Below are 115,343 nucleotides of genomic sequence, written 5' to 3'. Positions count from 1 at the left end.
CGCGCGCCTCACGGCCGATCACCCACTGGAAGTCGCGCACGATCGTGGGGAACGGGTGAGGCCCGGCCACGGTCCCGATCAGGTAGTGCGTGTCCTCGTAGCTCTCGGTCCAGTAGCGCAGCGCCTCGTTGAGGGCGTCCTTCAGCGTCTGCGTGCCCGAGCTCACGGGCACCACCTCGGCCCCCATGAGGCGCATCCGGAAGACGTTGAGCCGCTGCCGCTCCACGTCCTTCGCGCCCATGTAGATGCGCGTGGGCATCCCGAGCAGGGCCCCGATCATCGCGGTCGCGACGCCGTGCTGGCCTGCCCCCGTCTCGGCGATGAGCCGCTTCTTGCCCATGCGCCGCGCGAGCAGCCCCTGGCCGAGCGCCTGGTTGGTCTTGTGTGCGCCGCCGTGCAGCAGGTCCTCGCGCTTCAGGTACAGCTTCACCCGCGGGTCGCCCGTCAGGTTGCGGCACAGGGTGAGCGGCGTCGGGCGGCCGGCGTAGGTCGTCAGCAGGGCGTCGAACTCCGCCGCGAACGACGGATCGCCGCGCGCCTCCAGGTACGCGCGCTCGAGCTGCTCGAGCGCGGGTACGAGGATCTCCGGGACATAGGCGCCCCCAAAGGCGCCAAAGCGACCGCTTTGCTGCATGGTGATTGCCTCGATCGTCGGTGGTGCGTTGTGCGTTGTGAGAGCTCAGGTCAGGGACTGGCGCGGTTCTCCGGGGCCGCGGGGTCACGGTCGTGGCGCGACGGGCCGCGCGCGCTGTCGAACAGGCGCACGAGCAGGTCGGCGCACTTCTCGCCGGGCGCGCGCTCCACGCCCGACGCGACGTCGAGCCCCCACGTCCCCACACGGCGCGCCGTGGCGATGTTGTCCGGGGTCAGCCCGCCCGCGAGCAGGCTCCGGCCGCGCGCCGGATGCCCCTCGAGCGCGCTCCAGGCGAACGTCCGCCCGGTGCCTCCCCGCGCCTCCGCCGTGCGCGTATCGAAGACCAGCCGATCCGTGCGGCGCTCGACCTCGGCGCTTGCACCCTGCTCGCCCGCCTCGCTGGCCGCCTCCCCGGACGGCGCCATCGGAACCGCCTTCCAGACCTCGCACCCCTCGGGGAGCGCGCGCCGCAGCGCCTCGATGAACCCGGCGTCCTCGTCGCCGTGCAGCTGCACGGCCCGCAGCCCCAGCGCCTGCGCCGTATCGGCGACGAGATCCACGGATTGATTGAGGAATACGCCCACGAAGGGCAGCCCCGCCGCGGTGGCGATCAAGATCTCCGCCTGCTCGCGCGTCACCCGCCGCGGCGAGGCCTCCGCGAAGATGAGCCCGCCGAACCGGGCCCCGAGCCGCTCCGCCTCGCGCGCGTCCCCGGGCCGGGTCAGGCCGCAGATCTTCACCCTGCCGGTCACCAGCGCGCGCGCCGCGTCGGCGATGTCGGGGCTGCGCATGAGCGACGTGCCCACGAGGAACCCGTCCACCGAGGGCGCGAGCCGCTCCACGTGGGCGCGCGACTCCACGCCCGACTCCGCGATGACGATCCGGTCGCGCGGCACGCGCGGCGCCAGCCGCTCAGAGACCGCGAGATCGACCTTGAGCGTCTTGAGATCCCGGTTGTTGATGCCGATCACCGGCGCCGGCAGCGCCAGCGCCCGCTCGAGCTCCGCCTCGTCGTGGACCTCGACCAGGCAGTCCATGCCGAGCGCCTCGGCGGCGCCCAGGCACAAGAGCGCGGTCGTGTCGTCCAGCACCGACAGCATCAGCAGGATCGCGTCCGCGCCGTTCGCCCGCGCCTCGACCACCTGGTAGGGCGTCACGACGAAGTCCTTGCAGAGGATCGGGACGTCCACGACCGCGCGCACGGCCTGGAGGATCTCGAAGCTGCCCTGAAAGAAGGGCTCGTCGGTCAGCACGCTCACCGCGTCGGCGACGCCGTAGTACGCGGCGGCGACGGCGTGCGGGTCGAAATCCGGCCGGATGAGGCCCTCGGATGGCGAGGCCTTCTTGCACTCCAGGACGAAGCGCGCGCCCGGCGCGGAGAGCGCGCGCCGGAGGCTCTTCGAGGTGGGCGGCGCATTCGCCCTCAGGCTGGCGAGCGGGGTCCGTCGCTCGCGCTCCGCCACGTCCGCTCGCTTCCGCTCCACGATGCGCGCGAGCACATTGCCTTGCTCAGCCACGATTCGCCTCCTTCCGCGCTTCTTGGGCCCCTTCTCGGCTCAGCGCCACGAAGCGCGTGAGCCGCTCCGCCGCGCGCCCCGAGCTCAATGCCGCGAGCGCCAGGGCCGTCCCCTCGCGCAGGCTCTCGGCGCGCCCGGCGATCCAGAGCAGCGCTCCCGCGTTGATCGCGACCGCGTCGCGGTGCGCGGGCGCGCCGCGCCCGGCGAGCAGGTCGCGCAGCCACGCCGCGTTCGCCGCCGGGCCGGCGCCTCGCAGCGCCTCGATCGGCGCCGGCGCCACCCCCGCGTCGGCCGGGTCGATCACCAGCTCCTCGACCACCCCGTCGCGCAGCCGCGCCGCGCGCGTCGGCGCGTGCAGCGCCACCTCGTCGAGCCCCCCGCCGTGCACCACGAGCGCCGCCTGACACCCGAGCATGCCGAGCGTGCGCGCCGCGTGCGTGACGAGCTCCGGAGAGTAGATGCCCATCACCTGGATCGGCGGCGCGCTCGGGTTCACGAGCGGCCCGAGAAGGTTCATGATCGTGCGCACCTTGAGCGCGCGACGCACCGGCATCGCGTGCCGCATGCCCGCGTGGTACTGCGGCGCGAAGAGGAAGCAGAAGCCCACCTCGTCGAGGGCGCGGCGCGACACCTCCGCCGGCGGATCGAGCCGGGCGCCGAGCGCCTCGAGCGCGTCGGCCGAGCCGCACTGCGACGAGACAGAGCGGTTGCCGTGTTTGGCGACAGGCAGCCCGGCTTCGGCCGCGACGAAGGCGACCGCGGTCGACACATTGACCGTCGACTGCCCGTCTCCGCCCGTCCCGCAGCAGTCCGCATACGCGTAGGCCGGCCGAGCGAACGGCGCCGCGGCCGCCCGCAGCGCACGCGCTGCGCCCGCGATCTCCGCGGGCGTCTCGCCCTTCGCCTTGAGCGCCACGAGCAACGCCGAGAGCTCCACCTCGGTCAGCGCCCCCGCGAACACGTCACGGAACAGCGCCTCGTTCTGCTCTGCGGAGAGGTCCACGCCCGCGCAGAGCGCATCGATCACTGCATGCATCATGGTTCTCCCCTCATCTGCACGGCGGTTCCGCCAGACACGGCTCCTCGGGACTCTCCGAGAAGAGCTGTTTTTTTTGCGCTCGTCCGCTTCGACGACGCCGCGGGGCGGCAAGCAACGCGCCCCAGAGCCCATGGCGTAGGACATACGGCCCGATGGAATCATTCGATACTCGAGCACGAACGACCCGCGACGGCGCCCGTTCACAGCGTGAGCTACCCGGATGGGGGCATCCCGCGTGACGCGGAGCGCTCCGCCAACACACAACCGATGCAGCCGCCTGTCCGAGCGCTTATCGGCCTGGAATCGAAGCTTGGAGCTGATAGACGCCGGTCACGAACACCGGCTGACCTCCCCTGGCGGGTCCCTCGCCGTGTCGTAAAGCTGGCCACCCCCAGGTCGCATGTCGGCGCTCGCCCCGAGCTGGGAGATGGCGTTTCGTGGACTGGGTATGGCTAGCACTGACTCGACTCCCCGTCCCCTGATGGTTCCCAGGAGGATGCTCCTGTCGGACAGCGCGGCCGCTGCTTCGATAAAGCCCAAGGAACACTCCTCCGGCAGGATCACCTCAAGGACCTCGACCGGCCTCGCGAGATAGCTCCCGCGACGCAGCCGAGCAGCCTTCTCAGTCGCCCACATAGCACCCAGGCGATGCTTGGGTGACATCGCACGACCGTTCTCCTGCCTCACTGACTCAATGGAGGCACAACGGGAGACGCACGTCCGAACCGAGCGACGCCATGCCCGTGGCCACGCGTCAACACGAAGCCAACCGGCATAGATCACCCGTCTCGTTCGCGCTCCGTTCGAAATAAATCACCCGAGGCAATCCACGAAAGCCACGCGTGATGCACCCCACGAGCAGCGCGATACTAGGAAGCAAACAAACTTAGTCAATGGACAAAGAATCAAGACCTAACATTTAAACAAAACCAAGAAGTCGTAACCCAATCGTCACAATCTGCGATTTATCCGTAACCTGTTCGCCACAATCCACGAACCCTTCTGCTCGAGCAAAAATTCGCATCACCGGCACACGTCACACACGCCAGAGGACAAGCACGAATCACGACGTGCCAGCGGCCACGATCGACTTGACTTCTCAGAACTCATTTGCTTTCCTTTACGCCGAGCGGGTTTGCGCCGAGCGAGTGGGACGCGCGACCAGCTCCGCACCAGAACTTAGGACGTGGTCAGGGGTGACACCGCGAAGACGTGCGGACCTGGCTGCAGTCAGCAGCACCCAGCCGGATCGCTCCGAGAACGGCATCCATGTTGGCTCGCTTCACTAGAGCGCAGTCAACATGGGCCTCTCGTCCCGCTCGAGACGGCAACGGTCTTTCACATCCACCGTCGAATTACAGGTCAACCAGCACGGAGCTACAGAGAGCTACATGGCGACGTCAAAATCATGCTTTTTGATCCTTGGCCCGATGTTCGCGGCCATTCTCAGCACATCGTGCGCTCCTGCCGATCAGGAGCTCGGCTCAGAGGGCGTTCAGGCCGCGTCGAGCCCCCTCACCGCGCATGACCGGCTCGTGGCGTGCGACGGCGACCCCCGCGTGATCGCGGGGCTCGTCAGCCGAGAAGTCTGCGCAGGCGCTGACATCTTCCTTCGCGAGACCTTCGAGGGCAACGGCCGCACCTGCGGCAGCTGCCACCCCGCCACCAACAACTTCACGATCGATGGGCCCTTCATCAGCTCGCTCCCGAGCAGCGATCCTCTGTTCGTCTTCGAGTACGATCCCAACCTGGCCACGCTCGAGACGGCCGACCTGCGCCCGCTCGGCTTGATCCTCGAGAACGTCGACGGCACGGATGACCTGGCGAACAAGTTCACGCTGCGATCCGTCCCCCACACGCTGTCGATGGCGACGAGCATTACGCCCGATCCGGTCGACGGGACGGCCACGCCCCCGGTCCACCGCACGGGCTGGTCGGGCGATGGCGCCCCGGGCTCCGGCTCGCTCCGCGACTTCCTCGCCGGCGCGGTCAAGCAGCACCTCCCGACGGATCTCAGCCGCCAAGCAGGGGTATCGTTCCGGGCGCCCACAGAGGACGAGCTCGACCTGGCCCTGGACTACCAGCTGACCCTCGGGCGGAGCAACGAGCTCGATCTGACGACGGTCGCACTAACAGACGCCCAGGCCGAGGACGGCCGGGTGGCTTACCTCGATCCCGCGAGGGGCCGCTGCAACCTGTGCCACCGCAACGCCGGCGCGAACGACCAGGGCTCCGGGCTGAACCGCAACTCGGACACGGGGACCAGAAAGGTCCCGGTGACCACCCTTATCGGGCGGTTCGACGGCGGGTTCGGCGGTCAGGGGCTCGCCACGCCCAACATCGACGTCCTCGGCGAAGGGGCCCTGACCGGGTTCGGCGACGGCACGTTCAACCCCCCGCCCCTCATCGAGGCCGCGGACACCGCCCCCTTCTTCCATACCAACTCCGCCAGCACGCTCGAGCAGGCGATCACCTTCTATAACTCCGAAGAGTTCGAGGAGTCGCCGGCGGCCCAGGAGCTGGAAGGGGTGTTCGGCGGCCCTGTCGCGATGTCCGAGACCGACATCGTGAAGATCGGGCGCTTCCTTCGCGTCCTCAACGCCGCGTTCAACCTCGACATCGCGAACCAGCGCCTGCAGGCGGCTCACCAGCTCGTCGACCAGTTCCATAACACGCGCGTCGACGTGCAGCAGGGTCTGCTGAAGATGGCTCGGATCGAGATCGACGACGCGCTGGAAGTCCTCTCCGGCGCGAACACGTACGGCTCCACGCTGCACGGCATCGCGCAGGTGCGCCTGCTGCTGGCGAAGACGGAGATCGCGGCAGCCCTCTCGGCCACCTCTTGGTCGACGCGCCGGACCAAGATCTCGACGGCCATCACGCGGGTCCAGAGCGCCCGCGGCCAGTTCGGCACCAACATCGCCTTCCAGCTCGGCGAGGGCAACCTGATGTATTAGCAGGTGCCGAGGCGCCCCTAGCCCACCGGCGGCCCCGCCCGCGGGCGTGACTTCCTAGCCGAAGCACGCCCGCGTGGCCGTGCTCCTGTGCCACCACCGCCGCATCGACCTCGAGAGACACCTGTCGCCTCTCTCGGCCGCGAAGCGCAGCGATCTGAACGCTGCGGCGCTGCCCGTTCTTCAGCACGCCATCCGGCAGGTCAACCGCCACCTCGGCTCCCGGCAGAGGGCGGAGCCCCCAATCACCTCCCGTCCACGTCCTTGACGTCGCTCATCTCGAGCGCCGGATACCCGTCGCGATGTGCCGCGCCGTCGTCGCGTGCTCGGCGGGCGGCGCCACGTCGACGCCGGAGAGCGGCGGGCTACCTACCCGCCAACTTATATAAAACAGCAACCTGACGTGCTCCCTCTCGCGAGGTCGCGCCGCCGACGAAACCATTGAACAATTTACTCATTCACCACAAAGCAAAATCCACGTGACATTACCGTCAACATCCATTGTCGACACCCATCGCATCCGCCGAGCGCCACACGAAAGCAACCGAATTGCCCGCCCAATCACACAAGAGCGAACCGCAATCGCCATATTCGAATTTAGCAGGATATGGACCTTGCAGCATTGACGTTCCCGACATTACATTCCGTCGCCGCCAGCCCCAATCCGGTGACTTCATGAAAGCGCAGATCATCGACGTCGTCAGCTTCTTGCCAGAACGTAAGATGGTCAATGAACCATCCGCGGAGACCTCGGCCGACGCTCTGGCGGGCAACGCCTTCTTCAACGGCGTTCGTGAGCGGAGGTTCGCATCGCCGGATTATCTCTCCGAGGATCTCGGCGTCCGCGCCGTCCAGCGGCTCCTGGAGAGGACGGGGATCCGGCCGGAGTCGATCGATCTCATCGTGTGCTCCTGCATCTTCTCGGACACGTTCTGGCCCGGCATAGGTCCTGCGATACAGCATCGTGTCGGCGCGAAGCAGGCGACGATCCTCAACATCGACACGAGCTGCTCGTCGTATCTGTCGGGGTTGAGCACGGCCCGTGCGTTCATCGAGTCCGGGCAGTACCGGACCGTCGTCGTCGTCACGGTGACGAATTTCATCTCCCGCCTGCCCGAGTTCCAGAAATCGCGCCGCTCATCCGTGCTCGGCGACGGCGCCTCGGCCACGCTCGTCGTGCGCGGCGAGGGGTCCATCCTGGCTCGTTACGAGCGCTCCCACGGGGAGCACTACGGTCTGTTCCGGTTCGAGCCCGATTTCGTGGACGGGCAGTTCAAGAACTACTGGGAACGTGGCTGCGGCCCGATCACCGTCAACTTCTCCCAGGACATGGTCGACGCGATCCGCAACAACGCGCTGCAGCTGTTACCCGACGCCGTCAAGCGGTGCCTCGCGGAGGCGAAGTTATCAACGAGCGACGTCAACCTGTTGATCACGCACCAGCCGAACGAGATGTTCTTGAAGGAATGGCGCAGCCGGATCGGGATCCAGCCTCCGCGGACGCACGACACCCTCGATCGCTGCGGCAACATGTTTCAAGGGTCGATTCCGGTCACGCTGGCGGACGCGCTCGACAACGGTCGCGTCCGCCGCGGCGACATCATCGCGCTCGGGACGTTCTCGAACGGCGGAGATTTCGTGAGCGCGATGGTTCTACGCTGGCTCTGACGTAAACCATACGGTTACGCGCCGCTGGCTCCGCCGAGCGTCATGTGTGGCGGCCCTGAGACGTAGACGGGCTCGCACGCTCGCGAGCGCCCGTGGCGCACCGTTCTGGTTCACAACTTGTTCAGCTCGCCAGCAGGCGAGCCAGCCGCGCGTCGCGGAGTGTTCGCGCTCGCGCATTGAGAAGGACACCGTTATGAAGCTGGTCGACGCGCTTGTCCAGGCCCTCCGAGATTGGGGCGTTCGGTACGTCTTCGGCGTCAGTGGTGCCAACATCGAGCACGTACACGACGCGATCCACAGACACGGGCAGGGGAAGCTGCACTCCGTTCTAGCGAAGAGCGAGGTCGGCGCGGCCTTCATGGCGGACGGCAGGGCGAGGATCCACAACACGCTGGCTGTCTGCTGCGCGACGTCCGGCGGTGGGATGCTCAACCTCGCGGTCGGGATCGCCGAATCCTATGCCGAGTCGGTCCCCGTGCTCGCCCTCGTCGGTCAGCCTTCGACGCCGCTCGAAGGACGCGGCGCATTCCAGGACTCGTCCGGCATCGGCCATTGTGTCGATGCCGTGAAATTCTGGCAGTCGATCTCCAAGTACGTCGGGAAGATCAAGCAGGCCGGTGACTTCTGGCCGATGCTCTCTGGCGCCGTCGAGGCGGCGATGTCGGGTCGGCGCGGCCCGGCGGTGCTCCTCTTGCCCCGCGATGTCTTCGACCTGGAAGTCGGCGCGTTCCCGACGTGGTGGCCGGCCGATCTGGAGCTCATCGGAAGGCCCCCGCCGGTCGCGCTCGGCGAGGCGCAAGCGCTGCTCGCGGCCATCCGCAGCGCGCGCCGGCCGCTGCTCCTGATCGGCCAGGGAGTACGACGCTCTCGGGACGCGGCGGCCGTGGGGGCGTTTGCCCGCGAGCTCGGCATACCCGTCGTCACCACCATGTCAGCACGCGCCGAGTTTCCCAACCACGATCCGCTCTACCTGGGAATGATCGGGGCGGCGGGTCACCCCTCGGCGCACGAGTACCTGAACGCGAAGGCGGATCTCATCATCGCGGCCGGCACCTCGCTCGACATCATGACGCGCGTCGCCGTCGAGAAGAGCTTCAAGGACAAGCGCTTCGCGGTGATCGACATCGACACCGAGGCGGTCCATCGCGTCGTGAAGCCAGAGGTCACGATCCGGGCCGACGTCGGCCTGGCGTTCCGTGCGCTCCTGAAGCTCCTCGACAAGTCCTCGCTCAGGCCGTTCCCGCCGGTTCACGAATACTCCCGGCGCTACTACGAGCCTCGCCTGGCGCCTCCCCTCCCAGGCGACGATCCGAAGACGGACCAAGGCCCCATGCTCCTGCAGAGCCAGGCCCTGCGCATCCTCGCAGGACACCTGCCGGACCGAGGCCACATCGTCTTTGACGCCGGCAACTGCGCCGCTGCGGCCATGCACTACCACCCCGTCCCGGAGGGGTCGACATCGACCATCGCGCTCGGCATGGGAGGGATGGGGTACTCGATCCCCGCAGGGATCGCCGCGCAGCTCGGGTCGGAGCCGGGCACGAGGACGATGGTGCTCTGCGGCGACGGCGCGTTCCTCATGCTCGGCATGGAGGTCCATACCGCGATCGACCTCCGCCTGCCCGTCCTCTTCGTCGTCTTCAACAACGCGATGCACGGCATGTGCGCCACGCGCCAACAGACGTACTTCCAATCGCGCATCGAGGCCGTGCGCTATCCGCGCGTCGGCTTCGCGTCAGTCGCGCGTGGCCTCGCCCCCGAAGACCAACTCTGGGTGGGAGCTGCGTCCACCCCAGAGGAACTACGTGAGCGCCTGCAGGAATATTACGACAACCACGGCGATCTGCCTGGCGTGCTCGACCTTCACCTTACACGCGAGGAATTGCCGCCTTTTGCGCCCTTCCTCGGCGCAGACGCGCCGACCATCCCGGCCTCAGCGTTCGCCGCACAGCGCTCCGCGTAACGCGACTACAAACAACGTACCGAGACACCGGCGGAGCGCCGTGCACTCCGGTGGTGGCGTTTGAGTGTCAAAACAGCAACGATAGGTTGACACGGCCGGTGGCCTGGCGGGAAACCTTGAGAAGATTGTTGGCGGCGCTACCGTTCCGTTCTATGAACAGCGCGCCGTAAGGCCACGGAGACGGTGACCTGCTGATTCACTAGGAGGCTTTATGAAGATCTATGGACTCGCGATGAGCACGTGTACCCAGAGAGCGCTGATCGTCCTCGCCGAGAAGGGCAGCGAAGCGGAGCTCGTGCCGGTGGACCTCATGAAGGGCGAGCACAAGCAGCCCGCGTACCTCGCGCGGCACCCGTTCGGCGTGATCCCTGTGCTCGATGACGACGGCTTCACCGTGTACGAGTCGCGGGCGATCATGCGTTATCTGGATCAGAGGCTCGGCGGCGCTCCGCTCACCCCGAGCGACCCGAAGGCGCGGGCGCAGATGGAGCAGTGGATCAGCGTCGAGCAGTCCTATTTCAGCCCGCACGTGCTCACCATCATCCACCAGCGCCTCCTCGGGCCGATGCGCGGAGCGCAGCCGGACGAGGCGGTCGTCGACCAGGCGAAGGGCGAGATCGCGAAGGCCTTCGACGTCGTCGGCAAGGCGCTCGCCAAGCAGGAGTACCTGGCGGGCGAGGCCTTCTCTCTCGCGGACGTCTCCTGGATGCCGTACGTACAGTACCTCTTCGTGACTGGCACCGGGGATGTCGTGACGAGCAACGACCACGTCAATGCGTGGTGGAAGCGCGTCAGCGCACGGCCTTCTTGGAAGAGGGTCGCGGCCCAGGCGGCGCCGCCGAAGGGCTGACGATCGCGCCCCCCATGCGGTGGCTTGCGCGGGAGACCGCGCTCGCCGGCTCGCCGCGACGTCTCTGACAGCCGCCGCGCGCCGCACATCGCGGACGCTGGCAACGATGCGGGGCGCGGGCGGGCGGTGCGTCCTCGGACGCCCGCCGCCCGCGCTCACGCACATCGGTGCTCTTCGCGGTGGGCGTGTCGCGAGGGTCCTGGCAGGTTGCATGTTTCTGTTGTCGGGTCCGCGCTCCACGAACGATGATATGAAAAACATCAATCTCAAGCTCGTCGCTGCTGCTAGCGTCCTGTTCATCGGGCTCCTCGGGCTGATCGGCGGGCTTGTGTCCGGGTCCGCCGAGGCGGAGGAGGAGAAGCAGGTGAAACAGCCAGAGACCGGCGCGAGGCCGGAATTGATATATGCCGTCGACCCGCTCTGCGGGTGGTGTTACGGCTTCACCCCTGTCATGCGGCAGATCAGGAAGGACTTCGCCGGCAAGGTGGAGTTCAGGATCATGAGCGGCGGGCTCGCCACCGGGGACATGGCGGCGCCGCTCAAGGAGAACTACGAGTACATCAAGAACGCCCTCACGGTCGTCGAGCGGTCGACGGGAGTGAAATTCGGACAGCCATTCAGAGACCTGCTCGAAGAAGGCAGCTACTTCAACGACTCCGAACCGCCCAGCATCGCGCTGACCGTGGTCAAAGAGATGAAGCCCGAGGTCGCGTTCGATTATGGGCACAAGCTCCATTCAACGATCTTCATGGATGGAAAGAGCCTGAACGACGCCGCGACCTACCGGAGCCTGGCGGCAGAATTTCAGCTCGATCAGGACGAGTTCATGCGCAAATTCACGGACAGCGCCTACAAGGCGAGGACCAACCGAGAGTTCGACGAGGTGAAGCGGCTCGGGGTCCGTGGCTTCCCTTCGCTGGTCCTGCGCAAGGGCAACAAGATCGAGGTTATCACGAGAGGTTACGAGAGCTACCCCAGCGTCAAGAGCAAGCTGGACAAGGTGCTCTAGCACTGTCCTCGTGAGCAGCCGCAGGCGCTCGCGAGATGGAGGACGCGATGACGACAGAGAAGCGGATCCATGACCGAGCGTCGATTCTCACGTGCGGGATCGACGTCAAGGACATTCCAGAGCTCATCAACGCCGAGAGGATGGACTTCACGAAGCCGGAGACGGCCCAGTGGATGGCGTCCCAGAAGAAGGACGCCTACCGTCATGATGAGATCTTCGGCACCTCGTGTACCTTGACGGAGTTCATCGAGTGCCCGCTCGAGATTGTGTACGACTACACCGCGAACGCCTTCAGCATGGAGGAGTGGACGGCGACGGTCCGGAGCTTCGAGCACGTCGGTGGAGGTCTCTACCGCGGCGTCGACGCGATCGCCAAGAACACGCCGCTCTACCTGCGCATCGAGGCCAATGACGCCGCGCGCACGGTCGATTTTCTCTGCGCGTGGGATCAGGGGCTGGATCTCTGGATGCGCTATTTTTTCCGGCTCTTCGACGCGTTCCCGGTGATCGGCAAGCCCGGCACGATCCTCCTCTGGACCAATTACAAGCACCCTTACTACGACAAGAACAGCGCCGCCCCTTCCTATATCATGGAGTCACGCGCACGCGCCGATCGCCCTTGGGTCGGCGAGTTCTGGGACCTGTTCAACGTGGTCCACGGGATGGAAGCGCGGAACATCAAGACGATCCTCGAACACCGCTTCCGATCACTCGAAGCCGCGGCGCGGCGCGGCGCGAAGTGATCTTCTCTTTCTGTTGATCGCGCACAGCCCTCCAGCTCATCTCCGCACTTCACCCGAGACCAACGCGACAGCCGGCGCCGGCGGTATGCCTGCCGACGCTGGGCCTTCCGGCGCAGCTCTGATCAGGACGCCTCGATGGTGTCGCGCGGAGCGGCGCTCACCTTCGGGTCGCTCCAGCCATAGCGGGGAGAAGTGCGATCGCGCGGCCTGGAATGGAGGTTCGCCCGCGTCGCGGTCCTTGATTGGATCGACGCGGGCGAACGGGCCGCGCGAAGCGGCCCTGAGAGGCTGGCTGTTACGATGCCGTGTCCCCGCGCAGCTGCGTGACCGCGTTCCGCATGAGCCGGAGGCCCACGTTGTCGTCCTGCGTGAGGATGGACTCGGGGTGGAACTGCACGGCTGCGATCGGGAGCTCCGCGTGCTCGATGGCCATCACCACCCCGTCCTCGCTCTCGGCCGTGACCCGGATGGATGCAGGCAGCGCGTCGCGCATGGCATGGAGCGAATGGTAGCGGCCTGCGCGGAACTCGCGCGGAAGCTCGTCGAAGAGGCGCCCGCCGAGCACGCGGATGTTCGATGCCTTGCCGTGCATCGGGTAGTCGAGGACGGCGAGCTTGCCCCCAAAATGCTCGACGATCCCCTGCAAGCCAAGGCATACACCGAAGACGGGCAGCCGCCGCGAGAGGACCGCGTTGAGCGTCGCCGAGAGGGCGAAATCGCTCGGCGAGCCAGGGCCGGGCGAGAGGACCACGAGGTCGGGTTTGTACGTGTCGAGGTCCTTGTGCGGGAAACCGGCGCGAAGCGTCACCACGTCGGCGCCCGTCTGCCGGAGGTAGTTGGCCAGCGTGTGCACAAAGGAATCCTGGTGATCCACGAGCAGGATGGTGCGGCCACGCCCCGACGGCCGGCTGATGGCGGTCGGCGTCGACGCGGCGACGCCGCGCGGCCTGCGGATCGCGTCGAGGAGCGCCGACGCCTTCACGTGCGTCTCGCGCTCCTCCTCGTCCGGATCGGAGTCGAAGAGCAGCGTCGCGCCGACCCGGACCTGAGCCACGCCGTCCTTGACCCGGATCGTGCGGAGCGTGAGCCCCGTATTCATGCCGCCGTCAAAGCCGATCATGCCGACGGCGGCCCCGTACCATGCCCGCGGCGAGCGCTCGTGGTCCTCGATGAACTGCATGGCCCAAGGCTTCGGCGCCCCCGTGACCGTGACCGCCCATGCGTGCGCCAGGAACGCGTCGAGCGCATCGAAGCCCTCGCGCAGGCGTCCTTCGACGTGATCGACCGTGTGGATCAGCCGCGAGTACATCTCGATCTGCCGCCGCCCGATCACGCGAACGCTGCCCGGCACGCAGATGCGGGATTTGTCGTTGCGATCGACGTCGGTGCACATCGTGAGCTCCGACTCGTCCTTCTCGGACGCGAGGAGACGCGCGATCTGCTTGGCATCGGCGAGCGGATCGCTGCCGCGAGGGATGGTGCCCGAGATGGGGCAGGTCTCGACGCGATCTCCGTCGACGCGCACGTACATCTCCGGCGAGGCGCCGATGAGATACTCGGCGCTGCCGAGGTTCATTAAAAACCCGTAGGGCGCTGGGTTGCGCTCACATAGTCGGCGGAACAGCTCCGTCGGAGCGACGGGGCAGGGTTCATAGAGCGTCTGGCTCGGGACAACCTCGAAGAGATCGCCGCGCTTGAAGGCCTCGCGGGCCGACCGAACGAGCTCGGCGTACTCGCCTGGAGCGTACTCGTTCTCCGGAGCGCGGTCGGCGCCGACGTAGCGGCTCGCCGCCCCCGTGCGCGGCAGGCCGTCGGTCGAGCGATCCTCGAACGTGAACTCGTAGCGCGTGCGCGTCGCGCGCTCCCTGCGATGATCGACGGCGACGATCTCATCGGGGAGATAGAGGACGAGGTCCCGCTGGTCCGCCGGTCGCTCGCGCCGGAGCTTGATGGGCTCGAATTGGAAGGCGAGGTCGTACGCAAAGGCGCCGTAGAGCCCGAAGAGCCGATCGCCTGGAAGCCCGAAGAGCCTGGTCAGGCGCCGCAGCACCGAGAAAATGGACGGCTGGCGGCTGCGCAGCTCCTCCGGCACCCGCTCGCCCGACGTCCGGACCACCCCCATGAGATCGTCGCCGCGGCGTTCGACGGACGCGACCACCTGGAAATCCTGGATCGACCTCTCGATTGCGGGCAGGAGCACGCGCCCGCGCTCGTTCAGCGCCGTGAAACGAAATTCGGAGCCCCGAGAGACGAGCACCAGGGGCGGGTTGACGAAGGCGATATCCCAGCGCGTATATCGACCTGGATACTCGTAATTCGACGTCAGGACCACCCCGACATGGGTGTCGAGCTTTTCAATGATGGGCAGGATCGCTCCCTCGACCGCGAGCTCCTCGGCGACGCGGTTCACGGTGACCCCACCTCGTGTAACATAACTTTCCCGTTTCAAGATGCGTCTCCTTCCGCTCACGAATTTACGTGATGCGTGATGCGTGATGCACATCGTAAATGCTTCACCTAGCTCACGATTCTCCACCGGGCGAGACATCAACGCGACACGCATGCCGTAGGCGACGCGTCGAGAGCGCTCGCGTTGCACCATCCATTGCCGTGAGCGCCATTGAACGATGACCTGCCCGAGCAGGGCTTACGCGCTCGCTGCGCGATTACCGCATCGCTGCCGTCAAAACGGAATTCTCGCGTTCAGCGGCGTCAGTTTGGGCGACGGCTCGCACCCATCAAATTGAAAGACGGATAACCGGGAGCGACGGTAGATTGCAAATTGAATCCAACATGTCAAGGCGAAATACTGCTCTATCCGTGCCGGTTCGCGCGAAGTGAAGATCATGTGACAGGTGCTTGTCGGCGCGCGAGCAGCTCGAAGATACGCGGCGTTTGCGTGCGATGATATCGTCGCCTTCTCGGATGGACAGGGCCTTGCACGCTGTCGCGGGAAGGTGCCTTGAAAGGCTAACAACCGTTGCAGAGCTGACCTACGCGATGCGCCCGCTCGCCCCGGAGGCAAGAGGGTTTTCCGGCTCGAATCCATCGGCAAACCACCGGAAGGGCGCGACGAATCGGCGCCCGCACGGCTGCGCGGAGCGGCGGCAGCACCCCATGGTAAAGGGTCTCGGGCAAGAGCTACGCCTGCGCCGGGCATGCCCCACCGCCCATGCCCGGCCCGACGGGTGATGCCGCCGCGGCCCAGGTCTACGAGCTGGTCACGAGAGGTCCGGGCAGGACGAGTGGCGTCCCGGATCGCGGAGCCCCTTGGGTTTGCCGCGAAGCAGACGCGTCCCATGGCGGCTCCGGCGTGTCCGGTTGAGCCCCTATCGCGAAAGGACCTGCCAAAGGACTCATGGCTTACCCGTCCCGACGTCGCGCCCTCGAACCGGGCTCGCCGCCGCGCTCAGCGCGCCGTCGCCGCCTTCATCTCGCGGACGAAGCCGGCGACGGAGCGCGCGGCTGCCTCGGGGTCGCCGACGTGCGCGGCGACCCGCTGGACGACCGCGGAGCCGCTGACCACGCCGAACGCCCCGGCGGCGAGGGCGTCGCGCACATGCTCGGGCTTGGAGATGCCAAACCCCAGGATCGCGGGCGGCGCGCCGAACCGCCGCAGCGTCTCGAACAGCGCCCCGTGGCCGAGGTGCAGCTGCTCGTCCGCCCCGGTCACGCCCTTGCGCGTGACGCAGTAGGTGTACGCCTCGCACCGCTCCGCGAGCCGCTGCAGCGTCGCCTCCGACGCGTTGAGGGGCGCGATCAGCACCGGCGCCACGCCGGCCGCGCGCGCCGCCGCCACGTACGGGTCCGACTCCTTCACCGGCACGTCGGCGACGAGCACGCTGTCGACCCCGGCCTCGGCCACCGACGCGTAAAACGCCTTGAGATCGCGGTGCTTCACCAGGTTCGCGTACGTCAGGATGCCGACCGGCACCTCCGGCGCTTCGGCCCGGAACCGCGTCAAGAGCTCGATGCAGTCGCCCGGTCTCACGCCGGCCTCCAGCGCCCGCACGGCGGCCGCCTGGATCGTCGGGCCGTCCGCGATCGGATCCGAGAACGGGATCCCGACCTCGATCGCGTCCGCGCCTCCCTCCACCGCCGCGCGCAGCAGCCGCAGGCTCGTGGCCAGGTCGGGATCTCCCAGCATCAGGAAGGGGATGAACGCCCCCTCGCCCCGCTGCCGCAGCCGCTCGAATGCGCGCTCGTAGCGCGTCGTCATCGCCTCCCGACTCATGTCGACCTCCCGGGATCGAGCAGCTTCTGCGCCTGCTCCATGTCCTTGTCTCCGCGGCCCGACAGGTTCACGACGAGCACCGTCTCTCGCCCTGCCTGCGCCGCCTCCGCCGCCATCTTCAGCGCGTGCGCGATCGCGTGCGCCGACTCGAACGCCGGGATGATGCCCTCGCTCCGCGCGAGCTTCTGGAACGCGCCGAGCGCCTCGTCGTCGGTCGCCGCCACGTACGTCGCCCGGCCCGACGTCATCAGGTGCGCGTGCTCCGGCCCGACGCCGGGGTAGTCGAGCCCCGCCGACACCGAGTGCGTCTCGGCGACCTGCCCGTGCTCGTCCTGGAGGATGTAGGTCTCCGACCCGTGCAGCACCCCCGGGCGGCCCTTGAGCAGCGTCGCGCCGTGTTTGTCCGTCGAGAGCCCGTGGCCGGCCGGCTCGACGCCGATCAGCGCCACGCCCTTGTCCGGGATGAACTCCGAGAAGATCCCCATCGCGTTGCTACCCCCGCCCACGCACGCGACCACCGCGTCCGGCAGGCGCCCCTCCGCCTCCAGGATCTGGGCGCGCGCCTCACGGCCGATCACCCACTGGAAGTCGCGCACGATCGTGGGGAACGGGTGAGGCCCGGCCACGGTCCCGATCAGGTAGTGCGTGTCCTCGTAGCTCTCGGTCCAGTAGCGCAGCGCCTCGTTGAGGGCGTCCTTCAGCGTCTGCGTGCCCGAGCTCACGGGCACCACCTCGGCCCCCATGAGGCGCATCCGGAAGACGTTGAGCCGCTGCCGCTCCACGTCCTTCGCGCCCATGTAGATGCGCGTGGGCATCCCGAGCAGGGCCCCGATCATCGCGGTCGCGACGCCGTGCTGGCCTGCCCCCGTCTCGGCGATGAGCCGCTTCTTGCCCATGCGCCGCGCGAGCAGCCCCTGGCCGAGCGCCTGGTTGGTCTTGTGTGCGCCGCCGTGCAGCAGGTCCTCGCGCTTCAGGTACAGCTTCACCCGCGGGTCGCCCGTCAGGTTGCGGCACAGGGTGAGCGGCGTCGGGCGGCCGGCGTAGGTCGTCAGCAGGGCGTCGAACTCCGCCGCGAACGACGGATCGCCGCGCGCCTCCAGGTACGCGCGCTCGAGCTGCTCGAGCGCGGGTACGAGGATCTCCGGGACATAGGCGCCCCCAAAGGCGCCAAAGCGACCGCTTTGCTGCATGGTGATTGCCTCGATCGTCGGTGGTGCGTTGTGCGTTGTGCGTCGTGAGAGCTGGTGTCAGGGAGAGGCGCGGTCCTCCGGGGCCTCGGGGTCACGGTCGTGGCGCGACGGGCCGCGCGCGCAGTCGAACAGGCGCACGAGCAGGTCGGCGCACTTCTCGCCGGGCGCGCGCTCCACGCCCGACGCGACGTCGAGCCCCCACGTCCCCACCCGGCGCGCAGCGGCGATGTTGTCCGGGGTCAGCCCGCCCGCGAGCAGGCTCCGGCCGCGCGCCGGATGCCCCTCGAGCGCGCTCCAGGCGAACGTCCGCCCGGTGCCTCCCCGCGCCTCCGCCGTGCGCGTATCGAAGACCAGCCGATCCGCGCAGCGCTCGACCTCGGTGCCCGCACCAGCCGCGCCGCCCTCGCCGGCCGCTCCAGCCGCGTCGGCCGCGCCCGCGGCCCCGGCCGCGTCCCCGGACGGCGCCATCGGGACCGCCTTCCAGACCTCGCACCCCTCGGGGAGCACGCGCCGCAGCGCCTCGATGAACCCGGCGTCCTCGTCGCCGTGCAGCTGCACGGCCCGCAGCCCCAGCGCCTGCGCCGTATCGGCGACGAGATCCACGGATTGATTGAGGAATACGCCCACGAAGGGCAGCCCCGCCGCGGTGGCGATCAAGATCTCCGCCTGCTCGCGCGTCACCCGCCGCGGCGAGGCCTCGGCGAAGACGAGCCCGCCGAACCGGGCCCCGAGCCGCTCCGCCTCGCGTGCATCCCCGGGCCGGGTCAGGCCGCAGATCTTCACCCTGCCGGTCACCAGCGCGCGCGCCGCGTCGGCGATGTCGGGGCTGCGCATGAGCGACGTGCCCACGAGGAACCCGTCCACCGAGGGCGCGAGCCGCTCCACGTGGGCGCGCGACTCCACGCCCGACTCCGCGATGACGATCCGGTCGCGCGGCACGCGCGGCGCCAGCCGCTCAGAGACCGCGAGATCGACCTTGAGCGTCTTGAGATCCCGGTTGTTGATGCCGATCACCGGCGCCGGCAGCGCCAGCGCCCGCTCGAGCTCCGCCTCGTCGTGGACCTCGACCAGGCAGTCCATGCCGAGCGCCTCGGCGGCGCCCAGGCACAAGAGCGCGGTCGTGTCGTCCAGCACCGACAGCATCAGCAGGATCGCGTCCGCGCCGTTCGCCCGCGCCTCGACCACCTGGTAGGGCGTCACGACGAAGTCCTTGCAGAGGATCGGGACGTCCACGACCGCGCGCACGGCCTGGAGGATCTCGAAGCTGCCCTGAAAGAAGGGCTCGTCGGTCAGCACGCTCACCGCGTCGGCGACGCCGTAGTACGCGGCGGCGACGGCGTGCGGGTCGAAATCCGGCCGGATGAGGCCCTCGGATGGCGAGGCCTTCTTGCACTCCAGGACGAAGCGCGCGCCCGGCGCGGAGAGCGCGCGCCGCAGGCTCCGCGAGGTGGGCGGCGCATTCGCCCTCAGGCTGGCGAGCGGGGTCCGCCGCTCGCGCTCCGCCACGTCCGCTCGCTTCCGCTCCACGATGCGCGCGAGCACATTGCCTTGCTCAGCCACGATTCGCCTCCTTCCGCGCTTCTTGGGCCCCTTCTCGGCTCAGCGCCACGAAGCGCGTGAGCCGCTCCGCCGCGCGCCCCGAGCTCAATGCCGCGAGCGCCAGGGCCGTCCCCTCGCGCAGGCTCTCGGCGCGCCCGGCGATCCAGAGCAGCGCTCCCGCGTTGATCGCGACCGCGTCGCGGTGCGCGGGCGCGCCGCGCCCGGCGAGCAGGTCGCGCAGCCACGCCGCGTTCGCCGCCGGGCCGGCGCCTCGCAGCGCCTCGATCGGCGCCGGCGCCACCCCCGCGTCGGCCGGGTCGATCACCAGCTCCTCGACCACCCCGTCGCGCAGCCGCGCCGCGCGCGTCGGCGCGTGCAGCGCCACCTCGTCGAGCCCCCCGCCGTGCACCACGAGCGCCGCCTGACACCCGAGCATGCCAAGCGTGCGCGCCGCGTGCGTGACCAGCTCCGGAGAGTAGATGCCCATCACCTGAATCGGCGGCGCGCTCGGGTTCACGAGCGGCCCCAGCAGGTTCATGATCGTGCGCACCTTGAGCGCGCGACGCACCGGCATCGCGTGCCGCATGCCCGCGTGGTACTGCGGCGCGAAGAGGAAGCAGAAGCCCACCTCGTCGAGGGCGCGGCGCGAGATCTCCGCCGGCGGATCGAGCCGCGCGCCCAGCGCCTCGAGCGCGTCGGCCGAGCCGCACTGCGACGAGACAGAGCGGTTGCCGTGTTTGGCGACCGGCAGGCCCGCTTCGGCCGCGACGAAGGCGACCGCGGTCGACACGTTGACCGTCGACTGCCCGTCTCCGCCGGTCCCGCAGCAGTCCGCATACGCGTAGGCCGGCCGAGCGAACGGCGCCGCGGCCGCCCGCAGCGCACGCGCTGCGCCCGCGATCTCCGCGGGCGTCTCGCCCTTCGCCTTGAGCGCCACGAGCAACGCGGAGAGCTCCACCTCGGTCAGCGCCCCCGCGAACACGTCACGGAACAGCGTCTCGTTCTGCTCTGCGGAGAGGTCCACGCCCGCGCAGAGCGCATCGATCACTGCATGCATCATGGTTCTCTCCTCATCTTCACGGCTGTTCCGCCAGACACGGTTCCTCGGGACTCCAGCGTCGCGCTGCGGCGCCCTGCATAGCGGACAAAAGCGAAAAGGCCCACCGTTGTTCGGCGGGCCCTTTGTCTTCTTTCCTTCAGGTCGTCCTCCCCGCAGGGAGGCGCATTACCCGTGGTAAGGGCCCGCCTTGGTAGAGCACCAGCGCCACCAGAGCAGCCCTGCCACGCACGAGCCCACCTGGGCGGCCGAGCGCGACGCGCCGCCGAGGACGAAGGCCTCGGAAGAGCGACGAGCGCTGGACGCGGGGAGCGCGCGGGGCATGCGGGGAACATAGCTTGCGGGCGCGACCAGCGTCAAGCGGGTTCCGCGCGCCTTGAGCCGCCGCTGAGCCGCCGCTTCAGCCGCCGTGCCCCGAGCTTCCTCGGATCAGCGAACCTCCGAAGCCTCCGCGCTCTCCACCGCCATCCGCGGGCGACGCCTCCGCTGGAAGGTCCTCGTGTCCTCGCGGGCGGACTGCGCCGGCATCGCGACGGTGGCGAGCTCGGGCCGGCGCCGCACCCCACCCGTCGTGTGCAGATGCGATGACAGACGTGCGATATCGCAAAGAAGACATCGCTCGGCGGCAGCTTGCGTCACGCAAGGAGCGTCGGTAATCGGTAATCGGGCGTTCACTGAGCGTCAACTGGCGCGCGTGCCGATTCGCCGTTGACACCCGCGCATCGTCTGGCGTCCCCTTCCCCTCCATGAGCACGATGGAATTCGAGGCGGCGTTGGACGGCGCTCCGCTGCGCCCGGTCGGCGTGATCCGGTCCTCGCTCAAGGAGCGCAGCGAGGCGCCCAGACAGGGATCGGAGGGAGCGCCTGATGCGTGGCTCGAGGTTTACCCGTGGGCGGCGGAGGGGCTGCGGGGCCTCGCCGCCGGCGACGAGATCATCGTCATCACGTGGTTTCACCAGGCACGTCGCGACGTCCTCCAGGTCCACCCGCGGTCCGACGAGCGCAGTCCGCTCACGGGTGTCTTCGCGACCCGATCTCCGGACAGACCGAACCCGCTCGGTCTTCATCCCGCCTTCATCCGTGCCATCGATGGCGCCCGCCTGCGTATCGGGCCCATCGAAGCCGTCGACGGCACGCCGGTCGTCGACATCAAGCCGGTGCTGAAGTGAGAAACAGGGTGCGATGATCGCTACCTGGAGATCACGATCCAGGTGAGCTCGTCGATCCCGGAGAGCGGCGCCGTCTCGACGACCGCGCCGTCGGCCTCCCCTGCCGCCGGCGCCGAGAGCTTGCCGTCGTACTCGCTCATGGTCCGGAACCTCACCCGCGTCCCTGGCGGCAGATCCGAGGGGGCCTGGACCCCGACGGGCGAGCCGCTGGTCGTCCCGAACGGGTAGAGCGCATAGACCGCCACGATCTCCTCCCCGCCGAGATCGGGGAGAGGTGGTACGCGCTCCGGCGGGATCCTCCGGGCCGCGATGTCGTGGAGGGCCTCGCCGAGCGGCGCGGAGAGAGCGGCGCGGCGCACGGTGAGCTGGAGGCCGTCGCCGACCTCCAGGACCTGCGGCTCGTCGCTGTTCGGACCAAGGACGGCGCCCGCGGGCAGGTGCGGCACGAAGAGCGATCCCGCGTCGACGGTCACCGCGTCGGTGAAGCGCAGCGGGAACATGGTCGTTCCCCGGCGCGGCGTCGTCCCCGCGTCCTCCATCGACTTCACCACGAAGTCGACCGGCGGCTCCGCGTCGCAGAGGAAGGTGAAGCGGCCATCCGCCTTCGATCGATCCGAGTAGCAGACCGCGGTATTGCAGAACAGCACGGTGGCTCCGCCGATGGGCTGTCCCGCTTCGTCCGCGAGCACGCCGGTCACGCCTGGGCCCGCCGGCGCGCCGCCTGCGCCGGAGCCGCCCGCCCCGCCGCCGCCCGTCGCGCCGCCGCCGTCGCCGCGCCGCCTGCGCCGCCTGCGCCGCCTGCGCCGCCGCCCGTCGCTGCGCCGCCGCCGGCGTCCCCCGCCCCGCTGGTCGAGCCGCCGCCTCCGTCGCAAGCCGACGTGATCAGCGCGACCACCAGGAGCAGGGCGCGCCTTATCATTCGGCCAGCGCCTGCTCGATGACCGCCGTCATGGCATCGGGGTCGTACTCGTGGCTGGCGTACCGGACGATGCCGTCCTTGCCGACGATCACGTCGACCGGGAACGGGTTGGGGCCGGAAAAATTGGACGTCACGGCGCTGTAGGTGCTCGCGGTCTCCTCGAGCCCGACCGGAAAGGTGACCTTGATGTTGTCGCAATACGCCTGCACCTGGCCAATCTGATCGACCGGCTCCCTCGGGTTGAGGGCGACGATCTGCAGGCCCTGGTCCTTGTACTTCAGCCAGAACCTCTCCTCGGTGTCCGGCAGGTGGTTGGCGCAGACCGGGCAGAAGGTGGCAAAGTAGGTCAAAAGGAGCACGCTCCCGGCCGACTCCTCCGAGGTCCAGGTCGTGCCGTCCAGCATCGTGCCCGTGGTCGCGGGCAGGGGCGCGCCGACGCTCACGCCGGGCGCGTTGCCGACGAGGTAGGTCTTGCGCACCGGGGCCGCAGGGTCGTCCGAGACGATGTGGAGATAGCCGATCTCCTGGTCCGTCGCCGAGGCGAGGTAGGTCACGTTGAGCTCGATCTTCTCGCCGGGCGCGATCCGGGCCTGGCGCGGCTCGACGCTGAACGCGGAGCCGCTGACCCAGTTGTCCACCAGCGTGAGCGGCGCAGTCCCCTGGTTCGTGACCTCGAGCGGGAGCGTCTTCGTGTCCCCGGCGGCGACCGGGCCGAAATCGAGCCGCGCAGCGGACTCCGGCAGACGGATGTTGGGGGCCAGGCGCTCCGGCTCGAGACGGTAGGAATACGGGTTCTCCCAGGTGCCGATGAACACGTCCTGACCTCGGGCGGCGACGCCGAAGGTGCGCATCGTGGGGAGCTCGCGCTCCGGATCGTCGTACTCGAACGCCCTCGGGATGCGCACGGCCGCGATGAAGGTCGGGGCGGCGGGCGTGGACACGTCGTAGACGCGCACGTCGTTCCAGGCGGCGACGAAGAGGCGGCGCTCGGAGTAGGCCAGGCGGAGCGGGGTCCCGGGCATCTCGGCGCGACCGACGACGACCGGGCGCTCGAGATCGGAGATGTCGACAACGGCGACGCCCGCGGAGCCTGCCGCCACATAGGCGAAGTCGCCGTCCACGACGACGCCCTTCGCCTGGCCGCCGGTGGCCACGCGCCCGAGCTCGACCGGCGCCGTCGGATCCGTCGCGTCGACAGTGACGAGCCCGTCCACGCCGTCGGCGACGAAGACATGGTTGTCGCGCGCCGCGACCCCCCACGCATTTGTGAATCCACCCAGGCTGCCGACCCGCGCGAACCCGAGCGCGCTGTCGTAGCGATAGACGCCGAGGCCATCTCCGTGCAGCCCCACGAAGATGTTGTGGTTCGCGACGTCGACCCCCTCGTAGCTGATCCCCGGCTCCTGCAGAACGGAGAGCTGCGCTGGGGCCTCCGGATCGCTGATGTCCCAGCCGCTGAGGAAGGCGGGGTTCCGGATGTTGCCGAGGTGCGTGGTGAAGACGAGGTTGTCGTCCCACGCGAGGTGCTTGCAGCCGGGTGTGCGGGAATCGCCGGGGATGGTGTGCTTGAGCCCCCCGGCGAGCACCTCCATGTCGGCGGGGTCCTCCGCGCGGATGACGTTGAACGTGTAGCTGCAATTGAGGAGCAAATCATCGTCGCGGACGCGGACCTCATCCGTGTGGCTACCCACCTCGTGCAAGCTCTGGAGCTGCACCAGCGGGCTCAGGAAATGCCCGGGCTGGAGCGCGGTCGGGACACATTCCCCGTCGACGTCACGGGTGCCCTCGCCGCAGACGACTCCGGGGCTCGTCGCCGAAGGCACACACACGCCGTCGACGTCCTCGGTGCCCTCTCCGCAGACGACGTTGGGGCTCATCGCGGAAGGCACGCACACGCCGTCCGCCGCTTTCGTGCCTGGGCCGCACGACAGCCCGGTCTCGCTCACCGCATCGTCGCCTCCGCAGGCGGACAAGGCGAGCAAGATCAGCGCGGAGACGGAAGCGCGATGTCGCAGCAGCGTCATGAAGAGCTCCTTGGATGGGATGAAGGACAGGGCGGCTGATGAAGCAAGCGCAGCGTCCTTGTGAGGATACAAGTCGCATGGGGGGGCTGGGCAAGGACAACCGGGGTCGCGGCGGCGCCGGCGCACATCTCCGACGGTGTCCGCCGTCGCGCCGTCCCGACAAGGCGGCGTCGCGGTCGGGAGGCGGCGGCTCGGATGGGGGCCGCCTCCACGGGTCGAGGGCCTGGACGACCGAGCGCGGCGCGTCACCGAGGACGAAGGCCTCGGAACAGCGCGGCGTGCAGCGCGCGAGGCCTGTGGTAGGGAACGCCCGGCAGCGTCGTTGGAAGGGCCGTGGCCGCAAGGAGGCCACGAGACAACACGGGAAGGTTCATGTCGAGGATAGCGGTTCTTGGAGGCGGGATCGCCGGGCTGAGCGCGGCGATCGCCCTCGCCGGACGGGGGTTCGAGGTGGAGGTCTTCGAGCGACACGCCGCGCCGACGGACATCGGCGCCGGGATCGTCTGCTGGCCGAACGCCTCGTTCGTGCTCCAGGAGCTCGGGCTCCTGGAATCGGTCGCCAGGCTGGCTGGGCGCCCGGCCCGGATGCGGAGGGTCTCGTGGACCGGCGAGGAGCTCGGCGCGCTGGACATCCGGAAGCTGGACCAGCTCATGGGGCGCCCGAGCCTCTCGGTGCTGAGGAGAGAGCTCCAGGCGGCGCTGCTGTCCCGCGCCGCCGAGCAGGGGGTCCGCGTGAGGTACGGGCACGCCGCCGATCGCATCGAGCCCTCGGCCACCGGCTCGGCGAGCGTTCACTTCGCGAACGGAGCGACCGTCGCGGCGGACGTGATCCTCGGAGCGGACGGGCGGATGAGATCTGTCGCGAGGGCGTTCGTGCACGGCGACAACCGCCCGAGGTATCAGGGCTTCATCAACTGGCTTGGCACGTTCGAGAGCGATCGCGCGGTGTTCTCGGAATCGCAAATCGAGGTGACGGACTTCTGGGGCGTCGGCGTGCGCTTCGGCGTCGTGCCCGTATCTCGGTCGAAGGCGTACTGGGCCGGCGCCGCGGCCTGCCCTGAAGCTCGGGGCAAGGAGCCGGTGGATCACCGGGCCGAGCTCCGCGCCCTCTTCCGCGGGTGGCCGAGCCCGATACCGGAATTGATAGAGGAGACGCCCACCGAGCGCATGAACAAGATCTACGTCCACGATCACGATCCCATCGACACGTGGCATCGAGACAACGTCTTGCTGATCGGCGACGCCGCGCACGCCGCGCTGCCCACGTCGGGCCAAGGCGCCAGTCAGGCCCTCGAAGACGCGTGGCACCTGGCCGACTGCCTGGGCAGCGCCGCCTCCCTCGAGCAGGCGTTCACCGCGTTCACGAGGCGCCGCCACGCCAAGAGCGCCGCGATCGTGACGGGCGGCCGCGATCTCGCGCGCTCGCTGTTCGCGACCGATCCCGCGCTCTGCGAGGCGAGGGATCGCAGGAGCAAGGCGACCGACTACGAGGCCATGGTTCAGGGCATGGCGAAGGGCTGGTCCAGCGGACTGCCGATGAGCGGGCGTCCGGGCGCCCCGTCGGCTCGCCCCCAGGCCTGACGAGCCCGCGTCCGCGCCGTCGAGCGCGCTCCCGCGTGGGCCGCGCGCTGCCCCGTCTCGTCGAGGTGCGGCTCTACTCCTCGTCCGGATCGTCCCCGAAGAGCGCCCCGACCGACCACGTGATCGCGTCGAACGGCTCTGCCCTGACGCGCTCGCCCCGCTCTGCCGTGAGCACGTTCAGGTACCCGTCAGCCATCCAGCGATGCACGGTGAGCACCTCGTTCATCGGATCCACGATCCAGTAGTGCGGCACCTGGCACCGGTGGTACGTGCGCAGCTTCTTCACGAGGTCGTTGCGCGCGTTCGAAGGGCTCAGCACCTCGCAGACCCAGTCGGGCCGCACGAGGATCGGCGTCTTCTCGGGCAGCTCGGGGAGGCGCTCACGCCGCCAGCCAGCCACGTCGGGACGGTAGACCTCGTGCTCCTCGAGCTGCACCTCGACCTCGGTGGCGAACCACCACCCCCCTGGCCAGCGGCCGCCGGGCCGCCGGTTGTAGGGGCGGAACACGATCCCGGCGAGCGATGCCTGGGCCCCGCCGTGCTTCGGCGAAGGCATCGCCTTCGGGACGAGCTCGCCGTCGATGATCTCGTGGAAGCGCTGCGCCTCGGGGAGGGCCAGCAGCTCTGCGATCGTGGCGAGCTTGCGCGCGGGGAGCGACACGGCCCCACCATCGTGCCGTAGCCGCCCGGAGCCCGCCAGCGGGCACTTGCCACGCGCCGCGCGGGCCCCTGGCGCACCCGCGCAGACACCTCGCCGGCTTCGCGCGGCGCAGCCTCGACCCCGAGCGCGTTGCTTCCGGGTTGCCGGCTCGCGGCGCCCCCCGGCTCGTCCGCTCCCGCAGGATACTTTGCGGCCCGGTACACCGATGGTAGGCCCCGCTTTCCAGGGCGCACGACCTCGCGGCCAGACGCGACAGGCCCTCGCGAGGCGCCCGCGCGGCCCTCCCCCTGTGTGCCCCATGATCACCGCCGAACCAGGTCCCCCGCCGCCGCCGAGCGCCACTGGCCCTCATGACAGCGTCCCGCCGCGATCCCCGAGCGGCCCGCCCGCGCGCCAGAGCGCGCCGCCAGGGAGGCCGGTCCCTCCGCCGGGGCGCTCGGTCCCCCCGCCGCCGCGGCGCAGCGCCTGGACCACCCGCCTCGGCGAGGCCTGCGTGCTCGGCCTCGGCGTCGCCTCGCTGTCCGCCGTGCCGACCGCGCTGCGCACCGCCCGCGCCGGCGCGTCCTTCCTCGACGGGCTCCTCGTCGGCACCGCCGTCCTGCTCCCGCTCGTCACGCTCGCGCTCATCCTCTCGCGCGCCGCCGGCCGCGGCTTCCGCGGCATCGTCGGCGCGGGCGGCGAGCGGCTCGCCGTCCTCCGCGTCGCGCTCTGGATCGGCGTCGCCTTCCCCGTGCTCGCCGCGCTCGCCGCCGTCCTCAAGGCGACGACCCACCACCGCGGCCTCGCCGGCGCGACCTTCGGCGTCCTCGGCCTCGCCGGCGTCGCGGCCGCGGCGCTCCTCACCCAGCGCCTCGTCGCGCTCGGCGATCGCCTCGCCGCCCGCGGCGTGAAGCCGTGGCTCCTCGCCGTCGCCGGCACGGCCATCGGCGTCGTGCCGCTCGTCGCCGCCTTCGCGCCGCTCGCCGCCCACGCGGGCAACGCGACCGGCGACGCCGGGGCCGCCGTGCGCGCCGCCATCGTCGACGGCGCCATCGCGCTCGTGGCGACCGCGCTCGTCTCGAGCGTCGATCTCAGCGCGGCGGTCGGCCGCATCGCCGGCATTGCGGGCGTCCCGCTCGCCGCCCTCGTCCTCATGACAGCGACAGCCCGGATCGAGTCGTTCCCCCCGCTCGGCCAGGCCGTGCGCGCCGGCGGAGGGCTCGCGGCCACCCTCTTCGGCGCGCTCGAGCGGTGGACGGACCGCGACGGCGACGGGATGGGCTCGCACTTCGGCGGCCTCGACTGCGACGAGGGCGACCCCACCCGGTATCACGGCGCGTGGGACACCCCGGGCGACGGCATCGATCAGGACTGCAGCGACGAAGCCCACCAGGGCGCCTCGTCCCTGCCCGCCAGGGCCGTCGCTGGCTCGCCCGCCGCCGCCCCGCCGGCCGCCGCTGCCGCCTCCCCGCCGGCCGCTCCCGGCGCCGCGTCGGCCGCGCCTGCCGCCGCCCCGAGCGCACACGCGCGCGCCACCCCCGCGTCTGCCGCGCGCGACGAGGGCGGCGCGGTCGTCCCGGCCGTCCTGACGAGGACCACCTCTCCCGCCGGGACCACGCCCGCCTCCCCCGATCCCGCCGCCGCAGCACCGACGCGCCCCGACATCCTCCTCGTCACCCTCGACACGGTCCGCGCCGACCACACGTCGGCCTACGGCTACGGCCGCGACACAAGCCCGCGGCTCGCCGAGCTCGCGGCCCGCGGCGTGCTGTTCGAGCGCGCCTACGCCGCCTCGAGCGAGACGCAGCGGGCCATCTCGCCCCTCGTCACCGGCCGCCGCCTCAACCGGGCGGCGCGCGACCGCCGCGAGTGGCCGACGCTGCTGCCCGAGAACGACACCCTCGCGGAGCGCATGAAGCGCGCCGGCTACCTCACCGCCGCGGTCAGCTCGTTCACGTGGATCAGCCAGGAGCGCGGCTTCGATCAGGGGTTCGACCGCTTCGAGACCGTCTACGGCGACGCCCACCCCGAGCGCGAGGCGACCGGTCACCTCGCGGTCAAGAAGGCCATCGAGCTCCTCGAGGGCCACGCCCAGCGCACCCAGCCGATCTTCCTCTGGCTCCACCTCTTCGACGCCCACGAGCGCTACCTCGCTCACCCTGGCATCCGCTTCGGCTCCGGCAGGACCGCCGCCTACGACGGTGAGATCGCCTACGTCGATAGGCAGATCGGCGCCCTGCTCGACGCCGTGGCGAGGAGCCCCCGCGCCGGCCGCACGGCGATCATCGTCCACGGCTCCCAGGGAGAGGGGCTCGGCGAGCACGGCCCGGTCGGGCACGGCGTCGAGCTCTACGAGGAGGCGATCCGCGTCCCCCTCGTCGTCGCCCTCCCCGGCGCCGCGCCCGGCCGTTACCCGCACCCGGTGAGCACGGTCGACATCGCGCCCACCGTCCTCGACGTCGGCGGCGCGGAGGCCACCGCCGTCGAAGGCGCCTCCCTCGCCGCGATCGTTGCCGGCGCCGAGCGCGCGCCCCGCGGTCCCGTGTTCGCCCGCACCGCCCGCCGCGCCGCGATCGTCGACGGGCAGCTCAAGCTCCTCGTCATCGAGCGAAAGAAGCGGGCGAAACGAGACCGCCTGCTCCTGTTCGATCTCGAGAGCGATCCCCGAGAGACCCGCGACCTGTCTGGCGACCGTCGCTTCGAGGCCGACCTCGGGCGGCTCCGCGAAAAGTTGTCTGCCTTCGAGTCTGCCTCGCAGTAGAGTTTACTGCGAGGGATCATGCACAGAATCGCCCCTTCGACGCGGAAGCCCGCGCCCCCCCGCGCGAGGGCGCTGCGCGCCGCCGTCGCCGTCGGCTTCGCCCTGGGCCTCGCCTCGCTCGCGCTGCTCGTGGTGCGGCTCGCGGAGGTGCCGTCCGTGCCGCTGACGCTCGGCGCGGGCGCCATCACGGGCGCGCTGCCGCGGCGACTCCGTTTCGAGTGGCGCCTCGTGCGCGATCGCCACTGGCAGATCGCCTCATCGCCCGCCGAGTCGCGCGAGGCCACCGACCAGATCGAGGCCACCCGCGGCGCCTGCCCGACGGGCATGGTCGAGGTCTCCGGCCTCATGAAGCTCGACCCCGCGCCGAAGGCCCAGGGCGATCTGCGCTCCATCGACGAGATGCAGCGGACGACCTGCAAGCACTGGATCAGCAGGGACTACCCCGAGCGGTGCGCGGAGTTCGATCGCGAGAAATGGCTCTCGATGTCGAAGGACCTCGACACGAAGCCGATGCACTTCTGCATGGATCGTTACGAGTACCCCAACCAGAAGGGCGTCTATCCGTTCATCCTCGTCTCGTTCTACGAGGCGAACGAGCTTTGCGCCGAGGAGGGCAAGCGCCTCTGCGACGAGGCCGAGTGGACCTTCGCCTGCGAGGGCGAGGAGGCGCGCCCCTACCCCTACGGCTACGTCCGTGAGCCTGAAGCGTGCGTCGTCGATCAGCCGTGGCGCCCGTTCATCGAGACCGCGTTGCGCCCGAGGAGCGGCCCCGCCGCCATGGCCGAGATGGACCGGCTCTGGCAGGGCATGGCCTCGGGCGTCCAGCCCCGCTGCCGGAGCCCGTTCGGCGTCTACGACATGACCGGCAACATCGACGAGTGGACCCGTTCCGTCCGCGAGGGCGAGCGCCCCTCCATCCTGAAGGGCGGCTACTGGGGTCCTGTCCGCACGCGCTGCCGCCCCTCGACCCGCTCGCACGACGAGAACCACATGTTCTACCAGCAGGGCTTCCGCTGCTGCGCGGATCACGGCGCCGCGATCGGCGTCCCCGCGGAGCGCGCCGTCTCCGGCGATCCTGCCGCCGCCCCGCTGCCGCGCGAGCTCCGCTGACGCGCTCGCCGGCGCGGCCCACCGCGCTCGCCGCCGCGCAGTCGACCGCGCTCGCCGCAGCGCGTATCCTCTGCGCTGATGGACGACTCCCCCGCCGGACAGGGTGCCTCGCCTGGCGCCCGCGACGTGCGCGCCGCGCACGCCGGCCCGCGCCTCGCTGCCCGGGCCGAGCCGCCGCCGGGCGACGCGCCTGCGCCGCCGCGCGCGCGCCGGCTCGATCGGCTGACCGGGCTCGTGCTCTTCGCCGCCGCCACCGTCGTGCTGCTCCCGACGGCGCCGGTCGTGCTGCGTGCTGTCGCGGGCGATCGACCGCCGGTGCAGGGCGCCGGCCGGTTCGCGCACCTCCTCGAGGAGCGTTCCCCGGCGGGGGGGCGCGCGCAGGCCCGCCCTCGCTTCCGGTTCGACGAGGAGGAAGGCGACGACGAGCGGCAATCGCCTCACGAGGACGGCCCTGCCTTCGACGACGAGGAGGATCCGCGCGCGCCCGCGCCCATCCAGGCGGGCATCGCCTCGCGCAGCATCACGCTGCTCGACGAGCCGCGGGCGGACGGCGCCCGGGTCGGGGCCGTCGCCGCTGGCGAGGTCGTGATGATCGTGCGCGAGTGGGGCGAGTGGGCGCACGTCCTGAAGAGCGACGGGGGCACCATGCTCATGGGCTGGGCGCGCCGGAGCGAGATCGCCATCCGATGAGCGCGCGGCCGCCGGAGTCGCCGCGCGCCTACCGCGGCCGCCTGCTCACCCCGATCGCCGCGTCGCCGGACGGCGCGGCGGTTCGCTTCCTGGACGACGCGTTGCTCGTCGTCGGCGGCGACGGGCGCATCGCCAGCGTAACGCCGTTCGCTCCGGGCGCCTTCCGAGGGCCGGTGCTCGACCTGCGCCCGGCGGTGCTGCTGCCTGGCTTCATCGACGCGCACCTTCATTTCCCGCAGACCCGCGTCATCGGCAGCGCCAGCGGCCCGCTGCTCGACTGGCTCGAGCGGTCGGTCTTCCCCGAGGAGGCCCGCTTCCGCGACGAGGGTTATGCCGCGCTCGTCGCCGGCGAGTTCACGGGTCGCCTGCTCGCGTCGGGCACGACGACGTGCGTCGTCTTCTCCAGCTCGTGCGCCCGCGCGACCGACCGGCTGTTTCACGCCCTGCTGTCGGCCGGCCTGCGCGGCATCGCCGGCCTCACCCTCATGGACCAGAGCTGCCCGGAGGCGCTCCGCGTCCCTTGCGACGAGGCCATCGCCGCGGCCCGGGATCTCGTGCAGCGCTGGCACGGCGGGGGCGACGGCCTCCTCGAGTTCGCGATCACGCCCCGCTTCGCCCCGACCTGTTCCCGTCCCTTGATGGAGGCGGCCGCGCGGCTCGCCCGGGATCATGACCTCCTCGTGCAGACGCACGTCGCCGAGAACCCGGCCGAGGGGGAGGCCACGTTGCGCGCGCACCCGTGGGCGCGCGACTACGTCGACGTCTACGACCGCGTCGGCCTGCTCACCGGGCGCGCCCTGCTCGCACACGGCATCCACCTCTCGCCGCGCGAGTGGGACCGCATCGCGGAGGCGGGATCGTCGATCATCCACTGCCCCGACTCGAACTTCTTCCTGGGCAGCGGCCGCATGCGCCTCTCCGACGCGCGCGCCCGCGCGGTCTCGGTCGGGCTGGGCAGCGACGTCGGCGCTGGCCGCAGCTTCGACATGCGCCGCGGCATGTCGAGCGCCTTCGACAACGCCCATTGCCTCGGGGATCGCCTCTCCCCGGCCGATCTCTTCGTCATGGCCACGCAGGGCACCGCCGACGCCGTCGGCCTGGGCCGCGCCATCGGCAGCCTCGAAGCCGGCAAGGAGGCCGACTTCATCGCCCTCCGTCTCCCCGAGCACGTGCTCGGCGAGGCCGCCACGCTGAACCACCTCGTCTTCGCGTCCGACGCGACAGTCCAGCGCGCCTTCGTGCGCGGCAGCCCCGTCTACCCCTGACCTGCCCCCTCGCCGTCCCGCCGAGCCTCCTCCTCGGCGGCCTCATAGACCTCGAGCTCCCAGACGAGGATCTCGAAATCTCGCCGCAGGATGTACCGTGCGCCGTCGTCCCCGCGCACCTTGAAGTAGAGGTGATCGCCTCCGGGCCACCGGTCGAGGATCTCCGTCACCCGCACGCGGCGCCCCCCCAGGGTGACCGTCTCGGGCTCTTCGCTCCCGCCGTGGCCGGCACGGCACGCCACATCGACCCGCATCTGCCTCTCGCGCAGGGTAGCAGGTGCGGGCGCCCGGCTCCCGCGATCCCTCCGAGGAGAGGGCTCGCTCGGCCGGGCGCCCCGGGATGGCGGCGCTCCCGGGGCGCCGCGCCCGGGAGCGCCTCCTCGCTCAGTTCGGGTTGACCGAACAGCCGTAGAGCAGCTCCATGCCCGCGGTGTTGTCCTGCGCCGCCATGGCGCACGTGTCCTCGCACAGCTGGATGATCCCTCCCTCGATATAGAAGGACTGGGACGTCCCCGCGCACGCCTCGAGGTTCTTCACCTGGGAGAAGGTCTTCTTCTGTCCGCCGTCGCTCGGCGTGAACTCGATCTGCACCGTGCCCAGATCGATCGAGTGCCCATCCGGCGCCTTGGGCACCTCGATCTCGCACGCCAGCTTGGCGCCCGAGATCACGCTCTTCGCGATGGCCTCGAACACGGCGTCGTAGGTGGCGTGCTGCTGGATCGGGTATCTCAGCCCGCCGGTCATGACGCTGAGGACCTGATAGGTCGTCCCGGGATCGACCGAATCTGGCCGGCACTGCTCCCAGGTGGCGGGCGCCTCCGGCGGCCAGGGGGCGGTCATCGGGTTGTTCTCCTTGATGCCCACGAAGCTGAAGAACTTGTAGTTGCGCGCGTCCTTCGAGCCGAAAAATTCCGGCGCGATCGTCATGAGGGCGGTGTCGAAGGCCTCTGCCGAGAGGGTGCCACCGGCGACGTCCTTGTTCTCATCATCCGCGGTGTCGAAGAGCTTGATGTCAACCCCCTCCTCGGAGACCTCCTTGTCCGCGCCGAGCGACTTCGTCGTGCAGTCGACGCCGTCATCGGTGATCTCGACGAACACCTTCAGCGACTCCTCCCGCAGCCACTGCGACCACCCGGGCGACGTGGTCTCTCCCCTCGGCTGGATCGCCCCCTTCAGCGTGTCGATCGCCAGACAGAGCGAGTCGAGGCTGCCGATATCCAGGTTGTACTGGAAGAAGTGCGGCGGATTGCTGTTCGGCTTCTGTGGGATCGGCGAACAGCTCCCGCTGCCGAGCGGCGCCTCGATGCAGACCGACTGGTCCAGCGTCGAGCTGCCGTGCCTCGAGAGCATGATGACGCGGTAATCGATCTTGCTCGCATCGATGATCGAGGCGAAGTTCTGGTTGATGTTCCGCTGGACGCTGTTGATCTCGTCCGTCATGCTCCCCGAGTTGTCGATGATGAAGATGATGTCGGCCGAGCGCTGCTGGTAATCGGCCTGCAATCGGGTCGCGACGCACGCCGTGTCCTCGTTGAGCGACGCGTCCTTGTCCCCGGCCCCTGCATCGGTGTCGAACCCGCCGCCGTCCCCGAACCCGCTCCCGGACGTGTCGCCGCTGCTGCTGCTCCCGCCGCTGCCGCTGCCGCTTCCAGAGCCGTTATTGCCGGAGCTCGCCTCACCACCCCCGCCGGAGCACCCACCGATGGCTGCCGCCGCCGCAAGCAAACCCAAACCAACCAGCCCAACAAGCGTCTTCGTCGAGAGCTTCAAAATGGACCTCCCAATCGGGGGGCGCGACAATGCGCAACGACGGATGTTACCAGACTCACGTCCCGGTGGACGCGATCGGAATGAAATAATCTAGGCCGACATGAGGTAGACAACCGACCACCGTTGTCGGTCCAGGGACCTTGTCCACGACCGTTCGACTCGCGATCTGGGACAGGCTCACCAAAGGAGCGAGGAGATGGCCGAGCGCGGGAGAATGGGAGTGATGCCGGACGAGGCGGCCCCGAACGGCCCGGCGAGACCACCCTCGGGCACACGCGGCGAGCGCTGCGCACAGCCATCCTGACGGCTCCCCAGGGCCGCTCCGCGACGGGAGTCGCAGCTCTGCGACGGGGGAGGCGCTACACCGCGCCCTTCGAGGCGACGAGCTCGCGCGCCGCCGCGAGCAGGCGCTCGGGGGTATTCGCCTCGGGCTCTTCGGTGACGAGCTCGACGAGGTGCTCCAGCAGCTCACCGACGAGCCGGCTCGGCGGAATGCCGAGCTCCTTCATCAATCGATTGCCGTTCACGGCGAGATCCTTGGCAGAGAGCGCCGCGCCCGCCGCGAGCAGCGCCTCCACGCGCTCCCGGAGCCGCCCAATCGTGGCGATGTCCTCGCTCACCTCGCGCCCCTTGCCGAGCGCGTCGGCGACGCCGATATCGTAGAGATCCGGCGCCAGCGCCGGCGTCACCCGGCGGAGCCAGCGGCGCACCGCCGCGTCCGTCCAGGTGTCGTCGTAGCAGATCAGGTGGTGTCGGATGAGCGCCACGATCCGCGCGCGCTCGTCGTTGGAGAAGCGGAGCCGCGCGAGGATCGGGTCGGCCATCTCGGCCCCGACCCGCTCGTGCTCGTAGAACGTATAGTCCTTCGTCTTCTCGGAGAGCTCGCGCGTCCTCGGCTTCCCGATGTCGTGCATCAGCGCCGCCACGCGGAGGATCGGATCGGGCTTGCACGCGTCGAGGCAGGCCATCGCGTGCCCCCACACATCGTACGCGTGCCAGCGGTTCTGCTCGCACCCGACCGACTCCATCATCTCCGGGCAGGTGATCGCGAGCAGATCCGTCCGGCGCATGATCTCGAACGCCACGCTCGGGCGGCGCGCGCGCATCGCCTTCAGCCACTCGTCGCGCACCCGCTCCGCGCTCACGCAGCGGAACGTCTGGTGCGACCGCGCCGTGCCCATGGCGCGCTCGGTCTCCGGGTCCAGCGTGCCCTCCAGCGTCGCCGCGAAGCGCGCCGCGCGCAGCACCCGCAGCCCGTCCTCGGCGAACCGCTCGCCCGGATCCCCGACCGCGCGGATGACCTTCGCCTCGAGGTCGCTCCGCCCGCCGAACGGATCGATGAGGTGCCCGTCCACCGGGTCGATCGCGATGGCGTTCATGGTGAAGTCCCGCCGCGCGAGATCGGCGGTGATGTCGTCCACGAACTCGACCCGGTCCGGCCGCCTCCCGTCGCTGTAGGTCCCGTCGCCGCGCAGGGTCGTCACCTCGTAGGGCACGCCGCGCACGACGACGGTCACCGTCCCGTGCTGGATCCCCGTCGGGATGACCTTCCGGAACGCGGCCACGACCTCTTCCGGCCGCGCGTCGGTCGCGACGTCCCAGTCCTTGGCGTCCTGCCCGCGGAGCAGGTCGCGCACGCAGCCGCCCACGATCCAGCCGCGCTTGCCGCGCTCGCGGAGGCGCCGACAGATGCCGAGCACGTCCTCGGGGACGGCGTCGATGAGGTGATCGATCCGGGTCACGCCAGCGGCTTATCACGGGGCCCGGCCAGCAGGGCTCCCGCCGAGCGAGCGCTCACTTCTTCGGGTGAGCCCACGGGTCCCGGACATCCGGGTTCTTGGGGGTGCGGGTCGCCTGCGGCGGCGGCAGCCGGCCTGTCCCGCTGGGCCTCACCTTCGGACGGCCCTTGTCGTCGACCTCGACGAGCTCCACGAGCTTGCTCGGCTCGGTGCCGTCGAGCACCACCGTGCTGGGCTGGTACCCGTCGGCCCGGATGTCGATCGCCACCTTCTGCCCCTGCTCCACGTCGATGCTCGCCGGCAGCTTCAGCTCCACGCCGTTGCGGTAGCCGACCGCCGTCACGGGCAAGGCGGCCAGCGCGACGACCGTCTTCGGGACCGGCGGCGGCTCGGTGGGCGCCGGCTTGGCGGTGGGCGCCTCGACCGGCGGCGTGTGCGCCTGCTGGGCGCTGTCCCTCGCCGACCCGCTCGCGCCGATGACGAAGATCGCGGTCACGATGCCCACGGCGGCCGCCGCCCCGGCGACCCACACGTAGCGGGGCCACGGCGAGCGCGGCGGAGACGGAGGCGTCGCGGGGACGATCACCTTCGACGTCTTGAAATAATCGTGCGGCACGTTGAAGCCGCCCGAGCGCGCCATCATCTCCGCGACCGCGCCCGGCACGCCCCCGCACCTCACCTGCTCGAGGTCGGCGTGGAGATCGCTCATGGTCTGGTAGCGCGACTCCGGCTTCTTCGAGAGGCACTTCAAGATCACCGCCTCGAGCCCGGGCGGGCAATCGGGGCCGCCGACGAGCGCGCGGATGGGGACCGGCGCCTTGTACATGTGCTGCGTCAGGATCCCCATGAAGTTGTCGGCGTTGAACGGGAGCTGGCGGCTCACGAGCTCGTAGAGCATCACGCCGAGCGAGTAGATGTCGGTCCGGTGATCGATCGGCGCCCCCGCGGCCTGCTCCGGGGACATGTAGTGCGGCGTCCCGAACACCGCGCCGGCGCGCGTCAGCTTTGTCGTCGTGCTCGTCGACACCTTCGCGATCCCGAAGTCGAGGATCTTCACGAAGTTCGGATCGCTGCCGCGGGCGACCACGAAGACGTTGTCCGGCTTGAGATCGCGGTGGATGATGCCGGCCTCGTGCGCGGCGGCGAGCCCCGCGGACAGCTGCTGCGCGATGTGGCAGATGCGGTCCATCGGCAGCTCGTTCGGCGAGTCGATGAGCTGCGCCAGGCTCACGCCCTCCAGGTACTCCATGACGAAGTACGTGGAGCCGTCCGGCAGATCGCCGAAATCCGAGATATCGACGATGTGCGGGTTGCCGATGCTCGACGCGGAGCGGGCCTCCTGCACGAAGCGCTCGAAGATCTCGCGGTCCCTCGCGAGCTCCGCGCGGAGCACCTTCACGGCGACGCGCTTGTCGATGACCTTGTGGCGGGCGAGGTAGACGAACCCCATCCCGCCCTCGCCGAGCAGCCGCTCGATCTTGTACCGGTGGTCGAAGGTCGTCCCGATGTACGGATCCTTGGCGCCAGGCGGCCGCCGCTCGCGCGGCTCGACCTCGTCCGGCGGCGGGATCTCCAGGGAGGGCTCCCCCTCGCTGATCGGCACCGGGCTCATCCGCTCGCTGACCTCGTCGGCGTCGGGCTCGCTCTGCCGCCCGAGCCGCGGGGCCATCTGGCGCAGCGGCGGCGGGGCTCGGAAGCTCGGCGGAGCCCGGAAGCTCGGCGGCACCTCGCTCGCCGGCCCCTCGACCCACCCCGCCCTGGAGGGCCTCGAGGAGGGGCGGAGCTCGACCTCCACCGGCACGTCGTCATCGGCGCCGCTCGGCTCCACGGACGGCGCGAACGCCGCGACACCGGACGAGCGGGCCCCGCCGGCCGCGCTCTTGGGGCGCGACGGGGGTGCCTCCTCGAGCGCGCCATCCTCGGCGTTGAAGACTCTGCTGCGCGCGGTGTGGTGCTCGTTTTTGGTGGCGCTCATGAAAGGCTCGCGGGCAGAAGTGCACGCCACATGCCGGCAGCTGCGGCAGGGGTGGATTCTAGCAGGCGTTCGGTCCGGGAAGCGAGAGCATGCGGACGTCGCGCGCGAAAGGTCGCGCACGGCGTGTCGAGCCGTCGCCGACCATGGCGCGGCCCAGCGTGCCGCGCGCGCCGCGTTCTGCTAGGAGGGCACCGCGATGAGCTACCCTATCGAGGTCGCGCTGCGATATCTCGGCTCCAAGAAGCGGGCGTTCATCTCGGTCGGCACCACGTTCGCGATCCTCGGGGTCGCGCTCGGGGTCGCGGCGCTCGCGACCGTGATGAGCGTGACCGGGGGTTTTCAGGCGGAGTTCCGCGAGAAGGTCCTGGGCGTCAACGCGCACGTCCTGGTGATCAAGTACTCGACGGACTTCCGTGAGTACCGCTCGATCATGGAGCAGGTCTCCAAGGTGCCGGGCGTCATCGGCGTCGCGCCGTTCAGCATCAACCCCATGATGCTGACGCACGGCGACGCGACGGCGACGGGCGTCCTCGTCAAGGGGGTCGACCCGGCGAGGAGCCTCGGCGTCGGGGCCGACGGCGCCTCCACCCCTGTGCTCGACCTGCCCCGGCACATCCTCCCGGGCGGCGATCTCGCCGGCCTGCGGCGCCCGGGCTCGAAGCCCGCCGAGCGCGCCGTGCCGTCGTTGCCTGACGTCCCCCTCCTGGATCGGGACGCGGGCGCGCGAGGCGCGCTCGAGCCGGACACGGACACGCGCGGCGCGGGCGCGCAGGACGCGGGCGCCGAGCTCGATCTGATCAAGGCCTACGAGGCGCGGATCCTCGAGGACGAGCGCGCCGCGGCCGCGCGCGACGCCGGGGCCGCGCCCCCCTCGCCTGCGTCCGAGCCTGACGGCGCCTCGGACGCCGCGGCCGAGGAGGCCGAGGTCGCGATCGCCGAAGGCGCCCCGCGGGGCGCGATCGAGCCGCAGGGCGGCTATGGCAGCGTGCTCCCCGATGACGACGAGCTGCCGCCCGAGGTCGATCCGGACCCCTGCGCCGACAAGGAGCAGATCGCCAAGATGCCGGGCATCGTCATCGGCGCTGCGCTGGCGAAGAACCTGTCCCTCGACCTGGGCCAGTGCGTCACCGTCACCTCGCCCACGATCGGCTTCTCGTTCGCGAACGGCGCCATCAAGCCGCCGGTCGCCAAGCGGTTCCGGGTCATCGCGATCTTCGAGGCTGGCTTCGAGCAGTACGACACCAAGCTGGCGTACGCCGATCTCTACGAGACGCAGGCGTTTTACGACCAGGGTGACACGGTGACCGGCGTCGAGATGAAGGTCGAAGACATCGACAGCGCGAGCGGCATCGCGCGCGAGATCAGCAAGCTCCTCGGCAGCGGGCTCTATTACACGATGGACTGGGAGGAGCTGAACCACGGGCTCTTCACCGCGCTGCGCATCCAGCAGATCGGCATGAGCGCGGTGCTGGCGCTCATCATCGTGGTCGCCGCGTTCACGGTCATCGCGACGTTGATCATGGTGGTGCTCGACAAGAAGAAGGAGATCGCCGTCCTCAAGGCGATGGGCGCGACGGACGGCGCCATCCTGCGCATCTTCCTCTACCAGGGCGGGATCATCGGCGTCGCGGGCACCACGCTGGGCCTCTTGCTCGGCGTGGCGGTGTGCAAGGGGCTCCTGGTCTACGGCTTCCCGCTCGACCCGAAGGTCTATTTCATCTCTCGCCTCCCCGTCCAGGCGCGCCCGCAGGAGTTCGTCATCACGGGCTGCATCGCCATCCTCATCTGCCTCGCGGCCACGATCGTGCCCAGCCTCTACGCCGCGCGCCTCCGCCCCGCCGAGGGCTTCCGCGCGCAGTGAGCTCCCGTCCCCCACCCCGCGCGGCGAGCCCCCTCTCCGGGGGCCGTGCGTCTCGGAAGGACCTCCCGCCCCGCAACCCCGGCCAGCGCGTCTAGCGCCGCGTGGCGGAGTAGATCTTCTGCTGCCCGCCCTTGTCGGACGCGAGGTAGAGCGTGCACTCATCGGGAGAGAGCGACGGCGTCATGACGGCCACGCTCGGATCCAGGTTCGGCAGCAGCATCCTCGCCGGCTGATCGCCCGCGGGCAGCCCGTCGCTCCCGAGCGCCACGTAGAAGCTCCGCAGCACCGACGCCGCCGCGCACTCGCCGCGCGCGCTGTAGCGCGCCTGAAAGAAGAGCAGGCGACCGTCGGGCGTCACCCACGGGGCGAGGTCGTCTCCCTGCGCCGGGCAGTCGCCTGGCAGCTTGATGTCGAGCACCTGCGCCGCCGCGTCCTCTGCGCGCTTCGTGACGAGCCGGCTCGTGGTCCCCCCGCCCTCCTGGTGCCTGTTCATGAACCAGTACCGGTAGGAGGACGAGGACGACCCGAGCCCGTAGGCGACCGCCACCGAGCGGCTCCCCCCGTCCGGGTTGAGCGCGGCGAGCGCGTCCACCTGGGTCGCGTCGAGCGCATCCGCGACGAGCAGCAGCGGAAGGCTCCCCGGCGCGGTGGGGACGCGGTCGAAGAGCAGCGAGCCCCCGGGGAAGGCGTCCCGCGGCGAGGGCGCGTCCAGGGGCAGGAGCAGCGGGCCCGACTCCTGGCCCTCGGCGTCGACCATGGAGCTGGAGAGGACCTCGCCGGCCGTCCAGGGCCGCCCGGTGGCCGTGGCGATCTTCGTGTCGTCCGATCCGAACTTGGCCGTGTAGACGAGCCGGAGCGTCGCGCCGCCCTCTCCGGCCTCCGCGCGCACGCGCGGGAACGCGGGCACCGCCCCCGCCACCGCGATCTCCGAGAGCGCGCCGAACGACAGCACGCCGCCGCGCTCCGCGCAGGAGACGCACGTCTCGCTGGCCGTGCAGAACTCCCCGTCCTTGCACGCGCTGCACCCGCCCTCTCCGCCCCCTCCCGACGCGGAGGACGACGCGGCCGACGCTCCGCCTCCCCCACCTCCCCCGCTGCCTCCACCCCCCTCACCGCCGGCGGCGCCGTCGCCGCCGCCGCTCGACGACGTGGACGCGGCGCTCGCGGCGGCCACCGTGAACCGGTCGCCGCAGCCGGCGAGCGCCGCCAGCGCCAGCTGCGCGGCGAGCGAGAAGGTTCCGTAGAAGCGAAGCGTGCGCACCCGAGCTGCCTCCTGTCGTGGTCCCGCCGCGCGGAGCCGGCGCGCGCGGTCAAGACGGCTTGTTGTAGTCCGTGTCCTCGAGAAGGATGACGTTCGTCTTCGAGCGGGTCTCGCCGACGCTGGTCACGTAGACCGCGGGCTTGTCCTGCACCGGGCACACCTTCTCGCACGCTCCGCAGCCGATGCACAGCGACGGATCGACGTGCGGACGCTGCACGTGGACCCTCTTCATCGGCGGCTCCTTGCCGGGCTCGGCCGCCACCGGCTCGCGCTTCGGGATGTCGACCTCCTCGACCCAGATCGCCTTGGGCGACGTCGGGCAGAACTCCTCGCAGACGATGCACGGCACGCTCATCGACCACGGCAGGCAGCGCCCCTGATCGTAGAACGCGGTGCCGATCGAGATCGGCTTCTGGCCGATGCCCATCTTCTGCTCCTCGGTGATCTTCTGGATCGCGCCGGTCGGGCAGACGTCGCCGCAGAGGACGCAGGAGTGCTCGCAGTACCCGATGCGCGGGATGACGATCGGCGTCCAGAGCCCCTCGATGCCCGCCTCGAAGAACGCGGGGTGGATCGCGTTGTTGGGGCAGACCTTCATGCACTCGGCGCACCGGATGCAGCGCTCCAGGAACTCGCGCTCCTCGACCGAGCCCGGCGGCCGGATCACGCGGTGGTCGTAGTTCGCGTCGAGCACGTCGGCGATGCGCGCCGTCGGGATGATCACCGCCCCGGCGGCGGCCGTCGCGAGGGCGGTGCGGCGGCCCGTGTCGGGCGTCACGAGGGCGCTCTTCCGGTTCGGCAGGAAGCGGAACTTGATGACGTCCTCGGGGCAGGCGCTCTCGCAGTTGAGGCACATGTGGCACTCGTCCTGCCGCCACTTCACCCCGCCCTGGGGCGAGTCGGCGCCCTGGCAGTGCACGAGGCACAGGTTGCAGTCGGTGCACTTCGCGTGATCCTTCTGCATCCCGAAGAGCGCGAAGCGCGCGAACACGCCGAGGAATGCGCCGAGCGGGCAGAGCACGCGGCACCAGAACCGCGGGATGAACCGGTTCATGAAGAGGATCGCGACGAACAGGATCCCGACGAACCACGCCTGGTGGAAGTAGAACTGCTTCGTCTGCCACACGCTCGCGGCCAGGAAATCCTGCGCGTGGTCCGCGGCGACCTGCACCGGCCGGCTCCCTGTCCCCGCCGCGGAGCCGGTCACCACGCTGGCGACGTACTGCGCGGCCGGGATGACGGCGAGCCCGATCGCCCGGACCGCCACGCAGATCGGATCGAACAGCCCCCCGATCACGCTGCCGGCCACGCTCGCCGCGAGGAAGGCGTACATCAGGTAGTATTTCACCCGCTGCCGCGTGTACGTCTTGTTCGCCTCGACGCGCTTGCCGCCCTTGCCGTAGCGCGACGGGAAGATCCACCCGAAGAAATGGTGGAGGGTGCCGAAGGGGCAGATCCAGCCGCAGAACACGCGCCCGAAGACGAGCGTCAGCGCGAGGATCCCGAGCGACCAGAGCAGCCCGCGGTAGACGGTGTGCGTCGAGAGCAGGGTCATCGCGCCGACGAACGGGTCGGCGAGGAGGAAGCCCTCGACGGGGAGCGGCAGGCGCACGCGCGCCTCGGCGGAGGCGAACGAGCCGCGGAAGCCCGTCTGGAACAGGAAGTAGAGGAACAGCCCGAGGCAGCCGGCCTGCACGGAGCGGCGCACCCAGACGAGCACCTGGATCACCTTGCGCGCCGGCAGCCCCGAGCCGGGCCGGCGCTTCGGGGCGGGCCGGACGATCGAGCCGGCCTTGCGCAACATGCGCGACAGCGCGGCCCAGCGGGCCTCCTTCGCGGCCGCGCGGGCCGGCGTCGTGCTCGGCGCGGCGGGCGGCGTCGCGCTCGGCGCGGCGGGCGGCGTCGCGCTCGGCGCGGCGGGCGGCCGCGCGCTCGCCTTCGCGGGCGCCTGGGCCGCCGAAGCCGCCGGTTCACGGTGCGCCGGCGCGGCCGGCGTCGGATCGGGGTTTGCCATGAGTGCTACACCTCGGCGAGCCGCAGGTTCTGCCAGTGCATCGTGCCCAGGCCCCGGTCGTGGCCCATCTTCAGGTACGGGATCTCCTCCGGCTTGCGGCCGATGAGCTGGCAGCCGTAGGCGTCGGCGGCGACCTGGTCGGTCGTCGCGATCACGGTGTGCATGTCCTTCGCGTCGGCGACGTTCCCGCCCTGCGGCCCGTTGCGCATGAGGACGCGGACGGCGTCCACGATCGTGAGCGTGGGCTGGATGAACGTCGCGAGATCGGCGATCGACACGTCGATGTTCTGGTGGAGGCGGTTGCGCCGGCCGCCGAGCGCCCCGTACCAGTTCTTCATCGCGGCGGTGTACTTCGACAGGTTGTGGTGCTTGGCGATGGGGACGTTGATGACCTTGTCCGCGTTGACGAGCGGCGTGTAGACGGGCCAGTCGTCGAGCACCTCGCCCTTCAGGCGCATGCCGCGGAAGCGGTGCGCCGCGGGGATGACGACCTCCGCGCCGACGTCGTAGGCGGCCTTCCAGATGCCGGAGCGCTGGAAGCAGCGGTTCGGCTCGTTGCACGACGCGTCCGTCACGAGGACGGTCTTCGCGCCGGCGTCGTAGGCCAGGCGCACCACCTCGGCCACGACCTTGGGGTTCGTGTTGGCCGCGTGGATCGGCGTGCGATCCCAGCCGATGTTCGGCTTCACGACCACGACGTCGCCGCGCGAGATGAAGCGGCGCATCCCGCCGAGCGCGTCGACCGCCTTCCGGACCAGGGCGGCCGGGTCCGGGGCGCCCTCGGCGAGCGCCTCGGCGCCGGCGCGGGCGACGACGAGCTGCGGCAGGTCGGCAGGAGCGTCGCGGAGCCTGTAGTCCCGCGTCTGCTGGCGCTCGGCGGCGGCGGCGGCGCTGCCGCCGCGGTCCCACCGGGCCGCCGCGAGACCGCCCGCGCCCCCGAGGACGAGGCCCGCCGCGCCCAGCCGACGCAGCACTTCACGTCGAGAAATGTCACCCATGGCCCTCGTCTTCCCTGGACCTACGGATAGCCTCCCCAGGCGGTCGCCACAAGCAGAGGCGGCCTGGCGGCGGCGACGTCCGCCGCCTCCCCGGCGCTTCCAGCGACGGCGCTCAAGGAGGAGCCGCGGTGGACGTCGTCGGGGCTGTCGGGACCGCCGGGGCCGCTGGCGTCGCCGGAGCGCCCGTGGCGGGGGGAGCGCCCGTGTTCGCAGGCTGAGGCGCAGGCTGCTGCGCTTGGGGCGACTGCGGCGCCGCGCCGCTCGCGGCGGGCGGCGCGTGCGCCGGCGGCGGGGCGGCAGGCTCGTCCGGCTCGTACGGGTCGGCCTTCAGGCGATCGCGCTCTGCGATGCAGCTGGCGCGCTCCGCGTCGCACGCGGCCCGCAGCTGCGCCATGGAGGCGAGCTCGGCGGAGCGCTGGTCGACGAGCGCCCTGGCCTCGTCGCGCTCGGTCGCGGTGGTGGCGCGCGCCTTCTCGACCTCGGCGAGCCGCTCGCGGTCGGCCATCGAAGCCTTCTGCGCGGCCGCGGCGCCGTCCTCGCAGATCTTGAGGCGCGCCGCCTGGTTCGCGTGCAGCGCCTGGATCTCGCGGGCGTGCTCCGCCTCCGACGTGGAGCCGCTCTTCTGGAGGGTGGCCAGCGTCGCGTTGAACTCCGCGCGATCCTGCTCGCGGGCGCCGCGGCACGCGATCGCCTCGGACTGGGCGATCTGGTGGCTCGCGACGCAGGTGTCGAGCTTGTCGAACGACTCGGCGCCCCGCTGGCGGGCTTGCTCCAGCTCGTTCGCGAGCCGCAGGGTCTCGCGCTTCGAGAAGCCGAGCAGCACGACCGCGCAGCCCACGAGGGTCATCGCGCCGGCCGCGATCCGCGCGCGCAGGTACGAGGTCTTCTGCTTGATCCGCAGCCGCTCCGCCTCGCGCTCCGCCTCGCGCTCCGGCTCGAGCAGCACGTCGAGCTCCTCGGCGAGCTGGGTCATCGACGGGCGCTCGTTCGGATCGATCGCGAGCCATCGCTTGAGCGCGTCCTGGAACATCTGGCGCGGGCGCCCGGTGAGGTCTGGCAGCGCGTTGTCGGTGAGCGGCTTGTCGGCGCGGACGTCCTGCGCCTCGGCGAGCTGGGTGCGGCTCTGCGCGGACTCGCCCGGGAAGTCCCTGGGGTTCACGAGCGAGTAGAGCAGGGTCGTGGCGAGCCCGTACGTGTCCATCTTCTCGGAGAGCGGCACGGCGCCGGGGAAGCCGTTCAGCGCCCGGAGCTGCTCGGGCGAGGCGTAGAGCGCGGTGCCGGCGCAGAAGGAGGCCTCTCGCTCCGCGGCCACGCCCAGGTCGAGCAGGATGGGGTGGACGCGGCCGGCGAACCTGGCGAGGAAGATGTTGTCGGGCTTGACGTCCTGGTGCCGGAGCCCTGCGGCGTGCAGCGCCTCGAGCCCGCGCGCGACGGCGAGGAAGATGTCGTGCGCCTCGCGCATGCCGAGGGGGCTGCGCTCGAGGCGCTGGGCGAGGGTCTCGCCCTCGTAGACGGGCATGGTGAGCCACACGTACTCGGCGTTCATGCCGTGGTCCTTCAGCTGGACGACGTGCGGGTGCCCGACGGTCGCGAGCATGACGAGCTCTCGCTCGACGTTCCGCATCGCGTACAGCGAGCGGGGCATGAGCTTGAGGGCGACCTGGTGCTCGGGGACGTCGATCCGCTGGGCGACGTAGACCTTGCCGAACATGCCCTGCCCAAGGAGGCGCCCGAGGCGGTAGAGCCCGCCGACGATCTGGCCGACCTCGGGGAGGATCGACGGGCCGCGGCTGCTGCTCCTCGCGGGGTCGTCGGTCCCGCCGCGCGAGGTGGTGCGCACCAGGCTGGACGGATCCGCCACCGTGACGGCGAACGCGTGGACGATCGTGGTGCGGAGGTTCGGGTCGACGGGCGGCACGGCGATTGCCAGAGTAGCGGAAGCGGCGAGCGCTGAGAAAGAAGCCGGCGGGCGGAAGACGGCGGGCGCGGGGCGTTTATTCGAGGAGGCTGGCGGAGGCGCCGGGGGGGCTCACCTTCTCCCGCCTTTGCTCCGCCGGTGTGTGTGCTGTGCCCCGGTCCTCGCGCTCTGGATCGTTCGCCGCGGGGAGATGAGCGCCGTGCGCTGCGGGCTCAGCCTTCCAGCGGCACCGCCGGCGCCGCTGGTGAAGGCGTCGTCGCCGCGGGCGCCGCCGACGCCTTGGCCCGCCGGGCCGCTGCCCGCTTGCGGCGCTCGTACGCGCTCGTCACCTCGCGCACGATCTCCGGCTGGCCGCGGAAGACGAAGCGCGCCGCGTTCCGCACGAGGCCCATGCGCTCGACAAGCAGCGTCGCCAGCTTGTTGCGGAGCAGCAGCGCGTCCTGCGCCTGCCTGGAGATCGCCTCCGCCTGCGCCGGCCGGCTCCGCAGCTCCGCCGCCACGGCGCGCGCCTCGTCGAGGTGGGCCGCCTCGAAGCCGCCGAGCCCGTCGATCACGTCGCGGTGCTTCTCGCCGAGCAGCGCATAGTCGTCCAGCGCGCTCGCCAGGGCGTCGGCCGAGTCGGGATCCTCCGCGTGCGCCGCGTCGATGCGGGCCAGCATCTCGTCCTTTGCGTCCTCCACGCCGTCGTCGAAATAGAAGCGCAGCGTCGCCGAGATCTCCCCCAGCAGGAACTTGCCGCGCTCGCGGGGGCTCGCGTTCTTCTCGACGGTCAGGAGATATCGCGTCTGCGCCTCCTGCGTGGCGCGCTGCAGCGAGAGGATCTCTTCTGCCGTCCTCGGCCCGAGGCGCGCGGCGTCCCCCTTCTTGCCGTCCTTCGGGACCGCCGACTCGAGGCCCAGGCGGGTCACCCGCTTCTGGGCATCGACCTGTGTCTTCCAGTACTTGTCGCAGAACTTCGCCACGTCGACCGCCTCCCCGAGGAGCACGTGCAAGGGCACCGTGATCGCCGGGAGATTGCCGGCGCTCATCTGCTGGACGACGTCCGACCACTGCTCGATATCGCTCTTCTTCTTCGCCATCTCGACCTCCCCTGGGTTGCTGCGCCGGACCCCTGTCCGGACCGGCAATCCCGGGCATCCATTCCGGAGAGCCGTGAACCGGGCTCCCCCTTCACGACGACCTCGACGCGAGACCCCCGAGCTCGTGCGCCCCGAGCCGTCCAAGACCGTTATCGAAGCGCGCGAGACTCGGGAGCTTCGCGACTCGGCACAGGGATACACGCGGCGTGCCTGGACAGAACGGCTCCAGGGACAGAGGACGATGCGCCCGGATGTCCCTGGCGCGTTACCCCCTGTCCCTCACGGCCCCCTCCCGGTCCCTGACGCTTCGCCGCGCGTCCCTGACAAGCCGCATCCCTGTCCCTGGCGGGACCACCTCGGCCCGCGCGCGGCTCTTGCCCTTGTCCCTGGTGGCGATCTCTGTGTCCCTGGCGGTCGGTTTCCTGTCCCTGGAGGCCGCCCTCGGTCATCGGGTCGATGCGATGGTTGAGGCCAGGAGTTCACTCTCCTGACAACTTGCCGCAAGAGCTGTTACGGGCGACCGGGGCGTCGCGCGGAGCGACGTGTGTGTGTCGTCGGGAGCGCCGTAAGCCGATGCGGGATCGCGCAATCCTTTGCGCGAGCGTGGGAAAGCGAAACGCCCCCACTGGAGCGAGAAGCTCACGCGCAGGGGAGCGTGCTGGCGTGGTCGATGCACCACGGTGACCGGCATGCGCCACGGTGCGCAACGGTGCCACCTGGCGCCGTGAGATCGGGAATTCACGCAAATGTTCGCAAAAGCCGCGCTCGTGCTCGCCGCCCTGGAGCTCGCCGGATGTGCCGCCATTCGCTCACCATCGGCGCCGCCCGAGCTCTCCCACGCGCTCACGGCGATCCGGGCGGCGGAGCGGGAGGGCGCGGGCGCGGACCGGCGCTCGGCGATGCACCTCGCGCTGGCGAAGAGCGAGCTCGCGCAGGCGAGGCGGCGGCTGTCGGTGGGCGACCAGGAAGGAGCCCGCTGGCTGCTGCGGAGGGCCGAGGTCGACGCCGAGCTCTCGGCGCTCATGGTGAGGGAGGCGGGGCTCCGCGACGCCGCGGGCCGCACGCTGGACGAGGCGAGCACGCTCGCCAGGCGGGCCGAGTGAGGGGCCGCGTGCGCGCCGTGGCCCCGCTCGCGCTGGCCCTCTCGCTCGCGGGGTGCGCCCGGAGCGCGGCCGGGCCGCCCCCCGAGCTCGTCACGGCGCGCGCCGCCGTGGTGCAGGCGCAGGACAACCCGCTGTCGCCGCTCGCGATCGCCGAGCTGAAGCAGGCCGAGCAGGCGCTCGCGATCGCCGAGCGCGAGGCGCGCAAGAGCCCTCGCTCCCCCGCCGCGCGCGACGCCGCCTACGTGGCGCGGCGGAGGGCGCAGTGCTCGCTGCTCTCGTCGCTCGTGCGCGCGAACCAGAGCGCGCTCGCGCGCGCGCGGAGAACCCAGCGCGCCGCGGAGCAGCAGCGCCCGCGCGCCGGCGGCGAGCCGGAGCCCGCGGCGCCCTCCCCTGCCGACGACGCCGAGCTCGACATCGCGCTCGATCGCGCCCGCGCGCGGGCCCAGCAGTCCGCCAGGTGATCGCGGCCGTGCTCCCGCGCCGCGGCGCCGTCGCGCTCGCGGCTGCGCGACCGCGCGCCGCCTTGATTTGCCCTCGGAATCCGCGCAGATCGGCCTGAGCGCCTCCGTACCCGGCGTACCGCCCCGGGCGTCAGCGCGGCCTCGCCGGAGCGATTTCTCCTGGGACCGGCCGATTTTTGGATCCAAGATGCGCGCGACGCGCCTCCGCCGGCGGCGAAAGCATCCCGGAGGTCAGCGACGATCGAAACTCGAAGTTCGAAGTTCGCTGGGACAACCGGTCCCGCGTGCGAGGAGAGCGCGATGAACGAAGGCGCGAACGTGATACTGGTGCCCGTCGACTTCGAGGAGGCCTCGATGAAGGCCATCGAGCTCGCGAGGGATCTCGGCGAGAGGCTGGGGCACCGGGTCGTGCTGCTGCACGTCTACCAGCTCCCGGTCTACACCTACCCCGGGCTCGAGCCGGCGCTGATGCCGGGGTTCCACGCCGAGGTGAGCGCCGCCGCGTCGCGCGCGGTCCAGCAGCTCTCGGGGCAGACGGGCGGGCTCCCGACGGCGCTGCGCGAGGGCGATCCCGCGACCGAGATCCTCGCCGCCGCCGAGGAGCAGAAGGCGGCGATGATCGTCATGGGCACGCACGGCCGCCGGGGCATCTCGCACCTCTTCCTCGGGAGCGTCGCCGAGCAGGTGATCCGGAAGAGCAACGTCCCCGTGCTCACGGTGCGCGTGACCGGCTGATCCTCCGCGGGCATCTCTCGGTGGACGGGCCGGCGAGGCTGCCGGCCGGGGCGCGGGCGCGGAGGGCCGCGCTCGACGTGGGTTTGGGCGGGCTCGACCGCGCTCGACGTGGGTCAGGGCCCCGGCTTCTGCGTCGCATGCGGCGCGTGGAGTTCCTCGCATGTCGACCGTGTCCCCGCGCGATCTCGCGCTTCCGCCGAACCTGGTGAGCCTGGCCCGGCTGCCGCTGGCGGCGCTGTTCCCGATCGTGGCCACGCAGCCCGCGCTCGCCCTCACCGTCCTCTGCTGCGCAGGGTTGACGGACGTGCTGGACGGCTGGCTCGCCCGCCGCCTCGATCAGGTGACGCCCACCGGGGCGATCGTCGACCCGATCGCGGACAAGGTGTTCGCTCTGACGGTGGTGGGCACGCTCCTCGAGGGCGGCGCGCTCCCCCTCTGGGGCATCCCGGCGCTGCTCGCCCGCGAGCTCCTCGAGCTGCCGCTCGCGCTCTGGATCGCGGTGAGCCGCCGCTTCCAGGGCACGCGCCTGTCGACGGCGAGCGCCAACATCCCTGGCAAGCTCGCCACGGTTGTGCAGTTCGCGGCGGTCTTCGCCGCCATCGCGCTCCCCTCGACGCTGCCGGCGATGCTCGCCGCGTCGGCGATCGCGGGCGCGGCCGCGGGCGTCTCGTACTGGGCGCGCCAGCTCCGCCGCGTGCCCGGCGCGGCGTAGGCGCCATCAGGGGGCGCGCCTGGTGTAAGGTCGGCCGCGGAGGCGCGTTGGGCGCCTGTGACCGGCTCCATGCTCCGAGGAACCATGCGAAGAACGCTGCCCGTCTGGGCTCTCCTTGCCTCGCTCGCCGGCCCTGCCGCCTGCAGCTCCGCGCCGTCGGCCGCGCGCGACGCCGCCAGCGCGCCGTCCTACGCACCGCCGCAGGCCCCGATGGCAGGCATGCCTTCCGAATCCATGCGGATCGCCCAGTCGGTGAGCGAGGAGTCGTACGAGGTCAACGCGTCGGCGGATCTGGCCAAGGCTGCGCCGCCGCCGGCGCCCGGCGGCGCCCAGCCCGCGCCGGCCAGGCCGGCGTCGACCGCGGCGGCTCCGCAGCCTGCGCCCACGTCGCCCGGCGCTTCCCCGCAGGGCGCGCCCGAGGCCGCCGCCGATGCGCACTCGCCCCTCCTCGTTTACACGGCGGACATCGCGATGGCGGTGTTCGAGGTGGGCGCGTCGCTCGGCAAGGTCGAGGCGCTCGCGCGGGATCTCGGCGGCTTCCTCGCCCGCCGCGACGATCGGACGATCACCATCCGCGTCCCTGCCGCCCGGTTCGACGAGGCGCTGAAGCGCCTCGAGGGGCTCGGCGACATCCTCCAGCGCAACGTGGTCGCCCAGGACGTCACCGAGGAGTTCCTCGATCTCGGCATCCGCATCCGCAACGCGCGGGCGGTGCGGGATCGCCTGGAGAAGCTGCTCGACAAGGCCGCGAAGGTCGAGGAGTCGATCCAGCTGGAGCGCGAGCTCGCGCGCGTGTCCAGCGAGCTCGAGCGCCTCGAGGGGCGCCTCAAGTTCCTGCGCGATCGCATCGCGTTCTCGACCCTCACCGTGTCCTTCCAGCCGCGCTCGACGGAGAGCATCGCCCCGTCGGGCCCGCGGCTCCCCATCGACTGGCTCAACGAGCTCGGCCTCTCGCGGCTCCTCAACCTGTGAACCGGGCGCCTCCGATGAACCATTCCCTTCGCCACGCCTTCCTCCTCCTCGCCTCGCTCACCGGCGCGGCGGCGCTGCTCGGCTGCGGCCGGCCCTTCGTCCCCGCGACCCCGCCTGGGTTCGTCGATCTCGGCGATCGTTACGGCGACGACGAGTACCGCGCGACCACCGCCGAGGGGCTCGTGCTCGGGATCCGTGCGTTCGAGAACGATCCGAAGGGCGACCTCGCCTTCTGGTCCCGCGTGATCGAGAAGCGGCTGCGCGAGGGCGGCGGCTACGCGCTGCTCGGCAAGACGGACGTGAAGGCCCGGAACGGCCTGCCGGGCGTCCAGCTGCGCTTCGGGCACGACGAGGGGAAGGAAGCGCACCTTTATTACCTCACCGTCTTCGTCAACGACGATCGTGTCTTCCTCCACGAGGCAGGCGGCGCGAAGGCGCTGGTCGAGCGGCACCAGCAGCAGATCGACTGGGCCATCCGCAACTTCCTGCCGGAGTGACGCGCGCGCTGCCGGCGTCGGCGGCGCGCGCTGTCTGCGTCGGCGGCGCCGCCCCGCTTGCTCGCGGAAGCCCTGTTTGCTACCTGGCGGACGTGCGTTCCCGCCCCATGCCCTGTGACGCGCGGCAGCGCCGGTCGATCCACGCGCTGCTCCTCGCCCTCGCGGCCACGCTCGGCAGCGCCGAGGCCCTGGCGCAAGGCGGAGGAGAGAGACCGGACGCCACCGTGCCCGCGCCGCCCTCCGGGGACGGCGCCAAGGCAGCGCAGATCCTCCGCGAGATCGAGGGCCGCGTCGCGGCCTCGCCCAGCGCCGCCACCGGCGAGAAGGCCGCCGAGGGGGAGAAGATCTCCGCCGAGACGCCGAGCGTCGAGCCGACCGCGGCGAGGGGGTCGGCGAGGAGCGCCGTGAAGATCGTGGCCGAGCCGGTGGCGCAGGCGAAGCGCGCGCTCCAGCGCGCGGACGGCGCGCGTGCGGCGGGCGACACGACGAACGCGCGGCGGCTCGACGCGGTGGCCCTCGAGTGGGCGGAGACGGCGAGGACGCTGCTGCGCGCGGCGGCGGCGGAGGAGGAGGCGGCGGAGGCCGCGGAGAGCGCGCGCGAGGTCGAGACGAAGCTCGAGCGGGCGCGCGCGCTGCTCGAGGAGACGCAGGCGCGGCGAGGCCGCGCCGCGGCGGAGCTCGAGCGGATCGAGGTCGAGGCGCGCGAGGCGAGCAGGGCAGCGGCGGACGTCGAAGCGCAGCGGATCGAGGCCGGCAAGAAGGCGACCCAGGGGGCGACGGCCAAGGGGACGGCGGCCAAGGGGGCGACGAAGGCGACGGGGGGAGCCGAGCGGGCGCCCGCAGCCGCGCCGGGCGCGGGGGCCAAGGGCGGCGCCGGCAAGGCGACGGCTCCGGTGGGCCAGGAGGGCACGCCTTGAGCGCGCGACGACTCGCGGGGATCGCCGTCGCGGGGGTGCTCCTCGGCGCGTGCGCGCCGATCCCGAGGCCAGCGGTGCTCGATGAGCTCGATCACGTCCGCGCCGGGGCAGCCGCCGCCGAGTCGAGGCGGTACGCGCCGGGCGCGTTCGCGCGCGCGGAGAAGCTCCGCGGCGATGCGCTCGCCGCGCTCGAGAGCGAGGATCGATCCGGGGCGCAGATCCTGGGCGAGCAGGCCATCGCGGCGCACGCGCACGCGCACGCGCTCTCGCGGGCGGCTCGGGCCGAGGCGGCCGCGACCGAGGCGAAGGCGCAGCGATCGGCCGGCGAGGCCTCGCTGGCGGGCCTCGAGGCCGAACAGTCGCGCGTCGCGGCCGAGGTCGATGCGCTCGACATGCGGACAAAGGTCGCCCGCGACGCGCAGCCTGTGGTCCCGTCCGGCAAGGCCGATACGGATCGCGAGAAGGCGCGCCTCGCCGCGGCGCGCTCGCTCGCCCTCCAGGCCCGCCTGCTTTGCGGCGCGGCGCGCCTGCTGATCACGCCTGCACCGCCGGGCAGCGCGCAGCCCGCGGGCGCCAGCTCCGCCAGCGCGCAGCCCCCGGGCGCCAGCTCCACCGCGCAGCCCGCGGGCGCCGGCTCCGCCAGCGCGCAGCCCCCGGGCGCCAGCTCCACCGCGCAGCCCCCGGGCGCCGGCTCCGCCAGCGCGCAGCCAGCAGGCACCAGCGCGCAGCCCTCAGACGCCAGCGCCGGCAGCGCGCAACCCGGCAGCGCCGAGCTCGCCGCGCAGCTCGAGGGGGCGACCGCCGCGATCAAGAAGCTCGACGCAGAGCTCGCGGAGGCGGGTCGCTCCGCCCGCGTCCTCCCCGCGCCCATCGATCAGGCTTCCCGAGCCCGTGCAGGCTGCCTCGCCGCGCTCACCGCCGCGCGCCGCGCCGCCACGCCGGTGACCCGTGCGCCCGGCGCCGGCGATGCGCTCCTCACGGAGCTCTCGGCCGCAGGCACCTGGTCGCCCGTCCGCGACGATCGCGGCATCGTCGTCACGCTCCGGGGGCTGTTCTCCGGCAACGCCCTCACGAAGGCCGGTGAGGCGCGCCTCCGCGACCTCGCGCTGGTCGCCACGGCGCACCCCTCCTTCCCCGTGGCCGTGGTCGTGCACACGGACCGCGACATCAGCGCCAAGGAAGAGGCCTCATGGGCGGCGCGCGCCGATGCCGTCGTCCGGGCCCTCGGTCCGGCGCAAGGTGCGGCCGGCGCGGGGGCGCCCGGGAGCCCGTCCATCGCGCCGTTCCTTGCAGGATCCGCGGCCCCGGTGGTCGATCCAGGGGGCAGGGAGCGCGCCCGCAACGCCCGGGTCGAGATCATCTTTGTAACCCCGGAAACCCTGTGAGGCGCGATGGTCCCGGCCGCCGGAACTCCGCTCGCCTCGGAGAGTCGTTCTCGATGATGCGCTCTTCCACCTTCGCCCGAAGCGAAAGCAAGCCTGCCGTGCTCGCCTGTGCGCTGCTCGCCGCCCTCGGGAGCGCCTGTCAGGAGGACGGCAAGACGTCTCAGAAGCACGCCGCGGAGCTCTGCGCCAAGCTCGCCCCGGTCGTCGCGGAGGACGTCGGCCAGGTGCGCACGGGTCTCCCCGCGGGCTCGCAGAAGCTCGCGGCGCTCGTGGACACCGATCCGGGCGCGAACCTGCTCGGCCTCCAGAAGGCGATCGCGGGAGCGCGCGCCTCGGTGAAGGAGCTCGAATTCGCGAAGAGCACGTTCTTCTCTTTCGCCGATCCGAGCGGCACGGTGCTGCGCAGCGAGGCCGATCCGGACATGCTCGCCAACAGGTCCGTCCTGGCGTCGTTCCCCGAGCTCAGGAAGGTGCTGGCGCCGGGCAGCGGCGTCGTCGAGGCGTTCGGGGAGATGCAGGAGATGCGCGGCGTCAGGAACGGCCCCGATCTCCAGTGGGTCGCCGTGCACCCGGTCACGCGGGGCGGCGGCGAGCTCCAGGGCCTCTTCATCACGGGCTGGTCGTTCCGCGCCTACGCGTACCGGCTGCAGGAGGCGGCCAAGCGCGACATCGCCGAGCTCGCCAAGCGCGACGGGCTGAAGTCGACGCCGCTGCTCTACGTCTTCGCGTGGAAGGGCGCGAAGGCGTATGGCGGGCCGGTGACGCCCGACGTCAACACCGAGGCGCTCGAGAAGCTTGACCTGCCGGCGAAGACGGCCTCGGGCCCCTGGAGCGGCACGGTGGAGATCGCCGGCCGCACCTTCGGCGCTGCGGCGCAGCGCGTCCCGGAGCTCGCCGCGGACGCCGGCGTCGCCGCGCTCGTCTCGACGCTCTGAGCGCGAGCCCCGGGGCGGGCCCCCTGGCGTGCGGCCTGGGTCCCGTGACGACCGTCGGCGGGCCCGGGGGAGATCTCCTTATCGAGCGCTGCCGTGCTAGGCTGTCGCGACGGGCTCGCGCTGCCGAGCTCACCCCCATGCCGGCTTCCATCGATCAGCTTCTCAAAGTTTGCCGCGAGGTGATCGCGCCGCTCGTCCGAGCCGACGGCGGTGAGCTCTACATCGTGGCGGTCGAGCCCGATCACCTGACGCTCCACCTGGCCGGCGCGTGCTCGGGCTGCCCCGGTGCCATGCTCACCGCGCGCGCGGTGATCGAGCCAGCGGTGCTAGCGGTCGCGCCCTCCGCACGGGTCATCGTGACGAACGGCATGCGCGTCCCCGACGGCGCCTCCCTCGCGTAGGCGGAGGCGGGGCACCCGCTGCGGAGACGGGCCCATCTCGACGTTTTCGGTGCTCAGCGCACTGGAGTGCGCTTCCGCGCCGAAAACGCCGATCTGGGCCCGTCTCCTGTGCGGGTGACCGCCTCCGCCTGCTACTGGGACGGCGGGACGGCGGGACGAGAGGGCAGCGCTGGGATGCGACGCTCGGGCTCGTCGCTGGTTGCGCGCTTGCGGTAGGCCCGCGGGGAGTGAGCTCGTCGCGCGGGGTGGCGACGAGCAGTTGTCTGAGCGCAGTTGACGTCCTGTGTCCGGCGTGCGCAGCACGACGGGCACAGGACGCCTCACGCGAGTTCTGCCCGTCGCTGCCCCGCGCGACGAGCTCACTCCCCGCGGGCCGGGCGTCTCGGCAATGCCTCAGGCGCAGCCAGGACCGGGCCTCAGGAGCGCAGCAGGATCTGGAGCTACTTCTTCTTGCCGGGCTTGTCAGCGGAAGGAGGCGGGCCGGGAGGGGCCTCTTCCTTGCGGACAGCGGAAGCGACGGCCGGGTCGATGGCGTTCGAGTCGACCGGCTTGTTGGGGCGAAGCGATTCCAGGCTGCCCAGCGTCACCAGATCCTCGTAGGCGAAGGCGATCTCGGACTCGCCCCGCTCGATGGCGCGGAAGTGCGTGGCCGTGTCCTTCCAGTCGACCTCGGTGACGAAACGGCCCTTCTCCGGAGCGGGCGGCGCCACGCGGCCAGGCACCCCGAGCGCCGTCGCGAGCTTGACCACGGCGGACGCATAGTCCTTCCCGCGGGTGGCCTTCTCGCCCAGCGGGTGCTCGTCGATGATCTTCCAGAGCTTGTCCTGGATGAAGAAGAAGTACCGCTTCCCGCCCTCGCGGGACAGCGTCATCATCGATTCCTTGTTGAGGTACGTGTACTCGCCCTTGAGCGGCGTCGCGTCGATGCCGGTCGGCAACGCGCCGAAGTCGATGCGGCTGCGGCGGAACGCGCTCTTCTCCTCGGCGAGCTCGGCGTCGAGCGCCCTCATCTTCACGCCAGGCGAGATGGCCTTGTAGCGCGGCACGTACGCTTCATCGAGCTGCTTGTCGATGACCGCCGCCACCTGCTTGGTGGTCATCCCCCACGCGATGCCCGGAGGCGTCAGCGCGATCGTCTTCTTCGTCACCGGCGGCTCGGCAGGCCGGGCCGGTGCCGCGGCGGGCGCCCCGCTCGTCCCCCGCTTCTGCTGGGCAGCCGCCACGCTCGCGCTCGTGATCGCCGCAAGGCCCAGCCCCAGAGCCAACGCCGCTCCCAGGAGCCTCTTCGCTTTCATGTTCCTCCTCCAGCCGGCGCAGGCCCTGTCCCTGCGCTCTCAGCAATCGCAAAAGTCAGGAAACCCCGCCCGGCAAGCCGGAGAACGCTAGCACCTGCGGTACGACAGGAGAATAGGATCTCCGCACCGAGCGAGGTCGACCGACGCCGTTGGACGATCGCTCGGCCGGATCGATGGAGGGCGCGCGCGAGGAGGATCGCGAGGCGGGCGGCGACGAGGGGAAAACAGCGTCGACAGCGCGGGTAGCCGGTGTGTGCGGGGTCCTGACAGGGGCGGGCCGACGTGCTACGAGCTCTGGCCCCAAGGATGATGCCTGCCGCCGGTGCTGCACCTTTGCGCCTTGCGCTCGCCGCGCTGGCGACCGTTGGCCCCGCCGGCGGCTGCGTCGCCGATCGCGAGCGCCCTGCAGCGTCCGTCGATCCAGAGGCCGGCCTGCCCGCATGGGATGGGCACGCGCGCGAGGTCTTCGACGACAACATCGAGCCTGCCGCCGTGGGCTTCTCGCTGGAAGGCCCCTCGCCCAGGTCCGACCCGTTCCTCCGCGAGCGGGCGCAGACGGCAGAGGTGGTCGCGCGGGTCCGCGTCAACACGGTGACCGTCGACTCGATCGGCGACCAGAGCACCTATCACCTCGGGATCCAGGTCGGCTACCCTCCGCTGGCCACGCCTCGGGTGCCAGACCGGACGTTCGAGCTCCACATCCGCCCGCAGAGCCGCGCGTTCGGCGTCGCGAAGGCGATCGACGCCCGGCTCCGCGGGCTCACCTTCATCGCCTTCATCCGGCGCTTCGCCGGCGAGGGCGGCGAGCCGGAAATCCACTGGCACCTTTCACCTGACACAGCGGAGGTCGCCGCGGCCATCAAGGAGGCCGTCGTCCTCGGGGAGCTGTCTGCGCCGTGAGCAATGTGAGCATCAAGACGGTCAAGGAAGTCGACGCCCTCCGCACGGCCTCGCAGATGGCTGCGGAGACGCTCCTCGGCGTCGGCGAGATGATCCGCGCCGGCATCACCACCGAGGACATCAACACCTTCGTCCACGAGGACACGATCCGCCGCGGCGGCTACCCCGCGCCGCTCAACTACCACGGGTTCCCGAAGAGCGTCTGCACCTCGATCAACGAGGTGGTCTGCCACGGCATCCCGGGCGATCGCGTCCTCGAGCCAGGCGACATCATCAACGTGGACGTCACCACCATCTACAACGGCTTCTACGGGGACACCTCCGCGACCTTCTACATCGGCAAGCCCTCGGCCGAGGCGAAGCACGTGACCGAGGTGTCCCGGCGCTCGCTGCAGCTCGGCATCGCCCAGGTCCGGGACGGGGCGCGCCTTGGCGACATCGGGGCCGCCATCCAGGAGTTCGCCGAGGCCGAGGGCTGCTCGGTGGTGCGGGCCTTCGTCGGGCACGGCATCGGGCGGCGCTTCCACGAGGCGCCGCAGGTCTCGCACGTGGGCAAGTACGGCAGCGGCGCCCGCCTCCGCGCAGGCATGTGCTTCACGATCGAGCCGATGATCAACCTCGGCACCTACGAGGTCGAGATCCAGGAAGACAAGTGGACCGCGTTGACGGCCGATCGCTCGCTGTCGGCGCAGTTCGAGCACACCATCGTCGTGACGAGGAGCGGCTGCGAGGTGCTGACCCGGCGCAGCCGGCCGCTCGCGAACAGCGAGATCTTCCCCGATCCCTTCGCCGTCTCCACGGCGCGAGCGCTCTGACGCAGAGCGACCCCGGCGCGAAGCGCGCGCCGCGCCCGGAGCCGCGCGCGCCGGCCGGCCGCGGCTACGAAGGCCGAGGCGGAGGTGGGCCGACGCCGCGCGGATCTGTCGATCGGAAACCGAGTTTTCTCGTCCGTCCGGCCGACGATTGGGAGTAGAAGCAGGGGCATGGCCTTGGACGAAGCGTCGCGTGCCCGAATCGCGCCGTATGTGTCGAGCCCGACGGCCGACGTCTTCTCGCTGTCGGGTCTGCCGGAAGAAGTCATCGCCGTCCTGTTCGCGTACTACTCGCGCAGCCGGGACGATCTGCGCACCAACCTGGCGCGCCTGCTCGGCGACGAGGAGCTCGACGTGGCCCCGGAGGCCGACGGCCGGCCGCGCCGGGGCCTCGCGTTCGCGTCGGACAAGGCGCGGAGCTTCCACGAGAAGTGGGTCGTGGGCTACGGCCACGCGTCGGTCGCCGAGCACGCCGTGGTGCACCTCGCGATCGAGAACGTCAGCATCGTCGCCTCCAAGGTGATCGAGGACCTGCGGCTCGGCTCGTACACGGAGAAGAGCACGCGCTACGTGGTCTTCGATCAGCACTCGTTCGTCGACCTGCCGGAGCTCGACGCCGAGCACGCCGCGAAATACGAGGCGTCCAGCGAGCGGCTCTTCGCGACCTACCTCGACCTCGTCCCCAAGGTGACGGAGCGGCTCGGCGCCCGCGGGCCGAAGCCCGAGAAGATGTCGGACGCCGCCTACAAGGGGGCGCTGCGCGCGCAGGCGTGCGATCTCCTGCGCGGCCTCCTGCCGGCGGGGACGCGGACGAACATCGGGCTCACCGCGAACGCGAGGGCGCTCGAGGTCCTGCTCACGAAGATGCTGTCGCACCCGCTCGAGGAGGTGCGCAGGGTCGCCCGCGAGATGCACACGGCGGCGCAGGCCGTGACGCCGACGCTCGTGAAGTACGCCGCGCCGAACGAGCTGAGGCAGACGCTGCAGGCCACCGTCGCCACGGCGATGAAGCGGGTCTACACGCCGCCGGAGGAGGACGTGAGCGCGACGATGGTCATCAACCAGCCCGTACGGCTGGTGCGCTACGACAAGGACGCGCTGGAGCGCGTCGCGCTCGCGCTCGCGTACGACGGCAGCGATCCAGGCGTGCACGCGTACAACCTCGGCGACGCGCTCCGCCGCGCGACGTTGCCGGAGCTCATCGGGATCGCGAAGGCCGCGTGCGAGAAGCGCGGGCCCTACGACGCGCCGCCGCGCGCCTTCGAGGCGTCGACGATGACGTTCGAGCTGATGCTCGACTACGGCGCGTACCGCGACCTGCAGCGCCACCGGATGCTGACGCCCGCGACGCAGCGGCTCACCTGTCGGCTCGGCTTCGAGACGCCTCAGGCGCTCTCGGATCTCGGCCACGCCGAGACGTACCAGGACGCGATGCTCGCCGCGCGCGACGCGTGGCAAGCGATCGAGGGGCGCTACCCCCTCGAGGCGCAGTATGCGGTGCCGCTCGGCTTCCGCGTGAGGACCCTCTGGACGCTGAACCTGCGCGAGCTGTTCCACGTCATCGAGCTCCGCTCGGCGAAGCAGGGGCACACGAGCTACAGGCGCATGGCCCAGGGGCTCTACCGCACCGCGATCACGGTGCACCCCTGGCTCAAGGACCTGATCCGCGTCGATCTGAACGACTACGCGCTCGCGCGCAGCTGACGTCCGGGACGCCGGCGCCAGCCGGCATCCGCGTCACAGGCGCGCGGCTTCGATGAGCTCTGTCGCGGCCCGGAGCGACGCGCCGGTGACCTTCGCGCCCGACAGCATCCGCGCCACCTCCGCGATGCGGTCCTTCTTGTCGACGCGCGTGACCGAGCTCTTGGCGATGCCGCCCGCGTTCTCCTTCGCGACGACGAAGTGAGCGCCGGCGAACGCCGCGATGGGCGCGAGGTGCGTGATGCAGAGCACCTGGTGGTGGCGCGCCACGTCGCCGATCGCGCGCCCGATCTTGTCGGCGACGGCGCCGCCGACGCCGCTGTCGACCTCGTCGAAGACGTAGAGCCCGGCGGGCCCGCACTCCGCGAGCACCCGCTTCAGGGCGAGCAGGGCGCGCGAGAGCTCGCCGCCCGAGGCGATGCGGCGCAGGGGGCGAGGCTCGATCCCCTTGTTGGGCGAGATGAGGAACTCGACGCGGTCGATCCCGTCCTGGCCCAGGCGGGCGCCGTCGACGACCAGCTCGGCGCGGTCACCGCCGCCGTGCGGCTCGATGTCCACGACGACCCGCGCGCCGCCCATGCCGAGCTCGGCGAGCTCCGTGGAGATCGCGGCGCCGAGCTTCTCGCCGGCCTTCCGCCGCTTCGCCGAGAGCTTGCGGGCGCGCTCGGCGGCGACGGCGAGCAGGGCGTCGCGCCGCCGCTCGAGCTCCGCGACGTGGCTCTCGACCCCCGAGAGGCGCTCCAGCTCGGCCGCGAGGCGCGCCCGCGCGGCGAGGACGTCGTCGAGCGTGGGGCCGTGCTGCCGGAGCAGGCCCTCGAGGCGGTACATGCGATCCTCGATCTCCGAGAGGCGATCCGGATCGGCCTCCGCGCGCTCGGCGTAACGGGCGATCTGGCGGGCCGCCTCGCTGAGCTCCGTCCAGCAGCCGTCGACCGCGCGGGCGACATCGTCGAGGCTGGGATCGATCTCCGCCGCGGCCCGGAGCTCCGAGGCGAGGCGCGCGAGCTCGTCGCACATCGCGTCGTCCCCTTGATCGAGGCGGGACGCAGCGCGCCGCGTGATGTCGTGCAGGCGGCCCGCGTGGCGGAGCCGGTTGCGCTCGGCGGCGAGCTCGGCGAGCTCGCCGGGGCGCGGCGACAGCGCGTCGATGGCCTGGAGCTGGAAGGCGACGAACGCCTCGCGCTCGCCGCGGCCGCGCTCGAGCTCGCGGGCGGCCCTGAGCTCGGCGGTGAGCGCCTCGAGCGCGCTGACGTCCGCCGCGAGCTCGCTGCGCGCCGGCACCAGGCGGCCGAAGCGATCGAGGTAGCCGAGGTGCGTCGATGGATCGGTCAGCGCGACGCTCTCGTGCTGCGAGGCGACGTCGGCGAGCTCCGGCGCGAGCGCCTGGAGCTCGCCGGCGGTGCAGAGCCGACCGTTCAGGTAGGCGCGCGAGCGGCCCGTCGATTGAACGACGCGGCGGACCACGAGCTCGCCCTCGCTCGCGATGCCGGCGGCGTCGAGCATCGCCATCGCGCGATCGGAGCCGCGCACGTCGAAGAGCGCCTCGATCTCGGCCTCGTCCGCGCCGGGGCGGACCTGCTCGGCGCTCGCGCGGCCGCCGAGGACCAGCGAGAGCGCGCCCACGACGATGGACTTGCCCGCGCCCGTCTCGCCGGTGAGCACGTTGAACCCAGGCTCGAGCCGGAGCTCGAGAGCATCCATCAGAATGAAGTTCTTGACCCGAAGCGCGACCAGCACAGCGGCGGGAGGATAGGAAGCTTTCGACCCGTCGTCAGCGGATCTTCACCTGCTTCATGACGGTGACCGGAATTCCCTCGAAAGGCGGCACCGAGACGTCGCGGAACGCGCCGGCGATGCACCCGGCGGTGGCCGTCCCGACCAGGTCGCCCCCCTCGACGCGCGCCGACATGGCCTTCCCGGAGGTCGCGAAGGTGACGGCCACGCGGGCCGTGCCGGTGAGGCCCTCGCCGGTGCACCCGGCGGCGACCGCCGCCGCGGACGCGAGGACGCTGGACGCCGCGCTCTGATCGAAGCGGGCCGGCTCGTCCTTGGCCGGAAGGAGCTGCGCGCTCGGCGGCGGTTGTTTGCCCGCCGGTTTGGCGCGCTCGGGCTCGCTCGGCGCCGCGGCCCGGGCAGGGCTCTCGTGGACATCGGGCTTCTCGCCGGCCGGCGGGCCGGCTTTCGCTGACGGCGCAGCGCTCGCTGACGGCGCGGCGCTCGCCGGCGAAGCGGCGCCCGCTGGCGTGGCGCTCGCTGGCGCGTGCGCCGCCCCTGGAGCAGCCCCTGCTTGCACAGGCTGCGGCGGTGCAGCTGGCTCGCCCGTAGGGGCGGCGGGGGCGGCCAGCGCCTGCTCCGCGGTGCCGGGAGCGGCCGCCGTCGGATCCGCGACCGGCTCGTCGTCGAGGGACGGCTCCTGGTCGGCAGCCTGGCCAGCGGGAGCCGGCGCGGCGGGCACTTGGGGCGGCACCTCTTGCGGCGCCGCGACGAGCGCACCGCTGCTGCCCGCCGACTGGTTCTGCGTCGCCGCGGCGATGGACGAGCGGCCGTGAGCCTGCGCGAGGTAGAGCGCAACGCCGAACACGATGAAGACGGCGGTCACCCATCCGGCGAGCGCCATGTTCTGGCGCGACGCCGGTGTCGAGAGAGCGCGCAACCCCTCGGACACGAGGGAGCCAGCGGAGATCGAGGTGCGCACCGGCGTCTCTTCCCCGGAGGAGGAGTGTCCCTCGACGGCCAGGAGCTCGGGCTCCACGGGCTCCACGGGCTCCACGGGCTGCACGGGGAACGAGGAGTCCGAGCTCCGCGCAGCGGCGCCGTCGTCGAACAGCCCGCCGTTGATGCTCAGGATCTCGTCATCGGCCCGGTCCTCGTTGCGGCGCGCCTCGCCCTCCGCGCCGGGCGGCGGCACCATGCTGCGCAGGTCGATCAGGCCCGAGTCCTCCTTGCGCTCGGCGCGCCCGCGAGGGTCGGTCTGGCCGGGCCGATCGCCCGCCGCGCGGGCGGTCGCCTTCGGGGAGGTGTACGTACGCGCCGCCGGCTCGCGCGAATCCCGCTCATCGCTCCCCTGATCCCGCGGTCCTCCCGCGGCGCCCTGCACATCGGCCGCCCTCGGGTTCGCGCGGTCTCGCCGCGGCTCCTCGGCGGCGCGCAGCGGGCCCGCGGCCTGCGGAGAGAGCGCCCCCAGCAGCGCGAGGTCCACTGGAGAGGCATCGGCGGGTTGCGCGGCGCCAGACCGGGCGCGCCGCGCGGGCTGCGGGGCGAGCGCCGCCATCGCCTGCACGTCCTGGAGCCGGAGCTCGGGCGACGAGCGGTGGGACGACGGCCGGCCCTCGTCGGTGGACAGCGGCGCCGACGGTATCTCGGAGAGCGGCGCCGGCGGCATCTCCGAGGGCGGCGCCACGGGCCGCGAGGAGCCACCCGCGCGCGGGACAGCGGCCCGCGGCCGCGCCACCGCCGGCATCGCGCGCTGCTCCCGCCGCGCCGGCGGCCGCACCGGGACCGGCGTGCGCGGGGTCGCGCGGGGCACGGCGGCGGCTTCGGGCGCCGGTGCGGGCTGGCTCGCGCGCTCGTCCCCGGGGACGAGCGATCCGAACGAGAGCGAGGGCGGCTCGACCCCGGGGGAGAGCATCTGCGCGAGGTCCTGGATCGAGACGGGATCCGAGTCGGCGGGAGGGAGCGCGGACGGGCTCCGGCCGACCGTCGACGGCACCGCGCTCCCGCGGGAAGTGTCCTCCCAGGACACGCCGGCGAACGTGCGAGGCCGCACCTGGACCTCGCGCCGCCCCAGCCCGCCATCCGGCGTCACCAGGGCGTGCTCGAGTGAGGCCTCCGCCGCCGCATCGAACGCGTCGAGCGGGTGCGCCCTCGGGCTGGCCTCGGGCGCGTCATCCAGATCCTGCTGCGCGATCCGCTCCGCGAGCGTGAGCCCTCGCCTGCGCCCGGCCGGAGGCGACGCCGCGCGCCCCTCCGTGTCGCCCGCGGGCTCCAGCCGGCGCTGGATGCCCGCGCCCGGGAGCGTCGTCTCGGCGTCCAGCACATCGCTCGACAGCGCGGCCTCGCTCTCCAAGCGGCGCCCGGAGGACGGCCTCGCGCGCTCAGGCTCGCTCGGCGGCTCCCGCCGGTCGCCTCCGCTCGCGGAGCTCGGCACGGCCGAGGGGGAAGACCGCGGCTCACCCCTCTCGGACGCCGACTGCTTGCTCTTCGTGCGGCACGATTTGCAGACAAACGGCAAGGACGGACGCATCTCGCGTCCTACACCGATCTCCACGTAGGTCCTGCAGAGAGAGCAGGCGAGTTGCACCTTGAGGAGAGAATCGCGCAGCTCGACAGCACGCGCAATCTTCTTCACAGGTGACCTGGGCGGTCGTCCTCGGGCTCGCCCGCTCCGCTCGGCCCCGATCGGCCGAATTTCGCTGGATCCCGCCTGCTTCGCCTAGGCGGAGGGCGCGCCGGCGACGGCGGGCAGGGGCGCGGGCGGGCGCACCCAGCGCTGCTCCAGCCACGCCAGCGAGACCGGCGCGCTCCTCAGCGCGGCGTCGACGGCGCGCGCGACCGGATCCGGGGCGGAGGCGGACCCGGGAGCGCGGGTCGACAGGATCCAGTTCGACAGCTCGTAGTGGTGGAGCAGCGGCGCGAAGCGATGGGCGTCGAAGCCGGCGAGGATCTCTGCCGCGCGGCTCAGGCGATCGCAGGGAAGGAGCGCCGTGGTGACGTCGAAGAGCAGGGCGCGGAGGTCCTCGAAGGCGCGCTCCGGGTCCGCGGACACGCCCTCCAGGAGCGCCTCGAATCCGGCGTCCGAGAGGCCAGCGGCCTCGGCCGCCTCGGCCATCGCGGGCACCTGCGTGGCCAGGAAGTCGGAGCTGGGAGCGTGCCCAAGGAGGCGCCCGACGAGGTACAGATCGAACGCGCTGGCGATGGCCTCGGCGAGCAGGAGCGCCTCCGCGCTGGGCGGAGCGCCCGCGGGCGTGAGCGCGCGATGGGCGAGGTGGTGCCATGCGACGTGCGCGACGACGTCGGCGGCGAGGTGGTCGCCGGCGATCAGGTCGCCTTGCTCGCTCTGGCTCCAGAACGTCAGGTTCAAGAAGACGACGCGATCCCAGCTCGCATCGCCCTCGGGCACGCGAAAGCGGTACCCATCGCGCCGGAGCGCCTGCTTCAGATCGTCGTAGAGCGCGACGTGCCGGAAGGAGCGCTCGTCGTCGATGGTCAGCTCGTCCAGGGTCAAGGTTCGCAGCTTCACGCGGCGGACATTAAACCCGGAACGTTTCGTCAGCCACAGCGGAGGCCGGGAAGAAACAGCCACAGCGGAGGCCTGGAAGAACCCGGTCACGTCGGGTGTTTTGGGCTGAGGCCGGGGTTTTCCCGACCAGGGCCGCAAGTTCCCGCCCCTGGCCGGGTGTTGCAAGCGCCGCCGGCTTAGGCATGATGCGCCCGTTCCTGCGCCAGCCGAGGAGGCACACCGAATGATTTCCGTCAGGTCTCTCTGTTCTATCGCGCTCGTGCTCGTCGCCAGCGGTGCCGCCGGCTGCAAAGAGGACCCGCCTCCTCCCCAGCCGGAGCCGGCAAGCTCCGCCGCGGCGAACACGAACAAGGGCAAAGCGAGCCTGCGGACGCCCGTGTCGCCGATGGCGAAGGTCGACCCGCAATCGATGAAGGAGTACCGCGTCGACGTCTGCTACTTCGGGACGCTCTCGCTGAAGCAGGCCCGCGACGCGTACCTCGCGAGCCTCGGCAAGGACGAGCCCAGCGAGAAGAAGATCCCGAGCTTCGGCAACGACGATCAGGCGAAGCCCGGAGACCCCACGAAGAGCCTGCTCCCCGCGAAGCCGCTCGTGCCCGGCGCCGCCGCCGCGCCGAAGGCGACCGCCCTGCCCGGCACCGCCGCCGCGCCGGGCGCCACGAGCGCCCCCGGCGCCAAGGGCGGGCCGTCCCTGCCCGGCAAGGCGGACGAGCGCCGGCCGATCAACTTCAGCGCGCGCGCGCCGCACGAGCGCAACGCGCGCGCCTGCACCGTCGCCCTCAGCCTCAAGGAGCCGGCCATGACGGACGTCGACGCCGCGCTCGCCGAGTACGCGCCGTTCGCGACCGAGCTGGCGAAGAACATCGCCGCGGCGGCGAATTACTACCAGCGCGAGGAGTACAAGAAGGACAGCTTCGCGAAGGGCAAGGAGCTCCACGCGAAGCTCCTCGCCGACTTCCAGAAGCTCGACGCGCACTCCGACAAGCTCGGCCTCGCGGTGTCCGCCTGGCACGCGTCGCACCTGCCCGACCTCGCGAAGGCGGAGGAGGGCCAGAAGGAGGCGCTCGCGGCCCTCGAGGACGCGCGCGCGCTCATGCTGATGATCACCAGCAAGAGCGTCGATCCCGCGGCGGAAAAGACCGCGCTCCAGAAGCTGGAGACGTCGGCGGAGGCGCTCAAGACCTACGGCTCGACCCACCCGACCGACCCGTGGGCCAAGATCATGGAGCCCGCGCTCGCCGGCTTCATCCGCGACGTGAAGGCGGCCGAGCCGAAGCTGACGGGCCAGGGGATCTCCTCCCCCGCCCTGTTCCTGCCGGTCGTCACGAGCTTCGTGTCCGTGGTCGAAGGGAAGCACCGCGCGCTCTCCCGCTCGCTCATGGCGAAGAGCCAGGCGGCGACGCGCGAGGCCGCCGGGACCGCGCAGCCGGCCGTGCCGGCCTCGCCGGCCGCCCCCGCCCCCGCCCCCGAGCCCGAGAAGGAGTGACGCGTCCGGGCGCGCTCCCCGCCAGGGGAAGCGCGCCCGCGCCCGGATCGCGCCGCGCCTCCGCCGGGGGCGCGGGCGCGATCAGAACGGGCGGCCGGTCCGGCGAGCGATGGCGAGGCGGTAGAGTGCCTCGTACTGCCGCGCGGCCTGCGCCCAGCCGAAATTCTTCTTCATCGCCCGCAGCTGCATCGACCGGAAGAAGGCCGGATCGGCGCGGTAGAGGTGCACCGCCCACGCGACGGTGTTCCCGAGCGCGCTCGACGACATCTCCTCGAACTTGAAGCCCGTGACGTTGTTCTCGACCGTGTCGTCGAGGCCGCCGACGGCGCGCACGACCGGCAGCGTCCCGTAGCGCTGGCTGTACATCTGGTTCAGCCCGCAGGGCTCGTACCGCGACGGCATGAGGAAGAGGTCGGCGCCCGCCTCGATGCGGTGGGCGAGCCCCTCGTTCATGCCGACGTAGACCCGGAAGCGGTCGCTCGCGCCGGAGATCCGCGAGAAGAGGTCCTCGGCCCAGCGCTCGCCGGAGCCCAGGACGATGAGCTGGACGTCGAGCGAGAGGATGTGGTCGAGCGCGCCCGCGAGGATGTCGATCCCCTTCTGGGTCGCCAGGCGGCTGATGAGCCCGAGCAGCGGGACGTCGGGGCGCTCCTCGAGCCCCATCTCGCGCTGGAGCGCCGCCTTGCAGAGGCGCTTGCCGCCGAGATCCTCGGCGGAGAACGGCGCAGCGATGTGGGGATCGGTCGCGGGGTTCCAGATGGAATCGTCGATGCCGTTGAGGATCCCGATCACGTCGGTGCCGCGATCCCGCAGCACGCCGTCGAGCCCCTCGCCGCCCTCCCACGTCTGGATCTCCTGCGCGTACCTGGGGGAGACCGTGGAGACGAGCGTCGCGTTGTAGATGCCGCCCTTGAGCAGGTTGATGCTGTCGTACGCCTCCAGGCAGAACCTGTGGAACTGGTCCCACCCGAGCCCCGTCGTGGGGAGCTGCCCCTTGTTGAACCAGCCCTGGTAACCGAGGTTGTGGATCGTCAGCACGGACGCGGCGCGCGCGAGCGGCGAACGGTGCTCGAGGACGTTGAGGTAGAGCGGGACGAGCGACGACTGCCAGTCGTGGACGTGGACGATGTCCGGCCAGAACTCGAGCGCGTGGCAGAGCTGCAGCGCGCCGCGCGACAGGAGCGCATAGCGGGCGAGGTTGTCGCCGAACTCGCCGTGCGCGTCGCCGTAGATGCCGTCGCGATCGTAGAGCACGTCGTGCTCGAGCAGGTACACGCGGGGCGCGGGAGCGCCGGGCGCCGCGGGGTCGAGGCGCGCCTCCCAGACGGCGGTCCACGCCTCGCCGCCGCCGAGGGGCACGCCGAGCGAGAGCGGCAGCCGGTGCGGCACGAAGCGCTCCGCCGGAGGCTCGCCGCCTCCGCCCGTCGCCGCGGCGGTCGCGGGGGCGGAGTCGGCCGCTGAGGCGGCGGACCCGCTCGCTGAAGCGGCGGACCCGCTCGCTGAAGCGGCGGCCCCGTTGCCGGCGCCCGGCGCGCCGGCGGCCGCCGCGGCGACGGCCGGCGCGGCGATGGCCTCGCTGCCCGCGGGCTGCTGCTCGGCGAGCGCGATCTGGCGGGCGAGGAGGCGCTTGGCGCCACGATAGGCCGGCATCACGACGCGCACGTCATGGCCGGCCGCGGCGAGCGCGATCGGCAGCGCGCCCGCTACGTCGGCGAGACCACCCGTCTTGCTGAAGGGGACGCACTCGGACACCACGAAGAGAATTTTCAGGCGCGGCATGGACATGGTGAGGAGGGGGAGCGCGCCCCGGCTCAAGGCGAGCGCGTCGCGTTCCTTCTATCAGCTTCACGCGCGATCTTGACCACGCGATCGACAGAGCGCGCGAGACCGAGCGCCGACGTGTCCACCGCGAAGTCGGCCTGCTCATAGAGGGCGCGCCGCGCCTGGAAGAGCGCCCTGAGCTCCTTCATGGCGTCGGCCCGGTTGGCCATGGGGCGCGCGTCCCCCTGCTCGACCACGCGGCGCCAGTGGTCCTCGGGCGTCGCCCGCAGCCAGACCGTCACGGCGCAGCGCCTCAATCGCTCGAAGGTCGCCGGATCGGTCACGAGGCCGCCGCCCGTGGCCACGATCCCGTGGGCGCGCGCGCCTTCGAGGCGCGCGAGCTCCTCGCGCTCCAGCCGCCGGTAGTAGGCGTTTCCATGGATCTCGAACAGGGCGGCGAGGCTCATCCCCGCGCGCGCGACGACGAGGCCGTCGAGCTCGAGGAAGGGCACCCCGAGCCGCGCCGCGGCGCGGCCGCCGATCGTGGTCTTGCCGGCCCCCCGCAGGCCGAGCAGCGCGACGAGGGGCGCGCCCGCCCCTCCCCCGGCCCCACCAACCGACCGGCCGCGCGGCGGCGCCTCCTCGCCGAGCTCGCCCGCCGAGAGCAGCGCGGCGGCCGAGGTGCCCAGCGCACGGCCGATGTCATCGAGCCGCACCACCGACACGTTCGCTCGTCCGCTCTCGAGCAGCACCAGGAAGCGCTCGCTCACGCCGGCGAGCTCGGCGAGCTCGCGCAAGGTGAGCGCGAGCTCCGTCCGCCGCTGCCGGAGCCGACCGCCGAGGTGCTCGAGGATCGGCGGCGCGCCGTCCGCAGCGCCCTCCGCGCCGGCCTCCGGCCCCTGGCCTGCGCGTGTCCGGCGCGATGTCTGGCGGGGCGGCATCTCTTTCATGCACTATATTTCATGAAAGACGCTCCATCAAGAACTATACTGCTTGACTGAACCCCGGCGCGGTGGTGGGCTCGTCGGGTATGGAAGCGACCACCTCTCCTCCTTCCGCGGCGCCGGCGCCGCAGACCAGGGCCCGGGAAGACGGCTCGTCGGGCGAGGACGCGCCCCTCCGCTTCGAGACGGATCCCGGCCGTTACAGGCACTGGAAGCTCTCGTTCGAGGGGGCGATCGCGCGCGTGGCGATGGACGTCGATGAGGACGCGCCGGCGCGGCCCGGCTACCAGCTGAAGCTGAACAGCTACGACATCGCGGTCGACATCGAGCTCGCCGACATCGTGCAGCGGCTGCGCTTCGAGCACCCCGAGGTGAAGGCGGTCGTCGTGACGAGCGCGCAGCCGCGGATCTTCTGCGCCGGCGCGAACATCTACATGCTCGGGTCGTCGACGCACGCGTTCAAGGTCAACTTCTGCAAGTTCACGAACGAGACGCGCCTCGCGCTCGAGGAGGCGTGCTCCGAGAGCGGGCAGCGCTACCTCGCGGCGCTGAACGGCGTCGCCTCGGGCGGCGGCTACGAGCTCGCGCTCGCGTGCGAGGAGATCTTCCTCGCCGACGACGGGAGCAGCGCCGTCTCGTTCCCGGAGACGCCGCTGCTCGCCGTGCTCCCGGGCACGGGGGGGCTCACGCGGCTCGTGGACAAGCGCAAGGTGCGGCGCGACCTCGCGGACGTGTTCTCGACGCTGGCCGAGGGGGTGCGGGGCAAGCGCGCGGAGCAGTGGGGCCTCGTCGATCGCTCGATCCCGAAGAGCCGCTTCGATCAGGCGGTGGCCCAGCGCGCCGCCGAGCTCGCGGCGGCGACGCCGGACAGGGCGGGTCCCGGGGTGACGCTCTCGCCGCTCGAGGTGCGGCGCGCCACGGCGGGCGACGTGTCGACCTGCGACTACCGCCACGTCTCGATGAAGGTCGACCGCGCCGCGCGGACCGCGGAGATCCGCGTGCTCGGGCCGGACGGCGACGGGCGCGAGGGGCGCGAACTGCCGACCGACGCGGCCGGGATGCGCCGGGCGGGCGCGGACCTGTGGGCGCTCCGCGCGTTCCGCGAGCTCGACGACGCGCTCCTCGACCTGCGTTTCAACCACCCGACCGTGGGCCTCGTCCTCCTGAGGACGTCCGGCTCGCCGGCCGCGGTGCGCGCCGCGGACGAGGCGCTCTGGGCGAGCCGCGACGACTGGTTCGTGAAGGAGGTGCTGCTCCACATGCGGCGCGTGCTCAAGCGGCTCGACCTCACCGCGCGCAGCGTCTTCGCGCTGATCGAGCCGGGCTCGTGCTTCGCGGGGAGCCTGTTCGAGCTCGCCCTCGCGGCGGACCGCTCCTACATGCTGGACGGCGGGGAGGACGAGGGGCAGGCGGCGTCGCCTGCGTCGATCGCGCTGAGCTCGCTGAACTTCGGTCCGCTCGTGATGTCGAACGGCCTGACGCGCCTCGCTTCGCGCTTCCTCGCCGCGCCGGAGCGCGTGGCCGCGCTGAAGGAGAGGACGGGCCTTCTGTCGGCCGAGGAGGCGCTCGACGAGGGGCTCTGTACCTTCGCGCCGGACGCGATGGACTGGGACGACGAGGTGCGGCTCGCGATCGAGGAGCGGGTGAGCCTGTCGCCCGACGCGCTCACCGGGATGGAGGCGAGCCTGCGCTTCTGCGGGCCAGAGACGATGGAGACAAAGATCTTCTCGCGCCTGTCGGCCTGGCAGAACTGGATCTTCCAGCGCCCCAACGCGGTGGGCCAGCGGGGCGCGCTGACGGTGTACGGGCGGCCAGAGCGCCCCGAATTCGACTGGAGGCGGACATGAGCGCGGTCGTCAACTCGGAGAGGATCCCGAACAACGTCGACCTCGCGTCGGACAAGAAGCTGCAGCGCGCCCTCGAGGCGTGGCAGCCGAAGTTCCTCGACTGGTGGCAGGAGACTGGGCCCGAGGGCTTCCAGGCGGACGACATCTACCTGCGCACGGCGATCAGCGTCGATCACGAGGGGTGGGCGCACTTCGACTACGTGAAGATGCCGGAGTACCGCTGGGGCATCTTCCTCGCGGATCGGGTGGCGGACCGCACGATCGGCTTCGGCGACCACCTGGGCGAGCCGGCGTGGCAGGAGGTTCCGGGGGAGCTCCGGAACATGCTGCGGCGGCTGGTGGTGACGCAGGGAGACACGGAGCCGGCGAGCGTGGAGCAGCAGCGGCTCCTCGGCCAGAGCTGCCCGAGCGTCTACGATCTGCGGAACCTGTTCCAGGTCAACGTCGAGGAGGGGCGGCACCTCTGGGCGATGGTGTACCTCCTGCACAGCCACTTCGGCCGCGACGGGCGGGAGGAGGCGGAGGGGCTCCTGGAGAGGCGGAGCGGCGACCCGGACAAGCCGCGGATCCTGGGCGCCTTCAACGAGCCGTGCACGAACTGGCTCTCGTTCTTCATGTTCACCTACTTCACGGATCGCGACGGCAAGTACCAGCTGCTCGCGCTCGCGGAGAGCGGCTTCGATCCGCTGTCGCGCACGACGCGGTTCATGCTGACCGAGGAGGCGCACCACATGTTCGTCGGCGAGACGGGCCTGCTCCGCATCGTGGAGCGCACGTGCGAGCTGATGAAGCGCAACGCGAACGAGGACGCGCGCGCCGAAGGCGGCATCGATCTGCCGACGGTGCAGAGGTACCTGAACCTCTGGTACTCGCTGTCGCTGGACCTCTTCGGCGGGGAGATCTCGTCGAACGCCGCGTCGTTCTTCGCCTCGAGCGTGAAGGGCCGCGCGAAGGAGGCGTCGTACGACGATCACCGGGCGCTCGACGGGGTGTACGTGCTCGACGTGCCTCACGTGCCCGCCGCCGGGGGCGGCGCGGTGACCGGCTGGCGGCGGGAGGAGGTGCCGCTCAGGAACGCGATGAACGAGGTGCTGCGCGACGAGTACGTGACCGACTCGCAGCGCGGGATCGACAAGATGAACCGGGTGATCGAGGCGTCGGGCGTGTCGTTCAGGCTGAGCCTGCCGAGCCGGCGCTTCCACCGGAGCTCTGGGATCTATGCGGGGCTCCACTTCGACGTCGACGGCAACCCGCTCTCGAAGGAGGAGTGGGAGCGCCGGCGCGACGCGTGGCTGCCGACCGCGGGCGACGAGGCCTACGTGAGGAGCCTGATGGAGAAGCCGGTGTTCGATCCGAAGCAGATGGCGAACTGGATCGCGGCGCCGACGAAGGGGCTCAAGGGCAAGCCCGTCGACTTCGAGTACGTGCGGCGCAGCGGCTAGCTCCGCGTGTCAGAATGACACGCGGAGCCAGGGCGGCCGGGAAGCGGACGCCGGGGTTTCGGGGCGGAGCCCCGAGGAAACAAGGCTAGGGCGCGCCCGCGTCGGACGGCGGCGCGCCCGCGTCGGGCGGAGGCGTGGCCCCGTCCGCGCCTCCGGGCGCCTTCTTCGGCGGGTCGCCGTGCTCGGCGGCCAGCTTCTTCACGAGCCCGTCGAGGAGCACCTGCTCGTGGTACTGCGGCATCGCCGGGAGCTGCACGGCGACGTGCACCCCGGCGCGGCCGTTCACGACCTCGATCGCCCCCTGCGTCACCCTGCCGCCGCTCTCCGGGCTCCGGTACTCGAAGAGCAGGTAGCCGTTGGAGACGTCCTTCTCGACGATCTTGAAGCCGAGATCGACGCGCACGAGGCGCAGCGCCGTGCCGAAGGTCTGGTCGAAGGTGTAAGGCGACTCATAGGCGACGCTGGCGCTGGCGTGCCGCTCGCCGAGGCCGCTGGCGACGGGGACGGCGAGCGCGACGAGGACGACGAGCGCGATCGACGGGAGGCGGCGCATGACCGCGGCGTAGAGGGGCCGGCGAGGGCGGGCCAAGTTCCTTGCTACCGAGCGAGGGGCTATGCTGGCGTCGACCTCGATGGACCGACCCTACGTCGAGCAGCTCCGCATCCAGGGCTACGGCTGCGTGCAGGACGCGACCCTGGAGCTGACGCCGCTGCATGCGCTCATCGGGCCCAACGACAGCGGCAAGAGCACGGTGCTGCGGGCGCTCCGCACGCTCTCCTCCGTCCTCGAGCGGGCGCTCGGGGCGCCGTCGCCGGACACGCTCGGGCGCGCCGGCCCCACGAGCAGGGCCCCGGACGGCGCCGTGTTCGAGGTGTCGGCGGCGACCACGACGTGGCGCGTGGAGCTCGACGCCGGAGGGCGGGTCCGATCCATGTCGTTCCCCAGGGATCTCGAGCCGCCTTCCCTGCTCGACGACGCCGACGGGGATGACGCGGGCGGTGGGCCGAGCCCCGAGCGCCCTGCCCTGGACATCGTCCAGGCGCTGCGCGGCGCCCAGATGCTCCGCCTCGATCCCGACGCGCTGAGGGCGCCGCACCCGCTCATCCCCGACGGGCACCCGCTCTGCTTCGCCGACGAGCGCGGCACCGGCTTGCCGGCCGTCTACGACGCGGTCATCAGCCGCGATCTGTCGGCCTACGTCGATCTGAACGAGGAGCTCACCCGCCTGTTCCCCAGCGTGAAGAGCCTCCACCTCGCCAACCCGAGCTCCACGACGAAGGCCATCGGCGTGAAGCTCGAAGGCGGCGCCGTCGTGCCGGCGGCGCTGATGAGCGAGGGCATGCTCTATTACCTCGCCTTCGCCGCGCTGCCGCACCTCGATCCGACCCCCCTGCTCCTCGTCGAGGAGCCCGAGCACGGGCTGCACCCTGCGCGCATCGCCGACGTGATGCGGGCGCTGCGCCTCGTCTCCGAGAAGACCCAGGTCCTCCTCGCGACGCACAGCCCGCTCGTCGTGAACGAGCTCCAGCCGGAGGAGGTCACGGTCGTCACCCGCGCGGGCGAGCAGGGGATGAGGGCCACGCGCATCCTGGACACGCCGGGCTTCGAGGATCGCGCGAGGGTGTACGCGCTGGGAGAGCTCTGGCTCAGCTACGCCAACGGCGGGGACGAGGCGCCGCTCCTCGGAGGAGGTCCGCGGCCGTGATGAAGGCGCCCGAGCGGATCCGGGTCTTCCTTGTCGGCGAGGGTGAGAGCGAGCTCGGCAGCCGCGCCGGGGCTCCTGCCTACCAGTCCGACAAGCACCCCGGCGTGCTCTTCACGCTGCTCTCGCGCGTCCAGCCGAGCGGATGGATCGTCGGCGGCGCCCGCGAGTGGAAGAGCATCCGGAAGTACCAGGCGCGCGGCGCGGCCCACGAGGACACGCACCACGTGCTGGGCGCGGCGCTCGACGCGAGGGAGGCGGGGTGTGAGATCCTCGCGTTCACCCGTGACATCGACCGCGATCCGGCGCGCCGCGAGGCGATCGCGGAGGGCGTCCGTCGCGTGTCGTCGGCGCTGTCCTCGCCGCCTGACGTGATCGGCGGCGTCGCCGCGCCGGCGCTCGGCGGCTGGATCCTCGCGCTGCTCGGGGAGAAGGCGACCGAGGAGATGTCGCCGCTGAGGGCGCAGGCGATGCTCGCGGCGAAGGGCATGATGCCGGGCGACGGCGCCGCCATGGTGCGCGTGGCGGAGGACGCCGACCTCGACGCGGTCCCCCCGGACGCCACGTCGCTCGGCGAGTGGCTCGCCCGAGCGCGGGCCGTGCTGCCGCGACGCGCAGGCCGCGGCGTGAGGTGAGCGCTGACGCCCTCACGATAGGTCGATCAGGCCGGATCGATGACGTCTGCAGCGCCGGGGGCCGATACCGAAGTAGACCCCGCGCGCGGAGCCCGGTCTGCCGCGTCAGCGGCGGCGGCACTGCGGCGCCGCCGAGAGCGCTGCCCTCGCCGCCTCGCGCAGGCCGTGCGGCGTGTCCTTGTCGAGGAGCGGCTTGAGGCGCGCTGGCAGATCCGCCGGGTGCACCGACCCGAGCGCCGCGAGCGCCGCCGAGCCGAGCCGCTGATCGTGCTCGCCGATCGGCGCCTTCGCCCGGAGCGCGAGCCGCGTCCACAGGTCGACCGAGCTCGCGTCGCACATCGCCCCGAGCGCGAGGATCGCCCGCGCGCGCACCTCGACGTCCTCCTCCTTGTCCTCCGCACGGTCGCGCACGGCCTCGATATGCGCGGTCGCGCGGTGCGCGCCGAGGCCGTCGAGCGCGTACCGGCGCACCTCGGGTGAGCCGTCCGCGAGCGCCCCGGCGAGCGCCCGGTCGCCCGTCGGCGTCGCCGGCATCGCCCCGATCGCGAGCGCAGCGCCGCCCCGGATGAACGTCCATGGATCCGAAGCGAGCCGCGCCGCGAGCGCCTCGGCCGCGCCGGCGGGCAGCTTCACCCCGGCAGAGGCAGCGCGGGAGAGCGCCACGATCGCCGCCTCGCGCACGCGCACGTCGGGATCGGAGGCCGCCGCGAGGAGATCCGGCGCGAGCGCCGGCACGTCCGCCGCGACCTCGGCCGCGCGGAGCCGCACGTGCGCGTCCGCGTCCTTCCGGAGCGACGCGCGGAGGTACGCCTCCGCCGGCGCCTCGCCCGAGCGGGCGAGCGCCGCGGCCGGCGCCTGCAGCAGGTAGCGCCGCTCGAAGGGAGCGCCGCCCGCCGACGCGAGCGCCTGGAACGCCGCGCCGCCACCCTTCACCCGCCCGAGCGCCGGCCCGAGCGCGCGCAGCAGATCGAGCTGCGCGTCCTCCGGCCGGGCACGGAGCCGCTCGAGCTGCAGCTCGTCCTCGACCACGGGCGCGGCCCGCTCGCTCCGCGCCGCCAGCGCGAGCGCGGCCCGGAGATCCCTCCGCGCCGCGCCGCGCGCCCCGGCGAGCGCGTCGAGCAGCGCCGAGATCGCCTCGGCCGGCGCCACGAGCGCGAGCTCCCTGGCGGCCGCCAACCTGGCCGCGGCCGCCCCGCCCTTCACGATCTCCTCGAGCGCCGGCGCGGCCGCGCGCCCGCAGCGGCGGATGCGATCGCGCGCGTGGTGGAGCTCGGGATCGAGCTCGGGCGGCGCAGCGCGAGGGGCGCGCCCCGGCGCGGCCGATCCCGCGCCGGACGCGAGCCGCGAAGGCGCGGCGCCGGGCGCGGGCCGCGCGGCCGACGCCGCGCCGGACGCGAGCCGCGCGGTGAGGAACGGGATCTGCGCCGCGCACGGCGCCGTGTCGATCACGCCCCGCGCGAGCTGCCTGCCCGCGGGGTCGAGCTTGTCATAGCCGGCGATCGCGGCCTCGACCGCCTCCGGCCCGCCGCGCGCGAGCAGCGCCGCCGCCGCCCTGGATCGCTCTCCGCCGCCCGCGAGCGCGCCGACGAGCGCCGCCGGCCCTTGCTCGTCGAACGCCGTGCGCGCCGTGACCTCGGCGATCGTGACGCGCACCTCTGGAGCGGACGGCGCGCCGCGGCCCCCGGCCCCCGCCGGCGCATACGCGTCGTCGAGCACGACGGCGACGCACGAGGCCCGGATCTCCTCGGGGAGCTTCACCTCGTAGCCGGCGGACTCCTTGAGCCACGCGTCCTCGGGCAGGCTCACCTGGAAGAGCCGATCGGGCGTCGCCACGTAGAGCGTGCGCGGCGCGGCGCCAGCCTCGACGCCGTCGGACGGCTTGATGCGCAGGCCGAGGCCCGTGATCCCGACCTCGTCTGCCGACGAGAACGACACGAACTCGCCCCGGCCCGCGCCCGCCTTGCCCTCGGACCACGCGGTCTTCGGGTCGCCGTCGGCGATCTCCGCGAAGCGCTTGCCGACCGCGCTCGACGCGGCGGTGGGGCGCAGCAGCCGGAAGGCGGCCGCCGCCGCGTCGGCGTCGCGGCGCTCCGCGACCACCTTGCCCGCCGCGCGTCGCTCCTCCGCCGAGAGGTTCTGGACGCTGGCCCCCTTCACGAGCGTCATCGTCCGGGGATCGACCTCGCTCGCGCCCACCAGCGCCGGCCGCCCGCAGATCGTCACGTCGTCGCGCAGCTGCCCGACGAGCACACGGCTGCCGCTGCCGAGCGGCTCCACGACCAAGGCGTCGCTCCGCCCCTCGCCGTGCTCCCCGGTCGCGACGCCGGTCCAGCCGCTGAAGAGCACGATCGGCTCCGTCCCCTTCCCCGCGAGCGGCGCCGCGAGCAGCATCGCCCAGCTGCCGCTCCCGGCCCCCGGCGCGCCAGCGGCGGCCGGCTTTCCCGCGGCCGGCGCCTCGATCCTGGCGAGGTGCTTGCCGTCGGCCAGGGTGACCGACACGACCCGCGCGCCGCCGAGCAGCGGCGCCACCTCGGGCGGCACGGCGATGACCTTGCCGCCGTCGGGCGCGCACGCCGCCGCAGCAGGACAGACGCGGGCGGTGATCCCGCCCGGATCGATGCGGACAGCGAGCGCTTGCTGGCCCGCCGCGTGAGGGAGCACGACGGGCGCGACCTGCGCGGCGGCGTCGCCAACGAAGGCGGCGGAGGCGGCGATCACCCCGGCCGCGGCGCCGAGGCGAGGCCGCCGGAAACGAAGCGGCGATCTGGACATGCGCGCCATCCTAATCGTCCGGCGCGGCGGAGCCCCTCGAGAGTTGCCGCCTCGAGCGCAGCGCCGCGCACCCCTGAGCGGCGCTGCGGCGCGTCGTTCGAGCGCCCGTGCGCCCTCGCTACTTCGGCGTCTCCGAGGCGGGGATCCAGAAGCCGCCCTCGTCCGGCGGCGTCATGCCGAGCGCCTTCGGGAGCACGTTCGTCCAGCCCGCCACCGTCTCGAGCAGGTAGATCTCCGCGCCGGCCTCGATCTCGCCGATCGGCTTCTCCTTCTCGTCGCGCCGCGCGCGGACCGGGATCGCCCGCGTCGCCTTCACGATCGGCGGCGCCTTGTCGAGCGCGAGCTGCGCGCCGGCCACCGCGGTCGTCGGCGGGATGTACTGGTCCATCATCTCGCCCTTCTTCAGCGGCTCGAGATCCTTGAGGCGCGCCCACGCGTCGATCGTGACGTCGCCACGCGACATCAGGTGGACGAAGCCGGACTTCGCCTCGGTGCTCCAGAAGAGCTGGGCCGTCCCCTCCAGCATCCTCAGCGTGAAGATCACGTCGCCGCCGGCGCGATCGAAGAGCTCGATCGTCGACGCCCTCATCAGGTACCCGCGGGCGCTGCCGGGGATCTCCATCTTCGCCGGAACGCCGCGCTGCAGCGCGAAGGCGTCGCAGGGGGCCGAGGCCTTCACCGTCTGCCCCTCGGACCCGGAGATCGAGAGCTCCGCGCGCAGCGAGTCGCCCGTGGCCGCGACGAGCTTCACCTTCTGCGCGCTCGAGATCCAGACGTGGCCGGCGATGACCGGGATGTCGCGCGTCGTGAACACCGCGACGTCCGAGGGCGCGATGTAGCCGTCGATCCGCAGCGCCGGCGAGCTGTCCGACGTGCTCAGCCGCGCCCGGCCCGCCGCGGGATCCGCCGGGATGGCGCTCAGCGTCATCGGGACCAGCGCGCCGGTGAAGCTCGCGACCGCCCGGCCGCCGCTCGGCGCGTCATGCAGCCTGGCGCCCTTGGCGACCGGCGCCGTGCCCTTCAGCTTGCACGCCGGCCCCGACACCGCCTGCGCGGCCGTCGCCGTCGCCTGCGCGGCCGCCCCCGTCACCTGCGCGGCCGACACAACCACCTGGGCGGGCTCTGCCTTTGCCTCGGAGACGGCCGGGGTACCCGGGAGCCCCGCGCCACAGAGCACGTCCGCAAGAGCCAGAAGACCGAGTCCCAGAACGTCGCTTCTCATCCACTTCCTCCGACACGGGCCGGCAGCCCCGCTCACGTAGCGAGCCCGAGCGCGGTCCCCTCCTGTCGAGTCTCCCTGGAACCGCCGGCCTCCTCTGCGCGGCGGCGCACTGCAGGGCTGCCCGGCACGCCGAGCCGCCCCTGCCGTTGGTCGGATCATCCTAGCGGATCATTCAGGCCTCGCCCGAGAAAGGTCCTCCTCCGCAGCGCTTCGACCGTTTCGGGTGTATGGAGCAGGGCGCCCGACGCGGCACGCGCCGGGTCGCCCGGCTGGACGGTACCTGCCTCCCCGGGAAGCCACGCCATGCACGGATTCGATCTCGCCTTCGCCTCCCCCCGCAAGCTCCCGCGCGCCCGCGATGTGCGCGGCAACGTCGCCGTTCTCGACATCGCCTTCGCCTCGGAGGCAGGGGGCAAGAGCTTCGAGACGGTCACGCTCCCCCTCATCCAGGACCTCGGGCCGCGGCTCGCCGCCTGGGTCGACCACCACGACAGCGCCCACCACGCGCGCTTCGCCGGCGACCCCCGCTTCGTCCTTTCGACAAAGGCCGAGCACGGCGCCTGCCCCGAGATGATCACCCCGGAGCTCGTAACCCGGGCCGGGCGCGTCGACACCCTCATCTGCCACGTCGACTTCGACGGCCTCGCCAGCGGCGCAAAGTGGATGCGCGGCGGCGTCGAGCCCTACCCCGGCTGCGACGACGACGCCCGCGCCATCGACACCCGCATCGGCGTCCCCGGCCCGGTCGCCACCCGCATGGACCGCGCCCTCCGCGCCCGCCCCCGCGATCAGGCCCTCTTCGGCCTCATCGTCCGGCACCTCGCTTCAGGCCTCTCCGACCCGTCGCTCTGGACCCCCATCGACCAGGCCGGCGCCGAGCTCGCCACCATGGAAGCCGAGACCCGCCGGATCGCGCTCCGCTATGAGCGCGTCGAGCCGGGCCTCGTCCTTGTCGACGCCTCCCAGCGGGGCGGCGCCTACGATAAGACCCTGCTCCTCCTTATCGGGCAGGAGCGCGCGCCCATCTCTGTCGTCGTCGACAACGACAGCATCACCTTCGCCGCCCGGTTCGACAGCGGGGTGAACTTCCTCGAGACCTTCAAGATCTCCGGAGGGATGCCGACCCGCATCTCCCTCCAGCGCTCTAGGCTCCAGGAGGCGCTCGTGGCCCTCGGGGTCAAGCCGACCGACGCGAGCCGGCTCGCCGCCACCTCCTGAGCCCCTCCCCACCGCGATCCCGCCGACATCGTTGACGCTGTGGGCCTCGGCTGCTAGGGGGCATTGCAGATCTGCAATTTGCAATTCTGCAATGAACATCCGACCTGAGGCGTCACGTCTGCGCCGAGCGCGAGGGGTATGGCAGCGACAAACTTGTCTTCGACGGCGAGCAGCGGTGTCGACGAGCTCCTGTTCCGAAACGACGCCGTCTCGCTCTGTCTCCTGGTCAATCGACGGCACCGGTCGCTCCGCATCGTCGACTTCCGCGCGGGACCCACGCCGTCCAAGCGGAGCTTCGTGCTGTCGACCGCCAAGCGCGAGGGGGTCGAGAAGATCTTCACGCTGGTCGAGCGCGACGAGGTGCCGACGTGGACCCGCCTCGGGTTCGTGCGGGAGGGATCGATCCCCGGCTTCTACAAGCGCAGCGACGCCTGGATCCTCGGGGCGGTCGTGTCCGAGATGACGTCGCGGCTGCGCGCGGACAGCGACGGCGAGGAGGGCGACGACGGCGACGACGGCGCGAGCTCGCCGGCGGTGCTGCTCGCCGAGCGCACGATCGCCCGCGCGAGGCGGCTGCTCCGGGAGGGCGAGGGGCGCCCGCTGCCCGCGATCAAGATCGCGCCGGCGAGCGGCGTCGAGCTGCGGCGCGCGGTCGCGGCCGCCCAGCGGGCCGGGCGGGCGCTCACGGGCTTCGAGCCGTTCGGGCGCGACGCGGTGCGGACGGGCTACGTGCTGTCGGCGCGCAGCGGCTTCACGCTGCACGCCGCTTGGGAGATGCAGTCGTGCTTCGGCAACTCGCTCCTGGAGATCCTCTGCTCGCCGCGCCACGAGGCGGAGCGGCTCGCCACGACGGCCGCCATCGGCGTGCTCTGCGAGCGCCTCGTCGAGGAGAAGGCCGTGAGCACGTTCACCTTCGCCCCCGCGGACGACCAGGAGCTGTGCGCCGCCCTCCTCGCGAACGGCTTCCGCCGCTCGGCCGTGCTGGCGCGGCACCTCGTCGTCGGCCGCGCCCGCAAAGACGCCATCCTCTGGGCGAAGAAGCTCGTCGCGCCCGACGCCTGAGCCGCCGGCCCCGCGGGGCCGGGGCGATGGCTACGGCGCGATCGTGATTGACGACGGCCTTCACCGGCGTTGCTCCAGGCGCTCTTCGCGCGACGCCACAGCTGGGCGCACCTGCGCCCCCCGCGACGATTCACGGGCGCGGCCGCGCCCGCCTCACACGCCCAGGTTGCGCGGGATGCGCACCGCCGGGTCCTCGAGGTCGGGGACGAACGCCGCCCCGGTGATCCGCTCGAACGCCTCGATGTAGCGGCGGGACGCCTCGATCCGGACCTCGTCCGGGATCGGCGGGATCGGCCCGTCGCCCTGGAAGCCGCGCGCGGCGAGCCAGCGGCGCACGTACTCCTTGTCGAAGGACTCCGGGTCTTCGCCGGCCGAGAAGCGCTCGCCGTAGGACGAGGCGAACCAGAAGCGGGACGAGTCGGGGGTGTGGATCTCGTCGATGACGACGATGTTCCCGTCCCGGTCCTTGCCGAACTCGTACTTGGTGTCGACAAGGATGAGCCCCTGCTCCGCGCACGCGCGGGCGCCGTGCTCGAAGAGCGCGAGGGCCATCTCGGCGGCGGCGTCGAAGTCGCGCGGCGCGATCGTGCCGAGGGCGAGGATCTCCTCGCGCGAGGCGGAGATGTCGTGCCCGCCCTTCGGCGCCTTGGTGCTCGGCGTCAGGATGGGCCGCGGCAGGCGCTCGTTCTTGCGGAGGCCGTCGGGGAGCCGGTGGCCGCAGAAGACGCGCTCGCCGCGCGTGTAGTGCGTCCAGATGCTGGTCGAGGTCACGCCCGTCACGTAGGCGCGCACCACCATCTCGACCGGCAGGGGCACGCACTCGATCGCCTCGAGCACGTTCGGGTCGGGCTGGGAGATCATGTGGTTCGGCGCGACGCCCCGCGTGCGCTCGAACCAGAAGGCGGAGAGCCGGTTAAGCACCTGCCCCTTCAGCGGCAGCGTGCCGAGCACGCGATCGAAGGCGCTGATGCGGTCGGTGACGACGAGCAAGCGGCGGCCGTCCGGCGTCGTGTAGCAGTCCCGCACCTTGCCCTCGTAGCGGGCAAAGGGGCCCTCGAGCGAGGTGCGTTCAAGCACCCTGCCGAGCGCGGTGCGCAGATCGTCCTCGGTGACCATGGGGCGCGGCTTACCCGGGCTCGCGGGCCGAGTCGACAGGTTTCGAAGGCGCCGGCCGAGTTCCCTCCCCCGCGCACGCCCTGGAGCCCCGTTGGTCTCCGGCCGGGGGGGTGGTAATAGGGCCGCCCATGGCAAACCGAAGAAAGATCGCCCTAATCGGCGCCGGCAACATCGGCGGGGAGCTCGCGGCCCTCATCGCGCGCAAGGAGCTCGGGGACGTCGTGCTGTTCGACATCCCCCAGAAGACGGACTTCACGAAAGGCAAGGCGCTCGACCTCGAGCAGAACGGCGCCGTCCTGGGCTACGACGCCTCGATCAAGGGCACCTCGAGCTGGGCCGACTGTGCAGGGGCCGACGTGCTCATCGTCACGGCCGGCATCCCGCGCAAGCCGGGCCAGAGCCGCGACGACCTTGTCGCGACGAACCTGCCGATCATCCGCAGCGTGGCGGACGGCGCGAAGGAGCACTGCCCGAACGCGCTCGTGATCGTCATCTCGAACCCGATCGACGCGATGGTGTACGAGTTCAAGCGCCGCACAGGCTTCCCGCGCGAGCGCGTGCTCGGCATGGCGGGCGTGCTCGACAGCGCGCGCTTCCAGCTGTTCCTGGCGCGCGAGGCGAACGTCTCCGTGAAGGACGTGCGCGCGATGGTCCTCGGCGGCCACGGCGACGACATGGTGCCCATCCCGTCGGCGTGCACGATCAACGGCGTGCGCGCGACCGAGCTCATCAGCAAGGAGAAGCTCGACGCGCTCATCGCGAGGACCCGCAAGGGCGGCGGCGAGATCGTCCAGCTCATGGGGACGAGCGCCTACTACGCGCCCGCCTCGAGCGCCGTCGCGATGGCCGAGAGCTACCTGCTCGACCAGAAGCGGCTGCTCCCCGTCGCGGCCTACCTGGACGGCGAGTACGGCTACAAGGACATCTTCATGGGCGTGCCGGTCATCCTCGGCGGCAAGGGCATCGAGAAGATCGTCGAGCTGCCGCTGACCGCAGAAGAGAAGGAGATGCTCGCGAAGAGCGCGAAGAGCGTGCAGGGCATCACCGACGTGGTGAAGGCCTCGAGCTAGCGCGGGTCGCGCAGCGCGCCGCCTGCGCGGGTGCGCCGATCGACCACAGCACGAAGAGGCAGCGCGCCGCGGCGCCGGAGACGCCGAGAGGGGGAGGAGAGAGCGAAGGGCTCTCCCTCTTCCCCCTCTTCCCCGCTAGCTCGGCGCCCTCGTGGTTACATCACGCCACCGTACAAGCCATCCAAGGCGGCCGTCAGCTCGCGCCGAGGATCGCGGGCGATCTCGCCAGGGCTCGCGCTGCCGTCCGGCGTCTCGGTGGCCACGCCGCCGTCTCCTGCAGCGATGTCGCTGATGCGCTGGCATATCAGGTTCATCATCTGCCAGCCCTCGGTGAGCGCGCCCCGCAGGGGGACGAGGTCCAGGCCGGGGAGGTCCTTCAGGAGGCTGTACCCGAGCTTGAAGTGCTCGGCGTCCACCTCGGCGTGCGTCGCGAAGTAATCCGAGTCGGGGAAGATCCGCTGGGCCGCGGTGAGGAGGATGTCGGCGCAGCGCTCGATGACGAAGTGGACGAGGACCGTCCGCTCCTCGGTCGACGCCGAGCCCATCCGCTCGATGAACCAGGAGGACGCAGCGGCGATGCCGCGATCCCAGGACGGCGAGCTCCGCGGGTCGTGCATCCTCGAGAGCCTGCGGTTGTGCCCGACCTCGTCGGCGAGGTGGCGCTCGGCGATCGTGATGGCCCCGGGGTGCGACTCGAACACGACCCTGGCGCACAGGACCTTCTGGAACGCGTTCGACCAGATCTGGAGCGCGCCGAGCATCCGCCGCTTCACGTCCTCCCGGAGGCCGCGCTCGGACCGGATGAGCTGCATCAAGGGGCTGCCCGCGAACTCCCGCGCGTGGACCTCGTTCTCCTCGACGAGGAGATCCACGGGGGACACCGCGCGATTCGGGGAAGCCTCGTCCGCTCCGTCGTCCCGCCCGAGCCCCGCGCACAGACACGGCGTGTCCCACCGAGCCTCGCTCTCGTCGAATTCCTCGAAATGGATGGATAGCGCCGAGAGCCCGTCCGGCGCGCCGCCCACGAGCCCCTGCAGCCCGCCGGGAGGGACCATCACGATATCTCCCGCCTGGACGCGACGAGTCGAGTCCCCGATGACCTCGCCCGAGCCTTCGGTGACGACGATCATGCCTTTGCCGAGGAGCGAACGGGGCCTTAGCGGCTGACCTTCGAGGAGGCGGACCCATCTCAAGGAGAGACGGCACGCTTCGGGCAGGTAGGCCGACAGCTCCGCGTGTTTCCGGATGTCCATGAGCAGCCCCAGCAGGGTGCGCTCATCCGCCTTGAGAGACTCGAACGCGGGGATGTCGGCTGTATTGACTACGCGCATCTACACGGTCCTCCGGATCGACATGGGGTGCATGGACTCTGCACGGCTTGATCGCCTGTGTCTAGATAGCACCAGGGCATGACGGTGAATCCTATGGGATCGGAGCGGGCCGGGAGAAGGAAGATGGATCGGAGTTATTTTCAGTCACGCTTCCCGCTCCCTGATTGTCTATCTATCTTCATTTCTCCTTCCCTGCGCCTCTCCCTCTCTGCTTCTCTGTCCCTCTACGCCTCTGCTCCTCTGCTCCCCCTGCTTTCCTGCTGAAGTGTTCACCCGCAGCGGACGGGCCCTCGGGGGGCGCTGCGAGCTCGGGCGGGCGACGCAGGAAGCCAGGACCGCCGCGCGACCGGGCAGAATGCGTGCATGAGCCAGCCGCAGCTCGTACCCGCCATCCGCCGCGCCGCCGAGGCAGACCTGCCGGTGATCGTCCATCTCTTCTCGATCCCCGACGAGGGCGGCGTGAAGACGGACCACCCCGGCCCGCCGCTCGATCCTCGCTACCGCGAGGCGCTCGCCGCCATCGCGGAAGATCCGAACAACGCGCTGCTCGTCGCGGAGGTCGAGGGGCGCGTCGCCGGCGCGTTCCACCTGACCATCATCCAGTACGTGGCGAACCGCGGAGCACGGGTGGCGCAGATCGAGAACGTGATCGTGGACCCGAGCCTGCGGGGCCGCGGGATCGGCGAGGCGATGATGCGATGGGCCATCGACGAGGCGCGGCGGCGGGGGTGCTTCCGGGTGCAGCTCACCTCGAACAAGGCGCGGCTGCGCGCGCACCGCTTCTACAAACGGCTCGGCTTCGTGGCGAGCCACGAGGGGATGAAGCTGAAGCTCTAGGCGCGAGCGCGCGGCCGGCGTGACCGCCGCGGCGCTCGCGACGCCGGCTCAGCGGCCGCGCGACGCGCGCCCGCTCACGAGGAGCGGCTCCCCCTCGGCCCCGAGCAGCGACAGAGGGAAGACCTGCGCCCCGGCCAGCACGTCGCCGCAGTAACGCTCGACGTCGGGGCCGCGCAGCGGCAAGGCCGCGAGCTCCTTCAGGGTGACCCAGCGCGCCTCGAGCGAGTGCTCGTCCGGCTGGCTCTTCGGGGGCGTGGCGTCCCGAGGGCGCGCGAGGAAGATCACCCGGAAGCGCGCCTGCAAGGCGCCAGGGCTGTGCTCGATGCGCAGGATGCCCTCGAGCTCCACGGGGACGCCCGTCTCCTCCAGCGCCTCGCGCCGCGCCGCCTCCGCGAACGTCTCTCCAGGCTCGACGCGGCCCGCCGGCAGATACCAGAGCTGGTCGTGCTTGCGCTCGTGCACAAGGAGGAACCGGTCCCTGTGCCTGACGAGCACGACGGCGAAGCACCAGGTCGGGATGGCCGTGCGGGACATGATCGAGCCTGTCGACAGCTTATCCGGAAGCGCCGCTCACCAGAAGGGGGATGCTCAGCTCGCCTGGGCGCGGCGCGCCGCGGCGCCCGGAGCCGCAGGTCCGGGGGGCTCGCTCTGCACAGCGAACGCGGCGATGGTGAGCACGGCCATGATGGCGCCGAACACGAGGAGCCCCATGAACAAGGCGATCCCGGCGTGCAATGCGACGGTGGCGACGACCCATGGCAGCCGCGTGCGGCGCGGCCAGATCAGGAAGGCATAGCCGATCTCCACGAGCAGCACCGTCCACCCGGCGACCACCGCGAGCCACGGGGCGTCGGCCAGCCACGCGAGGTCGAACTGCCGGTATTCCGGCAGCATGACCGAACGCCATATGGCCTCGCCGTTCCACCACGGCTCGCCCGCGGCCTTTCCAAGCCCGCTGGCCAGGTAAACGACAGACAGGTGCAGCTGCACCACGCGCAGCCCGAGCCGGGCCGCCGGCGTGGGCCCTCCTCGGACGCGCCCGAGCTGGAGATCCAGGGAGAAGGCGGCCGCAGAGGGCATCCAGACGAGATAGAAGAGAAAGATGTTGGCGAAGCTGTCCACACCGTAGACGGTGGAGTTCGCCGTCGTCATCAGCATCAGGTGGGTGAGCCACGCCAGGACCGCCGCTGCCCTGGTCCACCAACCGACCAGGAGCGCGGCGAGGGCCAGCACGTAGATCACCCCCGTTCCCAGGATGACCGAATCCTCCCCGACCCCGAGCGGGGCAAGGAGCTCCACCGCCCAGCCGATGCGAGGCAGCTCGGTCCTCGCGAACACGTCGCGCAAAGGCCCCTGGAGGATCCCGGACCGCCCATAGAGCTCGAAGAGCGCAGGCGCGACGAGCGCCGCCTGGAGCAGGAGCACGGCCGCGAGCCCGATGCGTAGGACCGCGAGCGGCGCCGCCGAGGCTGGCGCCAGCGCGAAGCGCTCGATCGAGCGGAGGACGCGCGCGGGCTCCCTGCCCGCGGCCGGCCCGTGGAGGCCGATCGGATGGCCCTTCACCGCGCCTCCCCGCTCGCGTCTCCAGAGGTCCTGAGCTTCGAGCGGATCATGAACTGCGCCTCGTACTGCAGGTTCCAGCCGGAACGCTTCCCCTCCCGGTACTCCTGCATCGACGGAAGATCGCATGTCTCCAGTCGGACGATGACGCCCTCGGCCGCGGGGTGTCTCGCCAGCACCTTGCCTGCCCACGAGGCAGCGATCGAGCGCTGGATCGTCGGGTCCTCCACGTTCAAGAAAGGCGTGATGAGGTTGAGTATCCGGATTTCCGTCTCGCGGCTGAAGCCAGACTCGAGGGCATCGATGAGGATCGCACCGCCGGCATCCGAGACGTGAAAGCGGGCCCTGGGCAGCGGGGTGATGCTGCCAGCGAAGAAGGCGTAACCGCTCTCGGCCCCGGAGAGCCCGCCGTAATACGCGAGCGCCCGCGCCAGCCAACCGTCACCCTCGGGATGGATCTGGAGAGCCCCCATGACGACGAGCCCTAGATGGCCCACGACGGCGACCAGGGCTGCGGCGTGGCGCCGGCCGTTCGGTTTTCCCTCCATGCAGCTCCCTCCGGTAGTGCCCGCCTGCGAGCGCTCGCGATCCTGACCGACAAGAGAGATGGAAAGCGGACCGCCCGTCCCGCTCTCCTGCCTCGCCGCGCCGACACCCCCGCGCCGGCGCCCTCAGCGCTTCGTCGTGCCCGCCATCGGGCATCCGCCGGTCGAGGGTGCGAGGCGCCCCATCGGACCGCCACCAGCCATGTCACCGCCAGTGCCCGTACCAATGACTGTGCCAGTGCCCGTGCCAATGACCATGCCAGTACCCGTGCCAATGACCATGCCAGTACCCGTGCCAGGGCCTGTACCCGTAACCGTGCCAGGACGGGTTCCAGTGACTGTACCAGTGCCGCTGGCGCGCTGGACGAGCGCTGGGTGCATCCGCGGCGACGGGGGCTCGTGTTTCCGCGATGAGGACGAGCTCCTCGATGGGCGTCGTGGTTGCGGCCGAGGCAAGCTGCGCCACCCCGAGGCATGCGAGCGGCGCGGCCAGCATGCCGAAGACGTTGATGCGCTTCATGTTCATCCCCCCGTGTGATGGCTGCTCATCATGAGCGCCGAACATGGCCGTGCGTCTTCAACGCTCATGCAAGCCGCACGCCCCGGCGGCATCCGGCGGACGGTCGTCGCTTCCCCTATCGCGGGGAGACAATCACGACAAAGGGCCCCATCGGCCGAGTATCCCGTCGGCGCACTATGCGGTGTGCGACGAGAGAGGGAAGATCCTGCGCTATTCCTGCCAGAGCACGCCGAGCTCGATCTCCACCGCATCGAACGGCGCCGCGCGCACGATGACGTCGCCCTCCCACGCGCCCACGCGCGTGAAACGGCCCCCGTCGACGCGGTAGACCTCCAGGAGCCGGAGCCGCGGATCGATGAGCCAGTAGTGCGCCACGAGCTCGCGCGCGTAGATTTCCATCTTGTCGCGGCGATCGAGCGCCTCGGTGGACGGCGAGATCACCTCGCACACCCAGTCGGGCGCGAGGAAGATGGCCGCGTTCCGCGTCGGGATCTGCGGCATCCGGTCGCGGCGCCACGCGGCGATGTCGGGGATCACGATGTCCGGATCGTTGCCGAGGTGCAGCTCGGGCTCGACGAGCAGCGCCCACCGGCCAGGCCCCTTGATGCCCCGGCGAAATGGTAGGTACAGCTCGCCTGCGAGCACCGACGTCACGTTCCGGCAAGACAGGGAGGGCCGCGGCGTCGCGTGGAGGACGCCGTTCAGGACCTCCGCCACCTGATTCGGCGGCGTGTCAAGCACATCCTGGTACGTGGCGCGACGGCCGCAGTCAGACATGGTCGGATGTTAGCATGCACGCCGCGCGCGGCGGCTCGCCCGGCGAAATTCCGTGAGCAGCCCCCCTCCGATCGCCGCGGGTTCGTTGTAGATTCCGCCGCCATGAGCGAAGCAGCCCCCTCCCCCACACAACGCCCCCGTCCGCTTGTCCTCTGCATCCTCGATGGATTCGGCGAGCGCGAAGAGAAGGACCAGAACGCGATCGCCCTCGCGGCGATGCCGAACCTCGACGCGATCAAGCGCGACTCCGAGAAGACGCTGATCGGGACGAGCGGACCGGACGTCGGGCTCCCGGTGGGGCAGATGGGCAACAGCGAGGTCGGCCACCTGAACTTCGGCGCGGGGAGGATCGCGCTGATGGACATCTCGCGCATCGACGTCGCGATCGCCGAGAACAAGCTCGGCTCGAACGAGATCATCGACCGGACGTTCCGCATCGCGCAGGACCGCAAGTGCCGGGTGCACCTCTTCGGGCTCGTCTCCGACGGCGGCGTCCACTCCTCGCTCGACCACTTCCTCGCGCTGATCCAGCTCGCGAAGTTCCACGAGGTGCCCCTCGTCCTGCACGCGTTCCTCGACGGCCGCGACACGCCGCCGAAGAGCGCGTGGGGCTACGTCGAGAAGATCGAGCAGGCGCTCGAGGGCATCGGCGTCATCGGCACCATCTCGGGCCGGTACTACGCCATGGACCGCGACAAGCGCTGGGACCGCGTCATGAAGGCCTACACCGCGATCGTGCGCGGCGACGCGCCGCGGGCCGACACGGCGTTCGACGCGATCCAGCAGTCGTACGCGCTCGGGAAGACGGACGAGTTCGTCGAGCCCGTCCGCATCGGCGACTATAACGGCATCAAGGGCGACTTCGTGGCCGACTTCGCCTCGACGGAGCCCCGATGGGAGTGGCAGGGAGAGGAGGTGGGCCTCGCCGTCAACTTCAGGCCCGACCGCATGCGCGAGATCTCGGCGATGTTCACGCGGCGGAACCTGCCGGCCGAGGTGCTGGAGCTCCTCTCGGACCGCGGCAAGCCGGTCTTCGCCTTCCAGGAGCACTGCTACAGCGGCATGACCGAGTACGACGCGGCGCTCAAGCTGCCGGTCGCGTTCCCGAAGGACGAGGTGACCGAGTCGTTCCCCGAGGTGATCTCCCGCGCCGGGCTCACGCAGCTCCGGTGTGCCGAGACCGAGAAGTACGCGCACGTCACGTACTTCTTCAACGGCGGGCGCGAGGACACGTTCCCGGGCGAGGACAGGAAGCTCGTGCCCTCGCCGCGCGACGTCGCCACCTACGACAAGAAGCCCGAGATGAGCGCGGCCGGCGTCGCGAGCGAGGTCGTGGCCGCGATCAAGAGCGGCAAGTACGACTTCATCCTCGTGAACTTCGCGAACCCGGACATGGTCGGGCACACCGGCATCCTCGAGGCCGCGATCCACGCCAACGAGGCGGTCGACAAGGGGCTCGGCGCCATCGCGGACGCCGTGCGCGAGGCCGGCGGCGCGCTGATGATCACGGCGGACCACGGCAACTGCGAGCAGATGAAGGACGAGCACGGCAACCCGCACACCGCCCACACGCTCAACCCGGTGCCGCTCTACTACCTGAACAAGAGCGACCCCGGCGTCGTGCTCCGATCCGGCGGCCGCATCTGCGACGTGGCGCCGACGATGCTCGAGATCATGGGCCTCCCGCAGCCTGCGGCGATGACGGGGCGCTCGCTCCGCGTCCGACAGCGGTAAGTGGGCGCGGACCAGAGGCAGCTCGGCCCGTACATCCTGCGCGAGGCCGTCTCGGCGCGGGCGCTCACCGTAACGTACCGGGCCGAGCACGCGGGGCTCGGCCGGGCGGCGCTGATCAAGACGCTCAAGCCCACGGTGTCGGCCGCGAGCGCGTTCGCGGCCGGCCTCGAGCGCGAGGCGAAGATCCTCGCGCGCATCCGGCACCCCAACATCATCGATATCCACGACTTCCAGCGCGACGACGACCGGATATGGCTCGTGCTGGAGCCGCTCTCGGGGCCGACGCTCGCGGCCCTGTGCGCGCGAGCGGGGCGCCTCGACGAGGGCGCCGCGACGGCCATCGCGCTGGAGATCGCGCGCGGCCTCGGGCACGCGCACGAGCGGGGCGTGGTGCACCGCGAGCTGCGCCCCGAGCGCGTCGTCATCACGCCCCCTGGCGGCGTGAAGATCCTGGAGTTCGCGGCGGCGTCCGACGGCCGGCTGCCCTCGTTGCCCGAGCCGTTCGAGGGCAGCGACACGTTCGCGCGGCCCGACTACATGGCGCCGGAGCAGATCCTCGGCGCGGACGCCGGGCCGCAGGCGGACGTGTTCGCGCTCGGCGTGGTGCTGTTCGAGATGCTCACCGGGGTGCGCCCGTTCGACGAGCCGAAGGCGGGGCCGGCGGACGCGGGCAATGCGTCGAACCGCGCGTCAGCGCCGCCCCGCGCGCCGCGCGAGCGCGACGAGGACCGGTGGGCCGAAGGCAGGGCCGTCGCGCACCGGATCCGCAGCGCGCCGCCGCAGCCGCTGCGCGGCCTCGTGCCCGACGTGTCGCGCGGCCTGGAGCGCGTGGTGCTCCGCTGCCTCGAGAAGGAGCCGGAGCAGCGCTACGAGAACGGCCGCGCCGTCGCGGACGCCCTGGCCGAGGAGCTCGCGGAGCGCGGTCATCCGCAGCCTCGCGTGCTCATCGGGAGAGCCCTTGCGGCGGCCAAGCTCGGCGGGGACGAGCTGCCGCCCGCGCAGGCGCCGCCCGCGCGCCCCGCCGCAGAGCGGCGCAGCGCGCCGTCGCTCGCGCCCGACGTGGGCCGTCTCGTCGGCATCTTCGCGCTGGTCATCGCGGGCGGCGCGCTCATCGAGCTCGGCCTCCGCCAGCACGACGAGGCCGCGCCGCCCAGCGCCGAGGACAGGCAGCCCGGCGCGCGATCGGAGGAGCGCGGCTACCTGAAGGTCCTCGCCAGGCCGTGGGCGGAGGTCGTCATCGACGGGGAGCTCGTCGACGTGACGCCGATGGCGCGGGCGATCCCGCTCCAGGCCGGGCGGCACTACGTCACGTTCCGGCACCCGAACGCGCCCGAGGAGAAGCGCACGATCTCCGTCTCCGCAGGGCAGACGGTCACGCTCGACGTGACCATGCGGATCGATCGCAGCGCGCTCGACGCAGGCGCGCCGCCGCCTCCGGACAGGGACGCGTCGCCCTGACGACGACGCTGGCTGCGCCTACGCGGCGCCTCCGGCCTTCCCCGCGCCGTCCGCGCCGCCGGCGGCGCTCGCGCCGCCCGGGCCGCCCTCGCCGCTCGCGTCCCCCTTGGCGCCGGCCCGGCGGCGGAGCGCCTCGAGCGCTAGGAGCGGCCGCTCCCGCTTCTCGTGCAGCTCGCCCACGCACGCGCCGCTGCCTCGCTCGAGCGCGCGGCAGCAGTCGGGCCGCACCTCGTAGATCGAGCACAGGAAGCGGCCGCGCTCCGCGTCCAGCGTGAGCGCGGCGCAGCGGCCGTCCTCGATGTGCATGTAGCAGCGGTTCCCGATGAAACGCGTGAACCGCCGCGCGCGATCGTCCATGCGATCGTAGTCGCAACCGAAGACCCGGACGTACTCCGGCAGCGTCGAGAAGCAGCAGGTGCCGCACGCGGTGCACTCGGGGACGACCACATCGCCGCGGCCGCCCGCGCGCCCCGCGTCCGTCGCGCCGCGCTCGCCCGGGCGCGTCAGAGCCGGACCTCCACGTGCGTCCCGCGCTTCAGGTCGTCGAGCCACTTCTGCTTGGCCTTCGTCATGATCTCCGCCTGCAGCCGCTGGAGGACCTCCGGGCGAGCGGCCTCGAGCGTCGTGAAGCGGGAGGGCTGGCGGCTCAGGAGCTTCATGACCACGAACGCGTCGCCCGCGCGCATCGGCGCGGTCACGCCGCCCGGCTCGATGGCCATCAGCGCGGCCTCGAGCTCCGGGGCCATCACCTCGCGCTGGCCGGTCGCCGCGGCCTGCGTCCCCTGCGGCGCGCGGACCCCGAGATCGCCGCCCTCGTCGCGGGTCGCGGTGTCGTCCGAGAACTGCCGCGCGAGGGCCGCGAAATCCTCGCCGCGGCGCGCGCGCTCCGCGAGCGCCACGGCGAGCGCGCGGCGCTCCTCGACCGCCTCGGCGCTCGCTCCGGGCAGGACGCGCAGGACGATCCACGCCGGGTGGTAGTCGCGCCGCCGGCGCTCCTCGCGCACGAGCCGATCGAAGGCGGACCGCACGTCCTGCTCGGTGATGCGCACCCGGCCCTTCACCCGGAGCTGCAGCATCTTCCCCTCGAGGATCTGCCGGCGGATCTCGTCGCGGTACTCCTGCTCGGTCAGCCCCGAGCTCGCCCGCGCCATCCGGAACAGCTCCTCGACCGTCGTCTGCTCCGCGGCCGCGATGTTCCGGAAGGCGTTCTCGATCTCCTCGGAGGTCACGCGGACATTGGCCTTCTCGGCGGCCTGACCCTCGAGCTCCTCGTCCACCATCTTCTGGATGAGATCGCGGAGGACCTGCGACTCGGCCGCCGCCTGCTGCGCGCCCGGCGGGACCCTGGCCTGGATCTGCAGCAGGAAGGGGCGTGCGCGCTGCCGCAGATCCGAGAGCAGGATGGCGCGATCGCCGACGACCGCGACGATCCGCTCGCTCACGACCGCGTGGGCGAGCGGCGAAGCGAGGGCGGCGGCGACGATGAGCCCGGCGAGGGCGCGGCGGAGCGGGACACGCATCGCGCGCCTCTACCACTGGGCTCCAGCCGGTTCCACGCGTTTCCGGAGCAGCGCGGCTCGGATTGACGCGGTGCGCCTCCGCGACCCGCAGAGAGGGCGCGGCCCCGCGGCTGTCCAGCCTGTTGCTTCAGCGATCCCGGCGCGGTAAGCGGCCTCATACGACAACCTTCCGCGAGCCCACTCAAGGACAACCGATCTCCACGTCGCCGGCAAGCACGCTGGTCGTGGCGGACAACCCCGTCGTCCCGTTCATCGAGGGAGACGGGACCGGGCCGGACATCTGGCGCTCAACCCTCGAGGAAATAGTGGAAACGCAAAATTCTACCATCATCTACACGAAGACAGACGAGGCGCCGGCCTTGGCCACGTATTCGCTCCTCCCGATCGTCGAGGCGTTCACGAAAGCCGCCGGGGTCCGAGTCGAGACGCGCGACATCTCCCTGGCGGGCCGCATCCTCGCCAACTTCCCGGAGCGCCTGACGGACAATCAGAAGCTCGGCGACCACCTGGCAGAGCTCGGCGAGCTGGCCAAGACGCCAAACGCCAACATCATCAAGCTGCCCAACATCAGCGCCTCCATCCCGCAGCTCGTGGCCGCCATCAAGGAGCTGCAGCAGCAGGGGTACGCCGTGCCGGACTATCCCTCCGATCCGAAGACGGACGAGGAGAAGGCGATCAAGGCACGTTACGCCAAGGTGCTCGGCAGCGCCGTGAACCCCGTCCTGCGCGAGGGCAACAGCGATCGCCGCGCCTCTCCCGCCGTCAAGGACTACGCCAAGAAGCACCCGCACTCGATGGGCGCGTGGAGCCGTGACTCGAAGAGCCACGTCGCGCACATGTCGAGCGGCGACTTCTACGGAAGCGAGAAGTCGGTCGTGGTGGACAAGGCGCAGGAGCTGAAGATCGAGCTCGTCGCCGGCGGCAAGACGACCGTGCTCAAGCCGAGCGTCAAGGTGCAGGCGGGCGAGGTCGTGGACGCCAGCGTGATGAGCGCCAAGGCCCTGCGCGCGTTCTACGCCGAGCAGGTGGCGGACGCGAAGAAGCAGGGTGTGCTGTTCTCCCTGCACCTCAAGGCCACGATGATGAAAGTCAGCGACCCGATCCTCTTCGGGCACGCCGTCAGCGTGTTTTATGCCGAGGCGCTCGACAAACACGCGGCCACGCTGGCCAAGGTCGGCTTCGACCCGAACAACGGAATCGGCGACCTGTACAACAAGATCCAGAGCCTGCCGGCGGACGAGAAGGCGAAGATCGAGGCGGACATCAAAGCCCTCTACGAGCAACGCCCGACGCTGGCCATGGTCGACTCCGACCGCGGCATCACCAACCTGCACGTGCCCTCGGACGTGATCATCGACGCGTCGATGCCGGCGGCCATCCGCTCCAGCGGCAAGATGTACGGCACGGACGGCAAGCTCTACGACGCCAAGTTCACGATCCCCGATCGCTCCTACGCCGGCATCTACCAGGCCACGCTCGAGTTCCACAAGCAGCACGGGGCGTTCGACCCGCGCACGATGGGCAGCTCGCCGAACGTGGGGCTCATGGCGCAGGCCGCGGAGGAGTACGGCTCACACGACAAGACCTTCAAGATCGCCGAGAGCGGCACGGTGCGCGTCGTCGACGCCTCCGGCAACGCCCTGCTGGAGCAGGAGGTCGAGGCTGGCGACATCTTCCGCGCTTGCCAGACGAAGGACGTCGCGATCAGGGATTGGGTCAAGCTGGCCGTCGCCCGCGCGCGCGCCACGGGCGCCCCGGCGGTGTTCTGGCTCGACGAGAACCGCGCCCACGACAGGAACCTGATCGCCAAGGTGAAGGCCTACCTGCCGGAGCACGACACAAAGGGCCTTGAGCTCCCGATCAAGAGCCCTGTGGAAGCGATGAAGTTCACGCTCGGCCGCATGAAGGAGGGCAAGGACACGATCAGCGTCACCGGCAACGTGCTGCGCGACTACCTGACGGACCTGTTCCCGATCCTGGAGCTGGGCACCAGCGCCAAGATGCTCTCCATCGTGCCGCTCTTGGCCGGCGGCGGCCTCTACGAGACCGGCGCCGGCGGCTCGGCGCCGAAGCACGTCCAGCAGCTGCAGAAGGAGAACTACCTGCGCTGGGACTCGCTCGGTGAGTTCCTGGCGCTTCAGGTCTCGATCGAGGACCTCGCCAACAAGACCGACAACGCCAAGGCCAAGGTGCTCGCGAAGGCGCTGGACACGGCGATCGGCCTATTCCTCGAGAACAACAAGAGCCCGGCGCGCAAGGTCGGCGAGATCGACAACCGCGGCAGCCACTTCTACCTCGCGCTCTACTGGGCGCAGTCCCTCGCCAAGCAGAGCGAGGACAAGGAGCTGGCGGCCAAGTTCGGCAAGCTCGCCGCGACCCTGACGGACAACGAGTCCAAGATCGACGGCGAGCTGATCGGCGCGCAGGGGAAACCCGTCGACCTCGGCGGTTACTACCACTTTGACGATCAAAAGACGTTCGCTGCGATGCGGCCCAGCGCTACGCTGAACGCGGCCATCGACGGCTTCTCCTGAGCCGCTCGGCGGCTCGGCGGGAGATCGCCGAGCCGCCCTCCCCGCGGGCCTACCGTTCTCCCCGATGCATGCCGCGCTCGGATATGGCCTGTTCGGCCGTGCCGAGAGCTCCCTCCCCGCGGGCCTGAGGCTCTATCCGGTTCCCTGATTCCCGCCCCGGCCTCAGCCGGAGCCGGGGTACACCGCCCGACGGGACGCGCGCTCTCGGACGGCCTCGCGCGCGAGCGCGTCGGCGCGCTCGTTGAGCAGCACGCCCGCGTGCCCCGGCACATACACGAGGCGCGCGCGCGGGCGCGCGGCGAGGGCTTCGCGCAGAGAGGCGATGAGCTCGGCGTTCGCCTTCGCCTTCCACCCCTTCTGGAGCACGCCGATCGAATACTGGCTGTCCGTGTGGATGACGATGGGCCGACCCGGATCGTCCACCTCCTCGAGCGAGCGGAGGATGGCCGTCAGCTCGGCGATGTTGTTTGTCGCGGTGCCGAGGAACTCGCTGCGCTCGACCCGCCGGCCGCCGTCGATGATCACCACGCCGAGCCCCGCGGGCCCCGGGTTGCCCGAGCACGCGCCGTCGGCGTAGACGATGACCGCCCCCTCCGGGACAGGCGCCACCGCGGTCGCGCCCTTCGCCGACGCCTTGCGCTGCGAGCGCCCGGGCCCGGCCGGCGCCGGGGCGCCCGCGCCCCCCTCGGACGGCTCGCCGGCGCGCGCCTTCACGACCGCCTCGGCAGGGCCGCAGGTGTCGTCGGGCAGCACCTTCGGGTCGACGACGGTCAGGTTGTCGGCGCGCGCCTTGTACCGGCGGCCGTCGTGCGGCTTGTAGCGGATCTCGACGCCCCCGCCCTCCTCCGCGGCAAAGGCGCCGGCAGCGTCGGCGCGAGCATAGACGGTTTGACCTCGAAGCGATGCACGAACCCAGGGCACGAGCGCACCCTGGCATGGATCGAAGGCCGCCGGTACGGGAGACCATGCCAGACGAGCGCGGCCCTCGAGCCGGACGGGCGCGGCCGCGCTCGCCCTCCCAGCAGCCCGCTCGACGCGCTCGACAAATAGCGTGGCGGACGACGCGCTCGACGCGCTCGGCGCGCTCGGCGCGCTCGGCCAATAGCGTGACGGACGGCGCGTGCGGCGGCGACGCTGGGCGATCACGGATCGATGCAGAGCGCGAGGGACCACGAGGTCAGCGTGCCGGAGTCGGACGCTGCGTCGTCCCCTACCCGGAGCGTCCACGTGCCGTTCGCCGGCCCCGTGAGGAAGGCCGCGAACGACGCCTCCGGGCGGAAGCACCCGCGGAACGGCGCCATCCCTCCCGTGACCGAGGCCGCGCAGCCCATGTCGAAGACGGTCCTGCGGTAGTTGTCGCCGGAGCCGCCGTTGTCGCTCGAGACATCGACCGTCGAGCCAGCAGGAGACGTGAGCGAGATATCGAGATCTCCGTCGAACGAATGCGCGATGTCGACCTCGAGCCTCACGCGACGGATCGCCCCGCTCGAGACGACCGGAAGGACGCTGGCAGCGACCGCGCGATCCGTGACGGTCTTGGGGACGTCCGTGGACGACTGCACCCACAGCACCTGCCCGGGCGAGCACGCGCCGTCGGCCGTGTCGCAGCCGAGCGCGCAGTCCGGGTCGGCGCAGTCCGTCTGGCCGTCGAGGTCGTCGTCCTCGGCGTCGCCGCAGTTGCGCTCCTTGAAGTACGTGCACACGCTCGGCGTGCCCCGGCAGGTGTACCTCGCCTCCACGACGCAGGCCGCGCTGCACCCGTCGCCGCTCGACGTGTTGGCGTCGTCGCACCCCTCGACGCCGTCCCGCACGAAGCCGTCGCCGCACCTCGCGGAGCGGCAGGTGATGGGGCAACCGTCGGTGCTGTCGGTGTCGCCGTCGTCGCACTCCTCGCCGGCCTGGACCGTGCCGTCGCCGCAGCCGTCGAGGAGGCACCCCGGGCTGCACCCGTCGCCAGCGCTCCGGTTCCCGTCGTCGCACGCCTCGACGCCGGTGCGCACGAACCCATCGCCGCAGGCGGCGCGCGCGCAGGTCGTCGGACAAGCGTCGGTGTTGCTCGCGTTGCCGTCGTCGCACGCCTCGACACCGGCCTGGACGAACCCGTCGCCGCACGTGGCGGCGACGCACGCGGTGAGGCACGCGTCGGTGTTGCTCGCGTTGCCGTCGTCGCACGCCTCAGCGGCGGCGTTGACGACGCCATCGCCGCACGCGGGCGCGGCGCAGGTCCCGGCCGAGCTGCACACGTGGCTCAGGCAATCGCGCCCGGTGGCGCAGCGCATGCCGGCGGCGCACCCGACGCACGCGGGGCCGCCGCAGTCGATGTCGGTCTCCGCCCCGTTCCGGACGACGTCCCTGCACGACGGGAGGCACGTCGTCCCAGAGCAGCGGCCGCCCAAGCAGTCGCTGTCCGCGGCGCACGTCTTGCCGGTGGCGCACGGCACACACGCCGGACCGCCGCAGTCGACGTCGGTCTCCGCCCCGTTCGTCGCGCCGTCGGTGCACGACGACGCGCGGCACCTGCCGTCCTCGCAGATCCCGCTCCGGCAGTCCGCGCCGGTGAGGCAGGCCTCGAGATCCGCGCACGGCACGCACGCCGGACCGCCGCAGTCGACGCCGGTCTCGGCGCCGTTCATCGCGCCGTCGCCGCAATCGGGCGCGACACAGCTGTTCTCGACGCAGACGTTGCTCAGGCAATCGCCCGCGACGAGACACTCGACGCAGGCGCCGTTTCCGTCGCAATAGCGCGCTCCAATCGCGTCGGGGCCGCCGCACTCCGTGGTCGCCGGCGCCGGGAGGTTCTTCGGCGCTCCGGCGACGCAGACGTCGGCCGAGCACGGGTCTCCGTCGGAGAAGGCGTCTCGATCGTCGTCGCGCTCGATCACGGCGCCGTGCCCGTCACACACGCGCTCCTTGCAGTCGCCCGGGACCTGCTCGGCCACGGGCTTTCCAGGCGGCGCGGCGTCGAGACCACACCGGCCGCCCTCGCAGGTGCGCCGCTGACACGCGTCATCGACCCCGGGGCAGTCCGCGGCCGTGACGCAAGGCGCTCCGTCGCCGCCGCCCTCGCCGTTCCTGCCGCCTCCGCCGCTCGCCTCGCGCCCGCCGTTCCCGCCGTCGCCGGCCTCCGGCGAAGGCGCCTGCCGGGGACGATCGCAGTCGACCGCGATCATCGCAGCTGCGATGACGAGCGGAGACAGAACCTTCGTGAACGGAGCGCTTCTGAAGAGGTCCGCTCGCACTGACACCTCGATTCCTCCGCTTTTCGCGGGAACGGCGATGTCCCTTCAAGGCCCGATCCGAGCCTGACGGACACGCAGGCGGTCGATCATGAGCGCACTAGACTGATATGGAATCGAGAGGACGCCAGCACCCAAACCGATCGGGAGAGCCCCTATCGCGACGGGCGGCGCTCGCAGCGCGCAGGGCCCTCGGCCACGCCCATGAGGGCGCCCATGACGGTGGACGCCCCTCCGTCGGGCGCGCGGCCCAGTCACCGTAGCCGCTCCGGCGTCCCGCGGGGCGAAAGGCCGCTGGCGGCGGAATGCTGGGGACGCGGGGGCTCGCAGAGCAATTCCACGCGCTCGCGGCGCAAGGGATGTCGCCCAGCGCCATCGTGAAGGGCCTCGTGGGCCCCATGGCAGGGCAGCAGCTGCGAGACGATGTCATCGTGATGGTCCTCCGCTACTCTCCGGACGAACCTCCTGCGGCTGCAAGCTAGGCTCCCAACGGGCGTCGGGGGCGCGCAGCCCCTCGATGAGCACGTCGGCTGGAGTTATCCACCATGCATACGATCACGATGAAGATGCTCCTCTCTTCGGTCTCTGCGATCGCTTCGGGTCTGCTTCTCTCCGCGCTGCCGGCCGCCCTTGGAGGGTGCGGGAGCCCAGCGCCGGCCGCGGCGCCCGCGCCGGCGCCTCCTGCCGTGTCGACGGCGAATCGAGGAGACGAGGCGCTCCGGCGCCGGCTCGATGCGGTCATCGACGCTGCCACCGCGGACGGGCCGATCGTCGGCGCCGTCGTCCTCGTCGCGCGCGACGGCGAGATCGTCTACCGGCGCGCCGCCGGCTTCGCCGACCGGGAGGCAGGGCGGCAAATGCGCGAAGATACGGTGTTCCGCCTCGCGTCGTTGACCAAGCCGATCGTGTCCACGGCCGCCCTTGCGCTCGTGGACGCGGGCGCGCTCGGGCTCGACGATCCGGTGACGAAGTGGCTCCCTTCGTTCGCGCCCCGGCTCGCGGACGGCCGGGCCGCGACGATCACGGTGCGGCAGCTGCTCACCCACACCGCGGGCCTGGGCTACACCTTCTCGGAGCCCAAGGACGGGCCTTATCACCGCGCGCGCGTGTCGGACGGCCTCGATCAGCCCGGGCTATCCCTCGACGAGAACCTCGCGCGGCTCGCCCAGGCGCCGCTCCTCTTCGAGCCTGGCACGGCGTGGAATTACTCGCTCGCGACCGACGTGCTCGGGGGCGTCGTGGCCAAGGCGGGCGGCGCGCCCCTGCCGGACGTGGTCCACCGGCTCGTGACGGGGCCGCTCGGGCTCGACGCCTCGTTCACGGTCGCCGATCCCGGCCGGCTGGCCGTCCCCTACGGCGACGCGCGCCCTCGCCCGGCGCGCATGGCCGATCCGCACGCCGTCGCGCTCGGGCCGGCCGAGGCCACGTTCTCGCCGTCCCGCGCCCTCGATCCGCGCTCGTATCCGTCGGGCGGCGCCGGCATGGTCGGCACGGCCGGCGACTACGTCCGGTTCCTCGAGGTGCTGCGCACCGGCGGCGGGAAGATCCTGCGGCCGGAGACGGCCACGGCCATGACCTCGAATCAGACTGGCCAGCTGAAGGTGCAGCAGGCCGGCGGGACGTGGGGCTTCGGGTTTGGCGCCGCGGTGCTCGCGGCGCCGGACCCGAGCACGATGCCCTCCGCCGCGGGCACCTGGCAGTGGATGGGCGCCTACGGCAGTCACTTCTGGGTCGATCCGAGCGCGAAGCTCACGGTCGTCGTCCTGACCAACACCGCCTTCGCCGGCATGCTAGGCGAGTTTCCAGACGCCGTACGGCGCGCGGTCTACGGCCCCGCGCAGCAGTGATACCGGCGCTGGCGACGGCGACGCCGCCCGCCGCGCGCTCCCCTGGGCATGCGCCGAGCGGCAAGCGTGCGCTCAGGCCCCGCCCGACGCCCGCTTCCGGTCGGGCTTGAGCCTGGAGAGCGCTCCAGCGCTCACTACACCCTGGGGACGGTCGCCCTCGACCGCGGTGAGTCCCACGATTGACGCCCCGCTCCCAGCTCTGTATCCACGTGCACGCTGGTCCGAAAACCTGCCTCGGCGGGGTTCATCATGTCGAAGAACATCCTGGCGAGAATTGGCGCATTGCTCATCGTTGCCGCCTCCGGCGCGCAGATGGTCCCCGCCTGCACCATCCACCTCAGGCAAGGAGGCGAGGGCGGAGCCGACGACACCGAGCCCGCAACCGATGCCACGCAGCCCGCAGATGACACGCCGCAGCCCGCACCCGACGACACCGAGCCCGCGGGCGGCGGCGCAGAGGGGAGCGGCGGATTCACGCCCGAGGAGCAAGAGGCGATCGAAGCGGCACGAAAGGCGGACCCCGTAGAGCTCGCACTCACCCAGGCAAGAGCCGGCTACGCGGCGTACGCCCTCAGCGGACTGACTGAGTCCCATATCGTCGATCCGGGAGCCATCGACGAAGAAACGCTGCTGCGGCTCATCGAGGAGAACGCACCGCTCGCCTGGGACCTCGCAGGGCAATGGATCGCGTCGCTGGATCCGACGACGCTCTCCTACGGGTACCCAATCAACGTTGAATGCATGAATCGGCCGTTCTCGTGTCAACCCAGCGTCGAATGCGACTTCGCCAGAATTTGCGTCCTCAACGACTGCGGGGACGGCAAGTGCAAGCCATGCCCGGACACGTGGGGCCTCGGGAACCTCATCACCAGCGGATGGTGCACGTACACCTGTTACCTGGGGAATGACGGCGACATCGTCGGCGCGGCGATCACGTTTCGACCCAGGATCGGCAGCCACATCGTCCCATGGGTCAAGCTGTGCAGCCCGAACTAGCAAGTGGAGGGCACGACGATGGATGAGTCGACCAGAGCACAAGGGCAATCCAGCGAATGGGCTCAGTGCGTGGTGCAGATGATGAACTACGCTGGGGTGCTCGCCGCGCCGCGGGTGGCACAGAGCCTCGGTGCTGCGCCGAGCCGAGAGGAGCTCCTCGGGCTCCTCGATCGCTTCATCGCGCTGAACGGTGAGGAATCGCGGGTGACGATCGGCGATGGGAGGCCGATCCATGAGATCACGGCGCACGCGCGGATGCTCCACGCCCTGTGCGACACGTGGACGCCGTCGCCCGACGTCCCGACCGCGATCCAGCAAGCCGCGCGGAGCCTGCTCGCCGCGTTCGGCATCCCCGAGCCGCCCGGGGGGTGGGACGAGCTGGAGGCCCCGCCGGAGATACCACCCGAGCCCGAGGACCCAGACCCCCGCCCCCCCCCGACTGAAGCGGAGCTGGCGGCGCGACCGCACCCGTTTGCGTTCGGCGTGGCCATCGGGTGGTGCCGCTACCTCGCGTCGCCCAGGATGGTGGCGAAGATCCCGCCCGCGGCTCTCCGGTTCCCCGCGCTCGGTCATCTCGACAACCTGCTGGCTTTGTTCCGGACCGCGCGGAGCAAGAACGCCGAAGGGCGCGCCTATTTTGCCACGCTGATCGAACGTCTCGAAACCTTGCGCGCGCTCTGCGAGGCGTGGGACGGAGCCGAGGCGCCACCCGCGCGCGTGCGAGAGCTCGCGCGCGCGGTGCACATGCAGATGCAACACGCGAGCGATCCACGCGAGTACGACGAGTTCGAGGAAGACGTCGACCCGGTCTACTTGACGATCCCCAAAGTGCGGAACGCCTGAGCGCATTGCGCTCTCGCATGAAATTTCGCTCCATATTCGCATGGCGTAGCCCGTTGTGCCGGGGGGCCCGAGCCGCTCCGGCCGCTCGCGTGCGCCGGCGTCCTGCCCGGCGCGCCCACCGATCTCTGCGATTCCTGGACGGGTCGGGCCGACCCGCCCGAGGCGCCGAGCCACACCTCGAGATTGACACCATCCTCTGCTGGGAAGCGCCTTCCGGCGGCTGAGCAATTTTCCGCCGCGCCGCGCGGGTTGCCCCCGGCCACGACGTCCACGTAGCCTCCCGAGATCCGCGCGCGCCGCGCTCGGCGCGCGCCCAACCAAGGAGGTCGGTTCATGCCCAAGCAACCTGTGCAAGACCCCACGGACGTCGATCAGCTCTCGGCCGCCCAGATCGAGGAGCGCGTCGAGAAGACACTCCAGCACATCGAGGCCATCCAGGCGCTCTGGCCTGGTCTGGAGCGGCTCGAGGAGGGCCGGCGCACGCGCAGCGTCGGCCGCAGCCTCGGCGTGCTGGGGCCTCCGCTCGCCAAGCTGTTCGCGCTCTTGCGCCCCAAGGACGGCAAGGACAGCCCGCTCGCGAGATCGTTCCACGTGCTCGGGGACCAGGACGACGGCGATGACCCCGAGCGGTTCGAGGTGGAGTTGCTCGAGCGGCGCCTGAAGCGCGCCCTGGCCCAGCAGAAGGTCGCCGACGCGCTCGAGGACCTGGCGCGCCACCTCGACGACGACGTGCTCGCCACCGCCGAGACCGTCATCGGCCCCGGCCTCGCCGCGCTCGACCTAGCGCGCACGATCGCCCGCCAGAACGCGACCTTCCGCGCCATCCTGGCGCCGGTCCTCGACGACTTCCGGGCGATGACCAAGCAGGCGCGCAAGGGGAAGAAGCCCGAGGCGCCGAAGCCTGAGCAACCGGCGCCCGAGCCGATCTAACGGCGGCGCGGGATTGCCCAGACCGCCCCCGCCGTCCCAATCTAGCAGCTGGTACTGGCCCGGCGGGTGAGGCGTCGTCCCATGCCGGCGCCGCCGTCCGTTGACCCCAGACCGACGTTCCTGCATTGCCCCGCGAGGTATCCGGCGATACGTCGGCAGGTATCCGGCGATATCCCGCGAGGTATCGCCGGATACCTCGCCAGGCATCCGCCGGTACCTCGCCAGGCATCCGCCGGTACCTCGCCAGGCATCCGCCGGATACCTCGCCAGGCATCCGCCGGTACCTCGCCAGGCATCCGCCGGTACCTCGCCAGGCATCCGCCGGAGACGCGATCTCGTCAGTACTCGACGTCTTGCTTGAAGACGATCTCCGAGGACGGCGCCTCGGGATTGGCGGCCTTCTCGAGGGTGATGACGAGCTCGAACCGGGTGAGCGGCACGCTCACGTCCTTGAGCTTGCCGGTGCGGGCGTCGGGGTCGAAGGTGAGCGCGCCGATGCGCTGCCAGGGCGAGTCGCTGTCCGGGCGCGCCCAGACGACGTAGGCGGTGCCGCTCGAGTCGAGGCGATCGGGCGGCGGGAGATCCTTCGCATTGATGTCGAGGCGGGTCATGGCCGCATCGAAGTTGACGTCGGCCACGATCACGGCGTCGGCGCCCGGCGCCTTCCCCATGCCCTGCGGCGTGTAGCGCAGCGGGCCGCCGCAGCCCGCCATCAGCGCGCACGCCAACGCCACGACAGCGAGCCGCAGCACCCTGGAAACATGTCCTCTCATCTCGGTAGCTCCTCCATCGTCCCTCTGCTGCGGGCGAAGACGCCTCGCGAACCGCCGGCACCGGCCGGCGGCCGAAACCGCGGCGGCATCATAGCCGCTTTCGGCCACGCCGACGGCGCTCGCCGGAGCAGGAAGCGCCCAAGCCCGCCGGACGTGCTCGACGCGCCGGCGGCCCCGCCGCCTCGCGCCCGGCCCCGGCGAGGCGCCGCCCGCGCGCTGCACCCGCCCCCGGCGTCGGAGAACGGCGCAGACAGGACGGATCGCATGGCGGAGCGCCGCCCGTAGACTAAAGTCTCGAAATCGAGATGGATTTGGCACACACACGGCTCGGAGCACGAGGCGATCGCTGGTCCACCGGGCGGGGGGTCCTCGACGTTCGAACGCCCGCGGTCGACGTCGTGACGAGGCGCCTCGAGGGGTACGCGTCGCTCGATCTCATCGAGCCGGCGGTCAAGCACCTGGAGACCCTCTTCGAAGCGGGCGTGCACCCGGTCGTATTCGACGATTTCGAGCTCGGCACCGGCTATGACAGCGACGTCCGGGCCAAGCTCACCGCGTGGCACCTGCGGAACCCCGACAAGCTGAAGGAGGTCCATATCCTCGTGCGGCCAGGGCTCGTCGCCATGGGCGTCACGGTCGCGAACCTCGCCACGGGCGGCCGCTTCAACGTGTACACCGACCGCTCCGCGTTCGAATGGGCGCTCGCGGGCGCGCTGACGGCGAGGATCACGGCGGGGCCGGCCTCGTCCCTGCGCGCGCCGTCCCTCCGCTGAAGAACGCCGAAGGCGGCGCGTGAAGAACGCCGAAGGCGGCGCGCGCGTGGATCGCGCGCCGTCGACCCCAGCTCAGGGATGCTGCACGGCCCCGTTCGCCGGAGACTCCCTGACGCCGAGCGTGATCTCGCTCATCCGCTCCGGGTGCTTTCCTTCGATCCCATCGTAAAGACGGCGAATCGCGGCCATGTCGGCCTCGATGTCGCCCGTCGGGTGGAATACGTGCAGGATCCCGCCCCGCTTCCGGGGGAAGTCGAGGTAGCCGAGGAGGATCGGGACGTCGGCGCCGAGCGCGACGTAGTAGAAGCCCGTCTTCCAGCGCTTCGTGCGCGAGCGCGTGCCCTCGGGCGCGATGACAAGAATCAGCTCGTCGCGCTGCTTCAGCACGTCGACCACGGCCGCGACGAGGTTGTTCCGGTCGCGGCGATCGACGGGGACGCCGCCGAGCCACCTGAAAAAGAAGCCGAACGGCGGCTCGAAGAGGGTGTGCTTGCCGAGCCACGAGAACTCAAGGTCGAGCACGTAGCTGACCGCGAGCGTGAACGGGAAATCCCAGTTCGAGGTGTGGGGCGCCGCGATCAGCACCGCCTTCGACGGGAGCTCCGTCATGCCGTCCACGCGCCAGCCGAACACGGAGAGCCAGGTGCGGCCGATGAACCGGCGAATGGCGCGGCGCGCCGCGGAAAAACGTGGAGCAGGTGCGTTCGGCATGGAGGACCTCGACGGTAAGCAGCCGGAGGTTCATCGCGGCCCGGGTGGAAGTCACGTCACCTTTCCGTCATCCCACGCCGCTGTTCGGGCGTACGCGGAGCGCGGCGCGGAGAGCGCGCCGCACGTCGCACGTCGCACGGCGTGCGCGCGCCCGGCGGCACCACGGCAGCGCAGCCGCGCTCCTGCGGTGGCCGCCGCTCGCTCAGCGCCGCTCGATGCCGTGCGGCTTGCCCTCGCCGTACCCCGCGAGCGTCTGCACACCGATGACGGCCTTGTCGTGGAGGTCGTCGAGGTTCGCCGCGCCGGCGTACGTGCACGCCGACTGCACGCCGGTGATCATCTCGATGAGGATCGCGCCGACGCTCTCGCGCCCCTCGTGGATGTAGATGCGCGACGTCGAGATGCCCTCGCGGAAGAAGGCCTTCTTGGCGCGCTCGAACGGGTCGAGGTCGGCGGTGCGCTCGCTGACCGCGCGAGCGCTCGCCATGCCGTAGTTCTCCTTGTAGAGCAGCCCTTCGCGGTCCTCCATCACGTCGCCCGGGCTCTCGTACGTGCCCGCGAGCGTCGTGCCGACCATGACGCGCGACGCGCCGGCGGCGAGGTAGAGCGCCACGTCGCGCGGGTAACGGACGCCGCCGTCGGCCCACACCCGCTTGCCGTGGCGGCGCGCCTCGCGGGCGCACGTGAGCACCGAGGTGAACGTCGGCCGGCCGGCGCCGGTCTGCATGCGGGTCGTGCACATCGCGCCGGGGCCGACGTTCACCTTCACGATGTCGGCGCCCGCCTCGATGAGATCCCGCGTGCCCTCCGCCGTGCAGACGTTGCCGGCCACGAGCGGGACGGCGTCGCCGATGGCGCCCCGCACCGCCCGGATCGCCTCGATCATCCGGCGCTGGTGGCCGTGCGCTGTGTCGAGCACGATCGCGGAGACGCCGATCTCGAGCAGGCGCGCGGCGCTCTGGGGCGCCTGCGCGGAGATCCCGATCGCCGCCGCGACCATGAGCTCGCCGGCGCTGTCGAGCGTCGGCTTGAGCAGCTCGAGGCGCACGGCGTCGTCGCGCGTCAGTACGCCGTGGAGCCGCCCGTCCTGGTCGAGCACGGGGACCGCCTTCACGCGCGCGTCCTCCATCAGCAGGAACGCCGTCCGGTTCGGCGTGCCGGCCGGGATGGTGATGAGGCGCGACGACATGAGCGCGGACGCGGGCGTGTACTGATCCCGGTTGCGCAGGTCGGCGTGGGTGACGATGCCGATCGGGCGCCGCTCGTCGTCGACAACGACCACCATGTCGTGCGATCGCTTCCGGATGATGCCGTTCACGTCGCGGAGCGTCGCCCGCGGGGAGACCGAGAGGGGCGTGTCGTAGCGCGGGTCGGCGCGCTTGATGTGGTGGACGATGCGCTCGACCGTGTCGAGATCCATGTCCTGCGGGAGCACGCCGAGGCCGCCGAAGCGGGCCATCGTCTCCGCCATCCGCTTGCCGGTGACCGCGTTCATGTTCGCCGAGACGATCGGGTGCGAGCCGCCGGGGAAGTCCGCCGGGCGCAGGTCGGTCTCGAGGCGGGAGCCGCCGGCGAAGTAGCCGGGGGTCAGGAACACGTCTTCGAGCGCGAGCTCGAGGCTCTCGTCACGCTCGGGGTGGAGATAGCGCATGCACAAGCTCCGAGGGAGGGTGATGGCGCCGCGAAGGCGGCGCTGCGCGCGCCAGTCTAGTTCCACCCACCAGGAGTCCTGCCAGGGATCAGGAGAGAGATTTCAACGCAAAGGCGCAAAGACGCAAAGGCGCAAAAACGAAGAAAATTCGAGCACTTTGCGCCTTTGCGCTCCTGGCGTCTCCGCGTTGAACTCTCTCTTCGCTCGCGAGCCGGAGCCCTGGCAAACGTTTCAAGGAGGCTGGCGGGCGCGATGGGCGGACGTCGCGTCGGCGATGACGCGGTCCAGGATCGCGGCGATCCTGGCCGCGGCCGCCTCCGACGACAGCTCCGCGGGCGGCGCCGCCGGGACCGGCAGCACGCCCGTCTCCCGGAAGCGCGCGAGGTGGCGCGCGAGCGCGGCGGCGATGCCGTCGATGTCGTCCGGCGCGACGCGCGAGTTGTCGCCCCGGTACGAGAGGAGCTCGTCGACCTCCCGGTTCGCCGTGACGCTGACGATGGGCATCCCCGACGCGATGTAGTCGTAGGTCTTGGCCGAGATGCGCAGCACGACGTGCTGGCTGAACATCGCGAACAGCACGTGCGCTCGCCTGAGCTCGCCGAGCACGCCGCGGTGCGGGACCAGGGGGAGCACCTCGATGTACGGCGTGAGCCCCATGCGCTCGAAGCAGCCGCGATCGTGATCGGACATCCGGCCGATCTGCCGGAACACGACGTCGCCGGGCGCGAGCCGCTCGCGGTCGATGAACCGCCGCAGCACGGCGCCTATCTGGTCGGCGGAGACCTCCTCGCGGATCGTGCCCAGGTGGAGCACGACGAAGCGGCGCGGCGGCTCGGGCGCGGGCGCGGGCGAGTACAGCGCCAGATCGAAGTGGTTGCGCACGAACGAGGACTTCGACGCCACCTCGGGGAAGCGCGCGCGGTAGGCGTCGAGCGCGGCCCGCGTGTTGAAGATCACGTGATCGGCGCCCTCGAGCCAGCGGCGCTCCAGGCGCGGCACGATGGCGCGCCGGGCCCGCTCGGCCAGGCCGGACGGCGGCCCGTTCCCCGTCTCGTGCAGCGAGTACGGGTCGCGCATGTCGAGGACGAGCGGCACGCCGAGCGCCCGCTTCACGTGGAGACCGACGGAGCAGGCCGAGTACGGGCCGGCGCTCACCACGACGGCCCGCGCGCCGGTGCGGCGGGCCAGGGCGACGGCCGCCCGCGCCCCGTGCGGCGCGTGCGCGATCCAGCGATCGGTGAGCGCCTGGAACGGGCGGAGCCCGACGAGCGGCCCCGCGCGCCCCGCGCGCCCCGCGGGCAGCGGAGCGCGCGCGCGCAGGGCGCGCAGCGCGGCGCCCGCGGCGAGGACGGCCGGATCGAGGTACTCGTCGAAGACCTCCACCTCGGGCGGCAGCGCGGCGAGCAGCCCGTCGTCGCGCGGATCCTCCGGGAAGGTCCCCGACAGGACGGCGGGGCGGAAGCCGTGGCGCGGCAGGTGCCGGGCGAGCTTCACCCAGCGGAAGGCGCCGACGCTCGTCTGGGGCGCGAAGGCGGGTGAGATCAGCAGGAAGGGGCGCACGATCAGTCCTCTCGCGGGCAAGCTGGCGTCTGCGACGTCAGCGCTCGCCGCGTACCCCGCGCTCGAGCAGGTCCGCGTAGAGCGCGAACAGCGCGTCGAAGTGCTCGTCGCTCGTGGGCAGCCGCTCCCCCGCGGCGCGCGCCGCCGCGACGCGCTCGTCCCGGGGGCGCGCGAGCACCCGCTCGATCGCCGCTGCCACCTCGCCGGGCGAGGCCCGCGGCGCGTACACCTCGGCGGCGCCGGGGCTCACGAAATCCATCGCGGCGCCGGCGGCCGGGACGACGAGCGGCAGGCCCGAGCACAGCGCCTCGCCCAGCACGAAGCCGAACGTCTCGGCGGCGCCCCCGTGGACGAAGACGTCGGCGCTGGCGTGCAGCGCCGCGTAGGTGGCGCGGTCCTTGGCGAAGCCGAGAAAGGTGACCTGCGGCAGGGCGGCCGCCCGGCGCTCCAGCCGCGCCCGCTCGGGCCCGTCGCCCAGCACCGCGAGCGCGATCGGGCGCCGCGCCGCGAGCTCTCGCACGGCGTCGATCACGAGCGCGACCCGCTTCTCGACGGCGAGCCGGCAGGCGACGAGGAGCAGCGCGGCCGAGGGATCGTCCGCGAACCGGCCCAGCAGGCCGCGGCGCAGGGCCGGGTCCGCGCGGGAGGGGTCGAAGTCGCCGCGCTTCACGCCGAAGGTGACGCGGTGGACGCGCTCGCAGCCGTGGCTGCGGAGCTGCTCCGCGATGAAATTCCCGGGGGCGATCGTCGCGTCGAACCGCCGCGACAGCGCGCGCGGCCAGGCGAACAGCGCGCCCTCGAGCGCCCGGGCGACCGCGCGCGGGCGCACCCGGTCGAGCAGCGGCGCCGCGTAGGTGCTGATCTGATCGGAGTGGTACACGAACGTGCGGAGCGGGACCTCGCGGGCGCTCGCCGCGACGAGCGCGGCCGTGTACGGCGCGCTCGCCTGCACCACGTCGGGCGCCTCGCGGCGGATGATCGCGCGCGCCGCGCCGAGCCGGAGGAGCGCGTGGTAGGTCGGGTCGTACGGCATCGGCGGGCCGGCCACCCTCACGATGCGGCCCTGCTCGAGCGGGACGACCTCGTCGCGCGGCCCGGGCGCGACGACGACCACCTCGTGGCCGCGCCGGCTCCCCTGGCGCACGAGCTCCTCCAGGTAGGACCGCACGCCGCCCCCGCGGGACGAGAAGAACTCTGCGACGTCGAGGATCTTCACGAGTGGTTGCTCCCGCGCAGGAGGAGGCCGCCCTTCCACGAGCGCCGCATGCGCGCCGAGCGGTTCATCACGTGGAGCAGCGCCGGGAGGAACAGGAGCGCGCACGCGACGCACGCCACCTCGCCGCTGACCGCGACCCAGCCGAACGAGTTCAGCGCCTGGTTGTCGGCGAAGATGAGCGATCCGTAGCCCAGCACGGTCGTGTAGCTGCAGAGGGCGACGGGGCCGGCCGAGCGCTTGAGCGCGAGCGACACGTCGCCGCCGAGCAGCCGCGCGCGATCGAAGACGTTGAAGGGGTACTCGCAGCCGATGCCGAACGTGATCGGGAGCGCGATGAAGTTCAGGAAGTTGATCTTGACGTCGAGCGCCGCCATCGCGGTCGCCGTCGCGAGCACGCCGAGCACGAGCGACAGGAGCACCGCGAGCGCGCCCGCGATGCTGCCGGTCGCGAGCACCACCACGGCCGTGACCGCGAGGAGCGAGGCCGCCGTCGCCAGCGGGCCGTCGCGCTCCATCGACCGGATCATCTCGGCGAAGACCGTCGGCCTGCTCGCCGTGACGACGTGGGTCCCGTCCGGGAGGACGACGTTGCCGGTCGTGTCGGCCATCCGCAGGAGGTTCCTGCCGTTCGAGAACGACACGTTGTTCTTGTACTTCACGTAGAACACCGTCCCCACGACGCCGTTGTTCTCCTCGAACCTGCGGCGGATGAGGTCGGGCAGGTCCTTGGGGCCGATGACGTGCAGCGTCTCGGGCGGCTTCATGCTGAGGACGCGCTCCCGCTCCTCGGGCTGCAGGGATTTCAGCACCCGCGGGGTCAGCCGGTCCCGGATGCGCTCCAGGATCTCGATCTTCTGGCGCTGCTCTTCCGCCGTGCCGGGGAGGGCGTCGGCGATCGTGGCGACGTCGGCCACGAGCTGCCCCTGCGGATCCTTCGCGTCGTTCGCCAGGATCTGCGCCTTGATGGCCGGCACCTGCTCGGGGGTGTCCGCGAGCATCATCGCGCCGGCGACGTTCATCTTCCCGCCGAAGACCTCGGACGCCTTGAGCGACCAGCTCCCCGCGCCCTTCTCCCGCGAGCTCTTCGAGCCGAGGCGCGCGAAGTTGTACTCCCAGGGGTCCCGGATGTACGCGGGGAGCTTCCACGCCGCGAGCGCGACGATGACCGGCGCGACCGCGAGGAACGCGAGCGGCCACCGCGACGTCACGCGCGCGAGCGCCCGCGCGCCGGGCCCCGAGGTGCCCTCCTCCGAGACGCGCGGCGCCGGATCGCGCATCCAGCGCGGGAGCCTCGCCTGGATGCGCTCGATCGCGACGAGCGTCGCGGGCACGAGCGGCACGATGGACGCCCACACCATGAACATCCCGACGAAGCCGATCGTGCCGAACTGGCTGAACCCGCGGAAGTGCGTGATCGTGAGCGATCCGTAGGCGATCGCCGCCACGCTCGCCCCGACGAGCTCGGCGCGGAACGCGTTGATGACCGCCTCGCGCCGCGCCTCGTCCGCGGGCATGCCGCGCGCGCGGAAGTCGCGGTACCTCGACAGGAGCACGATCGGGTAATTGACCCCGTTGCCGACGATGATCGCGCCGAGGAAGGCGCCGACCGTGTTGACGTAGCCGTAGGTCAGGGTCGCGAACGCGTACCCCGCGCTGGCGCCGAGGGCCGTGGGGAGCAGGATCACCGCGAGCGACCAGGGCGAGCGGTAGTAGATCATGACGCCCCCGACGATCAGCACGAGCGCGATGACGGTCGCCCACACCGCCTCGCTGACGAGCGACTTCTGCTCGGCGATGGCGTTCGGGATGTCGCCCGCGTACCCGACCTGCATCGCCGGGTGGAACGCCGCGGGATCGAGGCGCGAGACGAGCGCGGTCACCTGGTCGAGGAGCTCCGCCGCTCGGCGGTCGCCCAGCCCGGCGCTGCGCGAGACGATGCGGAGCGCGACCATGCGCCCGTCGGGCGTGGAGAAGTAGCCGCTCGGGAACTCGTCGATCTTCTTCAGGCGCCGCTGCAGCTCCTGCCAGGTCTCGTCGAGCGACAGCCCCTTCTTGGCCGCCGGCGCCGCCCCCGACCCCGCCTCGCCCGCTCCACCCGCGGGCGCCCCGGGGGCTTCCAGATCCTCGATCAGCCCGCTCCGCAGCGCGATCTCCAGCTCGATCGCCTCGTCCGCCGCCGTGAGCTCGCGGACGCTCGCGTAGAGCCACTTGTTCGCGTCGAAGAAGCGGCGGACCTCCTTGGTGCCGGACTCCATGTACCGGATGAGCGGCGGCGGCCCGCACGCCGCCCGGCAGGCGTCGTCGCTGCACGCCGCGGCGCAGGCCGCGCGCTTCTGGAGCGGCTCGTTCAGCTGCTCCGCGAGCGCGTCGATGAACCGCTCGTTCGCGCCGCGATCCGGCGACTCGGCGATGACGATGAGCTGCGCTCCGCCGTCCACGCGCTGGGCCTGACGCTCGTAGGCCTGGAACGCAGGGCTGTCGCGCGGCAAGAGCTCCCGGAGCTCCGTGCGCAGCTCGAGCCGCGAAGCATACCCCCACAGCCCTGCCATGGAGAGGATCGCCAGGGCGATCACGAGCCAGGGACGGCGCCCGCTGTAGTCGACGAGCGCACCGATCATCCTGAGGAGCATTCGAAGAACACCTCGAACCGGCCGCATTCAGGCCGGCTTCGGGCCGGTCTTACCACGCGCGCTGGGCGCAGCAGGCCGGCTTCGGGCTGGACTTACCACGCGCGCTAGGCGCAGAACGACGGCTGGATGCCCTTCGGCCGCGGCGCCGCCGCAGGGCGCAGGTGGCCGAACGCGAAGAGGCCGCCCGTGAAGCCCATCCAGGTGCGGAAGTGCCGGAAAGTCTCCAGCCACTGGAGCGCCTTCGGCCCCTCGACAAGCGGGCGCAGGTTGGATTGCCGCGCGTGCTCGCGCGCGTTCGCGAACGCGTTCGCGAGCATCCGCTGCACGACGATGGGCGAGGACCGCTCGCGCGCCCGCTGCGCGGCCGCGCTCCCGAGCCGCGCGGCGGCGAGCGGGTCGCGCGCGAGCGCGAGCACGGCCTTGCCGAACGCGGCGTTCGCGCTCTCCTCGGCGGTCGGCCCGCGGCCCGGGTCGATCAGCAGGCCGTTGTGGCCGCTCTGGATCTGCGAGCTCACGCCCATGCCGTCGGCGAACGCGACCGTCGGGGAGCCGCACCAGAGCGCCTCGCTGAGCACGTTTCCGAACGTCTCGCTCAGCGAGGCGTGCAGGAAGAGGTTCGCGTGCCGGTAGTAGTCCGAGATCTGGCTGTACGGGACCTCGCCCGTGAAGATGACCCGGCGCGCGACGCCCAGCTCGCGGGCGAGCGCCGCGTACGCCACGCTGTCCGGCCCGTCACCGACCAGCGTGAGCGTCGCCTGCGGCTCGTGCGGGGCGATGTGCTCGGCGAAGATGCGGATGAGCCGGTGCTGCGACTTCTCCCGGGTGTGGCGCCCCGCGCAGACGAGGCGCGGGCCGCGCACGTCGAGCCCGCGCTCCTCGAGCAGCGGCACGTACGGGTCAGGGCCGAGCGGGCGCTCGAACACGTCCTCGGGGACCATCCGCGGGATGACGTGGATGGGCACCGTCACGCCCCGTTCGCGCCAGTAATCGCGCAGGCCCTCGCTCAGCACGACGAGGCCGTCTCCCTGGTTGTACAGATCGACGAAGAGCCGCTCCATCGGCGCGCGGAGCGTCTTGTGGAGCACCGTGTGGACCGCGCCGATCCGGGAGACCCGCTCCGGCAGGAGCACGTCGTACGCCGCCGCGAGGTGCGTCGTGTTCACGCAGAGCAGCGGGATGCCGCGCATCTTGCGCAGCCAGATGCCGAACTCGACGAGCAGGGTCGTGGTCTGCGCAAAGCAGATGTCAAAATCCCACCGCATCGGATCGAGCACCGAGGATCCCACGGGGATCGGCAGGTGCACCCCCGGGTAGGTGCGCAGCGGCAGGCTGGGCAAGGCGACGGTGCCGGGAGGGATCTCGTCGGCGGAGGCGTCCGGATCCCGAGGTCCGATCAGTGTTGCCTGGTGACCACAGGTGTTGAGCGCGCGATACAGGGCCCGCGTCTGGAAGACCGCCCCATTCGCGTAAGGAATGCGCGTGAAGTCGCTGAGGATGGCGACCTTGAGCGGCCGCCCGTTGGCGCCGGAGAGGGCAGCGAAGGGATTCTCTGGAATGGCCGCTTGCACCTTGGCGGGGGCGTGCCCTCCCCGCGCGGGTCCCGTCGACGGCGTGTGGCGCGCCGGCGCGATCGCCTCGTGCGGCGCGCGAGCACTCCGGTGGTCACTGAGCGGCAGAATTGCATCCATCGTCATCTTCGTTGCTCCTGGAGAAGCGGCGCGAACCGTGGTCGATGACCGAGGCGCGCAGCGTGACGGGCGGTAGGGCGTTCATGTCGCGCCAGCGACAGCCGTGTCGCGCTGCGGCCGCGAGCGCGGCCTGCTGCTCGGCACAGCAGCCGTTCCTCG

General features: G+C 71.5%; 90 protein-coding genes (1 of these 90 running past the window's edge). 43 read left to right on the top strand and 47 right to left on the bottom strand.

The genetic code is table 11. From position 1 onward, the window contains the following. The 3 genes in view from trpB (WME90_RS06385) to trpD (WME90_RS06375) are tightly spaced (at most 50 nt apart) and all read right to left on the bottom strand, a layout consistent with a single transcriptional unit that may run on beyond the window. Positions 1-634: the 5' portion of a tryptophan synthase subunit beta gene (gene trpB / locus WME90_RS06385; protein ID WP_437280170.1), read on the bottom strand. The gene continues 560 nt to the left of window position 1, outside the view; only the first 634 of its 1,194 coding nucleotides appear in the window; its start codon is at positions 632-634; its stop codon lies off the left edge, out of view. A gap of 50 nt (positions 635-684) precedes the next feature. Then, positions 685-2,151 carry a bifunctional indole-3-glycerol-phosphate synthase TrpC/phosphoribosylanthranilate isomerase TrpF gene (trpCF, locus tag WME90_RS06380; RefSeq protein WP_437280179.1) on the bottom strand — a complete coding sequence of 489 codons (1,467 nt, stop codon included), beginning with the start codon at positions 2,149-2,151 and terminating at the stop codon, positions 685-687. Then, positions 2,144-3,187 carry an anthranilate phosphoribosyltransferase gene (gene trpD / locus WME90_RS06375; RefSeq protein ID WP_437283568.1) on the bottom strand — a complete coding sequence of 348 codons (1,044 nt, stop codon included), beginning with the start codon at positions 3,185-3,187 and terminating at the stop codon, positions 2,144-2,146. The genes trpCF (WME90_RS06380) and trpD (WME90_RS06375) overlap by 8 nt, the downstream gene beginning before the upstream one ends. Positions 3,188-4,581: 1,394 nt before the next feature. Between trpD (WME90_RS06375) and WME90_RS06370 the strand changes: the two genes are divergently transcribed. From WME90_RS06370 to WME90_RS06345, 6 genes are all read left to right on the top strand, one after another. Further along, positions 4,582-6,147, top strand: a complete 1,566-nt coding sequence (locus WME90_RS06370) for a hypothetical protein (RefSeq protein ID WP_437280178.1) — start codon at positions 4,582-4,584, stop codon at positions 6,145-6,147. Positions 6,148-6,819: 672 nt separating this feature from the next. Beyond that, positions 6,820-7,812, top strand: coding sequence for a 3-oxoacyl-ACP synthase III family protein (locus WME90_RS06365; protein ID WP_437280177.1), 993 nt, complete (start codon positions 6,820-6,822; stop codon positions 7,810-7,812). A gap of 193 nt (positions 7,813-8,005) precedes the next feature. Then, a complete protein-coding gene (locus tag WME90_RS06360) occupies positions 8,006-9,775 on the top strand; it encodes a thiamine pyrophosphate-binding protein (protein ID WP_437280176.1) in 1,770 nt (589 codons plus the stop codon). A gap of 211 nt (positions 9,776-9,986) precedes the next feature. After that, positions 9,987-10,625 (top strand): glutathione S-transferase family protein, encoded by a 639-nt coding sequence (locus WME90_RS06355; protein WP_437280175.1) that lies wholly within the window; start codon positions 9,987-9,989, stop codon positions 10,623-10,625. Positions 10,626-10,875: 250 nt separating this feature from the next. Continuing rightward, positions 10,876-11,634 (top strand): DsbA family protein, encoded by a 759-nt coding sequence (locus WME90_RS06350; RefSeq protein WP_437280174.1) that lies wholly within the window; start codon positions 10,876-10,878, stop codon positions 11,632-11,634. A 47-nt stretch (positions 11,635-11,681) separates the two neighbouring features. Continuing rightward, positions 11,682-12,377, top strand: coding sequence for a hypothetical protein (locus WME90_RS06345; RefSeq protein WP_437280173.1), 696 nt, complete (start codon positions 11,682-11,684; stop codon positions 12,375-12,377). Positions 12,378-12,672: 295 nt separating this feature from the next. Here WME90_RS06345 and WME90_RS06340 read toward each other — a convergent pair whose 3' ends face one another. From WME90_RS06340 to trpD (WME90_RS06320), 5 genes are all read right to left on the bottom strand, one after another. After that, positions 12,673-14,880, bottom strand: a complete 2,208-nt coding sequence (locus tag WME90_RS06340; protein WP_437280172.1) for an anthranilate synthase component I — start codon at positions 14,878-14,880, stop codon at positions 12,673-12,675. Between the two features lie 906 nt (positions 14,881-15,786). Then, a complete protein-coding gene (trpA, locus tag WME90_RS06335; RefSeq protein ID WP_437280171.1) occupies positions 15,787-16,611 on the bottom strand; it encodes a tryptophan synthase subunit alpha in 825 nt (274 codons plus the stop codon). Then, positions 16,608-17,801, bottom strand: coding sequence for a tryptophan synthase subunit beta (trpB, locus tag WME90_RS06330; protein WP_437280170.1), 1,194 nt, complete (start codon positions 17,799-17,801; stop codon positions 16,608-16,610). The genes trpA and trpB (WME90_RS06330) overlap by 4 nt, the downstream gene beginning before the upstream one ends. Positions 17,802-17,858: 57 nt before the next feature. Continuing rightward, positions 17,859-19,361: a bifunctional indole-3-glycerol-phosphate synthase TrpC/phosphoribosylanthranilate isomerase TrpF gene (trpCF, locus tag WME90_RS06325; RefSeq protein ID WP_437280169.1), complete on the bottom strand. Its 1,503-nt coding sequence runs from the start codon at positions 19,359-19,361 to the stop codon at positions 17,859-17,861. Next, on the bottom strand, positions 19,354-20,397 hold the full coding sequence (gene trpD / locus WME90_RS06320) for an anthranilate phosphoribosyltransferase (RefSeq protein ID WP_437283567.1): 1,044 nt from the start codon (positions 20,395-20,397) through the stop codon (positions 19,354-19,356). Before trpD (WME90_RS06320) ends, trpCF (WME90_RS06325) begins: the two co-directional genes overlap by 8 nt. 746 nt (positions 20,398-21,143) lie before the next feature. Between trpD (WME90_RS06320) and tsaA the strand changes: the two genes are divergently transcribed. Next, a complete protein-coding gene (gene tsaA / locus WME90_RS06315; protein ID WP_437280168.1) occupies positions 21,144-21,566 on the top strand; it encodes a tRNA (N6-threonylcarbamoyladenosine(37)-N6)-methyltransferase TrmO in 423 nt (140 codons plus the stop codon). 20 nt (positions 21,567-21,586) lie between these two features. On the opposite strand, the gene WME90_RS06310 is transcribed toward tsaA, so the two are convergent. From WME90_RS06310 to WME90_RS06300, 3 genes are read right to left on the bottom strand one after another with little or no spacing between them, the layout of a single operon-like run. Beyond that, positions 21,587-22,255 carry a hypothetical protein gene (locus WME90_RS06310; RefSeq protein WP_437280167.1) on the bottom strand — a complete coding sequence of 223 codons (669 nt, stop codon included), beginning with the start codon at positions 22,253-22,255 and terminating at the stop codon, positions 21,587-21,589. Between the two features lie 5 nt (positions 22,256-22,260). After that, the gene (locus WME90_RS06305) at positions 22,261-22,485 is read right to left on the bottom strand and encodes a hypothetical protein (protein ID WP_437280166.1); all 225 of its coding nucleotides are present in this window, start codon (positions 22,483-22,485) and stop codon (positions 22,261-22,263) included. Continuing rightward, positions 22,482-24,509 (bottom strand): redoxin domain-containing protein, encoded by a 2,028-nt coding sequence (locus WME90_RS06300; RefSeq protein ID WP_437280165.1) that lies wholly within the window; start codon positions 24,507-24,509, stop codon positions 22,482-22,484. Before WME90_RS06300 ends, WME90_RS06305 begins: the two co-directional genes overlap by 4 nt. Before the next feature lie 372 nt (positions 24,510-24,881). On the opposite strand from WME90_RS06300, the gene WME90_RS06295 reads away from it, so the two are divergent. Further along, the gene (locus tag WME90_RS06295) at positions 24,882-26,090 is read left to right on the top strand and encodes an FAD-dependent oxidoreductase (protein ID WP_437280164.1); all 1,209 of its coding nucleotides are present in this window, start codon (positions 24,882-24,884) and stop codon (positions 26,088-26,090) included. Between the two features lie 73 nt (positions 26,091-26,163). Here the strand turns inward: WME90_RS06295 and WME90_RS06290 are convergent, their stop codons facing one another. Continuing rightward, entirely contained in the window at positions 26,164-26,751 is a 588-nt protein-coding gene (locus tag WME90_RS06290) for a Uma2 family endonuclease (RefSeq protein WP_437280163.1), read from the bottom strand. A 493-nt stretch (positions 26,752-27,244) separates the two neighbouring features. On the opposite strand from WME90_RS06290, the gene WME90_RS06285 reads away from it, so the two are divergent. From WME90_RS06285 to WME90_RS06270, 4 genes are all read left to right on the top strand, one after another. After that, entirely contained in the window at positions 27,245-29,491 is a 2,247-nt protein-coding gene (locus tag WME90_RS06285; RefSeq protein ID WP_437280162.1) for a sulfatase-like hydrolase/transferase, read from the top strand. 18 nt (positions 29,492-29,509) lie between these two features. After that, complete coding sequence (locus WME90_RS06280; RefSeq protein ID WP_437280161.1) at positions 29,510-30,601, top strand: formylglycine-generating enzyme family protein; 1,092 nt, start codon at positions 29,510-29,512, stop codon at positions 30,599-30,601. Between the two features lie 78 nt (positions 30,602-30,679). Further along, positions 30,680-31,291: an SH3 domain-containing protein gene (locus tag WME90_RS06275; protein WP_437280160.1), complete on the top strand. Its 612-nt coding sequence runs from the start codon at positions 30,680-30,682 to the stop codon at positions 31,289-31,291. Then, positions 31,288-32,556: a guanine deaminase gene (locus WME90_RS06270; protein WP_437280159.1), complete on the top strand. Its 1,269-nt coding sequence runs from the start codon at positions 31,288-31,290 to the stop codon at positions 32,554-32,556. Before WME90_RS06275 ends, WME90_RS06270 begins: the two co-directional genes overlap by 4 nt. Here the strand turns inward: WME90_RS06270 and WME90_RS06265 are convergent. From WME90_RS06265 to WME90_RS06250, 4 genes are all read right to left on the bottom strand, one after another. Further along, entirely contained in the window at positions 32,547-32,810 is a 264-nt protein-coding gene (locus WME90_RS06265; RefSeq protein WP_437280158.1) for a hypothetical protein, read from the bottom strand. The two genes, WME90_RS06270 and WME90_RS06265, sit on opposite strands and share 10 nt — an antisense overlap. A gap of 130 nt (positions 32,811-32,940) precedes the next feature. Next, positions 32,941-34,326: a hypothetical protein gene (locus WME90_RS06260; RefSeq protein WP_437280157.1), complete on the bottom strand. Its 1,386-nt coding sequence runs from the start codon at positions 34,324-34,326 to the stop codon at positions 32,941-32,943. A gap of 359 nt (positions 34,327-34,685) precedes the next feature. Further along, complete coding sequence (locus tag WME90_RS06255; RefSeq protein WP_437280156.1) at positions 34,686-36,068, bottom strand: CCA tRNA nucleotidyltransferase; 1,383 nt, start codon at positions 36,066-36,068, stop codon at positions 34,686-34,688. A gap of 52 nt (positions 36,069-36,120) precedes the next feature. After that, the gene (locus tag WME90_RS06250; protein WP_437280155.1) at positions 36,121-38,040 is read right to left on the bottom strand and encodes a protein kinase domain-containing protein; all 1,920 of its coding nucleotides are present in this window, start codon (positions 38,038-38,040) and stop codon (positions 36,121-36,123) included. A 196-nt stretch (positions 38,041-38,236) separates the two neighbouring features. Between WME90_RS06250 and WME90_RS06245 the strand changes: the two genes are divergently transcribed. Then, entirely contained in the window at positions 38,237-39,901 is a 1,665-nt protein-coding gene (locus tag WME90_RS06245; RefSeq protein ID WP_437280154.1) for an ABC transporter permease, read from the top strand. Between the two features lie 91 nt (positions 39,902-39,992). Here WME90_RS06245 and WME90_RS06240 read toward each other — a convergent pair whose 3' ends face one another. The 5 genes from WME90_RS06240 to WME90_RS06220 form a co-directional block, all read right to left on the bottom strand. Continuing rightward, positions 39,993-41,162, bottom strand: a complete 1,170-nt coding sequence (locus tag WME90_RS06240; protein WP_437280153.1) for a hypothetical protein — start codon at positions 41,160-41,162, stop codon at positions 39,993-39,995. 49 nt (positions 41,163-41,211) lie between these two features. Then, on the bottom strand, positions 41,212-43,176 hold the full coding sequence (locus tag WME90_RS06235) for a 4Fe-4S binding protein (RefSeq protein ID WP_437280152.1): 1,965 nt from the start codon (positions 43,174-43,176) through the stop codon (positions 41,212-41,214). A 5-nt stretch (positions 43,177-43,181) separates the two neighbouring features. After that, positions 43,182-44,174 carry a DUF362 domain-containing protein gene (locus WME90_RS06230; RefSeq protein WP_437280151.1) on the bottom strand — a complete coding sequence of 331 codons (993 nt, stop codon included), beginning with the start codon at positions 44,172-44,174 and terminating at the stop codon, positions 43,182-43,184. A gap of 112 nt (positions 44,175-44,286) precedes the next feature. After that, on the bottom strand, positions 44,287-46,092 hold the full coding sequence (locus tag WME90_RS06225; RefSeq protein WP_437280150.1) for a serine/threonine protein kinase: 1,806 nt from the start codon (positions 46,090-46,092) through the stop codon (positions 44,287-44,289). Positions 46,093-46,304: 212 nt separating this feature from the next. Continuing rightward, positions 46,305-47,171 (bottom strand): hypothetical protein, encoded by an 867-nt coding sequence (locus tag WME90_RS06220; RefSeq protein WP_437280149.1) that lies wholly within the window; start codon positions 47,169-47,171, stop codon positions 46,305-46,307. Positions 47,172-47,917: 746 nt separating this feature from the next. On the opposite strand from WME90_RS06220, the gene WME90_RS06215 reads away from it, so the two are divergent. The 10 genes from WME90_RS06215 (at position 47,918) to WME90_RS06170 (ending at position 55,289) form a co-directional block, all read left to right on the top strand. Next, entirely contained in the window at positions 47,918-48,274 is a 357-nt protein-coding gene (locus tag WME90_RS06215) for a DUF4398 domain-containing protein (protein ID WP_437280148.1), read from the top strand. Then, positions 48,271-48,735 carry a hypothetical protein gene (locus tag WME90_RS06210; protein ID WP_437280147.1) on the top strand — a complete coding sequence of 155 codons (465 nt, stop codon included), beginning with the start codon at positions 48,271-48,273 and terminating at the stop codon, positions 48,733-48,735. The genes WME90_RS06215 and WME90_RS06210 overlap by 4 nt, the downstream gene beginning before the upstream one ends. Before the next feature lie 300 nt (positions 48,736-49,035). Next, positions 49,036-49,470, top strand: coding sequence for a universal stress protein (locus WME90_RS06205; protein ID WP_437280146.1), 435 nt, complete (start codon positions 49,036-49,038; stop codon positions 49,468-49,470). Positions 49,471-49,630: 160 nt separating this feature from the next. Beyond that, the gene (locus WME90_RS06200; protein WP_437280145.1) at positions 49,631-50,182 is read left to right on the top strand and encodes a CDP-alcohol phosphatidyltransferase family protein; all 552 of its coding nucleotides are present in this window, start codon (positions 49,631-49,633) and stop codon (positions 50,180-50,182) included. Between the two features lie 84 nt (positions 50,183-50,266). Beyond that, on the top strand, positions 50,267-51,154 hold the full coding sequence (locus WME90_RS06195; protein WP_437280144.1) for a DUF4349 domain-containing protein: 888 nt from the start codon (positions 50,267-50,269) through the stop codon (positions 51,152-51,154). A gap of 14 nt (positions 51,155-51,168) precedes the next feature. Continuing rightward, positions 51,169-51,651, top strand: coding sequence for a serine/threonine protein kinase (locus tag WME90_RS06190; RefSeq protein ID WP_437280143.1), 483 nt, complete (start codon positions 51,169-51,171; stop codon positions 51,649-51,651). Between the two features lie 107 nt (positions 51,652-51,758). Then, positions 51,759-52,568 (top strand): hypothetical protein, encoded by an 810-nt coding sequence (locus tag WME90_RS06185; RefSeq protein WP_437280142.1) that lies wholly within the window; start codon positions 51,759-51,761, stop codon positions 52,566-52,568. Next, complete coding sequence (locus tag WME90_RS06180) at positions 52,565-53,953, top strand: hypothetical protein (protein WP_437280141.1); 1,389 nt, start codon at positions 52,565-52,567, stop codon at positions 53,951-53,953. Before WME90_RS06185 ends, WME90_RS06180 begins: the two co-directional genes overlap by 4 nt. Before the next feature lie 98 nt (positions 53,954-54,051). Beyond that, a complete protein-coding gene (locus WME90_RS06175) occupies positions 54,052-54,888 on the top strand; it encodes a hypothetical protein (protein ID WP_437280140.1) in 837 nt (278 codons plus the stop codon). A gap of 137 nt (positions 54,889-55,025) precedes the next feature. Further along, a complete protein-coding gene (locus tag WME90_RS06170; RefSeq protein ID WP_012233706.1) occupies positions 55,026-55,289 on the top strand; it encodes a NifU family protein in 264 nt (87 codons plus the stop codon). A 440-nt stretch (positions 55,290-55,729) separates the two neighbouring features. On the opposite strand, the gene WME90_RS06165 is transcribed toward WME90_RS06170, so the two are convergent. Next, entirely contained in the window at positions 55,730-56,584 is an 855-nt protein-coding gene (locus WME90_RS06165; protein ID WP_437280139.1) for a hypothetical protein, read from the bottom strand. A gap of 306 nt (positions 56,585-56,890) precedes the next feature. Between WME90_RS06165 and WME90_RS06160 the strand changes: the two genes are divergently transcribed. From WME90_RS06160 to WME90_RS06150, 3 genes are all read left to right on the top strand, one after another. Beyond that, entirely contained in the window at positions 56,891-57,484 is a 594-nt protein-coding gene (locus WME90_RS06160; protein WP_437280138.1) for a cobalamin ABC transporter substrate-binding protein, read from the top strand. Beyond that, positions 57,481-58,299: a type I methionyl aminopeptidase gene (gene map / locus WME90_RS06155; protein WP_437280137.1), complete on the top strand. Its 819-nt coding sequence runs from the start codon at positions 57,481-57,483 to the stop codon at positions 58,297-58,299. The genes WME90_RS06160 and map overlap by 4 nt, the downstream gene beginning before the upstream one ends. Before the next feature lie 168 nt (positions 58,300-58,467). After that, positions 58,468-60,000 carry an FAD-dependent thymidylate synthase gene (locus WME90_RS06150; RefSeq protein WP_437280136.1) on the top strand — a complete coding sequence of 511 codons (1,533 nt, stop codon included), beginning with the start codon at positions 58,468-58,470 and terminating at the stop codon, positions 59,998-60,000. Positions 60,001-60,033: 33 nt separating this feature from the next. On the opposite strand, the gene recN is transcribed toward WME90_RS06150, so the two are convergent. The 3 genes from recN to WME90_RS06135 all read right to left on the bottom strand — a co-directional run bounded on the left by recN (position 60,034) and on the right by WME90_RS06135 (position 65,236). Further along, positions 60,034-61,734 (bottom strand): DNA repair protein RecN, encoded by a 1,701-nt coding sequence (gene recN, locus WME90_RS06145; RefSeq protein ID WP_437280135.1) that lies wholly within the window; start codon positions 61,732-61,734, stop codon positions 60,034-60,036. Positions 61,735-61,768: 34 nt separating this feature from the next. Beyond that, positions 61,769-64,063 (bottom strand): hypothetical protein, encoded by a 2,295-nt coding sequence (locus tag WME90_RS06140; RefSeq protein ID WP_437280134.1) that lies wholly within the window; start codon positions 64,061-64,063, stop codon positions 61,769-61,771. Between the two features lie 366 nt (positions 64,064-64,429). After that, complete coding sequence (locus WME90_RS06135; RefSeq protein WP_437280133.1) at positions 64,430-65,236, bottom strand: hypothetical protein; 807 nt, start codon at positions 65,234-65,236, stop codon at positions 64,430-64,432. 223 nt (positions 65,237-65,459) lie between these two features. On the opposite strand from WME90_RS06135, the gene WME90_RS06130 reads away from it, so the two are divergent. Beyond that, a complete protein-coding gene (locus tag WME90_RS06130; protein ID WP_437280132.1) occupies positions 65,460-66,722 on the top strand; it encodes a DUF3829 domain-containing protein in 1,263 nt (420 codons plus the stop codon). Positions 66,723-66,803: 81 nt separating this feature from the next. On the opposite strand, the gene WME90_RS06125 is transcribed toward WME90_RS06130, so the two are convergent. Both WME90_RS06125 and WME90_RS06120 read right to left on the bottom strand, forming a co-directional pair. Then, positions 66,804-68,501, bottom strand: a complete 1,698-nt coding sequence (locus tag WME90_RS06125; protein ID WP_437283566.1) for a glycogen synthase — start codon at positions 68,499-68,501, stop codon at positions 66,804-66,806. Between the two features lie 32 nt (positions 68,502-68,533). Then, positions 68,534-69,433, bottom strand: a complete 900-nt coding sequence (locus WME90_RS06120) for a helix-turn-helix transcriptional regulator (protein ID WP_437280131.1) — start codon at positions 69,431-69,433, stop codon at positions 68,534-68,536. Positions 69,434-69,513: 80 nt separating this feature from the next. Here WME90_RS06120 and boxC point away from each other — a divergent pair, with 80 nt between their 5' ends. Then, positions 69,514-71,274, top strand: a complete 1,761-nt coding sequence (gene boxC / locus WME90_RS06115) for a 2,3-epoxybenzoyl-CoA dihydrolase (protein ID WP_437280130.1) — start codon at positions 69,514-69,516, stop codon at positions 71,272-71,274. Beyond that, positions 71,271-72,716 carry a benzoyl-CoA 2,3-epoxidase subunit BoxB gene (gene boxB, locus WME90_RS06110; protein WP_437280129.1) on the top strand — a complete coding sequence of 482 codons (1,446 nt, stop codon included), beginning with the start codon at positions 71,271-71,273 and terminating at the stop codon, positions 72,714-72,716. Before boxC ends, boxB begins: the two co-directional genes overlap by 4 nt. A gap of 85 nt (positions 72,717-72,801) precedes the next feature. Here the strand turns inward: boxB and WME90_RS06105 are convergent, their stop codons facing one another. Next, a complete protein-coding gene (locus tag WME90_RS06105) occupies positions 72,802-73,305 on the bottom strand; it encodes a hypothetical protein (RefSeq protein ID WP_437280128.1) in 504 nt (167 codons plus the stop codon). Between the two features lie 43 nt (positions 73,306-73,348). On the opposite strand from WME90_RS06105, the gene WME90_RS06100 reads away from it, so the two are divergent. After that, on the top strand, positions 73,349-74,422 hold the full coding sequence (locus WME90_RS06100; protein ID WP_437280127.1) for an AAA family ATPase: 1,074 nt from the start codon (positions 73,349-73,351) through the stop codon (positions 74,420-74,422). After that, complete coding sequence (locus WME90_RS06095; protein WP_437283565.1) at positions 74,422-75,054, top strand: hypothetical protein; 633 nt, start codon at positions 74,422-74,424, stop codon at positions 75,052-75,054. Before WME90_RS06100 ends, WME90_RS06095 begins: the two co-directional genes overlap by 1 nt. Before the next feature lie 105 nt (positions 75,055-75,159). On the opposite strand, the gene WME90_RS06090 is transcribed toward WME90_RS06095, so the two are convergent. Beyond that, positions 75,160-77,826, bottom strand: a complete 2,667-nt coding sequence (locus tag WME90_RS06090) for a HEAT repeat domain-containing protein (protein WP_437280126.1) — start codon at positions 77,824-77,826, stop codon at positions 75,160-75,162. Between the two features lie 118 nt (positions 77,827-77,944). Beyond that, positions 77,945-79,048 carry a hypothetical protein gene (locus tag WME90_RS06085; protein WP_437280125.1) on the bottom strand — a complete coding sequence of 368 codons (1,104 nt, stop codon included), beginning with the start codon at positions 79,046-79,048 and terminating at the stop codon, positions 77,945-77,947. A 303-nt stretch (positions 79,049-79,351) separates the two neighbouring features. Here WME90_RS06085 and WME90_RS06080 point away from each other — a divergent pair, with 303 nt between their 5' ends. Continuing rightward, complete coding sequence (locus tag WME90_RS06080) at positions 79,352-80,266, top strand: hypothetical protein (protein ID WP_437280124.1); 915 nt, start codon at positions 79,352-79,354, stop codon at positions 80,264-80,266. A gap of 138 nt (positions 80,267-80,404) precedes the next feature. Then, positions 80,405-81,328: a hypothetical protein gene (locus tag WME90_RS06075; RefSeq protein WP_437280123.1), complete on the top strand. Its 924-nt coding sequence runs from the start codon at positions 80,405-80,407 to the stop codon at positions 81,326-81,328. A gap of 153 nt (positions 81,329-81,481) precedes the next feature. Here the strand turns inward: WME90_RS06075 and WME90_RS06070 are convergent, their stop codons facing one another. After that, the gene (locus tag WME90_RS06070) at positions 81,482-82,444 is read right to left on the bottom strand and encodes a phosphoribosylaminoimidazolesuccinocarboxamide synthase (RefSeq protein WP_437280122.1); all 963 of its coding nucleotides are present in this window, start codon (positions 82,442-82,444) and stop codon (positions 81,482-81,484) included. A gap of 128 nt (positions 82,445-82,572) precedes the next feature. Between WME90_RS06070 and mdh the strand changes: the two genes are divergently transcribed. Beyond that, on the top strand, positions 82,573-83,514 hold the full coding sequence (mdh, locus tag WME90_RS06065) for a malate dehydrogenase (protein WP_437280121.1): 942 nt from the start codon (positions 82,573-82,575) through the stop codon (positions 83,512-83,514). Positions 83,515-83,669: 155 nt separating this feature from the next. Here mdh and WME90_RS06060 read toward each other — a convergent pair whose 3' ends face one another. Then, the gene (locus tag WME90_RS06060; RefSeq protein ID WP_437280120.1) at positions 83,670-84,845 is read right to left on the bottom strand and encodes a hypothetical protein; all 1,176 of its coding nucleotides are present in this window, start codon (positions 84,843-84,845) and stop codon (positions 83,670-83,672) included. 363 nt (positions 84,846-85,208) lie between these two features. On the opposite strand from WME90_RS06060, the gene WME90_RS06055 reads away from it, so the two are divergent. Next, positions 85,209-85,682: an N-acetyltransferase family protein gene (locus WME90_RS06055; protein WP_437280119.1), complete on the top strand. Its 474-nt coding sequence runs from the start codon at positions 85,209-85,211 to the stop codon at positions 85,680-85,682. A 48-nt stretch (positions 85,683-85,730) separates the two neighbouring features. Here the strand turns inward: WME90_RS06055 and WME90_RS06050 are convergent, their stop codons facing one another. From WME90_RS06050 to WME90_RS06035, 4 genes are all read right to left on the bottom strand, one after another. Further along, complete coding sequence (locus tag WME90_RS06050; protein WP_437280118.1) at positions 85,731-86,216, bottom strand: NUDIX domain-containing protein; 486 nt, start codon at positions 86,214-86,216, stop codon at positions 85,731-85,733. Positions 86,217-86,270: 54 nt separating this feature from the next. Continuing rightward, positions 86,271-87,245, bottom strand: a complete 975-nt coding sequence (locus tag WME90_RS06045; protein ID WP_437280117.1) for an HTTM domain-containing protein — start codon at positions 87,243-87,245, stop codon at positions 86,271-86,273. Continuing rightward, positions 87,242-87,790: a hypothetical protein gene (locus WME90_RS06040; protein WP_437280116.1), complete on the bottom strand. Its 549-nt coding sequence runs from the start codon at positions 87,788-87,790 to the stop codon at positions 87,242-87,244. Before WME90_RS06040 ends, WME90_RS06045 begins: the two co-directional genes overlap by 4 nt. A 727-nt stretch (positions 87,791-88,517) precedes the next feature. Then, entirely contained in the window at positions 88,518-89,084 is a 567-nt protein-coding gene (locus WME90_RS06035; RefSeq protein WP_437280115.1) for a Uma2 family endonuclease, read from the bottom strand. Between the two features lie 102 nt (positions 89,085-89,186). Here WME90_RS06035 and gpmI point away from each other — a divergent pair, with 102 nt between their 5' ends. Further along, on the top strand, positions 89,187-90,818 hold the full coding sequence (gpmI, locus tag WME90_RS06030) for a 2,3-bisphosphoglycerate-independent phosphoglycerate mutase (protein WP_437280114.1): 1,632 nt from the start codon (positions 89,187-89,189) through the stop codon (positions 90,816-90,818). After that, on the top strand, positions 90,819-92,276 hold the full coding sequence (locus WME90_RS06025) for a protein kinase domain-containing protein (protein WP_437280113.1): 1,458 nt from the start codon (positions 90,819-90,821) through the stop codon (positions 92,274-92,276). It abuts the gene before it with no gap. An 18-nt stretch (positions 92,277-92,294) separates the two neighbouring features. Here the strand turns inward: WME90_RS06025 and WME90_RS06020 are convergent, their stop codons facing one another. Continuing rightward, a complete protein-coding gene (locus tag WME90_RS06020; RefSeq protein WP_437280112.1) occupies positions 92,295-92,723 on the bottom strand; it encodes a YkgJ family cysteine cluster protein in 429 nt (142 codons plus the stop codon). A 56-nt stretch (positions 92,724-92,779) separates the two neighbouring features. Next, positions 92,780-93,796 carry a peptidylprolyl isomerase gene (locus WME90_RS06015; protein WP_437280111.1) on the bottom strand — a complete coding sequence of 339 codons (1,017 nt, stop codon included), beginning with the start codon at positions 93,794-93,796 and terminating at the stop codon, positions 92,780-92,782. Between the two features lie 305 nt (positions 93,797-94,101). Between WME90_RS06015 and WME90_RS06010 the strand changes: the two genes are divergently transcribed. Continuing rightward, positions 94,102-96,330: an NADP-dependent isocitrate dehydrogenase gene (locus WME90_RS06010; protein ID WP_437283564.1), complete on the top strand. Its 2,229-nt coding sequence runs from the start codon at positions 94,102-94,104 to the stop codon at positions 96,328-96,330. A 162-nt stretch (positions 96,331-96,492) separates the two neighbouring features. Here the strand turns inward: WME90_RS06010 and WME90_RS06005 are convergent, their stop codons facing one another. Together WME90_RS06005 and WME90_RS06000 are read right to left on the bottom strand one after the other, a co-directional pair. After that, positions 96,493-97,251, bottom strand: coding sequence for a ribonuclease HI (locus tag WME90_RS06005; protein WP_437280110.1), 759 nt, complete (start codon positions 97,249-97,251; stop codon positions 96,493-96,495). Positions 97,252-97,472: 221 nt separating this feature from the next. Continuing rightward, the gene (locus WME90_RS06000) at positions 97,473-99,500 is read right to left on the bottom strand and encodes a DUF4215 domain-containing protein (protein WP_437280109.1); all 2,028 of its coding nucleotides are present in this window, start codon (positions 99,498-99,500) and stop codon (positions 97,473-97,475) included. 611 nt (positions 99,501-100,111) lie between these two features. Here WME90_RS06000 and WME90_RS05995 point away from each other — a divergent pair. The 4 genes from WME90_RS05995 to WME90_RS05980 all read left to right on the top strand — a co-directional run bounded on the left by WME90_RS05995 (position 100,112) and on the right by WME90_RS05980 (position 104,182). Continuing rightward, a complete protein-coding gene (locus WME90_RS05995; RefSeq protein ID WP_437280108.1) occupies positions 100,112-101,413 on the top strand; it encodes a serine hydrolase domain-containing protein in 1,302 nt (433 codons plus the stop codon). 249 nt (positions 101,414-101,662) lie between these two features. Continuing rightward, complete coding sequence (locus tag WME90_RS05990) at positions 101,663-102,409, top strand: hypothetical protein (RefSeq protein ID WP_437280107.1); 747 nt, start codon at positions 101,663-101,665, stop codon at positions 102,407-102,409. A gap of 18 nt (positions 102,410-102,427) precedes the next feature. Then, positions 102,428-103,252 (top strand): hypothetical protein, encoded by an 825-nt coding sequence (locus WME90_RS05985; protein ID WP_437280106.1) that lies wholly within the window; start codon positions 102,428-102,430, stop codon positions 103,250-103,252. Positions 103,253-103,585: 333 nt separating this feature from the next. Continuing rightward, positions 103,586-104,182, top strand: coding sequence for a hypothetical protein (locus WME90_RS05980; RefSeq protein ID WP_437280105.1), 597 nt, complete (start codon positions 103,586-103,588; stop codon positions 104,180-104,182). Between the two features lie 338 nt (positions 104,183-104,520). Here WME90_RS05980 and WME90_RS05975 read toward each other — a convergent pair whose 3' ends face one another. Continuing rightward, complete coding sequence (locus WME90_RS05975; protein WP_437280104.1) at positions 104,521-104,955, bottom strand: anti-sigma factor; 435 nt, start codon at positions 104,953-104,955, stop codon at positions 104,521-104,523. 305 nt (positions 104,956-105,260) lie between these two features. Between WME90_RS05975 and WME90_RS05970 the strand changes: the two genes are divergently transcribed. Continuing rightward, positions 105,261-105,728 carry a hypothetical protein gene (locus WME90_RS05970; RefSeq protein ID WP_437280103.1) on the top strand — a complete coding sequence of 156 codons (468 nt, stop codon included), beginning with the start codon at positions 105,261-105,263 and terminating at the stop codon, positions 105,726-105,728. A 72-nt stretch (positions 105,729-105,800) separates the two neighbouring features. Here WME90_RS05970 and WME90_RS05965 read toward each other — a convergent pair whose 3' ends face one another. The 6 genes from WME90_RS05965 to WME90_RS05940 all read right to left on the bottom strand — a co-directional run bounded on the left by WME90_RS05965 (position 105,801) and on the right by WME90_RS05940 (position 115,190). Next, positions 105,801-106,439, bottom strand: coding sequence for a lysophospholipid acyltransferase family protein (locus tag WME90_RS05965; RefSeq protein ID WP_437280102.1), 639 nt, complete (start codon positions 106,437-106,439; stop codon positions 105,801-105,803). A gap of 202 nt (positions 106,440-106,641) precedes the next feature. Then, a complete protein-coding gene (locus tag WME90_RS05960) occupies positions 106,642-108,090 on the bottom strand; it encodes a GuaB1 family IMP dehydrogenase-related protein (protein ID WP_437280101.1) in 1,449 nt (482 codons plus the stop codon). A 231-nt stretch (positions 108,091-108,321) separates the two neighbouring features. After that, entirely contained in the window at positions 108,322-109,650 is a 1,329-nt protein-coding gene (locus tag WME90_RS05955; protein WP_437280100.1) for a glycosyltransferase, read from the bottom strand. Between the two features lie 37 nt (positions 109,651-109,687). Beyond that, positions 109,688-110,866 (bottom strand): glycosyltransferase family 4 protein, encoded by a 1,179-nt coding sequence (locus WME90_RS05950; RefSeq protein WP_437280099.1) that lies wholly within the window; start codon positions 110,864-110,866, stop codon positions 109,688-109,690. Next, complete coding sequence (locus WME90_RS05945; RefSeq protein WP_437280098.1) at positions 110,863-113,484, bottom strand: MMPL family transporter; 2,622 nt, start codon at positions 113,482-113,484, stop codon at positions 110,863-110,865. The genes WME90_RS05950 and WME90_RS05945 overlap by 4 nt, the downstream gene beginning before the upstream one ends. 116 nt (positions 113,485-113,600) lie before the next feature. Continuing rightward, a complete protein-coding gene (locus WME90_RS05940) occupies positions 113,601-115,190 on the bottom strand; it encodes a glycosyltransferase (RefSeq protein WP_437280097.1) in 1,590 nt (529 codons plus the stop codon). Positions 115,191-115,343 lie beyond the last annotated feature (153 nt).

The organism is Sorangium sp. So ce375, from assembly GCF_051473855.1.
Classification (GTDB): Bacteria; Myxococcota_A; Polyangia; order Polyangiales; family Polyangiaceae; genus Sorangium.
The sequence above is the reverse complement of the archived record's forward strand: the minus strand, read 5'-3'. Positions and strand labels throughout refer to the sequence as shown.

Bases quoted from the DNA above. Each gene is read 5' to 3' on its own strand.
- trpD (WP_437283568.1), bottom strand. From the start codon at position 3,187: ATGCATGCAGTGATCGATGCGCTCTGCGCGGGCGTGGACCTCTCCGCA.
- WME90_RS06370 (WP_437280178.1), top strand. From the start codon at position 4,582: ATGGCGACGTCAAAATCATGCTTTTTGATCCTTGGCCCGATGTTCGCG.
- WME90_RS06365 (WP_437280177.1), top strand. From the start codon at position 6,820: ATGAAAGCGCAGATCATCGACGTCGTCAGCTTCTTGCCAGAACGTAAG.
- WME90_RS06360 (WP_437280176.1), top strand. From the start codon at position 8,006: ATGAAGCTGGTCGACGCGCTTGTCCAGGCCCTCCGAGATTGGGGCGTT.
- WME90_RS06355 (WP_437280175.1), top strand. From the start codon at position 9,987: ATGAAGATCTATGGACTCGCGATGAGCACGTGTACCCAGAGAGCGCTG.
- WME90_RS06350 (WP_437280174.1), top strand. From the start codon at position 10,876: ATGAAAAACATCAATCTCAAGCTCGTCGCTGCTGCTAGCGTCCTGTTC.
- WME90_RS06345 (WP_437280173.1), top strand. From the start codon at position 11,682: ATGACGACAGAGAAGCGGATCCATGACCGAGCGTCGATTCTCACGTGC.
- WME90_RS06340 (WP_437280172.1), bottom strand. From the start codon at position 14,880: ATGTGCATCACGCATCACGCATCACGTAAATTCGTGAGCGGAAGGAGA.
- trpA (WP_437280171.1), bottom strand. From the start codon at position 16,611: ATGAGTCGGGAGGCGATGACGACGCGCTACGAGCGCGCATTCGAGCGG.
- trpB (WP_437280170.1), bottom strand. From the start codon at position 17,801: ATGCAGCAAAGCGGTCGCTTTGGCGCCTTTGGGGGCGCCTATGTCCCG.
- trpD (WP_437283567.1), bottom strand. From the start codon at position 20,397: ATGCATGCAGTGATCGATGCGCTCTGCGCGGGCGTGGACCTCTCCGCA.
- tsaA (WP_437280168.1), top strand. From the start codon at position 21,144: ATGAGCACGATGGAATTCGAGGCGGCGTTGGACGGCGCTCCGCTGCGC.
- WME90_RS06305 (WP_437280166.1), bottom strand. From the start codon at position 22,485: ATGATAAGGCGCGCCCTGCTCCTGGTGGTCGCGCTGATCACGTCGGCT.
- WME90_RS06300 (WP_437280165.1), bottom strand. From the start codon at position 24,509: ATGACGCTGCTGCGACATCGCGCTTCCGTCTCCGCGCTGATCTTGCTC.
- WME90_RS06295 (WP_437280164.1), top strand. From the start codon at position 24,882: ATGTCGAGGATAGCGGTTCTTGGAGGCGGGATCGCCGGGCTGAGCGCG.
- WME90_RS06280 (WP_437280161.1), top strand. From the start codon at position 29,510: ATGCACAGAATCGCCCCTTCGACGCGGAAGCCCGCGCCCCCCCGCGCG.
- WME90_RS06275 (WP_437280160.1), top strand. From the start codon at position 30,680: ATGGACGACTCCCCCGCCGGACAGGGTGCCTCGCCTGGCGCCCGCGAC.
- WME90_RS06270 (WP_437280159.1), top strand. From the start codon at position 31,288: ATGAGCGCGCGGCCGCCGGAGTCGCCGCGCGCCTACCGCGGCCGCCTG.
- WME90_RS06265 (WP_437280158.1), bottom strand. From the start codon at position 32,810: ATGCGGGTCGATGTGGCGTGCCGTGCCGGCCACGGCGGGAGCGAAGAG.
- WME90_RS06250 (WP_437280155.1), bottom strand. From the start codon at position 38,040: ATGAGCGCCACCAAAAACGAGCACCACACCGCGCGCAGCAGAGTCTTC.
- WME90_RS06245 (WP_437280154.1), top strand. From the start codon at position 38,237: ATGAGCTACCCTATCGAGGTCGCGCTGCGATATCTCGGCTCCAAGAAG.
- WME90_RS06235 (WP_437280152.1), bottom strand. From the start codon at position 43,176: ATGGCAAACCCCGATCCGACGCCGGCCGCGCCGGCGCACCGTGAACCG.
- WME90_RS06230 (WP_437280151.1), bottom strand. From the start codon at position 44,174: ATGGGTGACATTTCTCGACGTGAAGTGCTGCGTCGGCTGGGCGCGGCG.
- WME90_RS06220 (WP_437280149.1), bottom strand. From the start codon at position 47,171: ATGGCGAAGAAGAAGAGCGATATCGAGCAGTGGTCGGACGTCGTCCAG.
- WME90_RS06215 (WP_437280148.1), top strand. From the start codon at position 47,918: ATGTTCGCAAAAGCCGCGCTCGTGCTCGCCGCCCTGGAGCTCGCCGGA.
- WME90_RS06205 (WP_437280146.1), top strand. From the start codon at position 49,036: ATGAACGAAGGCGCGAACGTGATACTGGTGCCCGTCGACTTCGAGGAG.
- WME90_RS06200 (WP_437280145.1), top strand. From the start codon at position 49,631: ATGTCGACCGTGTCCCCGCGCGATCTCGCGCTTCCGCCGAACCTGGTG.
- WME90_RS06195 (WP_437280144.1), top strand. From the start codon at position 50,267: ATGCGAAGAACGCTGCCCGTCTGGGCTCTCCTTGCCTCGCTCGCCGGC.
- WME90_RS06190 (WP_437280143.1), top strand. From the start codon at position 51,169: ATGAACCATTCCCTTCGCCACGCCTTCCTCCTCCTCGCCTCGCTCACC.
- WME90_RS06185 (WP_437280142.1), top strand. From the start codon at position 51,759: ATGCCCTGTGACGCGCGGCAGCGCCGGTCGATCCACGCGCTGCTCCTC.
- WME90_RS06170 (WP_012233706.1), top strand. From the start codon at position 55,026: ATGCCGGCTTCCATCGATCAGCTTCTCAAAGTTTGCCGCGAGGTGATC.
- WME90_RS06165 (WP_437280139.1), bottom strand. From the start codon at position 56,584: ATGAAAGCGAAGAGGCTCCTGGGAGCGGCGTTGGCTCTGGGGCTGGGC.
- WME90_RS06160 (WP_437280138.1), top strand. From the start codon at position 56,891: ATGATGCCTGCCGCCGGTGCTGCACCTTTGCGCCTTGCGCTCGCCGCG.
- WME90_RS06150 (WP_437280136.1), top strand. From the start codon at position 58,468: ATGGCCTTGGACGAAGCGTCGCGTGCCCGAATCGCGCCGTATGTGTCG.
- WME90_RS06130 (WP_437280132.1), top strand. From the start codon at position 65,460: ATGATTTCCGTCAGGTCTCTCTGTTCTATCGCGCTCGTGCTCGTCGCC.
- WME90_RS06125 (WP_437283566.1), bottom strand. From the start codon at position 68,501: ATGCCGCGCCTGAAAATTCTCTTCGTGGTGTCCGAGTGCGTCCCCTTC.
- WME90_RS06120 (WP_437280131.1), bottom strand. From the start codon at position 69,433: ATGAAAGAGATGCCGCCCCGCCAGACATCGCGCCGGACACGCGCAGGC.
- boxC (WP_437280130.1), top strand. From the start codon at position 69,514: ATGGAAGCGACCACCTCTCCTCCTTCCGCGGCGCCGGCGCCGCAGACC.
- boxB (WP_437280129.1), top strand. From the start codon at position 71,271: ATGAGCGCGGTCGTCAACTCGGAGAGGATCCCGAACAACGTCGACCTC.
- WME90_RS06100 (WP_437280127.1), top strand. From the start codon at position 73,349: ATGGACCGACCCTACGTCGAGCAGCTCCGCATCCAGGGCTACGGCTGC.
- WME90_RS06095 (WP_437283565.1), top strand. From the start codon at position 74,422: ATGAAGGCGCCCGAGCGGATCCGGGTCTTCCTTGTCGGCGAGGGTGAG.
- WME90_RS06090 (WP_437280126.1), bottom strand. From the start codon at position 77,826: ATGTCCAGATCGCCGCTTCGTTTCCGGCGGCCTCGCCTCGGCGCCGCG.
- WME90_RS06085 (WP_437280125.1), bottom strand. From the start codon at position 79,048: ATGAGAAGCGACGTTCTGGGACTCGGTCTTCTGGCTCTTGCGGACGTG.
- WME90_RS06080 (WP_437280124.1), top strand. From the start codon at position 79,352: ATGCACGGATTCGATCTCGCCTTCGCCTCCCCCCGCAAGCTCCCGCGC.
- WME90_RS06075 (WP_437280123.1), top strand. From the start codon at position 80,405: ATGGCAGCGACAAACTTGTCTTCGACGGCGAGCAGCGGTGTCGACGAG.
- WME90_RS06070 (WP_437280122.1), bottom strand. From the start codon at position 82,444: ATGGTCACCGAGGACGATCTGCGCACCGCGCTCGGCAGGGTGCTTGAA.
- mdh (WP_437280121.1), top strand. From the start codon at position 82,573: ATGGCAAACCGAAGAAAGATCGCCCTAATCGGCGCCGGCAACATCGGC.
- WME90_RS06060 (WP_437280120.1), bottom strand. From the start codon at position 84,845: ATGCGCGTAGTCAATACAGCCGACATCCCCGCGTTCGAGTCTCTCAAG.
- WME90_RS06055 (WP_437280119.1), top strand. From the start codon at position 85,209: ATGAGCCAGCCGCAGCTCGTACCCGCCATCCGCCGCGCCGCCGAGGCA.
- WME90_RS06050 (WP_437280118.1), bottom strand. From the start codon at position 86,216: ATGTCCCGCACGGCCATCCCGACCTGGTGCTTCGCCGTCGTGCTCGTC.
- WME90_RS06040 (WP_437280116.1), bottom strand. From the start codon at position 87,790: ATGGAGGGAAAACCGAACGGCCGGCGCCACGCCGCAGCCCTGGTCGCC.
- WME90_RS06035 (WP_437280115.1), bottom strand. From the start codon at position 89,084: ATGTCTGACTGCGGCCGTCGCGCCACGTACCAGGATGTGCTTGACACG.
- gpmI (WP_437280114.1), top strand. From the start codon at position 89,187: ATGAGCGAAGCAGCCCCCTCCCCCACACAACGCCCCCGTCCGCTTGTC.
- WME90_RS06015 (WP_437280111.1), bottom strand. From the start codon at position 93,796: ATGCGTGTCCCGCTCCGCCGCGCCCTCGCCGGGCTCATCGTCGCCGCC.
- WME90_RS06000 (WP_437280109.1), bottom strand. From the start codon at position 99,500: ATGATCGCGGTCGACTGCGATCGTCCCCGGCAGGCGCCTTCGCCGGAG.
- WME90_RS05995 (WP_437280108.1), top strand. From the start codon at position 100,112: ATGCATACGATCACGATGAAGATGCTCCTCTCTTCGGTCTCTGCGATC.
- WME90_RS05990 (WP_437280107.1), top strand. From the start codon at position 101,663: ATGTCGAAGAACATCCTGGCGAGAATTGGCGCATTGCTCATCGTTGCC.
- WME90_RS05985 (WP_437280106.1), top strand. From the start codon at position 102,428: ATGGATGAGTCGACCAGAGCACAAGGGCAATCCAGCGAATGGGCTCAG.
- WME90_RS05980 (WP_437280105.1), top strand. From the start codon at position 103,586: ATGCCCAAGCAACCTGTGCAAGACCCCACGGACGTCGATCAGCTCTCG.
- WME90_RS05975 (WP_437280104.1), bottom strand. From the start codon at position 104,955: ATGAGAGGACATGTTTCCAGGGTGCTGCGGCTCGCTGTCGTGGCGTTG.
- WME90_RS05970 (WP_437280103.1), top strand. From the start codon at position 105,261: ATGGATTTGGCACACACACGGCTCGGAGCACGAGGCGATCGCTGGTCC.
- WME90_RS05965 (WP_437280102.1), bottom strand. From the start codon at position 106,439: ATGCCGAACGCACCTGCTCCACGTTTTTCCGCGGCGCGCCGCGCCATT.
- WME90_RS05960 (WP_437280101.1), bottom strand. From the start codon at position 108,090: ATGCGCTATCTCCACCCCGAGCGTGACGAGAGCCTCGAGCTCGCGCTC.
- WME90_RS05945 (WP_437280098.1), bottom strand. From the start codon at position 113,484: ATGATCGGTGCGCTCGTCGACTACAGCGGGCGCCGTCCCTGGCTCGTG.
- WME90_RS05940 (WP_437280097.1), bottom strand. From the start codon at position 115,190: ATGACGATGGATGCAATTCTGCCGCTCAGTGACCACCGGAGTGCTCGC.